This is a genomic window from Acinetobacter sp. YH1901134 (assembly GCF_013416965.1).
In the GTDB taxonomy this organism is placed as follows: domain Bacteria; phylum Pseudomonadota; class Gammaproteobacteria; order Pseudomonadales; family Moraxellaceae; genus Acinetobacter; species Acinetobacter amyesii.
This window is the reverse complement of record NZ_VPEW01000001.1, coordinates 115,343-230,685: the sequence shown is the minus strand read 5'-3', so window position 1 is coordinate 230,685 and position 115,343 is coordinate 115,343. Positions and strand designations below refer to the sequence as shown.

The 115,343-nt window shown below is 40.5% G+C and carries 102 protein-coding genes, 8 tRNA genes and 2 pseudogenes (2 of these 112 running past the window's edge); 41 read left to right on the top strand and 71 right to left on the bottom strand.

Annotated features, from left to right (window positions below; genetic code table 11):
- The 4 genes from FTV50_RS01075 to FTV50_RS01060 all read left to right on the top strand — a co-directional run.
- Positions 1-2,868: the 3' portion of an efflux RND transporter permease subunit gene (locus tag FTV50_RS01075; RefSeq protein ID WP_111885287.1), read on the top strand. It extends 312 nt beyond the left edge of the window; only the last 2,868 of its 3,180 coding nucleotides appear in the window; its start codon lies beyond the left edge, outside the window; it ends in the stop codon at positions 2,866-2,868.
- The gene (gene adeK / locus FTV50_RS01070) at positions 2,868-4,319 is read left to right on the top strand and encodes a multidrug efflux RND transporter AdeIJK outer membrane channel subunit AdeK (RefSeq protein WP_180005082.1); all 1,452 of its coding nucleotides are present in this window, start codon (positions 2,868-2,870) and stop codon (positions 4,317-4,319) included. Before FTV50_RS01075 ends, adeK begins: the two co-directional genes overlap by 1 nt.
- 150 nt (positions 4,320-4,469) lie before the next feature.
- Positions 4,470-4,826 carry a YbjQ family protein gene (locus tag FTV50_RS01065; protein WP_180023208.1) on the top strand — a complete coding sequence of 119 codons (357 nt, stop codon included), beginning with the start codon at positions 4,470-4,472 and terminating at the stop codon, positions 4,824-4,826.
- Positions 4,827-4,829: 3 nt separating this feature from the next.
- The gene (locus FTV50_RS01060; protein WP_111885285.1) at positions 4,830-5,273 is read left to right on the top strand and encodes a YbjQ family protein; all 444 of its coding nucleotides are present in this window, start codon (positions 4,830-4,832) and stop codon (positions 5,271-5,273) included.
- 33 nt (positions 5,274-5,306) lie between these two features.
- On the opposite strand, the gene FTV50_RS01055 is transcribed toward FTV50_RS01060, so the two are convergent.
- The 3 genes from FTV50_RS01055 to FTV50_RS01045 form a co-directional block, all read right to left on the bottom strand.
- The gene (locus FTV50_RS01055) at positions 5,307-6,323 is read right to left on the bottom strand and encodes a hypothetical protein (protein WP_180023207.1); all 1,017 of its coding nucleotides are present in this window, start codon (positions 6,321-6,323) and stop codon (positions 5,307-5,309) included.
- Between the two features lie 74 nt (positions 6,324-6,397).
- Positions 6,398-7,204, bottom strand: a complete 807-nt coding sequence (locus FTV50_RS01050; RefSeq protein ID WP_180023206.1) for an SDR family oxidoreductase — start codon at positions 7,202-7,204, stop codon at positions 6,398-6,400.
- A 44-nt stretch (positions 7,205-7,248) separates the two neighbouring features.
- Positions 7,249-7,920, bottom strand: coding sequence for a hypothetical protein (locus tag FTV50_RS01045; RefSeq protein WP_180023205.1), 672 nt, complete (start codon positions 7,918-7,920; stop codon positions 7,249-7,251).
- 184 nt (positions 7,921-8,104) lie between these two features.
- On the opposite strand from FTV50_RS01045, the gene FTV50_RS01040 reads away from it, so the two are divergent.
- Positions 8,105-10,999, top strand: a complete 2,895-nt coding sequence (locus tag FTV50_RS01040) for a valine--tRNA ligase (RefSeq protein ID WP_180023204.1) — start codon at positions 8,105-8,107, stop codon at positions 10,997-10,999.
- A gap of 66 nt (positions 11,000-11,065) precedes the next feature.
- Entirely contained in the window at positions 11,066-12,283 is a 1,218-nt protein-coding gene (locus FTV50_RS01035) for a DUF3800 domain-containing protein (RefSeq protein ID WP_180023203.1), read from the top strand.
- Between the two features lie 101 nt (positions 12,284-12,384).
- Here the strand turns inward: FTV50_RS01035 and FTV50_RS01030 are convergent, their stop codons facing one another.
- The 6 genes from FTV50_RS01030 to def form a co-directional block, all read right to left on the bottom strand.
- A complete protein-coding gene (locus tag FTV50_RS01030) occupies positions 12,385-12,753 on the bottom strand; it encodes an endonuclease domain-containing protein (RefSeq protein ID WP_180023202.1) in 369 nt (122 codons plus the stop codon).
- 183 nt (positions 12,754-12,936) lie between these two features.
- Positions 12,937-13,977: a molecular chaperone DnaJ gene (locus FTV50_RS01025; RefSeq protein ID WP_180023201.1), complete on the bottom strand. Its 1,041-nt coding sequence runs from the start codon at positions 13,975-13,977 to the stop codon at positions 12,937-12,939.
- Positions 13,978-14,067: 90 nt separating this feature from the next.
- Positions 14,068-15,345, bottom strand: a complete 1,278-nt coding sequence (locus FTV50_RS01020) for a glutaminase (protein WP_180023200.1) — start codon at positions 15,343-15,345, stop codon at positions 14,068-14,070.
- Positions 15,346-15,409: 64 nt separating this feature from the next.
- Entirely contained in the window at positions 15,410-15,862 is a 453-nt protein-coding gene (locus FTV50_RS01015) for a hypothetical protein (RefSeq protein WP_180023199.1), read from the bottom strand.
- A gap of 18 nt (positions 15,863-15,880) precedes the next feature.
- Complete coding sequence (locus FTV50_RS01010; protein ID WP_180023198.1) at positions 15,881-17,092, bottom strand: GGDEF domain-containing protein; 1,212 nt, start codon at positions 17,090-17,092, stop codon at positions 15,881-15,883.
- A gap of 188 nt (positions 17,093-17,280) precedes the next feature.
- Positions 17,281-17,763 (bottom strand): peptide deformylase, encoded by a 483-nt coding sequence (def, locus tag FTV50_RS01005; RefSeq protein ID WP_180023197.1) that lies wholly within the window; start codon positions 17,761-17,763, stop codon positions 17,281-17,283.
- Positions 17,764-18,142: 379 nt separating this feature from the next.
- Here def and FTV50_RS01000 point away from each other — a divergent pair, with 379 nt between their 5' ends.
- A complete protein-coding gene (locus FTV50_RS01000; protein ID WP_180023196.1) occupies positions 18,143-19,423 on the top strand; it encodes an MFS transporter in 1,281 nt (426 codons plus the stop codon).
- A 51-nt stretch (positions 19,424-19,474) separates the two neighbouring features.
- Here the strand turns inward: FTV50_RS01000 and FTV50_RS00995 are convergent, their stop codons facing one another.
- From FTV50_RS00995 to pnuC, 4 genes are all read right to left on the bottom strand, one after another.
- A complete protein-coding gene (locus tag FTV50_RS00995) occupies positions 19,475-19,972 on the bottom strand; it encodes a DUF2505 family protein (RefSeq protein ID WP_180023195.1) in 498 nt (165 codons plus the stop codon).
- Between the two features lie 166 nt (positions 19,973-20,138).
- Entirely contained in the window at positions 20,139-20,432 is a 294-nt protein-coding gene (locus FTV50_RS00990; protein ID WP_180023194.1) for a hypothetical protein, read from the bottom strand.
- Positions 20,433-20,541: 109 nt separating this feature from the next.
- A complete protein-coding gene (locus FTV50_RS00985; RefSeq protein WP_180023193.1) occupies positions 20,542-20,841 on the bottom strand; it encodes a hypothetical protein in 300 nt (99 codons plus the stop codon).
- A gap of 263 nt (positions 20,842-21,104) precedes the next feature.
- Positions 21,105-21,695, bottom strand: coding sequence for a nicotinamide riboside transporter PnuC (gene pnuC / locus FTV50_RS00980; protein ID WP_078192228.1), 591 nt, complete (start codon positions 21,693-21,695; stop codon positions 21,105-21,107).
- A 222-nt stretch (positions 21,696-21,917) separates the two neighbouring features.
- Here pnuC and FTV50_RS00975 point away from each other — a divergent pair, with 222 nt between their 5' ends.
- From FTV50_RS00975 to FTV50_RS00965, 3 genes are read left to right on the top strand one after another with little or no spacing between them, the layout of a single operon-like run.
- Positions 21,918-22,703, top strand: a complete 786-nt coding sequence (locus FTV50_RS00975; RefSeq protein ID WP_180023192.1) for a crotonase/enoyl-CoA hydratase family protein — start codon at positions 21,918-21,920, stop codon at positions 22,701-22,703.
- Between the two features lie 54 nt (positions 22,704-22,757).
- Positions 22,758-23,648 (top strand): alpha/beta fold hydrolase, encoded by an 891-nt coding sequence (locus tag FTV50_RS00970; protein ID WP_180023191.1) that lies wholly within the window; start codon positions 22,758-22,760, stop codon positions 23,646-23,648.
- Positions 23,649-23,698: 50 nt separating this feature from the next.
- Positions 23,699-24,262, top strand: coding sequence for a TetR/AcrR family transcriptional regulator (locus FTV50_RS00965; RefSeq protein ID WP_180023190.1), 564 nt, complete (start codon positions 23,699-23,701; stop codon positions 24,260-24,262).
- Here the strand turns inward: FTV50_RS00965 and FTV50_RS00960 are convergent.
- Complete coding sequence (locus tag FTV50_RS00960) at positions 24,244-24,732, bottom strand: hypothetical protein (protein WP_180023189.1); 489 nt, start codon at positions 24,730-24,732, stop codon at positions 24,244-24,246. The two genes, FTV50_RS00965 and FTV50_RS00960, sit on opposite strands and share 19 nt — an antisense overlap.
- A 435-nt stretch (positions 24,733-25,167) precedes the next feature.
- Between FTV50_RS00960 and FTV50_RS00955 the strand changes: the two genes are divergently transcribed.
- Positions 25,168-25,614 (top strand): GNAT family N-acetyltransferase, encoded by a 447-nt coding sequence (locus FTV50_RS00955; RefSeq protein ID WP_078191420.1) that lies wholly within the window; start codon positions 25,168-25,170, stop codon positions 25,612-25,614.
- 143 nt (positions 25,615-25,757) lie between these two features.
- Here the strand turns inward: FTV50_RS00955 and FTV50_RS00950 are convergent, their stop codons facing one another.
- The 4 genes from FTV50_RS00950 to FTV50_RS00935 form a co-directional block, all read right to left on the bottom strand.
- Positions 25,758-27,554, bottom strand: a complete 1,797-nt coding sequence (locus tag FTV50_RS00950; RefSeq protein ID WP_180023258.1) for a diguanylate cyclase domain-containing protein — start codon at positions 27,552-27,554, stop codon at positions 25,758-25,760.
- A 187-nt stretch (positions 27,555-27,741) separates the two neighbouring features.
- On the bottom strand, positions 27,742-28,080 hold the full coding sequence (locus FTV50_RS00945; protein ID WP_078191421.1) for an FKBP-type peptidyl-prolyl cis-trans isomerase: 339 nt from the start codon (positions 28,078-28,080) through the stop codon (positions 27,742-27,744).
- 506 nt (positions 28,081-28,586) lie between these two features.
- Entirely contained in the window at positions 28,587-29,117 is a 531-nt protein-coding gene (locus FTV50_RS00940; RefSeq protein WP_180023188.1) for a YaeQ family protein, read from the bottom strand.
- A 65-nt stretch (positions 29,118-29,182) separates the two neighbouring features.
- The gene (locus FTV50_RS00935; RefSeq protein WP_180023187.1) at positions 29,183-30,196 is read right to left on the bottom strand and encodes a GTP-binding protein; all 1,014 of its coding nucleotides are present in this window, start codon (positions 30,194-30,196) and stop codon (positions 29,183-29,185) included.
- Positions 30,197-30,764: 568 nt separating this feature from the next.
- Between FTV50_RS00935 and FTV50_RS00930 the strand changes: the two genes are divergently transcribed.
- The 3 genes from FTV50_RS00930 to FTV50_RS00920 all read left to right on the top strand — a co-directional run bounded on the left by FTV50_RS00930 (position 30,765) and on the right by FTV50_RS00920 (position 33,751).
- A complete protein-coding gene (locus FTV50_RS00930; RefSeq protein WP_180023186.1) occupies positions 30,765-31,001 on the top strand; it encodes a hypothetical protein in 237 nt (78 codons plus the stop codon).
- Between the two features lie 343 nt (positions 31,002-31,344).
- On the top strand, positions 31,345-32,949 hold the full coding sequence (locus tag FTV50_RS00925; RefSeq protein ID WP_180023185.1) for a bifunctional 3-(3-hydroxy-phenyl)propionate/3-hydroxycinnamic acid hydroxylase: 1,605 nt from the start codon (positions 31,345-31,347) through the stop codon (positions 32,947-32,949).
- 121 nt (positions 32,950-33,070) lie between these two features.
- Positions 33,071-33,751: a hypothetical protein gene (locus FTV50_RS00920; protein WP_180023184.1), complete on the top strand. Its 681-nt coding sequence runs from the start codon at positions 33,071-33,073 to the stop codon at positions 33,749-33,751.
- A 175-nt stretch (positions 33,752-33,926) separates the two neighbouring features.
- Here the strand turns inward: FTV50_RS00920 and FTV50_RS00915 are convergent, their stop codons facing one another.
- Positions 33,927-34,535: a glutathione S-transferase family protein gene (locus tag FTV50_RS00915; RefSeq protein ID WP_180023257.1), complete on the bottom strand. Its 609-nt coding sequence runs from the start codon at positions 34,533-34,535 to the stop codon at positions 33,927-33,929.
- Positions 34,536-34,750: 215 nt separating this feature from the next.
- Here FTV50_RS00915 and FTV50_RS00910 point away from each other — a divergent pair, with 215 nt between their 5' ends.
- Positions 34,751-35,659 carry a DUF4349 domain-containing protein gene (locus FTV50_RS00910; protein ID WP_180023183.1) on the top strand — a complete coding sequence of 303 codons (909 nt, stop codon included), beginning with the start codon at positions 34,751-34,753 and terminating at the stop codon, positions 35,657-35,659.
- A gap of 120 nt (positions 35,660-35,779) precedes the next feature.
- Here the strand turns inward: FTV50_RS00910 and FTV50_RS00905 are convergent, their stop codons facing one another.
- The 10 genes from FTV50_RS00905 to FTV50_RS00860 all read right to left on the bottom strand — a co-directional run bounded on the left by FTV50_RS00905 (position 35,780) and on the right by FTV50_RS00860 (position 47,794).
- The gene (locus FTV50_RS00905; RefSeq protein ID WP_180023182.1) at positions 35,780-36,673 is read right to left on the bottom strand and encodes a LysR substrate-binding domain-containing protein; all 894 of its coding nucleotides are present in this window, start codon (positions 36,671-36,673) and stop codon (positions 35,780-35,782) included.
- The gene (locus FTV50_RS00900; protein WP_078192239.1) at positions 36,673-37,878 is read right to left on the bottom strand and encodes an MFS transporter; all 1,206 of its coding nucleotides are present in this window, start codon (positions 37,876-37,878) and stop codon (positions 36,673-36,675) included. Before FTV50_RS00900 ends, FTV50_RS00905 begins: the two co-directional genes overlap by 1 nt.
- A complete protein-coding gene (locus FTV50_RS00895; RefSeq protein WP_180023181.1) occupies positions 37,875-38,471 on the bottom strand; it encodes a TetR/AcrR family transcriptional regulator in 597 nt (198 codons plus the stop codon). The genes FTV50_RS00900 and FTV50_RS00895 overlap by 4 nt, the downstream gene beginning before the upstream one ends.
- Positions 38,472-38,668: 197 nt before the next feature.
- Positions 38,669-39,190 carry an acyl-CoA thioesterase gene (locus FTV50_RS00890; RefSeq protein ID WP_078192241.1) on the bottom strand — a complete coding sequence of 174 codons (522 nt, stop codon included), beginning with the start codon at positions 39,188-39,190 and terminating at the stop codon, positions 38,669-38,671.
- Positions 39,191-39,472: 282 nt separating this feature from the next.
- Entirely contained in the window at positions 39,473-39,649 is a 177-nt protein-coding gene (locus FTV50_RS00885) for a hypothetical protein (RefSeq protein ID WP_171263721.1), read from the bottom strand.
- A gap of 385 nt (positions 39,650-40,034) precedes the next feature.
- Entirely contained in the window at positions 40,035-41,027 is a 993-nt protein-coding gene (locus FTV50_RS00880; RefSeq protein ID WP_078192242.1) for a patatin-like phospholipase family protein, read from the bottom strand.
- 242 nt (positions 41,028-41,269) lie between these two features.
- Complete coding sequence (locus FTV50_RS00875) at positions 41,270-42,745, bottom strand: sodium:alanine symporter family protein (RefSeq protein ID WP_180023180.1); 1,476 nt, start codon at positions 42,743-42,745, stop codon at positions 41,270-41,272.
- Between the two features lie 63 nt (positions 42,746-42,808).
- The gene (gene gltS, locus FTV50_RS00870; RefSeq protein WP_078192244.1) at positions 42,809-44,050 is read right to left on the bottom strand and encodes a sodium/glutamate symporter; all 1,242 of its coding nucleotides are present in this window, start codon (positions 44,048-44,050) and stop codon (positions 42,809-42,811) included.
- A 626-nt stretch (positions 44,051-44,676) separates the two neighbouring features.
- Entirely contained in the window at positions 44,677-45,948 is a 1,272-nt protein-coding gene (locus tag FTV50_RS00865) for a DcaP family trimeric outer membrane transporter (RefSeq protein ID WP_180023179.1), read from the bottom strand.
- A 643-nt stretch (positions 45,949-46,591) separates the two neighbouring features.
- The gene (locus tag FTV50_RS00860; protein WP_180023178.1) at positions 46,592-47,794 is read right to left on the bottom strand and encodes a multidrug effflux MFS transporter; all 1,203 of its coding nucleotides are present in this window, start codon (positions 47,792-47,794) and stop codon (positions 46,592-46,594) included.
- Positions 47,795-47,929: 135 nt separating this feature from the next.
- Here FTV50_RS00860 and yccS point away from each other — a divergent pair, with 135 nt between their 5' ends.
- From yccS to FTV50_RS00840, 4 genes are all read left to right on the top strand, one after another.
- Positions 47,930-50,098, top strand: a complete 2,169-nt coding sequence (gene yccS / locus FTV50_RS00855) for a YccS family putative transporter (protein ID WP_180023177.1) — start codon at positions 47,930-47,932, stop codon at positions 50,096-50,098.
- Positions 50,099-50,183: 85 nt separating this feature from the next.
- Positions 50,184-50,744 (top strand): YcxB family protein, encoded by a 561-nt coding sequence (locus FTV50_RS00850; protein ID WP_180023176.1) that lies wholly within the window; start codon positions 50,184-50,186, stop codon positions 50,742-50,744.
- Between the two features lie 188 nt (positions 50,745-50,932).
- A complete protein-coding gene (locus tag FTV50_RS00845) occupies positions 50,933-53,635 on the top strand; it encodes a sulfite reductase flavoprotein subunit alpha (RefSeq protein WP_180023175.1) in 2,703 nt (900 codons plus the stop codon).
- A gap of 104 nt (positions 53,636-53,739) precedes the next feature.
- Positions 53,740-54,510, top strand: coding sequence for a YdcF family protein (locus FTV50_RS00840; protein WP_180023174.1), 771 nt, complete (start codon positions 53,740-53,742; stop codon positions 54,508-54,510).
- 56 nt (positions 54,511-54,566) lie between these two features.
- On the opposite strand, the gene FTV50_RS00835 is transcribed toward FTV50_RS00840, so the two are convergent.
- The 11 genes from FTV50_RS00835 to FTV50_RS00785 all read right to left on the bottom strand — a co-directional run bounded on the left by FTV50_RS00835 (position 54,567) and on the right by FTV50_RS00785 (position 57,389).
- The gene (locus FTV50_RS00835; RefSeq protein WP_180023173.1) at positions 54,567-55,028 is read right to left on the bottom strand and encodes a DUF2750 domain-containing protein; all 462 of its coding nucleotides are present in this window, start codon (positions 55,026-55,028) and stop codon (positions 54,567-54,569) included.
- Between the two features lie 97 nt (positions 55,029-55,125).
- Positions 55,126-55,201, bottom strand: a tRNA-Val gene (locus tag FTV50_RS00830).
- 98 nt (positions 55,202-55,299) lie between these two features.
- A tRNA-Asp gene (locus FTV50_RS00825) sits at positions 55,300-55,376 on the bottom strand.
- 44 nt (positions 55,377-55,420) lie between these two features.
- Positions 55,421-55,496, bottom strand: a tRNA-Val gene (locus FTV50_RS00820).
- 31 nt (positions 55,497-55,527) lie between these two features.
- Positions 55,528-55,604 (bottom strand) — tRNA-Asp (locus FTV50_RS00815).
- A gap of 13 nt (positions 55,605-55,617) precedes the next feature.
- Positions 55,618-55,693: transfer RNA gene (locus tag FTV50_RS00810), tRNA-Val, on the bottom strand.
- 21 nt (positions 55,694-55,714) lie between these two features.
- Positions 55,715-55,791, bottom strand: a tRNA-Asp gene (locus FTV50_RS00805).
- Positions 55,792-55,838: 47 nt separating this feature from the next.
- Positions 55,839-55,915: transfer RNA gene (locus tag FTV50_RS00800), tRNA-Asp, on the bottom strand.
- Between the two features lie 29 nt (positions 55,916-55,944).
- Positions 55,945-56,020 (bottom strand) — tRNA-Val (locus FTV50_RS00795).
- A gap of 447 nt (positions 56,021-56,467) precedes the next feature.
- On the bottom strand, positions 56,468-56,962 hold the full coding sequence (gene elsL / locus FTV50_RS00790) for a cell wall-recycling L,D-carboxypeptidase ElsL (RefSeq protein ID WP_078192250.1): 495 nt from the start codon (positions 56,960-56,962) through the stop codon (positions 56,468-56,470).
- Positions 56,955-57,389: a YbaN family protein gene (locus FTV50_RS00785; protein WP_180023172.1), complete on the bottom strand. Its 435-nt coding sequence runs from the start codon at positions 57,387-57,389 to the stop codon at positions 56,955-56,957. Before FTV50_RS00785 ends, elsL begins: the two co-directional genes overlap by 8 nt.
- A gap of 88 nt (positions 57,390-57,477) precedes the next feature.
- Between FTV50_RS00785 and FTV50_RS00780 the strand changes: the two genes are divergently transcribed.
- The 3 genes from FTV50_RS00780 to dapE all read left to right on the top strand — a co-directional run bounded on the left by FTV50_RS00780 (position 57,478) and on the right by dapE (position 59,911).
- Positions 57,478-58,341 carry a DUF1853 family protein gene (locus FTV50_RS00780; RefSeq protein ID WP_180023171.1) on the top strand — a complete coding sequence of 288 codons (864 nt, stop codon included), beginning with the start codon at positions 57,478-57,480 and terminating at the stop codon, positions 58,339-58,341.
- Positions 58,342-58,505: 164 nt separating this feature from the next.
- Positions 58,506-58,655: an entericidin A/B family lipoprotein gene (locus FTV50_RS00775; RefSeq protein ID WP_078191053.1), complete on the top strand. Its 150-nt coding sequence runs from the start codon at positions 58,506-58,508 to the stop codon at positions 58,653-58,655.
- Positions 58,656-58,777: 122 nt separating this feature from the next.
- The gene (gene dapE, locus FTV50_RS00770) at positions 58,778-59,911 is read left to right on the top strand and encodes a succinyl-diaminopimelate desuccinylase (protein WP_180023170.1); all 1,134 of its coding nucleotides are present in this window, start codon (positions 58,778-58,780) and stop codon (positions 59,909-59,911) included.
- A gap of 69 nt (positions 59,912-59,980) precedes the next feature.
- Here the strand turns inward: dapE and FTV50_RS00765 are convergent, their stop codons facing one another.
- The 7 genes and pseudogenes from FTV50_RS00765 to pilG all read right to left on the bottom strand — a co-directional run bounded on the left by FTV50_RS00765 (position 59,981) and on the right by pilG (position 68,573).
- Positions 59,981-60,448, bottom strand: coding sequence for a hypothetical protein (locus tag FTV50_RS00765; protein WP_180023169.1), 468 nt, complete (start codon positions 60,446-60,448; stop codon positions 59,981-59,983).
- 3 nt (positions 60,449-60,451) lie between these two features.
- Positions 60,452-62,791 (bottom strand): annotated as a pseudogene (locus FTV50_RS16840) (response regulator); the annotation flags it as partial.
- A gap of 218 nt (positions 62,792-63,009) precedes the next feature.
- Positions 63,010-64,966, bottom strand: a pseudogene (locus FTV50_RS16835) (Hpt domain-containing protein); the annotation flags it as partial.
- A 162-nt stretch (positions 64,967-65,128) separates the two neighbouring features.
- A complete protein-coding gene (locus FTV50_RS00755; RefSeq protein ID WP_180023167.1) occupies positions 65,129-67,204 on the bottom strand; it encodes a methyl-accepting chemotaxis protein in 2,076 nt (691 codons plus the stop codon).
- 44 nt (positions 67,205-67,248) lie between these two features.
- Positions 67,249-67,785 carry a chemotaxis protein CheW gene (locus FTV50_RS00750; RefSeq protein WP_078191058.1) on the bottom strand — a complete coding sequence of 179 codons (537 nt, stop codon included), beginning with the start codon at positions 67,783-67,785 and terminating at the stop codon, positions 67,249-67,251.
- 6 nt (positions 67,786-67,791) lie between these two features.
- Positions 67,792-68,160, bottom strand: a complete 369-nt coding sequence (locus FTV50_RS00745; RefSeq protein WP_078191059.1) for a response regulator — start codon at positions 68,158-68,160, stop codon at positions 67,792-67,794.
- Between the two features lie 29 nt (positions 68,161-68,189).
- A complete protein-coding gene (gene pilG / locus FTV50_RS00740; RefSeq protein WP_078191060.1) occupies positions 68,190-68,573 on the bottom strand; it encodes a twitching motility response regulator PilG in 384 nt (127 codons plus the stop codon).
- A gap of 346 nt (positions 68,574-68,919) precedes the next feature.
- Between pilG and FTV50_RS00735 the strand changes: the two genes are divergently transcribed.
- The 4 genes from FTV50_RS00735 (at position 68,920) to FTV50_RS00720 (ending at position 75,600) form a co-directional block, all read left to right on the top strand.
- Entirely contained in the window at positions 68,920-69,510 is a 591-nt protein-coding gene (locus tag FTV50_RS00735; protein ID WP_257223838.1) for a hypothetical protein, read from the top strand.
- A gap of 46 nt (positions 69,511-69,556) precedes the next feature.
- Complete coding sequence (locus FTV50_RS00730) at positions 69,557-70,660, top strand: efflux RND transporter periplasmic adaptor subunit (RefSeq protein WP_180023165.1); 1,104 nt, start codon at positions 69,557-69,559, stop codon at positions 70,658-70,660.
- A 23-nt stretch (positions 70,661-70,683) separates the two neighbouring features.
- Positions 70,684-73,788 (top strand): efflux RND transporter permease subunit, encoded by a 3,105-nt coding sequence (locus FTV50_RS00725; protein WP_180023164.1) that lies wholly within the window; start codon positions 70,684-70,686, stop codon positions 73,786-73,788.
- 96 nt (positions 73,789-73,884) lie between these two features.
- Positions 73,885-75,600 carry a proline--tRNA ligase gene (locus FTV50_RS00720; RefSeq protein ID WP_180023163.1) on the top strand — a complete coding sequence of 572 codons (1,716 nt, stop codon included), beginning with the start codon at positions 73,885-73,887 and terminating at the stop codon, positions 75,598-75,600.
- Between the two features lie 62 nt (positions 75,601-75,662).
- Here the strand turns inward: FTV50_RS00720 and FTV50_RS00715 are convergent, their stop codons facing one another.
- From FTV50_RS00715 to apbC, 7 genes are all read right to left on the bottom strand, one after another.
- Positions 75,663-76,964, bottom strand: coding sequence for a hypothetical protein (locus FTV50_RS00715; RefSeq protein WP_111884918.1), 1,302 nt, complete (start codon positions 76,962-76,964; stop codon positions 75,663-75,665).
- 50 nt (positions 76,965-77,014) lie between these two features.
- Positions 77,015-79,195, bottom strand: a complete 2,181-nt coding sequence (locus tag FTV50_RS00710; RefSeq protein WP_180023162.1) for a DUF6160 family protein — start codon at positions 79,193-79,195, stop codon at positions 77,015-77,017.
- 30 nt (positions 79,196-79,225) lie between these two features.
- Positions 79,226-79,915: a hypothetical protein gene (locus FTV50_RS00705; protein WP_111884916.1), complete on the bottom strand. Its 690-nt coding sequence runs from the start codon at positions 79,913-79,915 to the stop codon at positions 79,226-79,228.
- Positions 79,916-79,925: 10 nt separating this feature from the next.
- Positions 79,926-81,986: a hypothetical protein gene (locus FTV50_RS00700; protein ID WP_180023161.1), complete on the bottom strand. Its 2,061-nt coding sequence runs from the start codon at positions 81,984-81,986 to the stop codon at positions 79,926-79,928.
- 244 nt (positions 81,987-82,230) lie between these two features.
- Positions 82,231-82,800, bottom strand: coding sequence for a dCTP deaminase (dcd, locus tag FTV50_RS00695; protein ID WP_005008040.1), 570 nt, complete (start codon positions 82,798-82,800; stop codon positions 82,231-82,233).
- Positions 82,801-82,912: 112 nt separating this feature from the next.
- Complete coding sequence (locus FTV50_RS00690; protein WP_180023160.1) at positions 82,913-83,506, bottom strand: LysE family translocator; 594 nt, start codon at positions 83,504-83,506, stop codon at positions 82,913-82,915.
- An 854-nt stretch (positions 83,507-84,360) separates the two neighbouring features.
- On the bottom strand, positions 84,361-85,632 hold the full coding sequence (gene apbC / locus FTV50_RS00685) for an iron-sulfur cluster carrier protein ApbC (protein ID WP_180023159.1): 1,272 nt from the start codon (positions 85,630-85,632) through the stop codon (positions 84,361-84,363).
- A gap of 347 nt (positions 85,633-85,979) precedes the next feature.
- On the opposite strand from apbC, the gene FTV50_RS00680 reads away from it, so the two are divergent.
- Positions 85,980-86,318 carry a hypothetical protein gene (locus FTV50_RS00680; protein ID WP_180023158.1) on the top strand — a complete coding sequence of 113 codons (339 nt, stop codon included), beginning with the start codon at positions 85,980-85,982 and terminating at the stop codon, positions 86,316-86,318.
- 49 nt (positions 86,319-86,367) lie between these two features.
- Here FTV50_RS00680 and FTV50_RS00675 read toward each other — a convergent pair whose 3' ends face one another.
- Both FTV50_RS00675 and FTV50_RS00670 read right to left on the bottom strand, forming a co-directional pair.
- Positions 86,368-86,766, bottom strand: a complete 399-nt coding sequence (locus FTV50_RS00675; protein WP_180007518.1) for a hypothetical protein — start codon at positions 86,764-86,766, stop codon at positions 86,368-86,370.
- Positions 86,767-87,044: 278 nt separating this feature from the next.
- Entirely contained in the window at positions 87,045-87,839 is a 795-nt protein-coding gene (locus tag FTV50_RS00670; RefSeq protein WP_111884911.1) for a hypothetical protein, read from the bottom strand.
- 171 nt (positions 87,840-88,010) lie between these two features.
- Between FTV50_RS00670 and metG the strand changes: the two genes are divergently transcribed.
- On the top strand, positions 88,011-90,068 hold the full coding sequence (metG, locus tag FTV50_RS00665) for a methionine--tRNA ligase (protein ID WP_180023157.1): 2,058 nt from the start codon (positions 88,011-88,013) through the stop codon (positions 90,066-90,068).
- 120 nt (positions 90,069-90,188) lie between these two features.
- Here metG and FTV50_RS00660 read toward each other — a convergent pair whose 3' ends face one another.
- Positions 90,189-90,971: a restriction endonuclease gene (locus FTV50_RS00660; RefSeq protein ID WP_180023156.1), complete on the bottom strand. Its 783-nt coding sequence runs from the start codon at positions 90,969-90,971 to the stop codon at positions 90,189-90,191.
- Positions 90,972-91,304: 333 nt separating this feature from the next.
- Here FTV50_RS00660 and FTV50_RS00655 point away from each other — a divergent pair, with 333 nt between their 5' ends.
- Positions 91,305-91,661, top strand: a complete 357-nt coding sequence (locus FTV50_RS00655; protein WP_067764607.1) for a hypothetical protein — start codon at positions 91,305-91,307, stop codon at positions 91,659-91,661.
- Between the two features lie 47 nt (positions 91,662-91,708).
- Here the strand turns inward: FTV50_RS00655 and FTV50_RS00650 are convergent, their stop codons facing one another.
- Positions 91,709-92,332 carry a LysE family translocator gene (locus FTV50_RS00650; RefSeq protein ID WP_078192408.1) on the bottom strand — a complete coding sequence of 208 codons (624 nt, stop codon included), beginning with the start codon at positions 92,330-92,332 and terminating at the stop codon, positions 91,709-91,711.
- 171 nt (positions 92,333-92,503) lie between these two features.
- Between FTV50_RS00650 and FTV50_RS00645 the strand changes: the two genes are divergently transcribed.
- Positions 92,504-92,959 carry a DIP1984 family protein gene (locus FTV50_RS00645; protein ID WP_180023155.1) on the top strand — a complete coding sequence of 152 codons (456 nt, stop codon included), beginning with the start codon at positions 92,504-92,506 and terminating at the stop codon, positions 92,957-92,959.
- Between the two features lie 226 nt (positions 92,960-93,185).
- Here the strand turns inward: FTV50_RS00645 and FTV50_RS00640 are convergent, their stop codons facing one another.
- Positions 93,186-93,389, bottom strand: a complete 204-nt coding sequence (locus FTV50_RS00640; RefSeq protein WP_180023154.1) for an NF038215 family lipoprotein — start codon at positions 93,387-93,389, stop codon at positions 93,186-93,188.
- Positions 93,390-93,695: 306 nt separating this feature from the next.
- On the opposite strand from FTV50_RS00640, the gene FTV50_RS00635 reads away from it, so the two are divergent.
- The 5 genes from FTV50_RS00635 to FTV50_RS00615 all read left to right on the top strand — a co-directional run bounded on the left by FTV50_RS00635 (position 93,696) and on the right by FTV50_RS00615 (position 99,351).
- On the top strand, positions 93,696-94,244 hold the full coding sequence (locus tag FTV50_RS00635) for a TetR/AcrR family transcriptional regulator (protein ID WP_111884906.1): 549 nt from the start codon (positions 93,696-93,698) through the stop codon (positions 94,242-94,244).
- A gap of 6 nt (positions 94,245-94,250) precedes the next feature.
- Positions 94,251-95,900: an MFS transporter gene (locus tag FTV50_RS00630; protein ID WP_180023153.1), complete on the top strand. Its 1,650-nt coding sequence runs from the start codon at positions 94,251-94,253 to the stop codon at positions 95,898-95,900.
- 61 nt (positions 95,901-95,961) lie between these two features.
- On the top strand, positions 95,962-97,080 hold the full coding sequence (locus FTV50_RS00625) for an HlyD family secretion protein (protein ID WP_180023152.1): 1,119 nt from the start codon (positions 95,962-95,964) through the stop codon (positions 97,078-97,080).
- Between the two features lie 147 nt (positions 97,081-97,227).
- A complete protein-coding gene (locus tag FTV50_RS00620) occupies positions 97,228-98,118 on the top strand; it encodes a 1-aminocyclopropane-1-carboxylate deaminase/D-cysteine desulfhydrase (RefSeq protein WP_180023151.1) in 891 nt (296 codons plus the stop codon).
- A 33-nt stretch (positions 98,119-98,151) separates the two neighbouring features.
- Positions 98,152-99,351, top strand: a complete 1,200-nt coding sequence (locus FTV50_RS00615; RefSeq protein WP_180023150.1) for an NAD(P)/FAD-dependent oxidoreductase — start codon at positions 98,152-98,154, stop codon at positions 99,349-99,351.
- A gap of 91 nt (positions 99,352-99,442) precedes the next feature.
- On the opposite strand, the gene FTV50_RS00610 is transcribed toward FTV50_RS00615, so the two are convergent.
- The 4 genes from FTV50_RS00610 to FTV50_RS00595 all read right to left on the bottom strand — a co-directional run bounded on the left by FTV50_RS00610 (position 99,443) and on the right by FTV50_RS00595 (position 102,319).
- The gene (locus FTV50_RS00610) at positions 99,443-99,604 is read right to left on the bottom strand and encodes a hypothetical protein (RefSeq protein ID WP_162689753.1); all 162 of its coding nucleotides are present in this window, start codon (positions 99,602-99,604) and stop codon (positions 99,443-99,445) included.
- A 124-nt stretch (positions 99,605-99,728) separates the two neighbouring features.
- On the bottom strand, positions 99,729-99,911 hold the full coding sequence (locus tag FTV50_RS00605) for a hypothetical protein (RefSeq protein WP_180023149.1): 183 nt from the start codon (positions 99,909-99,911) through the stop codon (positions 99,729-99,731).
- 69 nt (positions 99,912-99,980) lie between these two features.
- Entirely contained in the window at positions 99,981-101,759 is a 1,779-nt protein-coding gene (locus FTV50_RS00600) for a mechanosensitive ion channel (RefSeq protein ID WP_180023148.1), read from the bottom strand.
- A gap of 281 nt (positions 101,760-102,040) precedes the next feature.
- Complete coding sequence (locus tag FTV50_RS00595; RefSeq protein WP_111884899.1) at positions 102,041-102,319, bottom strand: hypothetical protein; 279 nt, start codon at positions 102,317-102,319, stop codon at positions 102,041-102,043.
- 360 nt (positions 102,320-102,679) lie between these two features.
- Between FTV50_RS00595 and FTV50_RS00590 the strand changes: the two genes are divergently transcribed.
- The 5 genes from FTV50_RS00590 (at position 102,680) to FTV50_RS00570 (ending at position 106,624) form a co-directional block, all read left to right on the top strand.
- A complete protein-coding gene (locus FTV50_RS00590) occupies positions 102,680-103,102 on the top strand; it encodes a hypothetical protein (RefSeq protein ID WP_078192409.1) in 423 nt (140 codons plus the stop codon).
- Positions 103,103-103,439: 337 nt separating this feature from the next.
- Positions 103,440-104,387 (top strand): transporter substrate-binding domain-containing protein, encoded by a 948-nt coding sequence (locus FTV50_RS00585; RefSeq protein ID WP_180023147.1) that lies wholly within the window; start codon positions 103,440-103,442, stop codon positions 104,385-104,387.
- Between the two features lie 70 nt (positions 104,388-104,457).
- On the top strand, positions 104,458-105,201 hold the full coding sequence (locus FTV50_RS00580) for an amino acid ABC transporter permease (RefSeq protein WP_078191087.1): 744 nt from the start codon (positions 104,458-104,460) through the stop codon (positions 105,199-105,201).
- Positions 105,201-105,884: an ABC transporter permease subunit gene (locus tag FTV50_RS00575; RefSeq protein WP_180023146.1), complete on the top strand. Its 684-nt coding sequence runs from the start codon at positions 105,201-105,203 to the stop codon at positions 105,882-105,884. The genes FTV50_RS00580 and FTV50_RS00575 overlap by 1 nt, the downstream gene beginning before the upstream one ends.
- Complete coding sequence (locus FTV50_RS00570; protein ID WP_373683439.1) at positions 105,881-106,624, top strand: amino acid ABC transporter ATP-binding protein; 744 nt, start codon at positions 105,881-105,883, stop codon at positions 106,622-106,624. Before FTV50_RS00575 ends, FTV50_RS00570 begins: the two co-directional genes overlap by 4 nt.
- A 68-nt stretch (positions 106,625-106,692) precedes the next feature.
- Here the strand turns inward: FTV50_RS00570 and FTV50_RS00565 are convergent, their stop codons facing one another.
- On the bottom strand, positions 106,693-107,454 hold the full coding sequence (locus FTV50_RS00565) for a ferredoxin--NADP reductase (protein WP_180023145.1): 762 nt from the start codon (positions 107,452-107,454) through the stop codon (positions 106,693-106,695).
- A gap of 85 nt (positions 107,455-107,539) precedes the next feature.
- On the opposite strand from FTV50_RS00565, the gene gigC reads away from it, so the two are divergent.
- Positions 107,540-108,424 carry a LysR family transcriptional regulator GigC gene (gigC, locus tag FTV50_RS00560; protein ID WP_078191091.1) on the top strand — a complete coding sequence of 295 codons (885 nt, stop codon included), beginning with the start codon at positions 107,540-107,542 and terminating at the stop codon, positions 108,422-108,424.
- A 27-nt stretch (positions 108,425-108,451) separates the two neighbouring features.
- On the opposite strand, the gene FTV50_RS00555 is transcribed toward gigC, so the two are convergent.
- From FTV50_RS00555 to nuoL, 7 genes are all read right to left on the bottom strand, one after another.
- On the bottom strand, positions 108,452-109,003 hold the full coding sequence (locus FTV50_RS00555; protein WP_373683663.1) for an excalibur calcium-binding domain-containing protein: 552 nt from the start codon (positions 109,001-109,003) through the stop codon (positions 108,452-108,454).
- A gap of 103 nt (positions 109,004-109,106) precedes the next feature.
- Positions 109,107-109,205 (bottom strand): cold-shock protein, encoded by a 99-nt coding sequence (locus FTV50_RS16830; protein ID WP_306669809.1) that lies wholly within the window; start codon positions 109,203-109,205, stop codon positions 109,107-109,109.
- 108 nt (positions 109,206-109,313) lie between these two features.
- A complete protein-coding gene (locus FTV50_RS00550; protein WP_078192288.1) occupies positions 109,314-109,607 on the bottom strand; it encodes a cold shock domain-containing protein in 294 nt (97 codons plus the stop codon).
- 85 nt (positions 109,608-109,692) lie between these two features.
- Positions 109,693-110,328, bottom strand: a complete 636-nt coding sequence (gene upp, locus FTV50_RS00545; protein ID WP_180023144.1) for a uracil phosphoribosyltransferase — start codon at positions 110,326-110,328, stop codon at positions 109,693-109,695.
- 126 nt (positions 110,329-110,454) lie between these two features.
- On the bottom strand, positions 110,455-111,999 hold the full coding sequence (nuoN, locus tag FTV50_RS00540; protein WP_180023143.1) for an NADH-quinone oxidoreductase subunit NuoN: 1,545 nt from the start codon (positions 111,997-111,999) through the stop codon (positions 110,455-110,457).
- A 3-nt stretch (positions 112,000-112,002) separates the two neighbouring features.
- A complete protein-coding gene (gene nuoM / locus FTV50_RS00535) occupies positions 112,003-113,616 on the bottom strand; it encodes an NADH-quinone oxidoreductase subunit M (protein WP_078192291.1) in 1,614 nt (537 codons plus the stop codon).
- A gap of 1 nt (position 113,617) precedes the next feature.
- A protein-coding gene (nuoL, locus tag FTV50_RS00530) for an NADH-quinone oxidoreductase subunit L (protein ID WP_180023142.1) crosses the window boundary here: on the bottom strand, positions 113,618-115,343 show its 3' portion. The gene runs 164 nt beyond the window's last position; 1,726 of the gene's 1,890 nt are visible here — the last part of the coding sequence; its start codon lies off the right edge, out of view; its stop codon occupies positions 113,618-113,620.

Genomic DNA, 115,343 nt, shown 5'->3' with positions numbered 1-115,343 from the left:
GTTCAAGTCCAAAACAAACTCCAGTCTGCGACAGCGCTATTACCTGAAGACGTACAACGTCAAGGTGTAAAAGTCACCAAATCTGGCGCAAGCTTCCTACAAGTTGTAGCATTCCACTCACCATCGGGTAAGTTGACTGCGGACGACATTAAGGACTATGTAAACTCGAATATTTCTGAACCTCTCAGCCGTGTGGCAGGTGTAGGTGAAGTCCAAGTATTCGGTGGTTCTTATGCGATGCGTATTTGGCTAGATCCAGCCAAAATGGCAAACCTGAAAGTTACACCGAGTGATGTGGCTGCGGCTATCCGTACACAGAATGCTCAGGTTGCTGTTGGTCAGTTAGGCGGTGCGCCTGCAACTGAAGGTCAAGTACTGAACGCGACAGTTACAGCACAAAGTTTGTTGCAAACACCAGAGCAGTTTAAAAACATTTTCCTGCGTAACAGTAGTGATGGTGCTCAGGTACGTTTAGGTGATGTTGCACGTGTTGAATTAGGTGCTGACAACTATCAGTTCGACTCTAAGTTCAACAACAAACCTGCTGGTGGTGTAGCGATCAAACTAGCAACTGGTGCAAACGCATTAGACACAGCCGAAGCTGTTGAAGCACGTTTAAAAGAACTACGTCCAAACTACCCTGAAGGTTTAGAAGACACGCTTGCATTTGATACGACTCCATTCATTAAGTTATCGATTGAAAGTGTTGTACATACCCTTGTAGAAGCCGTGATTCTTGTATTCTTTGTGATGTTCTTATTCTTACAGAACTGGCGCGCAACGATTATTCCGACATTGGCTGTACCTGTAGTGGTATTGGGTACTTTTGCTGTCATTAACATGTTTGGTTTCTCGATCAACACACTCACCATGTTCGCGATGGTACTGGCGATTGGTCTCCTCGTGGATGATGCGATTGTTGTCGTAGAGAACGTTGAACGTGTCATGGTTGAAGATCATCTTGACCCAGTGACTGCAACTGAAATCTCAATGAAACAGATCTCGGGTGCCTTAATCGGTATTACCTCTGTGTTAACCGCTGTATTCGTGCCGATGGCATTTTTCGGTGGTACAACAGGTGTAATTTATCGTCAGTTCTCAATCACGCTGGTAACAGCAATGATTCTGTCATTGATTGTGGCATTGACCTTTACCCCTGCCCTATGTGCGACCATGTTGAAACAACATGATCCAAACAAACCTGAAAGCAACAACATCTTTGCCCGTTTCTTCCGTTGGTTTAACAGCTCTTTTGATAAAGTTGCGCATAAATACCAAGGCGGCGTGAACTTCATGACACACCACAAGATTTTCTCTGGTGTGATTTATGCAGTTGTAATCGGCTTATTAGTGCTTTTATTCCAAAAGTTACCATCATCATTCTTACCTGAAGAAGACCAAGGTGTTGTAATGACACTGGTACAGTTACCACCGAATGCCTCACTTGAGCGTACGGATAAAACTGTCACTGCAATGACCGATTACTTCCTGAAAAACGAAGAAAAATATGTCGATTCTGTATTCAGTGTTGCCGGTTTCTCGTTCACAGGTGTAGGTCAAAACGCAGGTCTTGCATTCATCAAGTTAAAAGATTGGGAAGACCGTACATCACCTGAATCTCAAGTGGGTGCGATTATTCAACGTGGTATGGCATTGAACATGATCGTGAAGGATGCTTCATACATCATGCCAATCCAATTACCAGCAATGCCTGAATTGGGTGTAACTGCCGGCTTCAACTTGCAGTTAAAAGCTTCTGCAGGTCAAACCCATCAACAACTTATCGATGCCCGTAATATGGTGCTCGGTATGGCTGCTCAAGATAAACGCCTCATGGGTGTTCGTCCTAACGGTCAAGAAGATACACCACAGTACAAAATCACGATTGACCAAGCTCAAGCCGGTGCAATGGGTGTGAGTATTTCTGAGATTAACACCACAATGGGTATGGCATGGGGTGGTTCTTACATCAATGACTTCGTTGACCGTGGTCGTGTGAAGAAAGTCTATGTACAAGGTGAAGCTGCGGCACGTATGATGCCTGAAGACCTGAGCCAGTGGTATGTCCGTAACAACCAAGGCACAATGGTTCCATTCTCGACCTTCGCTACTGGTGAATGGACTTATGGTTCACCACGTCTTGAACGTTATAACGGTATCGCATCTGTGAACATTCAAGGTTCACCGGGTGTGGGTGTAAGTTCGGGCGACGCGATGAAAGCGATGGAAGAAATTGTACAAAAACTTCCTTCGATGGGCGTTCAAGGCTTTGACTATGAATGGACTGGTCTATCTCTAGAAGAACGTGAGTCTGGCGCACAAGCACCATTCTTATACGCACTTTCATTGTTAATCGTCTTCCTATGTCTTGCTGCCTTGTATGAAAGCTGGTCTATTCCGTTCTCAGTTTTACTGGTTGTACCATTAGGTGTATTGGGTGCGTTATTACTGACTTTCCTTGGAATGGTGTTCTTCAAAAATCCAAACTTGGCGAATAACATTTACTTCCAGGTGGCTATTATTGCCGTCATTGGTTTGTCCGCGAAGAATGCGATCTTGATCGTAGAATTCGCCAAAGAACTTCAAGAAAAAGGTGAAGATCTGTTTGACGCAACATTGCATGCCGCTAAAATGCGTCTACGTCCAATTATCATGACCACTTTAGCCTTTGGTTTTGGTGTACTTCCGCTTGCGCTTTCTTCGGGTGCAGGTGCAGGTAGCCAGCACTCCGTAGGTTATGGTGTATTGGGTGGCGTAATCAGTTCTACCCTACTTGGTATCTTCTTTATTCCTGTGTTCTACGTATGGATCCGAAGTATCTTTAAGTACAAACCAAAACAACAAAATAATCAGGAGCATTTATCGTGATGCAAAATGTATGGTCTATTGCAGGTCGTAGCATTGCGGTTTCTTCACTTGCGCTTGCTTTGGCTGCCTGCCAAAGCATGCGTGGTCCAGAGCCGGTTGTTCAGACCAATATCCCCGAAAGCTACACAGCAAGTGCTTCTGGTACTTCTGTTGCTGAACAAGGATATAAAGATTTCTTTGCTGACCAACGTCTGGTACAAGTTCTTGACTTAGCTTTAGCCAATAACCGTGACCTACGTACGGCTGCTTTAAATATTGAACGTGCACAGCAACAGTATCAAATCACTGCCAATGGTCAATTACCAACCATTGGTGCAAGTGGTAGCGTACTTCGTCAAGACACGATGAATTCAAAGCCTATCACCTCTTATAATGTCGGTTTAGGTGTCACTGCCTATGAACTTGATTTTTGGGGTCGTGTACGTAGCTTAAAAGACAATGCTTTAGACAGTTACCTTGCAACTGCAAGTGCCCGTGATGCAACACAAATTGCGTTGATCGGTCAAGTGGCTCAAGCATGGTTAAACTATGCATACGCTAACTCAAACTTGAAGCTTGCAGATCAAACCTTAAAGGCTCAGCTTGAATCTTACAACCTGAACAAAAAGCGTTTTGATGTCGGTATTGACAGTGAAGTTCCTGTTCGTCAGGCTCAAATTTCTGTAGAAACTGCACGTAATGATGTTGCGAACTACAAAACTCAAATTGCTCAAGCGCAAAATTTATTGAATCTATTAGTGGGTCAACAAGTACCTGCGAACTTGCTGCCGAACCAACGTGTCAATCGAATTACTTCGACCAATACCATTGGTTCAGGTATTCCAAGTGACTTGTTGAACAACCGTCCAGATGTCCGTGCAGCTGAATATAAACTGTCTGCTGCCGGTGCGAACATTGGTGCAGCTAAAGCACGTCTGTTCCCTACTATTAGTCTGACAGGTTCAGCGGGTTATGCTTCAACGGACTTAGGTGATCTATTTAAATCAGGCAACTTTGTATGGTCTGCTGGCCCTAGCCTAGATATTCCAATTTTCGACTGGGGTACACGTCAGGCAAATATTAAAGTTTCTGAAACTGACCAGAAAATTGCATTGTCTGATTATGAAAAATCAGTTCAGTCAGCTTTCCGTGAAGTGAATGATGCGCTTGCAGTTCGCCAAAACATTGGTGACCGTATTGCAGCACAGCGCCGTTTAGTTGATGCAACCAACACAACGTACAAACTATCAAATGCTCGCTTCCGTGCTGGTATTGATAGCTACTTAACTGTACTGGATGCGCAGCGTGCATCTTATGCAGCTGAGCAAGGTTTGTTGTTGCTTGAACAAGCAAATCTCAACAATCAAGTTGAATTGTATAAAACACTTGGTGGTGGTATCAAAGCCAACACTTCTGATGCTGTACAATACCAGCCTTCTACTGCTGAACGTAAAGCGGCATCAAAACAATAATTTGATTTAGCCTAGCCCGTAATATTTGAAAAGCTCACTTCAGTGGGCTTTTTCATTTTTAGATCGAAGCCTCAAAATAAAAATGAACATATTGCTTTTTGTTGAAGAGTTTCCTATCTTCAATTCACCTTTTTATATTGATAACTAAAAATGCTTTTAAGTAATCTTGAATCTGTTCCAGGTCATACCATTACACAACAACTTGATGTCGTTTATGGCAGTACTGTCCGCAGTAAACATGTTGGTCGTGACTTTATGGCTGGCCTAAAAAATATCGTGGGTGGTGAACTCAAAGGTTATACAGAACTACTCGAAGAATCCCGTCAAGAAGCTATGAGCCGTATGATTGACAAAGCACGTGCCTTAGGCGCGAATGCGGTCGTCGGTATCCGTTTTTCAACCTCAAATATTGCTCAAGGCGCCTCTGAATTATTTGTGTATGGCACGGCAGTTCGCGTAGAAGCCAACTCAGCAAAACTACCAAACCCATTTCCAACTCAGGACTAAGTCATGGATGCCTTTATTTTTAAAGTCCTGATCTTTGTGGTGCTCTTTTGTATTGGTTGGGGCTTCGGTCGCCATATCGAACAAAAACATCTCAAAGAACTCGAAGCTCAAGAAAAGCGATTGGCACATATTCGCATAGACAACAACCGCTTTAAAACTACTGAACATTTCGGACAACTTATTTCGAGTAATGTAGTGATTTCACATGATTATTTTAAATATGTGATTGCCAATATTCAGAACTTCTTTGGCGGACGTTTGACCAGCTATGAAAGCATCGTAGATCGGGCACGTCGTGAAGCCGTGGTGCGTTTAAAGCAAGAAGCTGAAAAAATGGGTGCAACGCAAATTATGGGCCTGCGTTTAAGCACCACTGAGTTGGGTATGCAAGGCGGCATGGTCGAAGTCTTTGCGTATGGAACAGCAATTCAAAAGAGAGACATCTGATCTCTCTACTTCTCCCCAATTCATTTTTACTATTTAATTTACTTTACACAATGTGTTTTCAAACTCTTCATAACTCACATTTTCATTGCGACAAACTTTAAAGCAAACTTCATTAAATTTCTTTTCATCAATATTTGGATCATGATAACTAAATGCAACATCTCCAGCATAAGCACGTGCCAGATCTTGCACCACAATGTCAGCTTTACATCCATATAAAGTTGGACATGCCTCTAATGTTCCTTCGTAATACTCTTTACACTGAGTCGGTTCGACATCCACCTTATTGGGTTTTTGCATCGACACATTTAAACCATTTTCATTCATTAGAAGAAAATATTGAAGTTTTCTAAATGGTTTTAAGTCAATCTCGAGTCCCGAATGATTGATACGAGCCAATTGATCTTTGTAAGAATTATGATCATCTGAGATTAACTCTGCATTACCAGCTTTGTCGATTTTGATAAAGCTATAGTTGACAGGCATATATGCGCCACTCCCCTTATGTGCAATCACTTCGATCAAATGATCTTTCGCAATAAATGCTCCCGTAAATACAGTCGATTCAACACTGGTCAGCAACTTACCTTTCACTAAAACACAATATCCAAAACATTGATCTTTGAATCTAGCCTGATCGCCTTTAAAATCATCAACAGGATGAAATTCAGCTCGCCATTTAAAATCACCAATTTTATTCGAGCTATAAGGTAATTTATCAACATCTGAATCTTGAGGATTTTGACTGTAATACTCCGACTTCAATAATCCTTTTTCATCAAACAGTGCTTCGATCGGTAACCACCCCTCATTTGGTCCTCGCATAACAACTTCTGCACTGGCCGCTTCAACTTTAGGTTCAATCTCAACAGATACAGTAACTGGTTCTGATACAGTTCCTATTTCTTTTTCAGGCTTTTCGAGCGTTGACTTCTGCTCAATTTTTTGAGTTTTCTGTTTAAAATAAAAATATGCCACTGTACCGATTGCACCAATGATTGCGCACAAAATGATGGCTATTCCCCATTTGTTAAAATTATTCTTTTTCATTTCTTATAATCTCGTTACTCATTAAAAAAGTCACTGTTAAGAGTGACTTTTAAACTATTTAAACTTGATAAAATTTACTTCACTTTGGTTTTACGAATCATTTTATATAACGTTGTCGGTGATAATCGAGATACCCAAACACCGAGCTTTTCTTTAGAACCACCCACCACGATGTATTCTTCCCCACGTTGCAAAGATTGCACCACCGTTTCGGCAAACTCATTGGCTTCTAGACCATTTTCAATAGCTTCATCCTGATGCCCTTGTGGCTTGCCGGCACCATTGAGTGCATTAAATGAAACATTGGTTTTGACAAATCCGGGGAATATCACCGATACGCCCACCCCTTGATCCGCAACTTCCGCACGTAGACTGTTCGCCCACATATGAATGGCAGCTTTTGCAGCAGAATAGGTCGCGCGGTATTGTGTCCCTAATAAGCCTGCAACACTTGAAACAAAAGCAATTCGACCAGACTTTTGTGCTAAAAATGTCGGTAAAACGGTTTTGGTTATATAGACTTGCGAAAAATAATCTACTTCCATGATGGCACGTTCAGTTTGCATAGTCGTATCCGTGATCAATGCACGCTGACTCAATCCCGCATTATTGATTAGCCAGTCAATTCGACCTTTATGCGCAAGGACTTGTTCATAAGCATGGCGAACTTGTTCTTCATTGGTAATATCGGCACACACTGAAAGATGCTGATCTGGATGTAATAATGAAACACGGACTTTTTCCAACTCTTCAAATCGACGTGCGGTCAAAATGACCTGCGCCCCTTGCAAAGCACATTCTCTTGCTAAAGCTTCACCCAAACCTGAAGATGCCCCAGTAATCCACACCACTTTTCCATTCAAATCATCTCGTTTTGCCATTTTGACATCCTTTTAAATAACTAATTTATTCATTTATATGTATTTTATGCTTTATGTAGTACAGGCTCACTGCTCAAAAACACCATAAAATGGTCAAAGTACTGACTCATCGATTGTGCATCATAAATTTTGCCGAGTTTATCAAAACGTTTATAACCGAGTTGCGTGGTGAGATTGATGACACCGGTTAAAGTTTTATCCACTACCATGTTAAATTTCAGCATTTTTTTCGGTTCTCGCACCAAATGCGTCACCCCGGCATCGACCACTTGTGTAAATGCCTTCAATGCGAGCGGCACATATTGATTCTGCCCTTCTTTCATTTGATTGACATAGGCAAGCAAGTCGGTGGCTAAAGAGGCATCGATCGGATAATGCATATAATGCTGACCATCTTCGCTGTAAAAACGTCCATATAAATAATTTACCATCGGTACAAGGCGGTCATTGCCAAAAAAAGACACCGACCACGGCATATATTTACGGGTCGTTTCACGTATTTGCTGAATAATTTTTTCGGATTCATTGTCTCCAGACTTATTCATGCGCGCCATTTGGCCAAAAACTTGATCTAAAATTTCACATGCAATATCCGCTAAATTATCCCCTAAGGCTTTGGACTGACTTTCTGTTTCACCTGCATTGAGTTTTTGATGAATTGTCTCAAAACGTTGATATGTCGTAGGTTGAATCTTTAAAGAAATAGAATAAGTCATTTGATATTGCTCCTTTTATCTTAGTTTTGGGATCAATGGGTACTTCTTATCTTATGTCCTATCATACGGACTCTTTTATTTACTGCCAAATCCTAAAAGTTAACATTCGCCCAACATCCCTAATTCACCATTTTTTTTGCTACAATAGATCTAATTTTTTATCCACTTTTGATCTGTTTAGACTATGACTGATTCAGCGCAAAATATTGCTACGACCTACGATCCGACCGAGATCGAAAAAAAATGGTACAAGACTTGGGAAGAGAGAGGCTACTTCAAGCCATCTCAAAAAGGTGATTCATTCTGTATTATGATTCCGCCGCCAAACGTCACTGGTAGCTTGCACATGGGTCATGGTTTCAACAATGCCATTATGGATGCGTTGACTCGTTATAACCGTATGTCTGGCAAAAACACCCTTTGGCAGCCAGGTACCGACCATGCAGGTATCGCAACGCAAATGGTTGTTGAACGTCAATTGGGTGCTGAAGGCATCAGCCGTCACGACCTTGGCCGTGAAAAGTTCATTGAAAAAGTGTGGGAATGGAAAGAACAATCTGGCGGGAACATTACCCGTCAAATTCGTCGTCTAGGCTCATCTGTAGACTGGTCACGTGAGCGCTTCACCATGGACGAAGGTCTTTCTAACGCGGTTAAAGAAGTCTTTGTTAAGCTACATGAAGAAGGCTTAATTTACCGTGGTAAACGCCTTGTAAACTGGGACCCTAAACTACAAACTGCCCTTTCTGACTTAGAAGTTGAGTCTGATAAAGAAGAAGCAGGTTCACTTTGGCACTTCAAATATTTCTTTGAAGACAAATCAATCCGCACCCACGATGGTAAAGACCACATCGTTGTGGCGACAACACGTCCTGAAACATTGCTTGGCGATACCGCTGTTGCAGTTGCACTGGATGATGAACGCTATGCAGCGCTTGTTGGCAAGAACATTATCTTGCCAATTACAGGCCGTGCAGTTCCAATCGTTAAAGACGAATATGTAGACAAAGAATTTGGTACAGGCTGTGTAAAAATCACGCCTGCACACGACTTCAATGACTATGAAGTGGGCAAACGCTGTGAACTTCCAATCATCAACATCTTCAACAAAAATGCTGAAGTTCTTGCTGAGTTTGAATATATCGCGAAAGCGGGCGAGCAAATTTCTAAAACCATTCCTGCACCTGCGGACTACATTGGTTTAGACCGTTTTGAAGCACGTAAAAAATTGGTTGCTCAAGCGGAAGCTGAAGGCTGGTTAGACCAAATTCAACCATATACCTTGAAGCCACCTCGTGGTGACCGTTCAGGCGTGATCGTTGAGCCACTTCTAACAGACCAATGGTACGTAAAAATTGCACCACTTGCTGAGCCTGCAATTAAAGCGGTTAAAGATGGCGACATCAAATTTGTACCTGAGCAATACAGCAACATGTACATGGCTTGGATGAACAACATTCAAGATTGGTGTATTTCGCGTCAATTGTGGTGGGGTCACCGTATCCCTGCTTGGTACGATGCTGAAGGTAACGTATTTGTAGGTCGTGATGAAGCTGAAGTTCGTGCGAAAAACGGCATTGCACCTGAAGTTGAATTGAAACAAGACGAAGACGTGCTTGATACATGGTTCTCTTCTGGTCTTTGGACGTTCTCAACTTTAGGTTGGACTGGCGACGCGGCGAAAGATAAAGAAAACTATTTCTTAAATACTTTCCACCCGACTAATGTATTGGTCACTGGTTTCGACATTATCTTCTTCTGGGTTGCCCGCATGATCATGATGACCATGCACTTCATGAAAAATGAAGATGGCACACCGCAAGTTCCGTTCAAAACTGTATACGTTCACGGTTTGGTACGTGATGGCGAAGGTCAGAAGATGTCTAAATCTAAGGGTAACGTGCTTGACCCATTAGATTTGATTGACGGTGTTGATCTTGAAACTTTAGTACAAAAACGTACTTACGGTTTGATGAATCCGAAACAAGCGGCGAAGATTGAAAAAGCGACCCGTAAAGAATTCCCTGAAGGCATTCAATCTTACGGTACTGACGCAGTTCGTTTCACATTCTGTGCGCTTGCCAACACCGGTCGTGACATTAAGTTCGATATGAAACGTGTTGAAGGTTACCGTAACTTTGCCAACAAAATCTGGAACGCAACCCGTTTCGTGATGATGAACTGCGAAGAGCAAGTGATTGGTCAAGACGTTCGTCAAGACCTTTGGGAATTGCCTGAACAATGGATCGTAAGCCGTTTACAAAAAGCAGAACAAGCGGTGCAAACAGCATTTGCAACCTATCGCTTAGACTTGGCTGCTCAAGCGATTTACGAGTTCATTTGGAATGAATACTGTGACTGGTATGTCGAGCTGACTAAGCCTGTTCTAAATGATGAAAACGTATCGGTTGAGCGTAAAGCTGAAGTACGTCGTGTTCTTCTTTCTGTAATGGAAGCATCTTTACGTTTAGCGCATCCGTTGATGCCTTACTTAACAGAAGAAATCTGGCAAACGCTTGCGCCGAAACTGAACATTGTTGGCGAAACCATTATGTTGGCACAGTACCCTGTTGCTGACCAAGCACTTGTCAATGAACAAGCTGAAGCAGATATGCAATGGCTACAAGGTTTGATTGGTGCGGTACGTAACATCCGTGGTGAGATGGGTCTAGGTAATGCTCGTTTGTTGCCTGTTCTGCTTCAAAACACCACTGATGCTGAAAAAGCACAAATTGCACGTATTGAACCTTTGTTTAAAGCATTGGCAAAAGTTGAAAGCATTACTTTCCTTGCTGATGCTGAACAAGCACCATTGTCTTCTTCATCTGTCGTGGGTCATGTGTCTGTCTTCGTTCCAATGAAGGGCTTAATTGACCCGAAAGCGGAATTGGGTCGTTTACAAAAAGACTTAGACAAGGTTCAAAAACAGCATGACCAAATTGCAACTAAACTTGCAAATGAAGGTTTTGTAGCGAAAGCGCCTGCGGCTGTAGTTGAAGGCGAGAAAGTAAAACTTGCTGAATTTGCTGATCAGTTAGCGAAGATTAAAGCGAATATGGAGCAGATTGCAGCGCTTTAATGTGTTGTTAATTTAACCAATTTCGTAGTATAAAGGGCTGATTATTCAGCCCTTTATTATTTTTATATGACACCTACACCCATTTTTTTAGAAAAACCATTCAATAGTAAAAATTTCCATTACTTTTTTGACGAGACTAATAACATTAGATCACTCAATATCTCAGAAGCAAAACAAAAGTTGAATGATAATGAGTTTCCTTTTGTCTTAGGTGGAATTTATCTAAGTAAAAATCCTGATGAAAAAAAATTAAAAAAGAAACTATTTGATAGATTTAAAAATAATAATCTAACTATAGATGGCTCAGAACTAAAATTTTCAGAATTTCAAAATAAAGGCAATGGACAAAGTATTGATAAATTTAAAAAGCTTTTATCAAGTAAAAAGCTAAATCAATTTTTCCACTGGCTTAAAAAAGAAAATATTAATATTCATTACAACACAGTAGATGTTAGCTATTTTTATTTTATTGACTTTATAGATGACCAAATTCTAGTATCATTAGCAAACAAGAAATTTTCCCCTCATCTACTTAATAGAGACTATCAAACTTATATTTATTTTTCAGAAATAAAATCAGAACTTTATAATTTTTTCATTGAAAATAAAGAAGAAATTACCAAAGAATTGCATCATCTAAAATTTCCAAAAATTGATAACTCAAATATTCATGATATAAAATCAATTTTTTTAGATAGGATTAAGCATAACTCTAAATTAACTCATAAAGATGATATATCTTACATAATTGAAAAAAATGATTTATTTTTCTTAAAAGAAGATGAAAAAAATCTTCTAGTTAAAGATTTTTCAGTTTTTTATCTTACTAAGATCCATAAGTTTAAATCTTCAAAAATCACGCTCGATAATGAGTTTAATATTGATGAAGTAATTAAAAAATATATTAATGATGAAAAATATCGAAGTGATGCAATCGATATATATCGGGCAAATGTAAATTTTACTGACTCAGAAGAATCATTCTTCGTTCAATGTGCAGATATTATTATTGGCTTCATTAGAGAAATATACAAAATATCCTATATACAAGCATCAATATTATCAGATAAAAAAAGTTCCTTTTCTGTTAAGGAAAATGAAATTGCATCTGAATTCACTGAATTTGTTAAAAACCTTAATCTAAGTGATTTTCAAAAAGACACTTTAAGAGTTTTTATCTATATACATAATAGATCTTTAAAAGATTTTAATGGAAATCAAGAAACTTTGATGCCTCTCAATGCACGGCTTTTCTTTGACAATTTTTTAAAATTTAATTTTTAGTCCCCTCATCCCCTGCCTTCTCCCAAAGGGAGAAGGCGCGTCATTTGATTTAATGCCTATATGAATTTTGCAATGGAGTTACCTCTCCTTTCAGGAGAGGGTTAGGGAGAGGCCTGCTTTAATGCAGAATATTTCTGCCATAAATCCTCTAACACTGTATCCGTCCGATCCAACACATCATGATTCCAATACCGTATAACAGTTAAACCCAAAGCCTCTAAAAACTTTGTTCGTGCAGCATCATATTCAATGGCATCATCCGTTCCATGCTGACTGCCATCCAACTCAATCACCAAACCAATTTCATGGCAGTAAAAATCCACAATATAAGGTTTGATCACATGCTGACGACGGAATTTAAGATTCATAAATCGCTTTCCGCGAAGTATTTGCCACATGAGTTGTTCTGCATCGGTGGCAGTGTGGCGCATAGATTTGGCGAACTCTAATAGTTGTGGGTCTATTTTCATTTTTATTTCCCTCTCCCTAGCCCTCTCCCATAGGGAGAGGGAACTTTCATTGTGATTCTAATTTTTATGAACAATATTTAATAATAATTATGTATTTGATGTTTTGCCCTAAACTAATAAATAATGGATTTCCCCTCTCCTTCTAGGAGATGAGCAGCACTGCTGCGTAAAGGAGAGGTGCTTTTATAAAACCCCATTCCCCAACAATACTTCCAACCCTTTTACCCTCTCCATATATTTCAGTCGTTCTTTTTCCCACTTCACTTGTTCTTTCAGCACTGAAACATCGCCATCAATCACCTTATACACATCTTTTACCTGCATATTTTTCGGTTTCGCCTTTTCACTCCAATGAAAGCTATCCGTGATGTCATCTATTTGATTGGCGAGGCGTTGGCTTTGTGCCTCTAAAGCCATTTTATAAAACTTTAAATGTTCATCTGTTAAAGCTTTAGGGCTTTTGCCTTTATTGGTTTCAAGCTGTAATTGCAGCTTTAATAAATAAAATAAATCCTGTGCTTCATGGGCTTGGTTCACCACTTGCAGCAACTCGGTTTTTTCCGCTTTTTTAGCTTCATCAGGTTCACGGTCTGGGTGAATCATGGCAGTGATTTTTAAATACACGGTTTTCAGTGATTGGTTCACTAACTTTTCAGCTTGCTCGCGCTTTTGCGCTAAGCGTCTGCGCTGATGCTCTTCTTTCTCACGTTGATATTGTTCGCTGTCCCACGCTTCATAAGACTCATGTTGTTCTGCAGCGTCCAGTTCTATATCAACATGACTATTTGTGTTTAGCTGTTCTGCTTGTGCTGACTTGCCCTTTTTATTTGGCTTTTGATTATGTGCATGGTGCTGCTGATAAAAGGCATCTACCTCTGCGACTTTTTCAAGTTCTGCTGTATTTAAATAGTTGGATTTTTTCAGCTGCTTTGCCAATTTGGTTAGTTTGGCATCGAGCTGTGCTAAATCTGCTTTGGCGAAGTCTTCTTGCTGTAGATGTTGCCAAAGCTGAGTTAGTTGACGGTAGTACACCGCATGCAAATCACGATAGATCGGTACAAGTTTTAACTGAATATAACTCTGAATCTCACTTTTGGCATTTTGCCAAAGCGCTAAGTCTTGTTTTTTCTGTTCAATTTGCTCAATCAGTTTATTCAGCTTTTTATGCTGCGAGGATAAAGCTTCAACATTCGGGAGTAAACTGACTTTTAACTCAAAAGACATAAGCAAATTTAACGCAAAAAGAAAATTATAGCCGATCTAAGTACTAAACTTATGAGCACCTTATATGACTCAACAATGGATTTTGGTCCATTAACGCTCAAACCGTTGTAAATATTGACTCAACTCTTCCCGAACAACCACCTCATGCCCTGCATGACTTCGACTTTGTTCCAAGAGATGCTCTGAGTCGATCACTGCCACGCGATGACCATCTGCAATTAAACGATCTACGCCTTCAAAGAGCATTCGAACACCAACATTGTGTATCAAAGAAATATTGGTCAGGTCTAAAACGATATGGTTATTCGCAACAGGTTCATTCTCTAAGATCCGCAGCAACATTTCCGACTCAGTAAATTGCAGCACACCACGCAGCTCATACACCACCACCGAATGATCAAGGCCGCAGGTATAGCGACTTTGGACGATCGTTTGCGCTGAAGGTGTTCCCTCCATCACATGTAGCCCCATGTCCTTAGACAGTCGTTCAAATATTTCGACGCCTCGAACACTATTCCCATGTGTATCCAGTTTCGGACTAAAGACCGCCAGCCCAACCTGCCCCGGTAAAGCTCCCATGATGCCACCGGCCACACCGCTTTTGGCAGGAATACCGACCGTTGTCAGCCAATCACCCGCAGCATCATACATGCCGCAAGTCATCATCACACTCAACACTTGGCGCACCACCGAACGTGACAGCAACCGTTTACCTGTGGCTGCTTGCACACCACCATTGGCAAGTACACTGGCCATTTTTGCCAAATCTTTAACCGTCACTAATATTGCACACTGACGAATATATCCATTCACCACATCTTCAGGGTCTTCTTCAAGCACACCGACTGTGCGCAGCATGTAACCGATCGACAAATTTCGAAAAGCCGTCTTCACTTCAGACTGGTAAACCGCTTCATCAAAACTCAGCTCACGCCCCGCCAGTTCACTTAAAAATTCACGGAGTTTTTCAGCTCGAGTGCTGTGCTCGTCATGCGGTAATAGTGAATGTGTGGTGATTGCCCCCGAATTGATCATCGGGTTTTTCGGGGTATTGCTTTGTGGATCGAGCGCGATTTGATTAAACGCCTCTCCCGATGGCTCGACACCCACCTTTTGTAAAACGCTATCCAAGCCAAGATGACGAATCGCTAAGGCATAAGCAAAGGGTTTAGACATCGACTGAATGGTGAACTCGACTTCGTCATCACCCGTGGAATAAATCGTGCCATCTACGGTAGACAATGCTAAAGCCAGTCTATTTGGATTGGCGTTAGCTAACTCAGGAATATAATCTGCCAAAGCTCCGTGCTGATTGGCATCGCAGGCATTGAGGACATGCTGTAAATAATCTGGAACAGGCGTTTTCATAAGGTCTATTTTTTGTTGTGCGCTTTTTTATTTATAACAAATTGAGCTGCCTCTGTATAAGTCCTTATGGTGAAGTCGTGTTCTGAGCTAAAACCTGTATGTGCTGTATATTCAAATGGTGCATCATTTCTCGAATAAAAACGAAATAACTGAGTTGAATGATTGCCTGTTCACCAAATAGATTTTGATAATATTCGGTATGTTCAATCATTTCATTAAAGCCATGTTCAAAGCTTTGTCGGTCAATGCGGGGCGCATGTTCAAAAAAGGTCTGCACCAATATATGCAGCATCGCATCATTCGACTGAGCATAGCGCTGTGTCTGATAATCGAGCTGTAATCGTTCTAAAATTTCTTCAATTTCATAGATCAAATATTCAATTGCCAAAGCATCGAAGCGCTGATGTCGAACACATTTTTGCACCAAAGCGACTAAGCCATGATCAAAATGAATATTCTGTTGCTCGGTCTGAAAGTGGAGCTGCGCTAATCCGAGCTGAAATTGTAATTGCTGCATAACTATCATTTAAATTATTTAATCTTCTGCCAAGTTTAACTCACGAAAGCTGCGTACTTGGTTACGACCTTGTTGCTTTGCCATGTACAGCGCTTGATCGGCCATACGCGTGACCACAGCAGACGGTGTCCCCTCAATCGCAGTTGCTACACCGAAACTTGCACTAATCTTCAACATTTGATGGTTGGCTATCATAGTTTCAGCTTCAGAAATGGCCAATCGACAGCGTTCAGCGACCTCTATCGCCTGCTCTAAACTCTGATTTTTTAAAATTAAAATAAATTCTTCACCGCCATAACGTCCAACCACATCTTGTACACGAGTATTGTCATTTAAAATTTGAGCAACACGTTGTAAAACGGCATCTCCTGCATCATGTCCATATTGGTCATTGATCAGTTTAAAATGGTCGAGATCAAGCAAAACCACTGCAAATTCAGGCCGTGTCTGTTTGCTGAGTGTATCAAGTTCATGACTAACATAACGTCGGTTAAACACATTGGTCAGCCCATCGACACGGCTGAGGACTTCCATTTTTTGTTCACGGTGTCGCCACTGTAAAAGCAAAATCTGAAAAAATACTGCACTGACGATCAATATAGGTAAATACAACTCCGCCATACTCATCAGCCAAAAGGCATTGTCGTAAAACTCACTCTGTTTTAAAGCTGGGCTGAAAATCGGTGCATATTCTAGATGGTCAATCGAAGTTTGATAGCAAATGTAGCCAATAAACAGTGTGATCGGAAATGTAATACTGAGCATAATTGCAGGACGATAAAAAACCAAACCGACCATCAGCAGATTGACCGTCCCCGCCATGGTGGCAGGACTATAGATCCCGATCATATAGCCACCATAGATCATGCCGAACCCAAACAGGACGGGCGCAAAATAGCTAAAAAACAGTCTAAAATTTAAATATTTTTTGAAATAAAGACTGAGTACTGCCAATACGCCATAACTGAGTAGGACTATACAAGCGACGATGATCCTGAACTTGAGTTCACTCGGATTAAACCAAATCCGATTGGTCGAATAATAAAAATTCATGATGCACCACTTCAACACGCTAACTTGACTCAGCATGCCAAAGATGAGAAGTAAACGCCCTTTATCATAGTCAGACCAATTGATGATGAGATAGTCGGATTCAAATAAAAGATGCTTCAACTTACGCCATTGTACGCCCCAGTTCGTACAGACAGCATTGCCCCAGTTTTTCCCCATTAATCTACTTTTTTATTTTATTATTTCGCTAGTTATACAAGGTTTTAACTTCAAAAAGAATGCCTATTTTCACAGTTATAACTGCAACATTTGAAGCCTTTAAATTTCACTTGCACCACTATTCAAATTACTTTTCCGCTATTTTTTAGCTCAATTGGTCATTTTTATATTTTAAATAGCATGGTTTATTATTCTAAACGCTCGGTGAATAAGATCCCGTTCAGATGATCGACCTCATGTTGCACGATCCGTGCGGGAAAGCCATTCAGAGTTTTCTCTTTGACTTCACCTTGAAGGGTCAAATATCGCACGTGAATTTGCTCGGCTCTCGGGACTTGTCCTCGTGCATTCGGCACACTTAAGCAGCCTTCTTCACCCAAAACCGTGGTCGTAGATCGAGATGTAATCACTGGATTGACCATCACGATCGCCTCCATTTCAGGCGCATCGGGATAGCGTAAATTTGCACGTGAAGCCACGATAATCACCCGCTTTAAAACATAAATTTGCGGCGCGGCAATGCCTACGCCTTGACGCTCAAGCATAGTGGCATGCAGTGTTTCACTTAGTGCAGTTAACCATGCAGAACCTATTTCAGATGCTTGTACCTCTGCGGCAGTGAGCGTCAAAATCGCTTCACCACGCTGTGCAACAGCAGCAACATTACTCATGTTTTTATCCTTTTTAAGTCTAGCGGGCTGAAATCACTTTAAAAAAAACAACCATGCAATATGCATTATTATCGGTTCTGAGTATAAAACAACAGCGTGCTATGGCTTTGAATCTTTTGTGGTTTATATAGAGCACAAAGTAAAATAGTAGATCATACTACCCTATACCATTGATATTTATCATTTATACATCAAGGTACGCCATTATCTATTACCAATCATTCTTTAAGTTAATGCGACTTTATCTATATTATTTTGTTCTTAATTAATAATATTTTCATAACTATAAGTTTTTAATAAGGCAAAAAAGTTTGATTATTCAATAAAAAATTGAATCACTAAAATCGTCAAATGCTATTTGCTGCTGGAAAATATTTGCATGGAAGCTCAGCCACGCCTGACTCGTCAAGATAAACGCACCCTCGGACTGTCATCCCTCGGTGGCGCACTTGAGTTTTATGACTTTGTCATTTATGTGTTTTACGCCAAAATTATTTCGGAACTGTTTTTCCCCACTGGCCTCAGTCCATTTTGGGCGATGTTGAATACCTACGGTATTTTTGCAGCAGGATATTTTTTCCGCCCATTGGGTGGTGTCGTAATGGCGCATTTTGGCGATTTGATTGGTCGTAAGCGTTTATTTAGTTTGTCTATTTTACTCATGGCTCTGCCTACACTGATGATTGGTGTGATGCCGACTTTTGAAAGTATTGGTTATGCAGCACCACTTTTGCTCCTACTGATGCGTGTGATTCAAGGCATCGCGATTGGTGGTGAAATCCCTGCTGCATGGACTTTTGTTTCAGAGCATGTGCCTGAGCAAAAAATTGGTATCGCCAACGGCCTACTCACTGCTGGCTTATCTTTGGGTATCTTATTGGGCGCACTGATGTCTTTGTTTATTTCATTACAATTTACAGAGTCAGAAATCCATGATTGGGCATGGCGGATTCCATTTATTTTAGGCGGGATCTTTGGTTTTATTGCGCTCTATCTCCGCAGTTATTTAAAAGAAACGCCAGTATTTAAAGCCATGCAAGAAAAGAAACAATTGGCTAAAGAACTTCCAGTGAAACAAGTACTGCAACAGCACAAAACAGGCGTTGTGATTGGTATGCTGTTTACATGGTTCTTAACCGGCTGTGTTGTTGTGCTGATTTTAGCGATGCCAAATCTACTCACGGGCGCCTTTGGTTTTGAACGGGCCGATGCCTTTAAAATGCAAAGTGCCGCTATTGTGATGCAAATGGTCGGTTGTATCTTGGCAGGTCTTTTGGCAGATCGCTTCGGTGCGGGTAAAGTGATACTATTCGGTTCCCTCCTTGTTGCGATAATTGCGGGCGTGTTCTATAACAGCTTGGGCCATGTGGCAGCATCGACCGTGTTTGCGCTCTATATGCTGCTCGGTTTGGCATCAGGCACTGTTGGTATGGTGTCTTATAGTATGGTGAAAATGTTCCCTGCACAGATTCGTTTCTCGGGCATTTCATTTTCATACAATTTGGCCTATGCCATCGCGGGTGGTATCACCTTGCCATTTGTTCAATGGTTGAGTTTATACAGCAACATTGGCGCCATGTATTATATATGGAGCGTCTGTTTGGTGACCTTCTTTACTGCGATGCTCTATCGTCAACGTTTTGAAAAAACTTCGCACTAAAAATAAAAAAGCGGTCAATGACCGCTTTTTTTAACTTGCTTTCAAATCAATTCAGGCTTTTAAATTTTTACGCAATTCATCTTCTACAATTTCAATCTCAAGCTGACTAAAACGACGAATTTCACCTTCTGCATGTTTTTCAAGTAATCCACCAATCAGTGGAACTTTGACTTTCACCGTCCAGTCCAAATTGAAACTCACTTGTGTTGCATCACCACTGACACTTCGTTTACAACTGGCTTCGAGCGGTAGGTTCGGATCTAGTTTGACGTCAGAGGTTAATGCCGCCAAATTACTAATATCCGTACGTTTCAGACGAAACGCATCTTTTAAAAACTTCTTGGCAATATCTGGAATATTTACATCCAATTTATAGGCACGTTTTAAGGTATACATATCACCTGTTTTTTTTGATTCTAAAATTTCTAGATTTTCACCCGGTATGCGTTTGCACACCGCTTCATGCAAGCTGATATCTGCGGCTAGTCGTTTAAAATCTTCAAGTGAAACGCCATGAATTGTGGCATTGACGGTAAATTGATGTGCCATTCTCGTAATCCTTCAGGTCAATATTGGTTTTATTGTTTTATTTCGCCCAGTCTACAGTTGCTAAAACTGTGCTTTGGATTAAATCGGAAAGCGCTGTGGCTGTCATTGACCTGAAACCAAGCTAGAAAAACAGAATTGCCATACTGCAACTCAGAGGGACTCTGCCTTAAAGGCTTTTTTGAAATATTTGCCCATGCTGATTTTTCAACTCGAACTGAAATTCCCAGCCCGCATCAATTTTTAAATACACCCCTGCATAGGACAACTTTGCGTACCAATGACCAAAGTCGAGGCTAAAAATATCAAAACTGGCTTGTTCAGGAAGCTGTTGCATTGGTTTTGCATGTATTAAAGCGCTAGGTTCAAAAGACTTGCAGTGCGAGCCATAATGATGAAACAGTTCAAAACATAGCTGATTAAAAATTTCAAATGTTGAATCTTTGGGATCAAGTTGTGTCATTGCTTTAATAGCTTCCCATATCTTTTCATTTCTTCTTGCGCTTATTTTTATATTTCTATAACAAATCTTTGTGGTACTGCTTTTATAAATCTCAGTTTAATTTAAGTTGTTAATTTAACAGCATGCTATGCACTACACCATCCCGATCACGGTGTACCAATTTGATCGGTTGTGAATAATCGATCAAGATGCTTTGGTGTTTATAACTGATTTGGATGCCGTATTCATCTGCGCCATCATCCAAACCGCTGATGCTACATTGCGTCCCTTGTGGAAATGCCTTGAGCCATTCAGCGTTATACACATCTGCTATTTGCTCAAACTGAAAAAAGCTCGCCTTTTGCTGCAGTAGAACCGTAGCTTGTCGGTCAAAACGCAGTTGCTGCTCAAGTTGAAAGTCGATAATCATGACTCTGCACGCTCTTTACTTATTCATCGGGATCGGATCATCGGCTATTAAAATCAAGCTTCGCAGACACCCAATTTTGCTTATAAATTCACAGAGGATTTTATGACATGTCTTAGACTCAAATGAACACAGCCACATTTCTTAAGGCATAAAAAAGGCACTTCTCATCGGGGTGAAGCCCGATTATGAAATGCCCTTTATGGTTACAAAGTAAATATATTTTTATAAATTGTCAAATTGGGAATGAAAAAAACATCTGTGAGCTAAATGGATAAAGCTTTCATCGCCTGTTGCTGCTGTTTATTTTTGACTTGTGTCCATTGCCACCAACCAAATGCCGCCAAGCCCACAAAACCAGCATACAACGCCGCAGTGAGATACAGGTCTTTGTATATAAACATACCCACATAGATAATATCGACAAATACCCAAAGCACCCAAGTAGCAATATGTTTCCGGCTGGTCCAATACGTTGCGAGTAAGCTAAACGCGGCCAATTGTGCATCCAAAATCGGTACGGCTGCATCGGTAAAATAGTGCAAACTTAAACCAAAAATCAAACCGCCCACCGCTGCTAAGAGCATTTGAAAGATCACGAGTTTGGTCGCAATCGGTTCAATACGGATGTCATGATCTTGTTGTTTGCCCTTCAACCAGTGATAAAAACCGTAGAAGTTCACCACCACAAAGAAAAACTGCAAAATGGTTTCGCCATAAAGTTTGTAGGTATAAAACAAGTAGGCATACAGCAAAAAAGCTGCAAAGTTAAACCACCAACACCACATATTTCGCTTAATGGTTAAACTCACCCCGATTAAGCTAATAATAACTGCAAATATTTCTAAGTTCGACATGGTTGATTGGGCCTTAAAAAAGCTGCAGCTATTATGGAAAAAATCAGCCCAAAGGCAAGCTATATCCCACACTATTTCATATCAACTCTGTAAATTTTAAATCAAACCACTCATCCACCAGACGATGATTTTGATGTTTTGAAAGCATCAGTTTTGACAGTTTTCTAACAATCGTTTAAAAACTTAGCTATGCATAAAGAATAATCAGAAGGAATCATCCAAATGTCAAAACAACAAGGTCGTGTAAGTCGAGAAATTCGTGGTCATCTTTATTTGATCGGTTTGGACCGTGCAGATAAACGAAATGCGTTTGACAGTCATTTAATTCATGACCTTTCACTGGCGCTCACTGAATATGAAGATGATCCAAATTTACGCTGTGCGGTGATTTTTGCTCATGGCGAGCATTTTACTGCGGGTCTAGATCTGGTCGAACTACAACCCAAACTTGGCAGTGGACTATTTAATTTTCCTGATCAGCAAATTAATCCGTGGGGAACCAACTCACGACAACGAAAAAAACCAGTTGTGGTCGCGGTACAAGGGTTCTGTTTTACAGCGGGTATTGAACTCATGCTGAATGCCGATGTCGTGATCGCACAGCGTCAGACAGAGTTCGCTCAAATGGAAGTGCAACGTGGCATTCTTCCTTTTGGTGGTGCAACAGTTCGCTTTGTGCAAGCAGCGGGTTGGAATAAAGCCATGCGCTATTTACTCACAGGTGAACGTTTCAATGCGCAAACGGCATATGACATGAACTTGGTGACTGAAATCACCGACCAAGCGCCCTTATCTCGTGCAATAGAACTTGCAGAACAAATTGCACAGGCTGCACCACTGGCGGTTCAGGCAACACTCGCAGCTGCACAGCAAGGGGTGCATTTGGGAGCCGATGCTGCCTTTGCTCAATTAGATCAGCACTTACAGCCATTACTAAAAACACAAGATGTACAAGAAGGTGTGATGGCCATGCTACAACGTCGCCCAGCCAATTTTCAGGGCAAGTAAGCCTTTATTTAAACTGAGTAAACCCTTTCCGTCCTGCCCATCCAGAGAAAAATTATGCCAACGGATTTAGAACCAGCAGCGCAAGAAATACATAGTACACCCGTGAGTTTCCCTGCAACCGATGGTTATACGCTTTCTGGCGTTGAATATCGGCCTAATACTGCCGCTAAGGCCAATATTATTATTTCAAGTGCGACAGGTGTACCTCAACAATTTTACCGTCGTTTTGCCGAGTATGCCGCAGGACTCGGTTATCAAGTACTGACTTTTGATTATCGTGGTATAGGACGTTCTGCACCGTCAAAACTTAAAGGCTTTAAGATGTCCTACCTCGACTGGGGACGTTATGACCTTTCTGGTGCCATAGCTTATATGCAACAACACGGTCAGGAAACTTTTCTAGTGGGACACTCCTATGGCGGTCAAGCATTAGGCCTCACCTCAAATCACGATCAGATACGTGCCATGTATTGTTTTGGCACTGGCGCAGGTTGGCATGGCTATATGCCCTTTAAAGAAAAAATGAAGGTTCATGTTATGTGGAATATCGTTTTTCCGCCGATGGTTGCCATCAAAGGGTATTTGCCTTGGAGCAAACTCAATATGGGCGCTGACCTTCCTGTCGATGTCTATAAACAATGGCGCCGTTGGTGTAAAAACCCAACCTATTTCTTTGCCGACCCTGAGCTGAGTGAGCTATCTCAACAATATGCTGCAGTTCAAACGCCGATCTATGCGGTCGCTGCACTCGATGATGATTGGGCATTACCCAATTCACGACATGCTTTTATGCAACATTATGCGCAAGCGCCAATGCACTATATCAATATTGAAGCGCAAGATTATGGCCTAAAACAGATTGGTCATATGGGATATTTCCGCAAAGGTGCTGAACTCTTATGGCAGGAAGTGATTGGAAGGTTTGATGAACTATTAGTCGCCTAGACCAATTTACTTCATACATAGCACATTGAATTATTCGGATAGAGAGATACATGCGTCCACGGAAAAACACCTCAGAATATCTATTGCTACAGTCAGCACACGCCTTTAAACGCTATGGCTATATGGGCTGCAGCATGGGGAAATTGGCTGAAGCCTGTGGACTTTCAAAAGCTGCGTTTTATTATGACTATCCAAATAAAGACGCTTTGCTGATGGAAATTTTAAACCTGACACACGTGAAGTTAAAGCACAGTATTTTTCAGCAATTACAGCGATCCACTGCATCACCTCAACAGACTTACCCGCACATCCATCAACTGGCCATCCAGTTTTTTAGCCAAGGTGGATTAGGTTGTTTAGTCGGGATATTAAGTATGGAACGTCAACATTTGCCTACCGAGATTTTTGCAAAATTACAGTCCATCTTTCAGGAGTGGCAACTCGCCTTTGAAGTGTTTTTTCAGCGATGCATGAGCATCGAACATGCCGCTGAACTTGCCAAAGTCAGCTTGGCGGATTATGAAGGCGCTATTTTAATGGCTCGAATGAGCGATGATTTGAGTTATCTCGATTTAGTCCGAGAACGCATTTTGCTTCAACTTGCGGAGTCTTGATAGCGATATTCAATTTTATGTTCTTCGCCAAAACGGTCGACATGTGTATAAAACTCACCGTATCGGCCTAAATAATACTCGAGCGATTGATTGTAAAAACTCCAATAAATCGACCATTCATTCAGATCTAATTGGCGAATTTGAGTTTTACAATTCACTGGCATGCGACGTAAAAAGACTTCTTGTAACTGCTCGGCTGCCTGTAGCGAATCTAATTTGTATTGTTGTTGAAAGAAAATTTCCGCAATATCATCAAAAAGTTGCTGTTCATATTCATCAACTTCAATGACCTGATCGACTTGGCGTATAGCATCATCATTCGATGCTAAAGAGATACTGTTCGATTTTTTTGGTGCTTGGTAGCGCGTATATTTTTGACGATATTTTTCTGTTTTTAGGATTTTTTTGACCACAATGCCCGCTGCAGACAACGCGATCAGAATACATATCACAATGAGAAAATTAACCATAATAACAACCTACTGCCGATGACGCGCATGCACATCTTGAATCATCGAATATTTTTATGGACTAATATAACGCACAATAACGTTTAAAATTCATACAAAATTATTTTAAAGCTGAAATCTGGCCTATTTTCTTTGCTAATTTATTTCAAACTATTACACCTGTTGAAATCATTGAGTATGTATACATTTCTAAAAAATCTATTATTACTTTAAAAACAGTATAGTTAGATGCATTTATGTGGTTATTTATCCGTATTTAACGATTAATTTATAAATATACATTTGTAAATTTTGCAACAATTTTGAAATAAAAACCCAACCCAACGGCGCAATGGCTGCAAAAAAACATAAAACGCAACAAGAAGCCTCTTTAAGCACAAGGCGATATCTTCTGAAATGACAGGCTGTTGGAGTTTTCTATAAAAAGAAAAAATTATGATACGCGAAGCACAAATTCAGGATATACCCGAAATTATTCACGTGATTCACAACAGCATTCGTTCATGTATCCAGGACCATCAACGTAATGAAAGTGTGATTCAAACTTGGCTTGAGGAGGCAAATCAATCAAATATCTTAATGTGGATGCTTTACAACGACAGTTGGGTCTACGTCAGTGACAATCGAGTGGTCGGCTTTATTTTAGTCAGTGATCAAGGACAAATTTTACTGAACTATATCTGCCCTGAACGTCAGTACCAAGGCATTGGTAAGGCATTATTGTTAAACATGATGCACTGCGTCCGAAAAAAGAATATTACCGAGATCAGTCTAGAAAGTACTCATACAGCACTCGCCTTTTACCAAAAATATGGCTTTGTCGCACATCAGGATTTTGAGCCTGCCGATGTTCCGCTCAAATTGGTCAAACAGCTCTGTTAGTAGAGAGGCAAACCTCATAAAAAGATAGATTTTCAAATAGGATGATTATGATAGGTGAGTTTAAAAAGAGATCAATCTAAATAAGTATTGGCAAAGGATACTAGCGATAGCACCGCAAAGTTTTCGCCGTTTACAACGGAGTATCAAGGCTTAAGTTGATCGCGTCCTGCCTGTTTAGCCATATATAAATAATGGTCTGCATGCTTCATTAAGGCTTCGATACTGTCGAAGTCATTTTGCTTATCCATCCATGCCATGCCCAAACTCAGTGTGACGTAATTTTTGTCATCCCCCCGATTAACATGTTCAAGTTGTTCATTACGCATGGCTTCGAGTACCAATTGCAATTGTTCTTGGGCAATCGCATACGGAACATCATGCATCAATATGGCAAACTCTTCTCCCCCATAGCGAGCCACATAGGCTGAACTTGGCAGGGTATTTTGCATGGTTTTCACGATCTGCTGTAACACCTCATCGCCTTTGAGATGTCCATAGTGGTCATTATAATTTTTAAAATAATCGACATCTAACATGGCAAAGACCAATGTTCGATGACTATGAAAACGGACTTCTGAATATAAACGTTGAATTTCGGCATTCAAAGCACGACGGTTGAATGCCCCCGTTAAGGCATCAATACGAATTTGTAGCTCTAATTTTTTATTCAGCTCATGGAGCTGTAAGGTGCGCTCTTTGACTTTCTGATCGAGTGAACTGTTTAGCTCAAGCAGACTATTATTTAACTGCTCGGTATGCATCGACTGCTGTGCATAGTGATGCGATTGCTGAAACATGATCAACAAGGCATACAAACTGGTTGAAATGAACGATAAATTGACTGAATCAATCAAATTCATCATCAGCAAAAAGTCGTTTAAAAAAGTAATGCACAGGAAAATAACCGCGATTAAATTTAATTTTGAATACGGCTCTTTCTTTTTCAGTGTTAGGTAAAAACCATAAGCAAAATTACTTAGAACAACGATCACATAGGCAAAACTGTAAGTTGCCAAAGGTTGAAAAATTTCAGGCGTCGAAACAAAAGTCACTGAAATATTCAACGACAACAGCAACATCGCGATCTGATAATTTAAGGTAAATAAATAGCGACGACTGAGCAAGTGGATATAACTTAAAAAGAAAATCGATGCCAAATAGGTAAATAAGTATTCTAATCGCGTGCCCCACAACCAATTAATATCGGTAAAAGTTGTATAGGCATAAGGTGCTGAAAATAAATTATGGAGTGCTAAAAAGACAATAAATAAGCCAAACACCAAATTACTTCGGCTATTGCGACCGCGTAAACCTCGAAAGACTGAAAATAGGATCGTAAATAATCCCACACCCAAGACGGCGCCAGACACCATCCCAATACTCATCATTTGTTGTTGGAATTGGCGGTTTACTGTCTTGGCGATACCAATACGCATGGGGTTTTCAAACCCGCCATGCATACTGTTAAAACTTGAAGCCTGAATGGTTAAAGTGAAATATTCATCTTGTGCCACAAAATAGGCAATTCGCGGCGCATTCTCCGTTTTTTGTTCTGCTTCAGTACGCCCAACTTCTCCCAAACGAACGATCACATCACCATTTAAAAATACCCGATATGCACCGTACTGATTTGGAATCAATACCGCGATACGTCGGCCAATAAATTGTTTGGGAATTTGGAAATGCCCAGTGTATGTCCCAAAACCTTTACTGTCCCCTGTAATATCTTTAAATGAAGCAGGCAGATAGACCGTTTGACCGACTAGAACTGAACTCGGAGACGTTAAAAATTGATTTGGATAAAACAACCATTTGCCTTGTAAGAGGCTACTGGTGTCTTCCGTGAAGTAGATTTGGTTAACTTCGTTTTGATGTTTTAAATAAAACGATTTAGGAGCAGTTTCATACTGTGCTTGAGCAGTCGATACAGTGAATGCCAATGTAAAAATAATAAAGGTAAGAACCCAGAACAATCTGGTGCAAGGCAACTGTAAAGACAACGGCTTTGATTCCTGCGTTTATACTCGAGCAATTATTCTAATCTAAGGTAAAAGACAAAAATAACAACTACTATTTTATCAAATTGATCAATAACTTCCATGTCACTGATCTAAAACAGTCGCTGTATTAATCGCGAGTTTTTACATCATACAATTCAATCTCAAAAATAAGATTTGAATTGGCAGGAATTACATTACCCATTTTACGTTCACCATAAGCCAAATGTGATGGCACGATTAACTTACGTTTACCACCGACTTTCATCCCCATGATGCCCTGATCCCATCCTTTAATTACACGACCTGTACCAATCACTGTTTCAAAATAATTACCACGATCCAGTGATGAATCAAATTTAGTACCGTCTTCTAACCAGCCTGTATAGTGTGTTGTAATCAAAGCGCCTTTAACCGCTTCTTTACCTTCACCTACCACTAAGTCAATAATTTCTAATTCCGTGCTCATGCTCTCAACCTCAAATGCCGCAATCTAAATAAAGCACTATTATAAACAGAATCAGTCTGAACATGATGCCCTTGAATGCGTTAGAACTTACCGACTCAAAGTTGAGAACACAATGATTTAGATCAGTATGCAAATAAACATTTACTAGTAAAGCTCACATGTCTTGAAACATTTAGGAGTATTCCGTTATCACTAAGATGCAATGGGAAGAAACGAATAAAAAATTTAAAGCGCTCTAAAAGTTTGAACGTTCATTGAATGAAGAAGTTTAAGCGCTATAAACAACGCTATTTACATAGCTAATAAAGAGGATTCTTCCATTGGCGTTACATAAATTGAGGGCTAGAAATTTTCCCGAATTAAATTTTTATTTTGGTTTTAGATTGACTGAGTTTCAAATCAACTTTTAAATTAACAGAATCGTATTAGCTGAAAAAATAGTTATAGCGACAAGGATGCAAGCCTAAACTCGCATCCATCATCATGAGTTAAATCAAATCATGCGCTTATTGCAATTGTGTCCATTCAATCACCGCTTGAGCTTTATCACCAATCAAAGTCCATTCGCCGTCCATTACGTTTAATTGTAAAGACATGGTTCGTTCGCATAACTCTTGAATGGCAGCTGTACTCGCTTCAGATAATTGCCAAATCTCAACATTCTTCAGTGTTTTCAATTTGCTGTTGCGTTTATACCATTCATCTACTGATGAACCATAAGTAATCACAGCAACTTTTGGGCAACGTGCACTGGCTTTTTTGACTTTGTCTTCGTCAGGACAGCCGACTTCAATCCATTTCACCAACTGACCTGTTAAATCTTTTTCCCACAGCGCTGGTTCGTCTGTTTCGAAAAGATCTTTGGTAAATTCTAAGGCTTCATCTGCATAGCGTGCATATGCCAAGACACGCACCATCAAACGTTCAATCGTTTCAGAAGGATGCAAAGCCATCGTCAATTGATAATCACCATATTGGTGTACATCCATATTGGCAATGTTCAAATCTGCTTTATAAATTGTAGCTTTTAGCGCCATGGTAAAGTCCTCAAATTTGGCGCCTAGCATATAAGATTTAGCAAGCTTTTGCTGCGTTGATTTACTTATTTCTCAGCTTTATCGGCATCGATACGACACTGCATTAAGCGATCTTCAAATTCGAGCCATTCACGTTCAGTTTGGTAAATAATTTCGACACGATTATCGATACTTTCCTCGCTCGACTGATAATTAAACTGATCGGGATTAAAGTTAAAGGTTTTCCACCCTTGGTCTGTCTGAAAAATAGCTTTGATCCGTAGCCAATCTTGCTGCTCACAGAGTAAATCTAACAGCTCAAAAAAGTCGAAGGTCCATCGTTTTGGGAGTTTCCAACCTGCGACACTATAGCCCTGAGCGGATTCAACATAATGATAAGGCAACTGTTTAATTTCTGTGGGTACATCGACCAACGTTTGCTTTTGTATCGCCAATAAGGGCTGAATTTTACGAGGACTTCCCACATAGGCGAGATCAATATTTGCCAATTTTAAATCACCTTTGACGACATTGATCCATTGCTGCTGATACGGTAAATACGTTTGTTTGAGTCGTTCCAAACCAGCTTGATCGGCATCACTCATACAATCGACATGAGACACCACCACGATTTGTGCCACTTTGAGTTGATCGGCATACAGATTTTGCGAAGTCCACTCTTGATCATGTAAGCGTGAGCCATCGACCACGGTCACCAATGCTCGCATCGCTAAATGCGGATGCCAATGTGGCTCGGTCAATTGCTCCAATAGTTGTCCCGGATGCCCTAAACCCGTCGGCTCAATAAACAGTCGGTCGGGTTTCACCTCTGACAATAATCGTGACAACGCAATTTGCATCGGCAGTTGGCTACTACAACATAGACATCCACCCAATAATTCCTTCACCGCAAAGCCCTGATCTTGCGGCAACATCTGTTGATCGACCCCGATTTGCCCAAACTCATTCATCAGTACGGCCCAAGTTTCGCCCGCTGGCTTTTGCTTTAATAACTGCTGTAAAACTGTGGTTTTACCCGCACCTAAAAAGCCAGAAATAATATGAACCGGAATCGCACCGTGGGTAGAAACTAATTTCAAAAGTGAGTCACTCAAATAAATAGCCAATGATTGATGGCCTTTACCATAATGATTTCAAAAAAATGCTGCAAGTCTAGTCCTCATTTCTCTGTCTTCATTTTTCTAAAGCATAGTTCAGCCTAGTATCCGAGGCATTGAATGATGATCTGGCTGTTAAACAGCCTGTTTATTCCATTTGCATGAATGCATGACATATCTGGTCATACTTTATTGGAAAAGTTAACTCTTATATTTAAAAAAATAGCCATATCGAAAAGAATCCTTACATTTGGATTTTAGCGAAATTTCTAGATTCTGCTTATTTACGACATCGATGTAATCATCATGTAAACAATGAATGAATCATGAAGCCGATTTGGTCATTTTTTCTTGCAAAGTTAAATGAAGATTCCGATATTTTTTTACATTTAAAACACAGGATGGACGGTTATGTATTCATCCAGTTAACCAGTCTGTTTCACTTTGTTGCTCGCATTGATCACTCGGTTTTCTCGATTTAGCATGAGCTCTCTCCTGATGGACGTGATGATCTTTTCAGGACTTACTAAAATATATAAGGATGCTCAAAATGAAATTAACTCAAATTTTACTTGCTTCTACTCTAGCTGCTGCAGCTGCAACAAGTTTTGCTGCGAGCAAAGATAAACAAGAAGCGCCTGAACAAGAAAAAGTAGTGGTTAGCACTCAAGAACAGCCAGCGACTGAAACAACTGCTGCTGAAGGTACTGCTGCTGAAGGTACTGCTGCTCAACCTGCTTCAGAAGCAAATGCTGAAGGTTCTGCACCAGCTCAACCTGCTCAGTAATAGACGAATAGCGTACTCCACACGCTAAATTCATTTAGTCTGCTGCTCAACATTTATCCCTCACTAATAAAATGTTGTGCTAAATGAATTAAAGTCGCCGGATCATTGAAAAATGGTTCGGCTTTTTTATGCTCAAAGCCACTGATTGATAGATTTTAATGATCGATAAATCATTCAAAATGATTGATGATTTTCATATAAATAAATATATATCATCCACTTAAAATAAAACCCTGCAAAAAACACGACAATTCGATTCATCGTTTCGACTTATGCCTAGCTTGTTGAAAGTCTCTGTTTAGAACTTAATAGTGGCATATGTGAAGTGATTGGATGTTTACGCATGAGCAATAAAGCAAATTACACAACGGAAGTTGCCATTCTGGGCGCAGGTCCTGTCGGCTTAACCATTGCAAACTACTTAAGTAAGCAAGGCGTCAATGTCACTGTGATTGAACAACTGGACAGCCTGATTGACTACCCACGTGCGATTGGTATTGATGATGAATCATTACGTACCATCCAATCATTAGGTTTAGTGGACCAAGTGTTACCGCATACGACACCGAACCACGCGATGCGTTTCTTAACCCCTAAAGGCCGTTGTTTCGCAGACATTCAACCGCTCACTCGTGAATTTGGTTTCTCACGTCGTAATGCCTTTATTCAACCGCAAGTCGATAATGTACTGCTACAAGGTTTAAAACAGTACGAAACCACAAATGTTTTATTCTCTCGTCAATTGTCTGATTTTAGCCAAGATGCCAATGGTGTAACGCTCAATATTCAAAATAAAGACGGTGAAGCTGAAAAAATTCAAGCGCAGTATTTGATTGCTTGTGATGGTGGTAACTCAGTGGTACGTCGTACCCTCAACATCGGCTTCGATGGTAAAACTGCACCGAACCAATGGATCGTGATCGACATCAATAATGACCCACTTGCAACGCCACACATTTACCTATGCTGTGACCCTGTGCGTCCTTATGTATCTGCTGCTCTTCCACACGGTATTCGTCGTTTCGAATTTATGGTGATGCCTGGGGAGACTCAAGAAGAATTAAGCAAACCTGAAAACATTGCCAAATTATTGTCGAAAGTGCTTCCAACGACCGATGGTATTGAAGTGATTCGTCAGCGTGTTTATACCCACAATGCCCGTATTGCAGATAAATTCCGTGTAGACCGTATTTTACTTGCAGGCGATGCTGCGCACATCATGCCAGTTTGGCAAGGTCAAGGGTATAACAGTGGTATGCGTGATGCGTTCAACCTTGCGTGGAAAGTTGCAATGGTTATACAAGGCAAAGCTGGCCCTGCACTTTTAGATACGTACCAAGTTGAACGTAAAGATCATGCAAAAGCAATGATTGATCTTTCTGTAATGGCGGGTCATGTCCTTGCGCCACCAAAAAAATGGCAAGGTTTCGTGCGTGATGGTATCGCCTATGCACTCAATTACATCAAACCGATCAAACAATATCTATTGGAAATGCGCTTCAAGCCAATGCCGAAGTACAACGATGGTGCATTGATCAATAACGGTGTTAAAGATTCACCTGTGGGTAAAATGTTCATTCAACCACATGTTCAACTTGAATCTGGTGAAAAAGTCCTACTTGATGAAGTCATCGGTAACGACTTTGCAATCATTGCTTGGGGCGTCGATCCAAAATGGGGTCTGTCAGATGCGACCATGAAAAAGTGGCAAAAATTGGGCGTTAAATTTATCCAAGTATTGCCTGCTGTTCAACTTAGCAATGAAAATCGCACCAAGTACGACAATGTGATCACGATTGGTGATATTGGTACCGATATTCGTGGTTGGTTTGGTAAAACCACTGAATCTATTACGATTCTTCGCCCAGACCGTTTTGTTGCAGCGATTGCAATTCCACAAACTTTAGACAGCGTGAGCCAACAATTGTTTGCAAAATTGCATGCTTAATAATCCAAATAGATCTGCAAGAATTAAAAATCACCATGCATAAAGCATGGTGATTTTTTCTATAATCACTATAAACATCGCATGCTATAATCGTTCAATACATAATTATAAGCTTCGCAAAATGCAAAAAAGATTTCAGAAATTATTCATTTATATTTTGTTGGGCTTTATTTTTATCTGTTCACTTATTTTCGTAGAGATACATCATTTTCATGCCAATAGTTGGTTATCTATTTTCGTTTTTTGCCTCTGTTTTCTTATTTCTTTGAATTGCTATTTATTACGCTTAGAAAAAGATGTAAACAAAAACGAAGAATCTAATTTTTTGTCCTTCCATTTATACATTTCATTTTTTTATTCAGTCATTGCCAGCTTTTTTCTCACCACAGTGATTCTTGCTTTATTTGCATTACAAACTCAATATTTTGGTCAAGATAAAAATATCATTCTAAAAGGCCAAGTCTATTCACCTACATTTACACTAGAAAAGAAGCCCTGCCGAGCTCGCCTTAAATTTCCCGAAAGTGGTTGGTCTACCTTCGCGTATCTCTGTCTAGATACCAAGAAACATAAATTTTCTGGTTATTACAAACTCCATTTGAAAACCAGTTTCGCAGGGGCTGCGGTTCAGCATTATTATTGGATTAATGATCAATTAACATATCAGCAGCATCGTGCCTTAGATATGGATCCACAACAAAAAAGACTGCTTGAAATATATGCCAAACTTGAAAGAGATTTAGGCCCACCTCTATCTGATGATGAAGCCCATGATTTTTTAAATAGAACCAACAACGATTGAGTCTATTTAATTTAGCGCAATATATGCCATACATTATCTAGGCAATAATTAAAATCGCTTTAGCATCTTCGTGATTGATATTTAAAACTCTTTCTTTTTAGTTCTCAAAGAAAGAGTTATATGAATAGACATATAGCAACACTACGTTCAGTCATTAATCAAATAAGTATCCAAGTTAAACCGACTGAAACCAATGCACATCTTTTACCGATTCACGTTGCTGAATCTGCTGAATAAAAGGTTTAAATTCCTCTAAATATGGCAATATTTTGAATGAAATGGCATACACCATCCAATAAGCTAAATACAAATCTGCTGCGCTAATTTTATCCCCCAACAGATATGGTTGAGCCTGTGCAAGCCCTGTTTTAATAAAATCTAAAAGTATTTTTTCATTACCAAAACTCAAACTGCCACGTTTCTCATCCATCAACTCTGTGCTAATGCCGACATTTTTCATGTCCATATATTCAGTCAGCGGACCATGACAGAAAAACATCCATTTCAAATATTCACCACGTTTGGGATCATCCAAGGCGGGTGCCAAACCTTTGTCACTGAATGTATCAGCTAAATAACTAAAGATGGCGGCGGTCTCACTAATCACGGCAATACCATCGACCAAGCAGGGAACTTTGCCCATGGGATTAATCTTGAGATATGCCGCTTGGTGCATCTCTTCATATGGCACTTCAATAATCTCAACTTCTGACTCGATGTCTAATTCTTTCAATAAAGGCAGAATAGTATTACTGCGTGAGCGTGGATTGCTGTAGAGTTTCATTGCTGGGTTCATTGTAGATATCCTTATTTTCATCCTTGTTGTTCTGTCTATTACTATACGCGGCTTTATGTAGAATTATGTTGCGTTCATCCGTGCTTTAAACACTTTCCGATACAATACGCCCGACTAATAATTACGCTAAATTTGAATTTATATTTAAAGCAAAAAGTATTTACTCCGACATTCTGATAATCAAACAATTGAGCTCTACATCGATGAAAAATAAATATTTAATTGCCATGTTTACGGTGATTTTAATTTCAGGCTGTTCCAAGAAAACCGAAGAAATGGCAACTGAAGCCAGCGCAGATGCACAACCTGCTCAAGTCAGTACACAGCAAGATCAAGCAGCGGAAAGCACATCCAATGAGCCGTCTACCACGCCTGCAACAACACAAAAACCTGAAACTATTTTAAATGAGCAGGTCAACCCAGCCGAAGCCTCTCGTAAAATGGTTCGAGAAGCCAATGTCAGTTTTGAGTCGAAAGATGTGGTTAAAACGGCCTTAGAAATTGAAAAACTCACGCTAAGTTTAGGTGGCTTTATTGAACAGAAAAATATCGACTTTGTGGTGCAAGAGAGTCAATCCTACCCGATTGCTGACGGCAAAATTAAAATCTTTGAAAAAGTAAATCCGCAAGCGGAAATGATCATTCGTGTGCCAAGTGAAAAAGCTGCACATTTCGTTAATCAACTGTTGCCCCTTATGCATTTTTTGAACCGTCAGCAATATTCGGCAAAACGCTATGAGCTAAAACTACTCGAAGAAAAAATGTCGCAAACACAGGTCGTGCCCGACCATGTTGCAGCAGCACAAATCAATGAAATCTCACGCCTGACTCGCTTAGAAGTTCAAGATCGTGTCCGCTATAGCACGATTTTGATTGGCTTTACTCAACCTGCCACTGTCCGTGAACATATCGATATTAACCTTGATGCTATTGCGCAGTTAAATGGCGATAGTTTCTGGCAAAGAGCGTGGTACGGTATTCAAAAAGGTTGGCAATTTGTGTTGAGCCTGCTGGTTATTCTCATTACGATTTGGCCACTCTATCTGATTATTATTATCGGTTTGATTGCCTACCGTGTGATGAAACCCTATTTACAAAAATGGTTTAAATGAATGAGCTGAACAAGCTCCATTCTTCATTTAATCTATGATTAAAAATACGATAAATAAAAAAATCCCGAAGCGCTTAATTCGGGATTTTTTCATTTAAATCTTAGGGCAATATTTAAAGGCTTAGAAAAAGCCCATATAGAACTGCTCTTTTAATACTTTTAAAATCAACTCGATCGCATCATTTTTACGATCTTTTCGATAGCTCGCATACAGACCAATGGTCGGCAAGGGTTCAACTGTACTTTTAACCAATATTTTATCACCGAGCAATGGAATGACATAAGACGGCACCAAACTCCATCCCACGCCCATACCGACCAAATTGACATTTAACAAAATATTGGTCGAGTGCTGTACCAAGTTCACATTCAGTTTATTTTGCTTAAAGAAATCTTGAATAATTCGGTATAGCTCAGGTGATGAGTGTTCATCGCTAATAATAAAATCCTGATTATTCATGTTTTTAATGCTGATATACCGCTGTTCTGCAACAGGCGAATTTTTCGGTACAATCAGCGCCAAAGGCTCAGTAAAAATCTGAACAGATTCTATATCAGGGCTTTCTTCGACATAACGGGTAAAGGCAATATCAATCTCTCCTTTACGCACTGCACTGATTTGATCGACATCCATTAAACTATGAAAATGAATTTTTAACTCAGGAAACTGAGCTCGAATATTTGGCATGATATAAGGAAAGACCTTCATTTCAGCCACAGGAACAAAGCCGATATTCAGTTGTTCTTTACTGAGCTTCGCAATTTGACGCGCATCTATCATGGCTTTTTCAGCATGCTCTAAACTCAAACGCGCTTCTTTTAAAAAGGCCTGACCTTCTGCAGTCAGTTCAACTTTTCGGTTGGTTCGCATCAATAATTGCACCCCAACTTCCTGTTCTAGGTCTTTAATTTGCTGACTTAAAGAAGGTTGCACAGTACACATTCGCTGCGCAGCCTTGGTAAAATTTAGCTCTTCGGCAACCGCAACAAAATATCGTAGATGTCGTAATTCCATTATTCAGCTCCTAAAGCACTGCGTTTGAATTGGTTTGCCACGAATAGACGATACATCCACGTAGTGAACAGTACCATCACCGCACAAAATAAATAGGTTGCCTGAAATCCAAAGTATGCAATCAGCACACCCATAATGACCGAACCGACAGCAAGGCCAATATCAAACAAGGCAAAAAAGGTGGATATCGCATGTCCCATTCGGGCTTTTTCTACCGTTTGAATCGCGACCGTTTGCAGGCATGGGAACACTGAACCGTAGCCGATGCCCATAAAAACTGCCGATATCCAAAGCACCCATTGATTCGTGAGAAAACTCACAACCACCAAACCAATGGCAAAGCAAATAAATGATGGATAGATGACTGCACTCGGGCCTTTACGATCATAGACTTTGCCAACCCAAGGACGGACGAGCAACATCGACACAGCAAAGACAATAAAAAAGATACTGGTATAAGCGAGTAAATGCTTCAACTCTGCATAAGCGGTGATAAAACTCATCACACTCGAATATGCAAATGCGGTCAGCAATGCCACAAAACTGATGGCAAGTACCCGTGTTTCTATCACATCACGCCATTGGATGGCTGCGGATTGGCTCGCTTGATCACTTGATTTATGCTGTACGTGTTCTTGTATTTGAACTAACCACGTAAAAATATAGCCCACTGCAACCAATAAGGCTAATACTGCAAATAAGGTACTAAAACTGCTGAATTGAATCATACTCAGCGCTAAAAATGGCCCGATCACCACGCCTAAGTTGGTCGACATGACAAAGTAGCCCATGCCTTCGCCCTTTCGATGATCTGGGATGTAATCATTTACGATGGGAACATTGACCGTGGTTAATATACTGAACCAAAAACCATGTAAAAAACGAATGACTAGCAACGACCACATGCTGTCAATCCACAAATAACTCAGCGCAAAAACGACAAAAATAAAGCCTGAAATACGTACAGAATTGGCTTTACCAAAACGCTCAATGATCATGCCGGAAAAGGGACGAATCGCAATGGATGAAACCAAAAATAGCGTCAAAGCCATACCCGCTTGCTGAATCGAACCACCCAATTCTTTCATAATATAAATGGGCAATATGGTCAGCAGCGCAAAGTAATAGCTAAATAAAAACAAGTTATTACACAGACAAAAAACAAAAGACTTGTTCCATAACGATGCCTGATGTTGAGTAGTCATGAGGTCATTTCCTCGCTGCTAGGCGTGGCTTGGGACTGCGTAAAAATCGGGTTTAGCGCCAACTGCACCAGTCGCTTGATATAGTCTTCATCTGGCTGAGTGTTAAAGAAAATGATCTGATAATGAATCGGGCCGTACAACATATCCAACATGAGTTCGAAAGGATAATTCGCGCGAATTTCTCCTCGTTGAATGGCCAATTGGATCAGCTCACGTGTGGCTTCTCGTCGAGGTAATAAATACTGTTTAAAAAACTCACCCGCTGCTTCACGATGCTCCGCCAATACAACCAGCAATGCTCGACCCACGTGCTGATTTAAAGCCCGTGATAGTTTGAGCAATTGTTGATTTAGATTGAACTCTAAACTTTGTGATAAATCGAGTTCAAACACCGACGCGGTGTGCGCTTTAAAAGCATCGAAAACCAGATCGGACTTATGCTTCCACCAACGGTAAATCGTCGATTTTCCCACGCCTGCACGAGCCGCAATATCTTCAATGGTCATGCTTCGATAATCACTTTCCGCTAAAGCATCTGTGACTGCCTGTAAGATACATTGCTTACGCCGAGAAGTTTTTTCAGTTTCACTCATAATTTAAAAACGAAACGCTACGTATCGTTTTATATTAAACAGTATTGGACTGAATGACTATCTTTAACTGAGCTTCGAAGAATAAACTTTAGTCGCACACTCGGAACTCAAATCTCAACTGCACTCTCCAGACGAATTTCAGAATACAAAAAAAGATCGCCTAAGCGATCTTTTCAAATATTCAGCCACCAAAGTGATTAGCTTTGTGTCGACTTTTTATAAATACTGCAAGAAGGATGATGATTTTCCTGTAAACGTGCCACTTTACGTTGTTCCGCAGCTTCGAAACGACAACGTTTCCAGTCATTATCTAGATTCAATGCTGGAATTTGTTTCGGCTTACCTTGATCATCAACAGCGACCATTGTGAAATAGCAACTATTGGTATGACGTACTGTACGTTTTTGAATGTTCTGCGCTTCAACACGAATACCAATTTCCATTGAAGTACGACCAACATGGTTCACACTTGCAAGGAAAGTCACTAACTCACCCACGTGAATTGGTTCTTTAAAATTCACTTTATCGACTGATAGTGTCACCACGTAGCTACCAGAATAGCGACTTGCACAAGCATACGCGACTTGGTCTAACAATTTTAGAATCGTTCCACCATGCACATTACCCGAAAAATTCGCCATGTCAGGAGTCATTAAAACTGACATCGATAATTCTGACTGGTCGTCTAGTGCATTCGCAATTTGATCTAATGGGGACATCTTGTTTCTCTAGACTCGTGATATAACAATGATTAATGTGATTATTATATAGATTTTAATCCAAATTAAATGTTCAAATCGGCAAAAAAACCATCATTATTATTTATAGTGATCATACCATCATTCAGTAAAATATATATCGATAACGATATACACCCGATAAACAAGTATTTATCGCGCTATCTATCAGCTTTTTTTAATCCAAGCTATGCTGTGTTTTATATTTAAAACATATTCATTAAAACGCGTTGTTCATCGATTCAACATAGCGCGGCATTAAACTTAATCTTCTAAGACTTTTAACATCTCGAAAGATACGTTGTCATAGCTGGTTTTTTGTCCACCATCATTGGTACTTTCTAGCGTGTAAGAATTATCTACATGTACATGAGTGACAATAAATACGTTATCTTCCATCATCGCAAGCTTTACTTTTTGTCCTACATCAAGCGTTTTCATCTACAGCCACCTTTAAAATATTTATTGGTTTTAAGTATTAATAACCTGATGATATTCTAAACACTTCAACAGTATTGGTAAACGTAAGCACATGAATAAAAAGCTAATATAGGTATATACTCTTAAAACCTACGTAAAACCAATTAATATGATTTTTTTAATTAATTTCAAATAATTAACTGTATATTTTCGTATTATTACGATTTTTATATTTGGCAAATCTTTTGATTAAGACCTAAAACCAATCAACATCCAAGATATTAATGATTACTAGATACTATTGAGCATGGGAAAAGCTGAGAGCAAAAATTAAAATGCTTTGCTGAAATAAAAATGCACCCTGCTAGGTGAACAGGATGCATTTAAATTTGCGAATCGTATCAGCCTAGTCTTTGGCTGCTAAATAAGGAATATGATGTCCCTTGCTATATTGATGTTCAGCATAAACACGAGAAATCTCTCCAAGTTTTTCTAAAGTTGCCTCTTCACCTGCAAGCATCGTCGCTTCACGACCTTTTACATCAAATATATGTGCTTTTTCACGTAAATCAGGTTGAATCACAATGTCTGCTCGCTTCAGCTCTTCTTGAGCTAAACGATTTTGCATAATATTGATATTTTGGTTAAACAAGCCCCAAACATTCGACGTTTCGGTATGAATCGGTCGTGCCAAAATATCCACCGCAATAATAATATCTGCCCCTAAATCGCGTGCAACGTCCACAGGAACTGGACTGACCAAGCCACCATCGACATATTCAGTGTCTTCAATAATCGTTGGAATAAACATGCTCGGAATCGACACCGAAGCACGAACGGCCTGTCCCGTATTACCATAGTTGAACACGACTTTTTTGCCATCCTTTAACTCGGTTGCCACCACATACATTGGGGTTTTTAGCAACTCTAAAGGCACATCATCAACTTGCTCATTGATATAATCTTCAACTTTTTTACCGTCAAAAAACCCTTTTTTGTCCAAACGTATTTCTCGAACATCATTGGCTTTCATATTTAAGGCGATATCTCTTAACTCATTGGCACTTTTACCTGAAGCATAGATTGAACCCACAATGCTACCCGCACTGGTTCCAACAATAAAATCTGGGTGTATTCCCTGCTGTTCAAGTATCTGAATGGCGCCTATGTGAGCATAACCACGTGCCCCACCACTCCCTAAAACCAAAGCAACAATCGGACGCTTTTCCTGCTTTTTCACTTTTTTAAAGTCAATGCGGTTATTCGCCACTTGAGCAGGTGCTGCTGTATAAGTTCGAATTTGTGTGGATATTTCAGCGCTGACCTTTTTTGAGCCCACACTTTGACAACCTACAAGGCTGATTGCGAATGCAGTCATCAAAACAGTTATGCTTTTCATTGAGAGATATTCCAAATGCAACTCGAGATTTGAAGAGAAAAAGTAGTCTAATCAGTCCACATTCACGTCACTGTTATTATTCGTTAATGCCTCTGACCGATGCACATTATATTGACATACAACCTAGAAAGTCATTGGCTGTCAAAATTTCAGTGTCTAGCAGAATTTCCACATCAAGATCCAAAACATTGTCTAGCAAAAAAAGCCCCGATAACGGAGCTTTTTAAAGTTAATTTTTGACTTTACCAAATATCGGAATTAACGCGATCCTTATATTTTGGATGTTCATCCATCTTAAATACTGGCTCTTTTACACCCCGTTTTAACTGTGAGGTGTAGTCTTTCATCAGCATCAATAAGAATGGAGTCAGCAATAAAATCGCAAAGAGGTTAATACTCGCCATCACGCCCATGAAGAGATCCGCTAAGTTCCAAATCAGTGGCACACTCATGATTGAGCCAAAGTACACCATCATGAGGACGACTACGCGGAATATAAACATGACCTTAGGATTGTTATTGATAAACTGCACATTACCTTCAGCATAAGCATAGTTACCGATTACTGAAGAATAAGCGAATAAGAACAAGATTATGGCAAGGAAGTCATCTCCCCATGCGCCAATCTGGCTTTCAAGCGCCATTTGCGTCAAAGCAACACCCTCAAAGCCTGCATTTTCATACAAGCCAGATGCCAAAATAATGATCGCCGTACAGGTACACACCACAAATGTATCGACAAAGACACCGAGCATCTGAACCAGGCCTTGATTGACCGGGTGTTTAACATCTGATGCTGCCGCAGCATTCGGAGCAGAACCCATACCCGCTTCGTTTGAGAATAATCCACGCTTAATGCCTTGCATCATCGCCATAGAAACCATAGCACCGAAGAAACCACCAGCCGCAGCATCAAACTCAAATGCTTTGCTGAATATTAACTGGAAAATATCTGGGAGAATCGCAAAGTTAGCAAAAGCGATATAGAGCGCGACTGCCAAATAAAGTAATGCCATAAATGGAACAAAACGTTCTGCCACTTTTGCAATACGCTTAATACCACCAAAAATAATCAGCGCTGTTATAAAGACAAGGAATAACCCTACCCATGAAATTTCAAAACTAAAACTGCCCAAACTCAATACTAGATTGGCTTTATCCCAACCCCAAGCATGTGAAGTTGCACCCGTAATCGCATTGGCTTGTACTGCATTAAACACAAAGCCATAGGTTGAAATCAGCGCAATGGCAAAAACCACACCCAACCACTTTTGCTTTAAGCCTTGCGTGATGTAATACGCTGGACCACCACGGAATTGCTGATTTTGCGTATCACGCACTTTAAAGAGCTGTGCAAGTGAAGACTCCACAAATGCAGAACTCATCCCTAAAAATGCGGTAAACCACATCCAAAACACTGCACCCGGCCCACCAATTGCAATCGCAATTGCAACACCTGCGACATTACCCACACCGACACGACTTGCCAGTCCAGTCACAAAGGCTTGGAATGGTGTAATACCATGATCATCATCGCCTTCTTTACGGCTAGATTTCATCACTTTAATACTATGAAAAAATAGACGAATCTGAACTGCACCAGTGATTAAGGTATAAAAAATACCAACAGCAACCAAGAAGACAACAAGGAAATCCCAAAGCGGATCATTAAAAACTTTGACCCAGCTCATCAGGGTTTCGTTTAATTGTTCATTCATATTCAACCCTAGTTTTAAATGGTCAAAAGTATAAAAGGCTCTTTTTTGAAGAGCCTTTCTAAATTAAGCAAAGAATTTAAGAATTAATTGAATAACTGTTGCGTTAATCAAATCAACAAAAAATGCGCCACATAAAGGAACGATTAGGAAAGCCTTATGAGATGGACCATACATATTGGTAATGGCTTGCATATTTGCAACTGCGGTAGGTGTTGCCCCCATACCAAAACCACAATGACCCGCCGCTAAAACCGCAGCATCATAATTTTTGCCCATTACACGGAAAGTGATAAACGCAGCATATAGTGCCATTGTTAATGTTTGGGCTCCCAAAATCACAACTAATGGTCCTGCAAGATCTGATAGCTGCCATAGTTTCAACGATAATAGTGCCATTGCTAAGTACAGTGATAATGAAGCATTACCAAATACATCAATTGCACGATCAAATATTTGTACGCGGAAAATACCTTCTAATACATTACGTAAAATGACACCACCAGCTAAAGCCCATACAAATGTCGGTAATTCAAACATCGTACCTTTACTGAAAGCCGTCATAAAATCAGCAAATGCTAAACAGCCAGCAAATAAGCCCAAAGTCGTAATTGCATTATCTGCGGTAATTAAACGAACACGATGTGGATATTCAAAAGGTACATATTCTGTTGAATTAATATCAGCTAGTGGTGTGTTATCACTACGCTCAATTTGCTCATTCGTGCGCGGAGTTGCTAGGTGATAACGATTAATTAGCAACTTAGCTAATGGGCCACCAATAATACCACCAATGATTAAACCAAAAGTTGCACTTGCCATACCTAAAGCTAATGCACCTTGTATACCGTGTTCAACTTCAAGAATTTCACCCCATGCACCAGCTGTACCATGACCACCTGTCAACGTAATTGAACCTGCAATCAAACCAATCAGTGGATCAATACCCAATAAAGTGGCAAGACTGATACCAACGACATCCTGCACAACAATGAAAGAAGCAACGGCTACCAGAAAAATAACAAGACCAATTCCGCCTTCTTTCAATTTGGCAAAGTTTGCGCTTAAACCAATGGATGCGAAGAAAATCAGCATAAAACTGGTTTGTAATTCACTACTCGTAGTAATGCTATAACCCCAAATGCTATGTACAACCAATGAAATTATTGCAGCAACCAAACCGCCAGCTACGGGCTCAGGAATATTGTAACGCCTCAAAAAACTGATTTTATTTACCAGAAAACGTCCTAATAAAAGAACGATCACCGCCGCAATTAAGGTATAAAATGCGTTAAAGCTAAATTCCATAATAATTTGTCCAAAATGGTTAGAATATTTATTAGTCCAATTAATAGAAATTAGTAGCGTTTATTAATTAAAATACAATTCCAATTTGTAAATTTAACCAATAAATCAGGCTACCAGCTATTCATTGCCAATCATAAATATTCATCATCTGATTCAAATATGTATGCCTGAGTTAAAAGAAGTGAAAACTCAATTCGACAAAACAAATCCATAAAAGCAGTTCATGCTTACTAAACCAACACTTACTACAATATTCACATCATAGATGAAATACATAAAATCAAATGCTGATTAGAAAAGTCGCACATTATGCGTGGAGAACAGAGAAATTTCATTAATTTTAATTACAAAAAGTTTTATTTGCTATAATTTAAAGTTATATCTGTTTGTTTTTACTAAAATGTATTCGCATTTTTTATCTATATAAAATATTAAAGATTTGAACATGATGCCATGTAGGACGTAGTTAAATGAATGCTTTAACCAGTACGACATCATGACTCAGGTGATTTAGTGATTCCATCTGCTTAGTGCTATGGGTTAATTTGCGTTGAAAAATCTCCTGTTTCAAAAAAAAGCCTGAACTGAGTCAGGCTTTTTTGATCGATTCTTTTCGATGATTTAGCTTAGAAGCTATATTTAGCCATTAAGCCCACGCGGTCATCGTTATAAGATTCACCCGCAAAGTTTTTGCGTTTACCGTTCACATATTCCAAGCCAAGTTCAACTGGTTTTACAGGTGCGTAAATAAAGTTAATCCAAGCTTGCTGTGCTTCTTCGTTTGCATTTGAGTTAGATGCATCTTTCGCATACGCGCTGCCATCATCCGCAAATAGCGCACCGTAAGCTAAAGTCGAACGTAGTTTTTCATTAAACTTATAAGTTGCACCCACTTGTACAGCAGTGAATTTGTTTTGCTCGATGTTGCCATCTACCACAGAGTAAGCCGAGTTAGAACCATATAAATAGTTGCTGTTGCCTTCTGTATACGAAACATCACCATTCAATTTCAATTGATCAGTCACTGCATAAGATGCACCCGCTGCTACACCCCAAGCTGTTTCTGTATCATCCGCAGTTTTAGATTTGTAGTTTTCAACCAATGCACGAGCTGAAGCGGTACCTTTCCCTGCAGCAAAACCTTGAGTCACTTTGGCAGTTAAGTTTGGAAGGCGATACGTCGGATCTGCAGCAACAGTCCCTTTACTATCCCCTTCTTCCGCAGAAACAAATAATTGAGTATCTGGAGCTAACTTGTAGTTATAACGAACTTGAGGAATACGTGTAGTACCACCACCCAAGTTTGTATTGAAATCAATCATTTCTGGTGCATGGCTAGATAAGAAGTTTGATGTGGTCTGACCAAATAACCAGTTGTTAAAGGTTAAATAACCATGACGTAGACGAATAGTTTCGCCACTTCCATTGAAATCGACCTCGATTTTACCGCCCACTTTATTATCACCACCGACAGGTGCTGTAAAATCTAAACCAAAACGTGTGGTTTTTGCAGTTGCGCGAAGTTTATCTCGTGCTTCTTCTTTAGACGTATGTACGTTGTTGAAGTCGTTATCCGCACCTTCAATAATATAGTTCGCATCACCACGAACAAAACCGTAAAGACTTACATCTGCACCTGTTTTAGATTTTAAGCTTGCTGCTGGAGTAGCTGGTTGCGGTGGTGGTGCAACAGGACGCGCTTTAACTTGCTGAATCTCTGTTTGTTGCTGTTGTTGAACTTGCTGCTGCGCTTTAATCAAACTTTTCAGTTCTGCAACTTCTGCACGTAATTGTTCAATTTCAGAAGTATTGCTGCCTGCATGAGCCATTGACACCGTTGCCAAACTCATGGCAACAACAAGGGTTTTCATTGGGTGGAATACAGTTTGAGTTTTCATCCTAAGCTCTCTATTGTCCTGTCATTGTTGTATACCCTAAATCCGGGTGCTTTGTTATTCAGCTATTTGAGCGGACAAATTTCATGCTGCATATCCGTGCTTTAGTCGCATTAAAGCCTTAACTTGTAGCCCCCAATAACGAAATACTTGAAAGCAAAAAGCAAGAAACCTGAATCCATTACTGAAAATAGACTGAAATATTTAGTTAAAATTCGGACTTAGCTGATTCAGATGGCAAAAAATCTCAATATTCATACCTTAAAGGTAAAAACCCATACCCTGTAGGTATGCAATAAAAACTATAAAATCCGACATATTGCCAATAGAGGCATTTGATATATAGTGATTCAACATAAAGTACTGTGTTTAATGCAAATAATACTTATTTATCAGTTGCTCTATTTCATTAGAGTGAGACAACAGCGATCCACCGTATCACAAATTATTTCCAAGTGGATGATTGTTTTGATATAAGTTTCGAGTAAACAGATACTGCCCTCACAATGGGAAAATAGCGCCCTCTTCTAAAGTTATGGATGATGAACATTTATAATGAGTGACGTGGATATTTGATCAATAATACTAGTACGTTGATGACTGACGTTTAAGTAAGACCTGCTAAACGTCATCACCTGCATTCAGTTCAACCCATGGCTGAAGCTTTTAAACTACGTATGGTGAACATTGCAATAACCACAAACAGCAACATAATCAGGGCCATATTGATGAGCGCTGACCATACTAAAAAGTTCAAAAACATTCCGGCCATTAGACCACAGGCAAATTGCATACTTCCCATGATTGCACTGGCTGTGCCAGCTCGTGAGCCTTGTTCAGACATCGCCAATGCCGTGGCATTTGGCCCAGTGAAGCCGATAGAAGCAACACATAAGAACATGCCAAACATTACAACAACGATAGATGAAAGATAAAATAGGCCCGCCACCAATAAGATCAGCACACCACATAATTGAAGTGCATTACCCAAGTGCAATCGATGGCGAACATCCAGTCGATTTGCAAGTTTCTTATTGAGGGTCGAAAACACCATAATCCCTAAAGCATTCGCACCAAATACGTAAGCAAATTGCTGTTGGCTCAGACCATAACCATCCATCAAAATGGCAGATGAACCACTGATATAACAAAATAAAATTGCACCAGAAAAACAGCCTGTGAGCATCGGTTTACGAAAGCTTTCGTCCTGTAAAATCGCACTATATAAGCCTAAGACTTGTTTCAAACTTAATTTTAAGCGCCGCTCAACAGGTAGGGTTTCTTGAAAGAAAAAATGTACGCAGAAAAGACAAAAAATACCGACAAGCACTAATACCGCAAATATGTATTGCCATTCAAACACCTGCAAAACCCATGCGCCTAAAGTAGGTGCAATGATTGGTGCAATTGTTGTCACGATCATCATGCTGGCAAAAGCTTGAGCAGAAGCTTGCATACTTAAGCGATCACGAATTGCAGCACGGGCAATCACCACACCGACACAGCCACCCAACGCTTGCAAAACACGAGCAGCGATCAAGCTCCATTCACTATTGGCAAAGACACACAGAAAACTGGCACAAATATATAAAACCAAACCGAAATATAGCGGTGTTTTACGCCCAATACGGTCGCTGACTGGCCCATAAATTAACTGCCCAATCGCCAAACCCAAGAAATACGCAGGAAGACTATTGGCCACTTGTTGCGTTGTGACACCAAAATCATCGGCCATTTGAGGTAAAGCAGGCAAATACATATCGATTGAAAGTGGCCCCAAAGCAGTCAGCAACGCCAATAAGACGATCCAGCGTTGAGAAAATTCCTTTTGTGATTCGACGCTTTTCATAAGAATAATTCATTTATTGCAAGCAAGTTTTGCAGACAAGTTTACACTGCACATAGTATTATTTCTTGGCTTCAATGTGAAAATTCACACGATACACATTGCTTACTGCCCCATCGCTTTAGCAAAGGAAAAATTTTGAACGCCTGGCTCGCACGACTGAAACAAGCAACCTATAACACGACCTTTATGTATAACTTGCGCATGGTCATTGCCTTCGCAGGAACAGCCTTTGTCCCATATTTTTTAGATCAGCAATTGATGACCATTCCCCTCACCTTGGGTGTGGTTGCCGCTGGTCTAAGTGATATCGATGACCGCTTTTCAGTCCGCGTGCTCAATCAAATTTATACTTATATTGGGTTCTTTGTTACTGCGGTATCCATTTATCTGTTGTTCCCGCATCCGATTTTATTTGCTTTGGGGCTGATTGTGTCTTGTATCGGTTGGATTCTTTTGGGTTCATTGGGTCGTCGCTATGCCACCATTTCTTATGGCTGTCTGGTGATCTCCGTGTATTCCATGCTTGGGGTCGAACTTTTTGAAAATTGGTACACACAAGCGGGTTTATTGGTCATCGGTGCGATGTGGTATGGACTGCTTTCGACTTTGAGCTTTCTATTATTTCCTGTACGTCAAGTTCAGGACAAATTGGCCCAAAGTTATTCGTCCCTAGGTGACTTCTTATTTGCAAAATCTAACTTGTTTGATGTCGATATGACACCGGAAAGTTATCAGCAAAGTTTGATTGAGCTATCGCTAGAAAATGGCAAATTAATTGGCATTTTCAACGATATGAAAACAGCCTTATTAACGCGTTTAAAAGGCGACCGTGGACAAAAAGATACACGTCGTAGCCTGCAATATTATTTTGTCGCACAAGACATTCATGAACGTGCCGATTCCGCGCATATTGATTATCAAAAATTGACCCGTATTTTTGAACATAGTGATATTTTATTTCGCTTTCAACGTGTGCTTTCGATTCAAGGTAAAGCCTGTAAAGATTTAAGTATCAGCATCTTACAGCGAAAACCCTATCATCATAATCAACGTTTTAAACATGCGTTCCACAATCTAAAATTGTCACTCGAAAAGCTGCGTGAAGAGCAAAAATACGATGAGGTCTGGATCAACTCTTTATTTGCTTTATACCAAAACCTAAAAGGCATCGATGCGCAATTACGTAATGTCGAAACCGAGCGTTATATTGACCGACAAGCCCTGATTGAAAATCGTTTAAAAGATGATGATTTAAAAGGTTGGGACGACATCGTCATTCGATTCAAACAACATTTGAGCCCTGAATCGGTGCTGTTCCGTCATGCTGTGCGTTTATCGACCGTGTTATTTATTGGTTATATTTTTGTCCAAGTGACCAATATCAGTTATGGCTATTGGATTTTATTGACTGCCCTGTTTGTCAGCCAGCCAAACTTTAACGCCACCAAGCGCCGCCTCTATTTACGTATCATTGGCACCTTGGTCGGAATTATTTTAGGTTATGCGATTTTATATTTTGTTCCTTCTGTCGAAGGTCAGTTACTGCTACTCATTTTAAGTGGCGTGCTGTTTTTTGAATTACGCAGTAAGCAATATGCACAAGCCACTGCATTTATTACCATTTTGGCGCTGATCAACTTTAACTTAGATGGCATGGGTTTTGCCGCAGCTATGCCGCGTATGATTGATACACTGATTGGTTGTGCCTTGGCATGGTTTGGTGTGAGTTTCATTTTCCCAGACTGGAAGTTCCGTCGCCTACCTCGGACCATCAGTCGCTCTATTCAAGCGCAGTGTGATTATTTGGCCGAAGTGGTTGAACAATACAAATCTGGTCGTAATAACGGCTTGAATTATCGTGTGGTCCGTCGTGCAGCACATAATACCGATGCAGAAGTAGCATCACTGATTTCCACATTAGCCACCGAACCCGATACCGATCCGACTCAAAAAGCTTTAGCCTTTGAGTTTTTGTGTCTCAATCACACCTTTATTAGTTATATCGCGGCCTTAGGTGCGCATCGTGAAAAAATTCAAGACCAACAGGTCTTAACCTTATTGGATAAAGCCACAGATGACATTCAAGGTGCATTGCTGCGTGACGAAGTTCCAGACTTATCTGCGCAAAATATGTTGCAAGAAATCCGTCAGCGATTGTCACAAAATAGTGAGGAAGATCAAAAATCCTTGATTGTGCTACAACAGCTTTCGTTGATGTTTAACGTGTTGAACCAATTTAGCCAATTGAAACAAAATCTCAGTCATGAACATGATCAGGCATCGACTGAACTGGCTTCGCTATAATTTGGATGATTTTGGAACAATATACTCACTGAATTGGTATAAATAATGCTAAACTTTTTACAGTTTTAAATCTGTTACTTTCACTATGACCGCAAAAAATTTATATGCCTACACGCTAGAGCCAGTGGCTTATGAAATTTCTGAAGCAGAACAACGTTATGCTCAACTTGTTCTGTCTCGCAGTAACTTCAAAATTGGCAAAAAAGCATGGCTAATTATGGGTGCAATTCTTGCTCTGGCACTCTTGGGCCTCATCTTTATTAAGAACTATTCAACAGTATTTTGCTGGGTAGCTATTGTCTGTGTTGTGATTTACTTCCTTGTGCGTAAATTCGGTATCGAGTGGTATGCGAAACGCAAACTAAACGAGGTTCCTGTACAAGAAATTAAAGGCATTCGCATGGGTGTTCAGCCGCATGGGATCTCTATGCAGCAACGTATGGGCGCAAACATGGGTACGATGACTGTCGGTTGGAAAGACATTCATGAATGGTATGACACTAAAGACTTCATCCTTTTGAACTTTAAAGTGAAGGGTCAAGACGGCGCATACATCTTGCCTAAACGTATGGATAGCAAGAAGTTTCCATTTTCGACCATTCGTAAACACTTAAATGAAACTGTAGGCCCAGCTAAAGCAATTTAAGCCAAACAGACATTTATGTATAAAAAAACCTCCGCTTTTGGAGGTTTTTTTATCTGTTTAATTTTCGAATGATCATTGATAATTACAATAATGAGAATGAATATTACTTACTTTTTCCACATTCTCTACTACATCATCGTTTATAATTCGTCGCAATTCAGCAACCTTTTATCAATATTAAATCCATCATGTTTAAGAAAACCCTTTTCCAGATTCACTGGTTCTTGGGGATTAGTGCCGGCTTAATACTCTCGCTCATGGGGGTTACAGGTGCCATTTATTCCTATGAACAGCAAATACTTAAAACAATCAATCAGGACAGTTATGTGGTTCAGGCTCAACAGCAGCCTAAACTAACCCCTGCTGAGCTTTATCAGCACTTTAGTCAGTCTGATCCTGACATGAAAATCAACAGCATCTCTATTGCCTCAGATGCTACCGCCTCAAGTACCGTGAATATTGTCAAAGAAGGTGCTCGTCGTGGCTATAACATCATGGTTAACCCCTATACAGCCGAAGTTTTACCTGAAATCAAAGGTCAAAAGTTCTTCCAGTTTGTACAGCAGCTACACCGTAATTTAACTGTTGGCCCTGTTGGTAAACAAATTACCGGCGCATGTACACTCATGCTGATTTATTTTGTATTGAGTGGTTTATATCTGCGTTGGCCAAAGAGACATTCTGTTAAACAATGGCTTGCAGTTAAACCAAAGCTCAAAGGACGTAATTTCCTGTGGGATCTACATGCTGTCGTCGGCACATGGGTGATTATTTTCTATCTCATTTTGGCATGTACAGGCCTGTACTGGTCTTATGACTGGTGGCGTAATGGCATGTTTAAAGTCATGGGCGTTGAACGTCCACAGCCCCAGTTACAAGAACGTCCAAAACCGAATGGGCAATCTGCTGAACAGGCGGGTGCAAAGCAAGGTGGTGAAAAACAAGCCACTGAGGCAAAACAAACTCATGGCGAACACCAAGCACGTTCTGAAAGAAACCCTGCAACGTCGAGTCCCTCTGAACACGGCTCTCAAGAAAACAAACATGGTGCTGAAGGTCGCGGAGAAAAACGTGGTCTAAAACCAGAACAAGTGAATATTGCCCTTACCCAAAGTTGGAATGGCTTTAATCAAAATATTGGTCGTGAATACTCAAGTGTCACTTTTAATATTCCGAAAAAAGCCAATGGTGAATTAGAAATTAACTTTGTGGATGCCGTCCCTCAACATGAACGTGCTCGCAACAAAGCGACTTATAACTACAAAACGTCTGCTCTCACCGATATCGAGTTATACGAAGATAAAAAATTAAATGAAAAAATCATGACCAGCATGTTACCTGTGCATCGTGGTAGTTTCTTCGGACCGATTTATCAGTTCTTTGTGGTTATTGCATCCCTCATGATGCCGTTGTTCTTTGTCACTGGATGGATGCTCTATCTCAAACGTCGTAAACAGAAAAAACTGACACAGCAAGCTCGTCAAAGCTTAGCACCTGTTGCCATCGACCCAAACGCACAGCCTTGGTTAATTTGCTATGCATCACAAACAGGTCAGTCTGAACAATTGGCATGGCGTACAGCAACAAGCTTACAAGAGGCTCGTCAGCCCGTCACAGTGAAAGCTGTTCAGCAACTTTCTGCTGATGACTTAACGCAAGCCGCTCAGGTTTTATTTGTTGCAAGTACTTATGGCACTGGCGAAGCACCTGACCTCGCTTCAAGCTTTGAACGTAAACTGATGACACAAAGCCTCGATTTGAGTCATGTTCAGTTTGCCGTATTAGCTTTAGGTTCAGAAGAATATCCTGATACTTTCTGTAGCTTTGGTCATGCGATTCATCGTTGGATGCAGAGTAATGCTGCGAAGCCCCTGTTTAACACGATTGAAGTCAATAATGGCGATACCCAAGCCATTCAAGCATGGAATAGCGCTTTAGCCAAAGCGACTAAACTTGAACTTCAGCACATGCAAATTGAAAAAACTTTTGATGCATGGACATTGACCAAACGTGATTTACTCAACCCGAACAGTTTAGGTGCACCTGCATTTAATATTGAGTTAAAACCGCAACATGAAGCCAATTGGCAAGCGGGTGATATTGCAGAGATTCAACCTGGTAATAGTGCTGAACGTATTGCAAACTTCATGCAAAAGTACCAAATTCAAAGTCAGCAAGTGGTTGATTCTACTCAGCAACGTATTGAAGATGCATTATGGGATCGCAACCTAAATACGGATGTTGAACCATTTGCCAACCTTGATCATTTGCTTGAACAGCTTCCACCGCTTCCAACTCGTGAATACTCGATTGCCAGTATTCCAAGTCAGCAAGTATTACGCTTAGTGGTGCGTCAGCAATCCAATGCGGATGGTGAGCTTGGTTTAGGCTCTGGTTGGTTAACACAACATGCTGCGATCAATAGCACACTACAACTGCGTATTCGTACCAATGAATCATTCCATCTGATTGCAGATAATCGTCCTGTGATTTGTATTGGTAACGGTACAGGTATTGCTGGTTTACTCAGCCTGTTACATACACGAGTTCGTCAAGACTATACGCAAAACTGGCTGATTTTTGGTGAGCGCCAACGCGCACATGATTTCTTTTATCAAGACGTCATTGAAGCATGGCAAAACACCGGTTTAGTTCAACGCATAGACCTCACCTTCTCTCGTGATCAAACGGAGAAACGCTATGTGCATCATGAGCTACGTGACCATGCGACCTTATTAAAATCATGGGTAGAACAAGGTGCCGTGATCTACGTTTGCGGTAGTATCAACGGTATGGCAACGGATGTTGACCACGCACTGATTGATATATTAGGTGAAGACGTTGTTGCTGAACTGCGTCAAGCTGGGCGCTACCGCCGTGATGTTTATTAATAAGATGTTTACTCATAAATAGTCCCAACTAAAAACCAGACCTCGTGTCTGGTTTTTTTCACGCTATACTTAGGCCAAATACGAATACTGCTTTAATTTTTTGCATGAAAAGAATACTACTGCTTTGTGTAGGCTTGCTGCTCTGCGTAGATGCCATTTGGTTACTTACATTAGATAAAATTCATTTAGGCATCCTTTTACCCTTAGTCATTGGGTGTATTTTTATTTTATCCGGACTATTTTCGACGCAAATCCACAATATTTTAGATCAATACCCTAAACTCAAAAGGCTCTGGCGTGCTACATGGTGGTTGTTTTGGCTTTGGCTATTGAGCCTTTTACTGTTTTTTGCGTATTTACACTTCAATAGCCAGCAATCCAAGCCATTTACTTCCGTCCAAGCCATCATCGTTTTGGGTAGTGGTATTGAAAATGGTCAACCCTCTCCGACCTTAAAGGCGCGTCTCGATGCCGCAGCACCGTATGCCTTGCAACAACCCAATACTATTATGATCATGACGGGTGGTTTAGGCTTTAATGAAAAAATGACCGAATCTTCCGTCATGAAACGCTATTTACTTCAACACTATGACATTTCAGCGGCAGGCATATATGAAGAAAGTAAAAGTACCAGTACAGAACTCAACCTGATCAATAGTAAAAAGATTTTAAAACAACATCAGATTTCTCTTGATGCCCCCATTGCGATTGCCAGTAGTGACTTTCACCTTCCACGTGCAAAAGCAATTGCACGAAAGTTAGGCTATACACAGGTGTATACCATTGCAGCGCCTACACCGCTGTACATCCGCTACAACTCTTGGCTACGAGAATATTTTGCCTTTTTGAGCGGTTTTGTACTTAACGAATATTAAAAAAAAGCCCTTGTTCGACCAATGAACAAGGGCTTTTTTATGCTGTAAATAAACCATTAATTTAAACGAATGTTACGTGGCAAAGGAATTTTAAGGTTTTCAAAGATTTCTGGGCGCTGTTGATAAACTTGATATAAATAATTTTTAATATCTAACAGCATCTTTTCAGGTGCAACTAAAATATTTTGTCCTTCTGGGGTTAAATCTAAAGATACTGTAGTGCTCTCGCTGCGTAAAAACGGAATGACTTTTTCGATAAAGTCTTTTAATGAAATTTCCTGAATTTCATAATTGGACCAATTGTCTTTAATTAATAAACGTGCCAAACCACGGTTTTGCCAAATGGCGAAGGAACGTTGACCTGTAGGTGTCGCACAAAGGGCCCAACCATCTTGATATAACGCAATCACGCCACCTTGAGCGACCATATTTTCAATAAATTGTTTATAGGTTTCTTGAGGATTGTAATTTGTAGTTTGAGTTTTAGACGCTGCCTTGCGCTGATATGGATTTCTCATAGATCACATACAATATTAAAATTATTATAGAGCGGATTCTATGTAAATCAGAAAATTTAGGCAAGCTTTTGGGGAAAGAAGTTTCTATAGAAGAATATGGTGGGCGCTGACGGGATCGAACCGCCGACATTCTGCTTGTAAGGCAGACGCTCTACCAACTGAGCTAAGCGCCCTGAGCGAAGAGTAACAAAGCGAAGCTTTGTCTGAGCGCAAGAGAAAAATCGAAGATTTTTCTAAAGGCATTCTCTTGAACAGAGATTTTTAAGATAAATGGCGCAGCGGACGGGACTCGAACCCGCGACCCCCGGCGTGACAGGCCGGTATTCTAACCAACTGAACTACCGCTGCATCACGTAGTTTCTTTCGAAACACAACCTATATCTTAAAAGATATGGTGGGCGCTGACGGGATCGAACCGCCGACATTCTGCTTGTAAGGCAGACGCTCTACCAACTGAGCTAAGCGCCCTCAAAGGGTACAACAATTATATTCTTTGTAATGGCGCAGCGGACGGGACTCGAACCCGCGACCCCCGGCGTGACAGGCCGGTATTCTAACCAACTGAACTACCGCTGCATCGCAAAAAATATGGTGGGCGCTGACGGGATCGAACCGCCGACATTCTGCTTGTAAGGCAGACGCTCTACCAACTGAGCTAAGCGCCCTCAAAAGGTCTATCATGTAAATGGCGCAGCGGACGGGACTCGAACCCGCGACCCCCGGCGTGACAGGCCGGTATTCTAACCAACTGAACTACCGCTGCACTTACACAATGTCGCTATTGTGGTTCAAACGAATTAAGATTCAAAGTGGCGCAGCGGACGGGACTCGAACCCGCGACCCCCGGCGTGACAGGCCGGTATTCTAACCAACTGAACTACCGCTGCACTCTAAATATCTTAACGCTGAAAAGGTTTGGTGGGCGCTGACGGGATCGAACCGCCGACATTCTGCTTGTAAGGCAGACGCTCTACCAACTGAGCTAAGCGCCCTTTTCAAAACATGTTCATCGTTTGATGAGGTGCATTATAGAGAATCCTCACGGTCTGTCAAACGCTTTTCTAACTCTTTTCCACTTTTTCTGTTTGAGTGATTAAAAAATAAGTTATATTGCGGAAAAATCAGTATTTTTGAACATTTTTTAGCTATAAACCTGTAAATTTATTACTAAAAATATGACTTATATTCTGCATCATTCACATAAAAACAGTTTTTCGCGTGGACTCATAACTAATCATTCAGCGAACCGACGATTAATTCATCACATACACTACATTCTAAAACACCACAGTGTACAAAATACATTCAAACACGATTTTCTGTTAGTTTGCGTGTATTACTTCTGACAAAAAACGCCTTTCAAACTCACTTTAATTCTTCAAACCATGGTTTGATGTCATGAACTTCGGCTTTCATGGCTTATGCTTTTAACGACGTGTTCAATGTTCAGTGATGTAAACCAGCGCATTTAATGGAATCAATTGATAAAGTTCTACAACATCGCTGTTTCGCATGCGAATACAACCATGTGACATCGGTATACCCATAGGCTCTCTATCTGGTGTGCCATGGATATAAATATAACGTTGATAAGTATCACAGCCCTCACCTGCATTAAAGCCGGGTTCTAAACCACTGAGCCATAATATTCGAGATAAAATCCAATCCCGATCAGGGTGTGATGCAGCAAGTTGCTCGTCGTAAACCTCTCCGGTCCACTGACGTGCTTTAAAAACTGCATTTTGAGGTTGTTGTCCACCAAACTTTTCAGCCACTTGATGCCAGCCTCGTGGCGTCTTGCCACTATTTTCCTGCTCACCAATGCCATTTTTACCCGATGAAATGAGGTAAAACTTATTTAGCTTCGGCAAAGTTAAAGTTTGATCTTTCAAGTTAATCAGGATATCTGCTTGATCTTGGGTATATTCAGACATGCTCTTGCTCTTTCTGCTTATCTTTATCTTGTGGTTTAGTCTGCGGCGAATGTTCAATAGTCCTAATCTTATTTGGCTCTGGTCGTGTCCATAACCAAATGCCAACAATCAACATGGTTAAGTCAGTGAAAATCTTGACGGCAATCGGTGCTGATGTAAAAAGCATAATCAGACCACTCACAAACATCATGATCGATGCAAACCATTTTGCTTTGCGTGGGACTGTGCCATTTTCGCGCCAAGCGCTTAAGGTTGGCCCATATTTAGGATGATTCAACAACCAAGCATCCATTTGAGGCCAACCTTTTGAAGCCGCCCATGCAGCTAATATTAAGAAGACTGTCGTGGGCATTCCCGGCAATAAAGCCCCTATAAAGCCTAAAATGACAAAGACAACCACTAAGCTTCGCCAAAACAACGTCTTCATACCGCTACCCTGAACTTTCAATTCAGGTAGTATAAGATGTTTTTAACAATTATCCGTTGTTATTCTGCATTATTCGAAAGGTTTCAATATGGCTGTAGCCCCGACAACGTCGTCTTATTTTGAGCCATGGTTGCAATTTAAACAGCCCTTAGTTCGCCAATTGGCTTTCTGTATTGCTAGCCCAAATATTCTGCAGCAAATTCCCAATGAACTCGAAATCCGCTATCCCTTTCATTTTCATCCAAACGAGCTTTGGCATAAATATTTTGAAGCCTACCTTCCCCGTTTAAAACAACTCGAACAACACCCAAGTGAATTAGTAGAATTTTTACAAAAATTAAAAAGTACTCGCCTTGGTTTACGTTTCGAAATGTTTATATGGTTTTGGCTTCTCGATCACCCATACCATCCCTACCAGTTACTCGGACATAGCATTCAAAAAATTGACGGCCCTCGTACAGTAGGTGAACTCGACTTTGTTTTAAAAAATACTGAAAGTGGTGAAGTTGAACATTGGGAAGTGGCTTTAAAATACTATCTAGCAGAGCGCGATTTTCAATTACCCTATTGGTATGGCTTAAATCGTAGTGATACTTTGGCTCGAAAGCTTAATCATTTTACCCAAAAACAATTCCAATTTGATGAAGCACTTGGGCAGCAGATTCAACAACGCTATTGCGTTTTAAAGGGTCAATTATATTTACCTATTCAGCGTACCAGCACATTACCAAACTGGGTCAATCCTGCGCGTAGAATAGGTCAATGGGGACATGTCATTCCGTCCATAAGTCAAGGTTTCTATCGCCTACAACGACATGAATGGATCTGCGTACAGCAGCAACCCACAAGTAAAACTGCACATTGGTGGACAGATGGTTTATATAAAAAGGACAGCGATGAAAGCTATTATATGTATAGATTACCACGCTTAGTTTTGCCTCAAACCACTTGAAATGGCAGAATACTAAATATAAAGCCTGATAGATAATTACATTTATTTACTCAACCACCATAAAAACTACCTACTGTTCAATAAGCCTATTTTTTAATCTAAATCTCACAACAGAATAATTTAGTCTTCTAAAAATTATTCTTTCATAATGGAGATTACATTCAATGAAAAAAATTTTAGCTGCATCACTTATGGTTGCTTTCGTACTGACAGGTTGTAATACAGTAAAAGGTGTTGGTAAAGACGTATCTAAAGCTGGAGATGCTGTAACCAATACTGCTGAGAAAACTTCGGAAGAAATTCGCCGCAATTAATTTCTTTCCCAAGAATTTATAAAAGAGCCCTATTTTTTAAATAGGGTTTTTTCACGTCTAAATTTCCCTTCGCTTGTCGATTCGCCTATTATATTGCGACATTTTTGACTTCTGTATTTAGCATGACCTCAACAGCAACTCTTGATCTCAGCCTAGAATTACTGCGCCAACCGTCGGTGACACCGATTGACCATACCTGCCAGAACATTATGGCGGAACGTTTAGCCAAGATTGGCTTTAACATTGAAAATATGCGTTTTGATGATGTAGATAATCTTTGGGCACGTAAAGGGACTGAAGCACCAGTATTTTGTTTTGCAGGTCATACTGATGTTGTACCTACGGGTAACTTAGATGCATGGGGTTCTGACCCATTTCTTCCTGAAATTCGCGACGGTAAACTGTATGGTCGTGGCAGCGCAGATATGAAAACAGCGTTGGCAGCTATGGTTGTAGCTTCAGAACGTTTTGTTGCAAAGCATCCAAATCATAAAGGCTCTATTGCATTTCTCATTACCTCTGACGAAGAAGGTCCTTCGATCAACGGGACCGTCAAAGTTGTTGAAACTTTAGAAGCGCGTAATGAAAAAATGACTTGGTGTTTGGTGGGTGAACCATCTAGCACCAACACACTTGGCGATATTGTTAAAAATGGTCGTCGTGGTTCACTAAATGCCAATTTAACCGTTAAAGGTAAACAAGGTCACGTTGCTTACCCACATCTTGCGATCAATCCAATCCATACTGCGTCAAAAGCACTGGCTGAACTTTGCGATACCGTGTGGGACAATGGTAACGAATACTTCCCTGCAACGTCGTTCCAGATTTCCAATATCAATGCGGGTACAGGTGCAACCAACGTTGTTCCGGGCACGATGAATTTACTCTTTAACTTCCGTTATTCAACAGAAGTAACGGCAGATGAACTCAAAGCACGTACTTTGGAAATTTTAGATCGTCATGGCGTTGAATATGACATCTCTTGGACGTTATCTGGTCTGCCTTTCCTAACCCCTGTCGGTGAGTTAGTGAATGCTGCACGTGATGCCATTCGAGATGTTACTGGGACAGAAACAGAACTTTCGACCAGTGGTGGAACTTCTGATGGTCGATTCATTGCGCCTACAGGAGCACAGGTGCTTGAACTGGGTGTTTTAAATGCTACGATTCACCAAATAAATGAACACGTCAATGTGGCAGAGTTGGAGCCACTTTCTGAAATTTACGAAAAGATTTTAGAAAACCTGTTGGCTTAAATATTCCCCACATAGTCAAAAAAAAGGAACTCCATGGAGTTCCTTTTTTATATCTCGCTTTTACAAATACTAAGCCACTTGAAGCCCAATGCTGTTTTGAATATTGGCTAAATTTGGAATATGAAATACCTGATCGGCCAGGCGTACATATTGGAAAATATTGGCGTCTTTCACGGTTTTTTCTTCATCAACCACTTCAGAAATACGCAGACGAATGGTTTTCGGCATTTCATTACACATCAGTGCAAAACGCTGTCCAACATCATCGCCTTCAATCACCAAAGCCACGCCCTGATTTTTTGCAGGATCATTGACCGAGAAAACAGGCAATTTCAATTCATGCCATTCAACAAAAGGAACCTTGGTTGCACTATCGAGCGCCGAAAGCACAATATTTTGTGGCAACAACATTGGCTCTTTACCATGACAATCAATGATATATGCATCGATAAACCCGGTAGATACCGTAATGAGATGTTGCAGTTCCTGTTGATCAATTTTATCGCTGACAATCTGAGAAACAGTATTTTGGCTCATAGATTACCCCTGCTTTTCTGCAATTAAAGCTTCAATATTGGCAAGCAATTCAGCTTCTTGGAATGGTTTACCCATATAGTGAGTCACACCTAAGCTAAATGCACGCTCACGATGTTTTTCACCTGTACGTGATGTAATCATAATGATTGGCAGGTCACGGTGAATGTCATGGTGACGAACTAAGTTTGTCACTTCGAAACCATCCATACGTGGCATCTCAATATCAAGTAGCATCAAGTCTGGACGGACATTTTCAAGCTGCTCAATTGCATCTACACCATCTTTCGCTGTCACAATGTCATAACCTTGACGTTCAAGTAAGCGTGAAGTCACTTTACGTACAGTTACCGAGTCATCGACAATCATCACTAAACGACGCGCATTGGCTTGACGGCCCAAATCACGCTGTTCAGCTGAATGTTTAACACGCTGCGTAGTTTGAATTTGACGTGCAATATTTTGCCCATCCAAAATCAAACATACATGACCATCACCTAGAATCGTGGCACCTGCAATCGCGGCCACACTGGTAAATTGTTGACCAATTGGTTTCACCACGATTTGAGAACGGGAACCCACCAGCTGATCGACCAATAAAGCAATGGTTTGACCACTGTTGCCTTTAATTAACAGTACAGGCAATGAATGGCCGACATTATTTAAACGTGGAATTGGCTGATTACCCACAAACTCTGATAGATAACGTAGTTTGTAATTGGTGTTGTCAATTTTAAACACGTCATCCTTACTATTGAAGTAAGTTTCGAGTGCCGTAGGTGCAATACGGACAATACGTTCAATTTGCGCTAATGAAATCGCATATTGCTGATCGCCCGCTTTCACCATCAAGGCATCGCTGACCGCTACTGTGGTTGGTACACGAATGGTAAAGGTCGTCCCTTTACCTAACTCAGACTCAACGGAAACATGACCACCCAAGGCTTTAATTTCACTTTGCACCACATCCAGACCAACACCACGACCCGAAATTTGCGTTACCGCTTGTGCCGTTGAGAAACCTGGATGGAAGATCAATTGCAAGATTTCTTGTTTATCGAGGAACTGATCCGCTTTGATTAAACCAAGTTTTAAGGCTTTGTCTTTAATTTTGGTTTCATCAATCCCTTTACCATCATCACTGAAAGACACCAGTACATCAGTACCCTGACGACTAATGTTCAAGACGATGCTACCTACTTCTGGCTTTTTTAAAGCCAAACGGTCAGCAGTATCTTCTAAACCATGGTCGACCGCATTACGCAGCATATGTTCAAATGGTGTCACCAAACGCTCTAAGATCGTACGGTCCAATTCACCTTCTGTATTTTGAACAATCAATTCTGCAGGACGGTTCAAGGTCGAAGAGGTTTGACGCACAATACGTTGTAAACGTGGTAACAAACGATCAAATGGCACCAAACGGGTACGCATCAGACTTTCTTGAATTTCTGACTGAATACGTGATTGTTGTAATAACAAACCTTCCGCATCACGGATTTTTTCTGCCAAAGTACTCTTGAAGTCAACCAAATCCGACGCAGATTCGGCTAGAGATTTTGACAATTGGTTAATCGATGAATATTGGTCCATCTCCAATGGGTCGAAATCCGCATAGCGTGAATTTTCAGAACCATGTTTGGCAATAATTTGTGACTCAAGCTCACCATCCATTCGACGTAACTGGTCAGCAAGTCGCTTAATTGCTAACTCCATTTCATTCAAGGTATTGCCTAGCTGACCTAAGTCCATCTCAATACGTGAACGGTTAATCGAGTTTTCGCCTGATAAGTCAATCATCTTCTCGACGAGATCAGCCGAGATACGAATCATCTCATTACTGTTATCAGAAGAATTGGCTTCAGACCATTCACCCAACATAGATGGAGGTTCAACACCATCACCTTGAATAAATTCAAAGCCTTTACTGACAATACCTTGTTCTAATTCTGCAACACGGTTTGGCAATTGAACCGTAACATCCACATACTGAATGGATTCTAAGCTCAATTTGATGCTGTCAAAATTACTATAGTCATGGTTGAAGATTGCTTCTTTTAACCATGCCAACGTCGTTTTGAGTAAGCCGTCATATGCATTTGAGTTGAAATGATGAACCGCAAAATGCTCAAACGTCGTCTCAAGTTGATACGCAATTGCGGCAACAGGTTCATTTTCAACCATACGCGCACCACCCTTAATACTATGGGCAGCACGTTGTAATTGAAGCAATACGTTACGGTCACTACGTTGCTCAGTCCATTGATTTAATAATTGAACGGCTTGTTCAAGAATTTCTTCAGACTCTTCAAGGAAAGTTTCTTCCATGACCGAACGTAGATCATCATCTGGATGCTCAACATGTTCAGCAACCGCATGTTCAAGATGTTCAACAGCGGACTCAGTGTGAGCAGTCGTTTGAGCTTCAACCACTGCTTCTGCAGTGTCTTCAGCAGCGTCCATCGGCTCTGACACCGACACATCTGGCTCTACTGTAGCTTGTAGAGTTTCAGCTGAAATAGGAGCCGAAGCCAATGCAACAGGTTCTGAACGCTCTCCTGCCACAATTGACTGAATATTCTTAAGAATATCGATCACATTATTCGCTGGGTAGTCGATCCCTTGGTCACGAATGGTTTGAATACGATCTAAAATATCATCCTGCACCAAACGAATAATTTGAATTAACGCAGGCGTAATCGAAATTTGCTGACGAATAATGCGCTCATAAATCGACTCCAATTCATGCGAAATTAAACCCACATGAGACGCGGCAATCATATTTGCACCACCTTTTAGGGTATGCAAATAGCGCATTAAATTATTCAAAGCTGAAGTATTGGTCTGATCACGTGTCCAAGTACTGAGGTCTTGATCAATCCCCACCAATAATTCTTCTGCCTCTTCAATAAAGATCCCTAAAAGATCTTCATCAAAGTCATTATTCGCATCCGCCGCTTGCATCTGTTGATGATCAAGTTGAATACGCTGACTTAATTGTGCAAAGTCTACTGCTGTTGTATTTGCAACAGCGGCTTTATCTTCTACTGTGGCAACAGGTTCAGCAACTACATGGGCTTCTGGTGTTGTCGTCGCTGCAACTGCTTCAATGTCTTGTTGAACAAATGCAGTCAGCTCATTTAAGAAACGCTGAACCTCTTCACTTAACACTACACGCTGACCCGCAGCTAAAGTGTCAAATAAGTGAATGAACTCTTGATGTGCTTGCGCAAATAACTCATAACCATAATCAGCATGGAGTAATTCAGGCTTTTCAATTAAAGACTGATACGCTGCACGCAGTTGAGTTGTGAAATCATGTATTCCAACAGACGCACGATTATCCGTATGTTCAATCAACTCTAAAGCTTGCTGACTGAGCTGTTGAATATAGTCAGGGAATTCAGCAAGGGCACGTTTATCAAACTCAAATTCAGCATCTAATAACTGATCAATATTTAATTCGATTAGTTTAGAAACCAAACCTTGCGGATTATCTTCAGGCGCCAATTGATCTTGGCTAGCAAAACCATAATCATCCCAAGCAGCTTTGAAGGTTTCATAAATAGATGCAAGATTTGCCTTACCCCCTGAACGCAGCACGTGTAAATAATCACGAACAAATTCAGCATATTGAATCAATAACGCAGTTTCTTTCGAGCTCGATACGATTTCGTCTTGCAATAAGGTTTTGAATAAGTTTTCAACTTTTGAACTGGCTTCAAAAATCTCTTCGATTTGCGCCATCGACGAACTACCACGCAAGGTGTGTAGCGCGCGAATCAAGCCATTATAATCTTGTGATTTACTGTCATCAGATTGGAGGAACTGATCAATCGTTTGTAGATGTTCTTCAGCTTCTTCAATAAAAATGCTCACTGTCTCTTCGACCAGTGATGCATCTGCATCCACTTGTTCAGGAGCAGGTTCTGATTCAACAACCGCATCAATTGTGCTTTCAAGCACTTCTACAGACGCTGTAGCTTCAACATCAGTCAGTTCTAAACCAGTGAGACCATCTTCAGATTTTAATTGATCTGCCAGTTTTAATAATTCTTCGAGTGCAGGCTCAAGGCTAATATTTTGTTGTAATTGTTGCCCCATTAAAACCAATGGACGTAAGTCAACATCCAATTCGGCAACATTTTTAAACCGTGGATAGAGCTTATATTGATAAACATTTAAAACTGTTTGTGCAAACTTTTGAACTGTCGGCGTTAACTGTACTGAACCCGCAATGACACGATTCAGTGTATCTTCAACTGCCCATGCAGTTTCACCCGCCGATTTTGCCCCGACCATACGACCTGAACCTTTCAGGGTATGGAAATGACGACGAATCGTCGTTAAAGTGTCTTTATCTTGTGGATTTTCCAACCAAGTTGTAAATAAACCCGCCAGTTCTTCAAAGATTTCTTCTATTTCTTCAACAAAAATCTCTAAAATTTCTGCATCTTGATCAAGATAACTATCTTCAGGAAGCGTAGTTGTTTCAACTAAATTTTTTAATATTTCTTTCATAGCTAAGGCTTCTTATGTTTTGCCACCAAGAAGGTTGCTCAAACTTAATTGTAACCATCACCTAAGACTTAACTGTGACGTTAAGTTCACCTTATCGATGTGTTATCTGTAATCGGTGCAGTACCCTAGCCGCAGCTAAGGTACTCCAGGTTTGCGCCTGACTTACTCTGGGAGTTTAAAGTCAGATACAGATTCACGTAATGATTCAGCCATGTTCGCCAATTCAGATACCGAACGTGCAGTATCAAATGTTGCACTGGTGGTTTGCGAGGTAATTTCTTGTACAACGTTCATCGTTGTCGCAATATGACCTGCTGAAGCAGACTGAAGTTTTGCAGCATCCGAAATGTTTGCAATCAGTTTCGCCAAGTTACCCGATACAGACTGAATTTCATCCAGTGCTACGCCGGCATCCTTAGACAAGTTCGCACCACGTACAACTTCCGAAGTCGTTTGTTCCATTGAAATTACGGCTTCGTTGGTATCCGTTTGAATGGTTTTTACCAAGCCTTCAATCTGTTTGGTTGCAGACGCTGAACGTTCCGCAAGACGCTGTACCTCATCCGCTACCACGGCGAAACCACGACCTGCTTCACCCGCCATCGACGCCTGAATTGCTGCGTTTAATGCCAAGATGTTTGTTTGGTCGGCAATATCGTTAATCAGTGCGACAATGTTACCAATCTCTTGAGAAGACTCACCCAAACGTTTAATACGTTTTGAAGTTTCCTGAATCTGTTCACGAATCGTGTCCATACCTTCAATTGAACGGTTTACGACATCTGCACCCTTTGCAGCAATTTGTACAGAACGTTCTGCTACAACAGCTGATTCTTCAGCGTTCGAAGATACTTGGTCAATCGACATTGCCATTTCGTTAATCGCTGCAGATGCACCAGCAATCTCTTGCGCCTGATGTTCAGATGCTTCTGCAAGCTGGTTGGTAATACCCTGCGTATTGGCGGTATATTGCGCAACTTCTTGAGAAGTTTCTGTAATACGCGATACAAGGTCACGTAATTGGTCGATTGCGAAGTTAATCGAGTCGGCAATCGCACCCGTAAAGTCTTCAGATACCGTCGCATACGAACGTAAGTCACCGTCTGCAAGATCGGCAATTTCATCGAGTAAACGTAAAATCGCGTTCTGGTTACGGTCATATTCTTCTTGAAGACGGGTTACACGGAATTTATCCGATTGACCACGTAAAGAAAGAAGTTTGAACACACAGATCAAGAAGGCTGTTAAAGAAAGAATCAACAGTACCGCAGGTAAAATGGTTTTCAAGCCTGTGCTAGAAGACAATTGATTTAAGTTGTCCAACAATTTGTCTGACTCAGCAAAAATTTGTGAAGATGCTTTACGTACGTTCACAATTTGCGTTGAGTTTTTCAAAATTGTCGCAGCCGCTGATTTTAATACATCGTCATATTCAGCTTTAATGCCTTCAAGTGACTCACGTAATTCAGGGCTTTCAATACGTTGTACACCAAGCTCTGTACTACCATCCAATTGGGCATTTAAGTACAAACCAAAGGTTTCAGTATCGGCACTGAAGTCATCTGCAGACTCACGTGAGCTATCAGAACCTGAAAGCACCGAACTGATCGAACGTAAAATACGTTCCGCAATAAATACTTGGTTTTTCGCAATCACCACCTGGTTCGAAGGCATGTCTTGACGTGCCATTTGGTCGACCATCAAGTTATATTCCGCCTGAATCCCCGGAATGGTTTCACCAATCGCGATGTTCGTGTCATATAATTTATTAATGATTTTTTGTTGCGAAGTAATCAAGTCAATACTTTTTGAAACCTCAGCCCACTGCGTATCTACAGATTTCAGCGCATCTGTATTTGCATGAATGTCTTTTACAGTTTCTAAGTTTTCTTTGAACGAATCTTGAGAGGCAATTAATTTTTTCATTGCATCTTCAGTACCTGATGCAGTTGCCTCAGTTGCTTGACGCGAAATTGTTTGCGAAAGAAGACGGAGTTCACCCAAACTTTGCGTTAATTGGTTACCGCGAGGTACGCTATAGAATAGGTATAATAAAATAATCGTTGCCAGTACTAATGAACCAATCGCACCATAAATAAATGGTTTGGATTTTTCACTATCACCAAAAACTCGAGATAATTGATCTGTCTGTGATTGCAGTTTTGCCAGAAAAGCATTACCGCCTTTACGACCACTGGTGCTTTCACCCGTATTTTTCTTTTTAAGTTTAAAGCCCATTCAGCTTCTCCCCGATTACGCCTTCTTTCGTTCGTGCGCGACAATTAATTTATAAATTTTATAGATGCGTTCATGTATTTTGGATTTTGCAGTAAACGACTGAAGAGAAATACATTCCACTGCTGGTTATGCTGGTGGAAATACCCCTGACAATATTCCTGCAAATTTCGATCCAACTCATTATGTTTAGAAAAATAACTTTTCTTATTAAAGTGTTGAATACCCAAAACTTGATCGACTACCAAACCGACATAATGGTCATTATGACTAATACATAAAACTTTTTGAGTGGGTGAAAAACTACTTCGATGACCGGTTATATATTGTGCTAGGTCAGACAAAGAAAGTAAGCGTCCCCGAATATTGGCTAATCCCATCACCCAAGGTTGGGTGTTGGGAACTGGCGTATATTTTGGTGGGTAGATCACTTCAGCTACTTCACCTAAAGGAGCAACGTAATATTGCCCCATCATCTCAAAAGCAATGCCTGACCATCGGTTTACTTCATTTTCAGTGGAAACGTAGTTTTTGTTTCCTCGTTTTGCGATTCGAAGTAATTCGATAAATCCATTTGCTGCCATAGAGCTTTATCCTGCATTGAGGTGTTGCTTAATCACATCAATTAATTGTTTTTCGTCTACAGGTTTAGTCAGATAATCAGAAGCACCTTGGCGTTTACCCCAAACACGGTCAGTTGCCTGATCTTTGGTACTTACAATGACAATTGGGATATGTTTGGTGGTCGCACCACGTGCAATTTGACGTGTTGCTTGGAATCCATTCACACCCGGCATTACCACATCCATTAAGACCAAATCAGGTAACTCAGCTTGAGCCATTGTCACCCCATCTGCCCCATTTGAAGCTTCAATCACTTCAAAACCGTGTTTACCTAAAATTTCTTTAAAACGGAATGTTTCTGTTGGTGAATCATCAACGATTAGGATACGTGCCATGCTTTTTCCCCAAAAAATAAAAAATCTAATTAAGCTGTAACGTGATTACGGATTGCATTCAGCAATTCATCTTTACTGAATGGCTTAGTCAAGTATTCATCAGAACCTACAACACGACCCTTCGCCTGATCAAATAAACCATCTTTACTTGAAAGCATAATCACAGGAATATTTTGATAATTTTGAGAGTTTTTAATCAGGGCACAAGTTTGATAGCCATCTAGACGTGGCATCATTATATCGACAAATACGATATCTGGATTCGCATCTGCAATTTTTGAAAGTGCTTCAAAACCATCTACAGCAGTGACTACTTCACATCCTTCACGCTGAAGCAGCGTTTCGGCCGTACGACGAATGGTTTTTGAATCATCAATTACCATGACTTTTAGATTTTGGAATTTATCGTCCATTTATTGACCCTACCCATTGAGGATGTACAAACAATTAAGTTAGCAGCATTATTATTTACAAGTTGTGAACATTTTTAACATATCTTTACTTGCGTTTTCAATGAACATTTTCTGCGCAAACACACAAGATTTCTTGTTTTTATTAACTGTTTCACACTTTCCGATGACCAACGATTTTTTTTTAACTTGGAATAGTATTTAATTGTCTTAATTAAGCATATTATAGCAAGATTATTACTTTAAAATAAGTAATTTAGTCAACTTTAAACTGGGGAGTACAAGGTTGAGTCCGCTTACAAAAAAAATTCACTTGATTGGCCTTAAACATTTCTCAAAAAAAGTCATCCTGACGACTTGTTTACTAGCTTATACCCCGCTTTTATTTGCTGCACCAACCAATTCGCAGCAACCACAAAAGGCGACTTGGTATCGTTACTATGACAGTAAAGGCATAGCAAACATCAGTACCAATGTGACACCAAATCACATCCGCTATGGTTATGAAGCACTTGATCAAAATATGCAAGTGATTAAACGTAACCGCCCCTACAATGCTGAAGCTGACGTTAGACAAGCTCCTCAGCGTGCTGCCCAAGCACGTCAGCAAGCGTCAGATATCAAACTTAAAAAAGCCTATACTAATAGCCGAACTGCAGCCATTAAAAAGCGTGATGCACTGACTGGTATACGTAAACAGATCGTGTTTGAACAAGAACAATTAAAACAATTACAAAATGATCGTGTATTATTTGTTCGCCAAGAACGTGAACATTTTCGAAAAGGTGAAACCGTTCCGGCAAAATTAAAAACAATGTTGGATAATAATCAAAAAAATATGGTAGCGAAAAAAGAATACATTCAATCGTTACAAACTCGCTATCGAAATACAGAAGCTGAATACGACAAAATTATTACGCGTTTAAAAGCGATGGAATAAACTTGTTATTCAATTGCTTTTGTAGACCGCTGATATAAGGACCATTATGCACTCTGCACAGCAATCATCCCCATTTTTAAAGCTTAGCCTGCTTTGCATAAGCCTGACTTTGGCTGCATGTCAAAAAGAAGATCCGCAGCAAAGTGTTAAACCAGAAAATAAGATTGAATTGATTCAACAAGATCTGGTCACGATCGAACAAGGCAACGCCATTTCAAAAACAGCCTTTACAGGTACCATTCGGGCGGTCAATCAGAGCAGTATTCAAGCCCAAGTCACTGCGACTGCAACCAATGTTAATGCAGAAGTCGGACAACGTGTCAGCAAAGGCCAAGTGTTGGTGCGTTTAAATAATCAAGACAATGCCGCACGTCTTGCTCAATCTCAAGCAAACCTTGCCTCCACGCAAGCTCAAGCCAATCAAGCCAAACTGATGATGGACCGTAAACAGCGTTTGCTGAATCAAGGCTTTATTTCCAAAGTAGAGTTTGAACAAAGTCGTGTCGATTACCAAGCTCAAATGGAAAATGTTCGTGCTCAACAAGCCAATGTCGATATTGCACGTAAAGCCAACCAAGACGGCACCATTTATAGCCCTATCCAAGGCGTGATTACCAAACGTGATGTTGAACCGGGACAAACAGTTGCTGCCGGACAAACCCTTTTTGAAATCGTCAATCCAGACCAATTAGAAATTCAAGCCAAATTACCAAGTGATCAGCAAGCTGCACTGAAAATTGGACAAAAGATTGAATATAGGATCCAAGGTAATAGCAATTTACTCACAGCACAAATCAGCCGGATTTCACCGATTGCCGATCAAGCCAGTCGTCAAATTGAATTTTTTGCAGCCCCAAATGAAACTATTACTTCATTAAGTATTGGTGCTTTTGTCGAAGGTCACATCTTAGGCACGGATAATATTTCAGGCCAAAAAATTCCACTCGATACCATTCAAAATCTAAAAGACCAACCTTACGTCTGGGTCATTCGTCAAAATAAAATTGCCAAAGTACCTGTACAAATTTTGAATCAGAGTTATAGCAATAACACCGCGATTGTTCAGGGCTTACAAAATAGTGATCTGATCAGCCGAATTAAATTTAATGATTCAGATATCAAACAAGATGTAAGTATCAGCCAAAATTAAAAGAATAAGGCAGGACAGTTGTTATGTGGTTAACCCGAATTAGTGTGAAATATCCTGTTTTCACCATCATGATGATGTTCTGTCTGATGGTGCTAGGACTCGCTTCTTGGCAACGTATGGGTGTTGAAGAGTTTCCTGATGTCGACTTCCCTTTTGTTGTTGTCTACACCAACTATCCAGGTGCTTCTCCTGAGTCTGTCGAATCTGAAATCACCAAGAAACTTGAAGATCAGATCAATACCATTTCAGGCCTCAAGCAAGTCATTTCTCAATCCAGTGAAGGTTTATCCACGGTTATTGTCGAATTTAATCTAGATGTCTCGTCCTCTGTAGCTGCACAGGATATTCGAGATAAAATTGCACCAGTAACCGCACAATTTCGTGATGAAATTGATGACCCGATTGTAGAGCGCTACGACCCTACTGCCAGTGCGATTATGTCGATTGTTTTTGAATCGAAGGACATGTCTTTACGTGATTTGAGCTCCTATCTCAATCAACGGATTGTGCCACAACTCAGAACAGTTCCCGGTGTCGGTACGGTCAATTTATTGGGTGATGCACAGCGTCAAATTCGTATTCAAGTAAATCCGCAAAAATTACAAAGTTTCGGGATTGGGATAGACCAAGTTATAAACACCCTAAAATCTGAAAATATTGAAGTTCCGGGGGGGACTTTAAAACAAAAGAACTCAGAATTGGTGGTCGAAATTAAATCTCGGGTTATTCACCCAAACTCATTCGGTGATTTAGTGGTTGCCAATAAAAATGGCGCGCCGATTTATCTCAAACAAATTGCCGAAATAGAAGATAGCCAAGCTGAAATGGAGTCGAGTGCTTATCTGAATGGTAAAACAGCCGTCGCTGTCGACATTCTGAGAAGTTCGGACTCTAATGTGATTGAGGTAGTTGATAATACCCGTAAAACCTTAAGTAAAATCCAACAGCAATTGCCGAAAGGCACGACCGCAGAAATTGTGGTTGATTCTTCAAAAGGTATTCGTGGCAGCATTAAAGACGTGGCACGTACGATTATTGAAGGTGCAGTACTTGCGGTACTCATTGTATTGTTATTTCTCGGCTCATTTCGTTCGACAGCCATTACAGGTTTAACCCTACCGATTTCGCTACTAGGTACCCTCACCTTTGTTTGGATTTTTGGTTTTACTATCAATATGATGACCCTACTAGCTCTCTCACTGAGTATCGGTCTCCTGATTGATGATGCTATTGTAGTACGCGAAAATATTGTCCGCCATGCCGATATGGGCAAGGACCACGTCACCGCTGCACTCGACGGCACAAAAGAAATTGGTTTAGCCGTATTGGCCACAACATTGACCATTGTCGCGGTATTTTTACCTGTGGCATTTATGGGCGGCATTATTGGGCGTTTCTTCTATCAATTTGGTGTAACCGTCAGTACCGCTGTACTGATTTCAATGTTTGTGAGTTTCACCCTTGACCCGATGTTGTCTGCTCACTGGGCAGAGCGCCACGATCCAAATAAAAAGCCGGGTAAAATCAAACGTTTTTTTAACTGGATTTCGGGCAAGCTCGACAACCTAAGCCATCATTATGAAAAATTACTCAAGCTTGCTTTAAAATTTAGGCTCATTACCCTTTTAATCGCCGTCGCGTCTTTATTTGGTGCATTAGGTTTATCCAAAATGATCGGAACTGAATTTGTACCCGTACCAGACAAAGGTGAAATTCGGATCAAATTTGAAACACCAGTTGATGCAACCCTTGAATATTCGCAGGCTAAGCTTAAGCAAGTAGATCGTATAATTCGCCAACATCCAGAAGTCAAAGCCACTTATGGTGCAATTAATAGTGCCACTGATCGGGGTAAAAACCATGCTAGCATTCGTGTCACTGTTTCACCACGTACGGAGCGTAGTCAAACATTAACGGATCTCAACAATGAATTCCGTACCCGCTTAAAACATGTAGCAGGTATTACCATTACCTCGATTGCCTCAGCTGATGAAACAGTATCTGGCGGCCAAAAGCCGGTTATGATCTCGATTAAAGGACCAGACTTAGATGAGTTACAACGCATTTCTGACCGCTTCATGAAAGAAATTTCGAAAGTCGACGGTATTGTCGACTTAGAAAGCTCACTCAAAGAACCTAAACCGACCTTAGGTGTACATATCAATCGCGTTTTAGCCAGTGATTTAGGTTTATCCGTCAATCAAATCGCCAATGTATTACGCCCTCTTCTTGCGGGTGATAATGTAACAACGTGGAAGGATGATAAAGGCGAAACCTATGATGTAAATTTAAGACTCACTGAAGATCAGCGTCGACTGCCAACTGACATTCAAAGCATGTACATCACATCACAAAAAACCGATGCTGCAGGCTTACCTATTTTAGTTCCATTGGCAAGTGTGGCAAGCTTTGAAGAAACACTTGGTGCTTCACAAATTAACCGTCGTAATCTGGCACGTGAAGTAATGGTTGAAGCCAACACAGCAGGACGTCCTGCGGGTGATATTGGTGCCGAAATCAATGAGATAGAGAAAAACTTCGACTTGCCACCAGGTTATAGTTTTGTCACGCAAGGTGCCAATAAAGATATGGCTGAGTCTGCGGGTTATGCAATGACTGCAATTACCCTCTCTATTGTATTTATTTATATTGTTTTGGGTTCACAATTTAATAGCTTCATTCACCCTGCAGCCATTATGGCTTCATTGCCCTTATCATTGATTGGGGTGTTCTTAGCCTTATTCTTATTTAATTCAACCATGAACCTCTTTTCCATTATCGGGATTATTATGCTCATGGGCTTGGTGACAAAGAACGCAATTCTACTCATCGACTTTATTAAAAAAGCCATGGATCATGGTGTAGATCGTTATGAAGCGATTATTGAAGCAGGTAAAACCCGTTTACGCCCCATTTTAATGACCACCAGTGCAATGGTGATGGGTATGGTTCCGCTTGCACTTGGTCTGGGTGAAGGCGGTGAACAAAGTGCGCCTATGGCACATGCCGTGATTGGCGGGGTGATTACCTCTACCCTACTAACACTTGTGGTTGTGCCGGTGATTTTTACCTATTTGGATGATTTCCGAAACTTCCTTGCACGTCAGGCCAAAAAAATCATGTCATAATGACAAAATCTAAAATGAGGTGACTTTGGAAAATGTTCACCTCATTTTTTATTGTATACTCTCCACTTTAACGCTTAATTTTTTAGGACAGTTTCCATGCGCGCGAGTCGCTTTTTATTTGCAACGTTAAGAGAAACCCCAAACGATGCTGAAGTTATTTCACATCAGCTTATGCTTCGTGCCGGGATGATTCGTAAATTGGCTTCAGGTTTATACACTTGGCTGCCGATGGGCGTTCGCGTATTAAATAAAGTTGAAGCGATTATCCGCGAAGAGATGGATCGTGCTGGTTCACTTCAAGTCCTGATGCCTGTCACTCAACCCGCATCTTTATGGGAAGAATCAGGTCGTTTCGTACAATATGGTCCAGAACTTTTACGTTTTAAAGACCGTCATAACAATGACTTTGTACTTGGCCCTACACATGAAGAAGTGATTACAGATCTTGCTCGCAATGAATTGAAAAGCTATAAGCAATTGCCTGCAAACTTCTACCAAGTACAAACTAAATTCCGTGACGAAATCCGCCCTCGTTTCGGTGTGATGCGTTCACGTGAATTCATCATGAAAGATGCCTATTCTTTCCATGTTGACCAAGCTTCTTTACAAGAAACCTATGACAAGATGTATGCAGCTTATTGCAAAATTTTCACTCGTTTAGGTTTAAATTTCCGCCCAGTTCAAGCGGATACAGGTTCAATTGGTGGTTCTGGTTCACACGAATTCCACGTCCTTGCGTCTAGCGGCGAAGATGACATCGCATTCTCTACAGAGTCAGATTATGCTGCTAACGTAGAAATGGCGGAAGCAGTATTAGTAGGTGAACGTGCTGCTCCGACTAAAGCACTTGAGATTGTTGATACACCAAATCAGAAAACCATTGCTGAGGTTTCTGAATTCCTTAAATCAGACCCTACTCAATCTGTCAAAGCATTATTGGTTCAAGGTGTTGCTGAAGAAGGTAAAGCTGCACCAGTGGTTGCCTTATTCCTACGTGGCGACCATGAACTGAATGAAATTAAAGCAGAAAAACACCCATTAATTGCTGCTCCATTAACTTTTGCAACTGAAGCACAATTAGCTGACTTAGGCTTAACTGCTGGTTTCTGTGGCCCTCAAGGCTTAACCGAAAAAGGCATTACCGTTATTGTTGACCGTGCAGCGTCTGTACTTTCAGACTTTGTTGCTGGTGCAAACCAAGTTGATAAACATGCTGTAGGTGTAAACTGGGAACGTGATGCACAATACACCGAAGTTTATGACCTGCGTAATGTTGTTGAAGGTGACCCTTCTCCAGATGGTCGAGGTACAATCTTGATTAAACGTGGTATCGAAGTTGGTCATATCTTCCAGTTGGGTCAAAAATACTCTGAAGCGCTTGGCTGCAAAGTTTTAGGTGAAGATGGCAAACCTCTCGTTGTGACTATGGGTTGCTACGGTATTGGTGTAACTCGTGTTGTTGCTTCTGCGATTGAACAAAACTTCGATGACAAAGGTATTATTTGGCCGTCTGCAATTGCTCCTTTCGAAGTTGCTATCGTGCCAATGAATGCACATAAGTCACCACGTACAATGGAAGCAGCTGAAGCACTGTATGCAGAATTAACTGCTGCTGGTTATGATGTGCTTCTTGATGATCGTAATGAGCGTCCTGGTGTTAAATTCTCTGATATCGAGTTAACAGGTATTCCACACCGTATTGTCATTGGCGAGAAAGGTTTGGATGCTGGTACATTTGAATACAAAGGTCGCCGTGATGAAGAATCAAGCAACCTCAGTAAAGAAGACCTTTTAGCGAAACTTGCAAAATAATTTGCGCTAAACATAAAAAATCCCGCTAGGTGCGGGATTTTTTATATCAAATATTTTAAGCCTTAACAGAATTTCAGCCCGCCGAAGCAGTTAGAACGAAACTCCTGTCCAGACAGTTTTAAATTGGTTAATGGGAAATCAATTAATGACGGGTTTTTAATCTCTTTAACATCCAAAGAAGAACCTGCAACACAACCAAAGAGTAAATCTCCACAGTTACGAACATTGGTACTTAGGTCATGGTTAATTCCGGCGATCGTTTGTTTCAATACTTCATCCGTAATCGCCACTTTATCTGATGGTGTAATACTGCCCAAATCGACTTCATCTTCCATCGCCAGCCACCACCCTCTTTCTGCTGCGACTGCAGCACCAGGCCAGAGTATTTTTTGAGCTTGTAAAGATAGCGAAGCAGGGTTATTTAGATAAAGTGCGTGAATCAAACCTAAACTTTGATTTACCGTAATATCGGTTTTTAGCCCAGTAAGATACCCCGTCACATCTTTATTCAAATTAATGTTTAAACCGAGTAAAGAGATTTGAGCTTCTAATGGACCACTAAAATCTAGACGATCAACAGTTCCTGTACCCTTTAACTGTACATCTGTCATTCGATTCCCACTTACAACAGTGGCTGGAATCGTAAAAGGAGCCGTGGTTGATTTTAAATTAAAAGAATAATTATCTGATTTGTAGTGAAGCGGTAGATCAACTTCAGCACCAAATAATGTCCCCTTAACAGCCCCTTCAATGTATTGCTGCGTAGAAGCATAGTCCATCACACGCTCGGCAGTTGTTGCAACACCCGCAGACGCTTTTGTTTTCATATAACCACTAAAGGTATTGATACCATTGGGTGTATTGCTATTTTCTGTACCTAATGTCATTAATCCAGAAATTTTTTCAGCGCTCAAACGAAAGCCCATCACTTCACGTGTTGCCGCTGATTTCGGATCTTTAATTGCAATTTCGATAAAAGGATTGGTCAGCAAAGCTGAAGTTGCCGCACGTTCATCCGACGTATAATTGCTATTTGCAGGCAAGCCACTCAGTGAAATATGATCAATATCAATATCACAAGCACCTGAGCCATTTGCACCACCACAACCCAATTGGAGCTTTTTAATATTGGCATTGAGCTCCATTTCAGCTTCCAAACCAAGTTTATAAAAGCCAACTTTGGATTGGTCAACGGCTTGTCCACTCTCATCCACAGAATTATACCCCTGCGTATATTCCATGGAGAGTAAAGCTTGACCATCAACTTTTGATAAGCTTTCATCATCTAAAGCCATCATTGCATGAGATAAGCTACTCATCGCAAATGTCGAGAATATCAAACCTCTGATTAACTTCTTTTTCATAACAAATTCCCTGTTCGTTATTTTATTTATTTGTTATTGATTTAATTTTACTAGCGTGGAGTAATCCCCATCGTACTTCGCATTGTTCCACCGGTTAGGGCAATATCCGCCATCTTTTGCATATTGCCATTTGTTAACATCGAAACTTCTGCACGAAACGCTTTAGACATATTATTGGTTGGATTGAATTTTACCTGATTATCAAACTCTACCGAATCTTGTTTCATTTTAATTCGAGCATCAAAGCCTAGATCGCCCTGCATTTTATTAATATTGATACTTGAAGCTGAAACGACACCGCTGGCATTTACATCTTCATTCATCAAACTTAAATAGCTTCCCATAACTTTTTGATCTTTCTTTTCAGCATCAGTTAATGCTTTAAATTCAAAGCTTCCACGGAAAGACAAATAGTTATTTTCTGCACTGTCATTTAGACCCGGCACTATAAATAGCTCACCCTTACCATCGAGTTTAAACGCAATATTCGTCAACACATCATCACGTTTAGAGAAATTATCTAAAGGTACTGTGGTCCCACATTTGGCAGAAGCTGTAGTCGCACAGTTATAGGTTGAACCCGGAAGTTGACCAATCGCTAACTCGGCATTAGCTGCAATCAATAAATTATCTGCGCGTACATAGATGCCATCATTTTCATAACCAATCACACCATCAGATTGAATAAGTGCATTGATGTTTCTTAAGCCGGCATAATAATTGACTTCTTGACCATTAATACCTTTTTTACCATCAATCAAAATAATAGAAGTTGTACTTGGTGTTCCTGTTTTTTTATCAACACCATAACCATCTGTGCTCATTACAAGGTTATAGCCAATACCTGATTTTTCAGCCGCATTTTTATAACTGTATTTTTTCTCTGATAATGCAACGTTAGCATTCATATTATAAATCGGGATACCAATCCCCCAACTATTGTCATTACTTGCAATTGCGGCAATTGAGTTATCAGAAATAAATCGTGCTGTACGCGCGATGGACTGAAAATCCATACCACGAATCGCCACTAGTGCAAAATTTCCGCCCGCCGTTTGATTTGACAGATTCTGGGTTAAAACATTATTGGTTAAACCTAATGTTGCTTTTAATTTATCATTTACCAGAAAATCAAGGCTTTTTGCTTGAATGGTATTGATATAAATATCGCCAAAATCAATATAGGCATTTTTATCAGCAACTAAAGACGTTAAATTAGAAAATTCAATGGCATAACTACCAATACCCGTATGGCCAATTTCTAAGGTTGTCGGTGCTTGACCTGCAACAAGGCTAGGATCATCCTTTGAAGTGAAATCCGCGCGCACACCTAAATGTAAACCACCTGAACCAACGGACTCATATCCTGAAGCTTTCGTTGCTAGACCAAAATCTTTAATTCCTTCTTGATTGGCATTTAAGGCAACTCGTGCATTAGTGACAGCACCCGATGCTCCCATACGAATTAAATTGCGCTGTGCACCACCATCGGTACCGTATCGTAAATCGATATTAACGCCGGGGTTTGTGGCATCGCTACGTGAGCTATGTACATCTGAAGTATCCTTAACCCGCCCCAAATTGACCGTATGGTCTTTGCTCCCTGTGGATTTTGTGGTGAGAACAATGCCTTCATCAGCTGCGACATACATATAACCTGAACCAGCAAAGTTAAAGTTAAAGTCCTTTAAGGTTACGCTATGTCCATTCATACCATGACTAATACTGGCATTTTGCAATTGAAATTCCATATACGCCGTATCATTACGGTTAAATAGACCATTGCTGGTTTCAAGTAATACTTTTAAAGGTGAAGATGTTGCAATCGTAAGTGAACCTAAATTTTGCGTAGGCGTTTGGCACGTTGCACCTTGACACAGCAACATAATATTTTGTGCAACAGCCGTAAATGGGCTGACACTCGCAGCTATACGCATGCCTACACCAGCACCCGTAGTCCCGACATCAAAATCTAATTTTGATGTAATGGTGCTTTGCCCAACGCCATCTATTTGCACATTGTGCAAACCCATTTTCATCTTATTTTGGTCAGTTGGGTCAACCCAATTTAACTGATCAACTTTGACTCTAGAAACTTCATGGGTAATCGAAATGCCATCTTGGCCAGTAACTGCACCCAAGCTTTCATCGGTCATCGCTTCAAAAGCATAGGCGTGTTGAGCAAGTAAAATACTGGTTGCGAGTGCCGTTAAAGTTGTTATTTTTTTCATCACTATATCCTTATATTCAGTCACAGCTGATTAACAGCGACCTGCACCATTTCCAGTGCAGTTAAAACTGAAGATGTTTAACTTTCCACTCATGTGCATGTTGCCATGCACATTAACACCCATAAATCCTTGTTCTGAACCACGATCAAAATCAGGCACTGCTAAAGTTGAAGTTGTTCCATCAGCTTTCTTTTCGGTATAGGTCGTATAAGTACTGGTATTTTCATAACCTTCCTTACCTGTCGTCCCTGTTTCCACCGCCAACGTAGCAAAACCTAAATTTCTAATTTTTAATGGCTTGTCATCATAAAATGTCAACTGCATAGCCGTTTGTGGATTGCCTTCACGATTGATAATCGTCACACCATCTAGTGAAAATTGATCGATCTGTAACGTTCCTTGAAACTGTTTAAACACCAACCATTTCTTATTACCATTTGCATCCACATGATTATTGGGCGCAAGTGCTAAGCGACAAAACTCATTGGATGAACATTGATATCCATAAAAAGCTTGAGTCGTTTTTCCATTCGCATCCATGATTGATATGTTGTTTTTTGACATATCATTGGCATATTGATGGTTTAAGGAAAGTGTCCAACTGAGATCTGCACCGCCTTGACCTGTTGCAGCGGTGAGTTCACTATTATCCATAGACACTAAACCTGCATGAGTTTGTGTCAGTGCAGCACAAACAACAGCGCATAAAATTTTATACATATAATTTCTCCTACAGCCCTGTTGTTCTTATTTTTAAGTGCTGAATCAAGACGCCATCTATGGCAACAGATCCTAAATTCGTGCTTTGTCCATTGACACCTTTAAAGACCACACCTGTCGCCGTATCCGTACTTTTTGCATTCAGCAGATTACCAGGCAAGCGCTCTACTGTACCGATTGCAATACTACTATGTGTTGCATTACGCCCTTGATATAGTGCTGTCGCATCTGAAGAATTTGCTTTTAACTCCGTACCACAACTATAGACGTTACAGGTTGAACCTTTAAAGTCAGCAGCAGTTAAGCCTGATGTACCTGTGGTATTTCCAGCGATATCTGTATAGTAAGTATAAATTTTACTGTATATAGAAGGCACGTTAGGAATACGTGTTACTTCCAAAATAATATTTCGACCTTCCGATCCCACAATAAAGGGTTGATACATATTGCCTAAAACTAAATTGATGTTTGGGCTATATAAATATAGACCTTCCGTTTCATGGAAAATCGGAGCGACAGAACGATCCATAGCGGGTGTCGCTGCAGTACCATCATCCAGTTCAGAACGTGCAGCTGTACTAATACGTATACCACGAGCATCTAAATCACCATCATTAATACTGAGTGATTCAGCACGATCGTTGGTATTAATACGAATTAAACTGGCTAAACCTAAGGTTTGGTTATAGTTGGTATTTGTTGATTTTAGGGTTTGAAAAATTCGAACTTGTGAACCATTAAAACTCAAACCATTCGCAACAATTTGAGTACGTAAACGATAGTCTTTATCTAAGCCACTGGTGGGCGCCCCTGTAATCGGATCGACGACATTACTTGAATTTAAAGACCGTGAAAATACATCCATCCACAAACCAAGCTTGATGTTGTTAGATGCATCATCTGCCGCAATTTTCTTTAATGGTGCCTCAATCGCTAAGTAACCAACATTCCCCTTATTATCTTTCGCAAATTGTTCAACATCTTGATTCCCCGCATGGAAAAGCCATGGGTTTTCTGCTGTACCCCAATTAAATCCTTGGTCTGTATAGCGCGTTGCTAATGAACTTTTGCCATTTTTATCTTTGCTATTGGACAGGGCTAAACCATATATAAATACATCTGCTTTCGATCTGAGACTCGATACGGTCGCAGTCGAAGCAATTTGTTTTGCTGTAATCTCAGCATTTTTCTTCACGGTTGCTAATGCTGCATCGCTTGCCTTTTGAGCTTCAAGCTTGGCATAGTCCGTTGCCAACTGATTGAGGGTTTCTGCAGCTTTGGCATTTAACTGAGCATCTTTTGTTGTATCAATAATATTTGAACGTGTAATTTTTCCCGAGACATAATTTTTATAAAATGTCGAAGTGGTCGGTAAATTACCCGTACTATTGTTACCGTATAGTAACTCAATCATTTCATAGGTATTTTTTAAAGCGGCAGCTTGAGACTTTTCTTTTAAGAACGGTGTAATTGATTCTTTCGTTGTGCCATCGTTTTCAAAAGATAAGCCAGCCGATGAACCATCATAATAATCTGCATAACGCTGATCGTAATATGCCTTCATCGTTGGTGATTCAAGATAAGACTGTACTAATCGGCCACGATATTCTGTTGAATATGTTGCTATGGTTTCATTGGTAATACGTGTAGCATTATTGGTCTCATAGGTGCTTTTAGAACTTAAGAAAGTGGAGTCATAAACACCGTTATAGCCCGTAACTCGGCCTTGCTGATAGGCATCAACATATGCAGCTTTATAGATTTTATCGTAAGCACGCTGGCCTAATTGTTCATAGTTTTCACCTGTAGGAATAATCCGAATAAAACCTGTATCGCTTTTCCCTGGATCAACCATACCTGACGCATAACTAGAAGCTGTAGAACGGTCATTTGGGCCTTGAAAGACCATTTTGAAATTTTCTAAAGTGAGTGCAACACCTTCACCAGTTGTGGCTGAAAGTGCTTCATCTGATAAATCTTGAAGCGCATATACAGATGGTGCAGCAAAAATGCTGACTGCGGCTGCTAAGCAACTCTGGCGGAATAACTTAGCCTGGGTGAATTGAGTCATCTCGACCTTCCTTTTATCAGATGCTCTGCATCTCTCTTATATTTATTCCTGAGAACTGGCTTTGATGTTATTGTCCATTTATTCCTTAAATGGAGACTTGTGATAGACCAGTCACTTAACTTTTTATTATGCTGAATAATTACTCAATTGCAAAAACTTCCCCACCGAATGGTCTATTTTCCGATGAATGACCCAACAAAAAAGCGGGCAAATTCGCCCGCTTTCTTAAACTCAATCCGAAGGATTAAGCTTTCGGTAATGTCACACCGGTTTGACCTTGGTATTTACCACCACGGTCTTTATAAGAGGTTTCACACACTTCATCTGATTCGAAGAACAACATTTGTGCGACACCTTCACCCGCGTATATACGTGCAGGTAAGTTGGTTGTATTCGAAAATTCTAAAGTCACGTGACCTTCCCACTCTGGTTCAAGAGGCGTCACATTGACAATAATACCGCAGCGAGCATAGGTCGATTTACCCAAACAAACGGTTAACACATTACGTGGAATACGGAAATATTCGACTGTCCGTGCTAGTGCAAACGAGTTCGGCGGAATGATACAAACGTCCGATTCGATATCAATAAAGCTTTTATCGTCAAAGTTTTTAGGGTCAACAATTGCTGAATGAACATTGGTAAAGACTTTAAATTCACGAGCACAGCGCACGTCATAACCATAGCTAGACACGCCATACGAAATAAGCTTTTCGCCATTTTCATCATAACGGACTTGGTTTTCTGCATACGGTTCAATCATGCCGTGTTTTTCGCTCATTTCGCGAATCCAACGATCAGACTTAATAGCCATTTATCTCTATCCAAAAACTTAAATCAATTATTGCGTGGTACTTTAACTGAAATCCGACTTAATGAAAATAAGCTTTACCGAACTAAGCGGATTTAGTCATTTTCAAATCAATTTAGAGTTTTAAAATCGCAGAATAACTCAGTGGAATCGAAAAACTGACCAAGACTAGCGATGCTGTTCGTTGTAGATTGGCTTGATTGAGCCAACTAATTTTATTCGATGCCAAAACGGAACCAAGAAAGGTCCAAAAGAATGCAATAGGAACAATCAACAACAAAAAGATCAGCATGTGAGCTACATAATACTGCGCATTTTGCCAAGCCAATGCAGGAAAAATCGCTGAAGCGAATAATAATGCTTTAGGGTTTAATAAAGTCGCAACAAAAAGTTCGCGTGCACGAATGCCCTTTTGATTAAAATTTTCAGCAACAGTTGCTGTACGCCATAATCGCATAGCCAAAAATAGAATATAGCCAGCACTAAACAATTTCAAAATGGTCGGCAATAAAGGTAGATATACGGAAATTTTACCGATGAGAAAACCCCATAGGCTAATCGAAATAAGATAACCAAAGGCTTCCGCTGGAATGAGTCGGAATGATTTACGTAGCCCAACTTGAATACCCGAAGATGCGAGTAACGTATTGGTTGGTCCCGGCGTTAACAAAATACTGATAACTAGACCAATAAAAAACCATGAAATCATACTTTGACCTCAAACTTAATCCGCGAAGATTAATTCAGTTTGCTGGACTTAGCAAAAACTTATTTTACGATGATTAATGAATTTTAGTGATAACTAATTTTTATGTTTAAATATCAAAATATTAAGCAAATATTTCAGCATATAATTAAAAAAACTACACAGTCAAAATCCTCTAAAAATCTTATATTTAACGCTGCTGTTTTTCAGAAGGACAAAAAAAGCCTGACCGAAGGCAGGCGCACTGAAAAATCAATGGTCAGTGATTAACCCACAATCGCTTTTTTAAAGTCTTTTGCAGCTTGTGCTTTTTGCGTAGCTTTTTCTTTTGCAATTTTTGCTTTCTTTTCAGCAACTTTTTGATCTGCTTTGGCTTTGGCTTTTGCAGCTTTCTCTGCTTAAGATTCAGCTGCTTTTTTCGCTTTAAGTTCTTTTTGTAGTCAATTTTGATTTTTGATCGCTGACTTTTTTGCCGCTTTCGCTTCAGATTCAGACTTTGCTTTTACCGCCTTTTGTACATCTGAATTTGCTGCGATTTTTTGTTATGCAATTTGACCCGCAACCTGTTTCGCCGTAGGAGCCGTTGTATTTGCCATTGCAGAAGCAGCGAACACAGTTGTACTCACAGCAAGAACGATATCTTCAACTAAAGTTTTCATTTGGTTAACTCATTATTTATCAAGATAATTTAATGAGTGTGATTAAGCGCTAAAATATAGGGTTACATATGTATACAATGCAACATTGTGTAAACACAACAACCAACTGACTATAAAAAAATCAAAATGGGTCTTTTTAAGAAAAAAATCTGGCACGAGGCCAGATTTAATGCGAGCAACTTAAATTTCAGTTAACCCTTAGAAAATACGGTTTTTATCTTTTTCAGCCTGAGGCAATGCATCTGCAATTTTTTGCGCAATCGCCATATAGCTTTCAGCAGCATCATCACCAGCAATCACGGACGGTTTCCCTGCATCGGCATTTTCACGAATTTGTACGTTCAGCGGTAAACGGCCTAAGAGTGGAATGTCGTATTGGGCTGAAAGTTGGTCGCCACCACCTGTGCCAAAGATTTGCTCTTCATGTCCACAGTTCGAACAGATATGCGTCGACATATTTTCAACCACGCCCATCACAGGGATGTGTACACGGTTAAACAACTCAATACCTTTGGTCGCATCCATTAATGCAACGTTTTGTGGTGTCGTCACAATCACAGCACCTGTCACTGGTATACGCTGCGCAAGCGTTAACTGAATATCACCTGTGCCTGGTGGCATATCAATGACCAATACATCCAGATCAGGCCATAAAGTTTGGTTAAAGAGCTGCATTAACGCCCCCGTCGCTTTCGGCCCACGCCAAGCCACTGGCGTATTGTTATCCCCAGTTAAGTGACCAATTGAAAGTACAGCCATACCATATGCTTCGATAGGAACAAATTGCTCAGCTTCAATCATCGGCGTGCGGCCTGCGTTACCAAGCATCGTTGGGATACTTGGACCATAGATATCGGCATCCAATACCCCAACTTTTAAACCCAGTTGTTGTAATGCAAGCGCCAAATTCACTGTGGTGGTCGATTTACCCACACCACCTTTACCAGATGACACCAAAATGACATTTTTAATGCGTGGATGTTTCGGTACATCACGCTGTTGTGGAGCCGCTTTTTGAATCGGCGGATTATTCGGATCAACTTCAGCAGGTGCTTCAGGTGTTTTCGCAGACGCATCCACAACTAGAGGTAACTGACTTTTTGCTGCTGAACTTTCAGCTTTTTCATGGCTAGAACAGCTTTCGCCTTCTGCATGATGGTGACCACAACCACCTTCAGATTTATGCCCTGTTTTTTGTTGAATCACATGCATATTCAGCTCATTAATACCGCATTTTTCCAACGCATCAGCCAAATCATCATGAATTTTTTGTAAGTCATTAGCTTCTGAAGGAAAGGTGTTAATCGTAATCTGTAAGATCTGACCTTGCACATTGACCTGTGAAATACGGTCTTTTAAGGCATTATTTGAATTGGGAAGTACATAGTTTTGTAAAACCTGTTGGATTTCCTCTTCTTTCACCTCTTGGGAGGGTGAAAACACAGATTTTAGAGAAGAAAGCCACGACATTATGTTGTCTCCAAACAGGAAAATCAAAAGATAATAGCGATAGTTTACCTGTTCATTTGCCACAGAGTAAGAGGGAGATGAATGACTTATCCCTATAAGCTTATAAAGTTGAGTAATTTAGTCAGCTTTCAAACAATTTTTCTAACGTGTGACACTTAAAAATGCACCTGCAACTGATTTTTGCCGCTAAACCAAAGCCTTTAAATTTGAATTGATTACATATCAACCATACATTTTCAGCGTAATTTCAGTTTATATTTCAGTCGGTTCAACAGAATAATCATAGCGATGGATGTGCAATCTAAAGGCACATTTTGTGCTTTTTAGTTTTTAAAATGGGGATGACGATGTATCCGAAGACTATCTATAAGAAGAATATTTATAAAACGACTTTATGTGCCTTGATGCTCCTGACTTCAGCAACCTATGCAGAAATTGCGACTGAAGCCATTCAAACACCTGACCGACAAACTGTAGCGATTGGTGATAGCATCGATCTCATGCGCTCGCGTATGCAAGCATCTCCGATGAAAATGGTGTCTTATCCGCTGCAAGAGAAAAATCTGCCTGCGAAACTAGCGGTAGATTACACCTATGAAATTGCCAATATGCGCTATGTGATTACCGTAGTCGATGATCAAGTCAAAAATATTAAGACTGAAAATTTAGATGGATTAAAACAATGAATCCTAAAAAAGCCGCTCTTGATAGAACGGCTTTTTTCATTAGACCCAATTAAGCTTGATCATCTTTTTTAAACTTATTCAGTGTGTCAGTGGCTTTCTTTTTTAACTCGTCAAATTTCTCTGTCGCCTGCACTTTTAGTTCATCAAATTTTTCGACAGCCTCATGTTTAAGTTCGGAAGCTTTGACTTTGGCTTCATCAAATTTATGACTCGCTTCTGCTTTTAACTGCTCTAGACGGTCTTTGGTTTCAGCATGCTGTTCTGCATGTTCATGTTTGGCGTCATTTAAGGTTTTTTCACCCTCAAGCTTGAGTTCTTCAACTTTATGCTTTGTACCATCGAGTGCTTTTTCACCTTCAAGCTGAGCTTCTTTGGCTTTGAGCTTTAGATCATCACCCAATTCTGACGCTTTATCTTTCAATTGATCAATTTTATTTTCAGTTGTCATCGTTCTCGCCTCTTCTCTGTTATTGTCTAACAATAGTTATAACGTGCTTTGACGGGATGACCTTAAAAATATGCATTTAGAAACAATTGAGCTACATGACGTTGCATTTATGCTTTTTGGCATAAGTTTAGGATTTAAAATTGATCCGAGTTTAAATGTATTAAATCATTGAAAAATATAAAGGCTATTTTTATTGTATTGATATTCATCAATCTAAATTAAGCAAAAGGAATAACGGTAAAGCCCCTAATCACGCACTTTACCGCTACATAAAAAGATTATTTGCTGACTGTGCTCATAAAACTAACTGCTGCAAATAACCAAATAAAGAGTACAAAGCTACGACCTTGATTGAAATGGGTAAGCTCTGTTCCATGTAAAATATTATGGCGCGTCATCGCAACTGTTGAACTGCTATCCATTTGATAAGCAGCTAATTCAGCAAAATAATGATTCAGTTCATTGGCAATTTTTGCTTTATGCCAAAGACTCTTAATTTCACTGCCTTTTAGACCGGGTACAATTTTATATACATCGACAAACTTGGTACCGCTCTGCTTTAAAAAGCCCGTTTGAATCAGTACATCCGTTAAAATGCCTTCTAACTGTGCATACAAGACAGGGATACAACCGGCATGGAAATTCAGCTTATACAGTTTAAAAGCTTCAAGTAGAACCAAACGACGTTGCGCTTTATTTTCACCAATCTCTAAGGCATCAAAGGCTTTCAACATTTCTGTCTGAAAAAACTCGGTGTTAATCGCATCGAGTAAATGAAACTGTTTTTGATCTTCATGTTGATGAAGCAGTTGCCAAAAATACAATAAATTTAAAGCATCATTCGCTACTTTCATTTCTATAGGCTGATCTAGTTCATCGGCCAAAATATCGAAATAAGGCTCATCTTGTGCCAAATGACGCAGGGTTTGAATCAGTAAGGCATGCTCATCTGCAGAAATCTGTTCTAAATATTGCTGCGCATCTTTAATAATGTGATGCCCCAATTTATGACGCTGTTCATTTTGAGGAATACGAGTGATTGGCTGATCGTCTTCATAGTCATCTTCATACATGGGCTTCTTACTCTTAAGCATCACAGTTATGCCCTATTATCACTGTAATTGTGTCAGCAATATAGATTTTTTTACTTTTGCAAAGATTTCACCTATTCCCTTGTGCAAGTACTGGCTATCTCATGTAAAATTACAGCCCATTGCATAAATACGAATGAGAGAGTCATATCCGTGCGTAATATTTTAGTTACTAACGCCCTTCCATACGCGAATGGCCCAATTCATATGGGTCATTTACTCGGTTATATCCAAGCTGATATTTGGGTTCGTGCCATGCGTGCAATGGGTCATAACGTGACTTATGTATGTGCGGATGATGCTCACGGTACAGCGATTATGCTACGTGCGGAAGCCAATGGTATTTCGCCTGAACAGCAAATTGCCAATGTGCAAAAAGAACATGAACGTGACTTTGCTGGCTTTAGAGTTGACTTTGACCATTACGACTCAACTAATAGCCCTGAAAACCAAGCACGTGCTTCTGAGATTTATATCAAAAACCGTGAAGCGGGCAACATTGCTGTACGCCCTGTGACGCAATTGTTTGACCCTGAAAAAGCAATGTTCTTGTCGGATCGTTTCATTAAAGGTACATGCCCGAAATGTAAAGCGGAAGACCAATACGGCGACTCATGTGAAGTGTGTGGTACAACATACAACGCAACTGAATTACTCAATCCAAAATCGACTTTGAGCGGTGCGACACCTGTAGAAAAATCTTCAGATCACTACTTCTTTAAACTGCCGAACTTTGGTGAATACCTGCAAAAATGGACAAGAGACGAAGGCCGTCTGCCTGTGTCAATTGCCAATAAACTTGATGAATGGTTTGAAGCAGGTTTATCGGATTGGGATATTTCTCGTGATGCACCTTACTTTGGTTTTGAAATTCCAGATGCGCCAAACAAATATTTCTACGTTTGGGTAGATGCGCCAATCGGCTATATGTCGAGCTTTGAAAACTACATCAAGACTAAACGTCCAGATTTAAGCTTTGACGATTACTGGAAAAAAGATTCGAAAAATGAAGTCTATCACTTCATTGGTAAAGACATCGTTTACTTCCACGCGTTGTTCTGGCCTGCAATGCTTGAAGGTGCAAACTACCGCACCCCAACAAGCTTATTCGTCAACGGTTTCTTGACTGTAAACGGTCAGAAGATGTCTAAATCTCGCGGTACCTTCATTAAAGCGGAAACGTATCTTGAGCATTTGAACCCTGAATACTTACGTTACTACTTCGCGTCGAAGCTTTCTGACAAAGTTGAAGATTCTGACTTAAATCTTGATGATTTCGTTCAGAAAGTAAACTCCGACCTTGTTGGTAAAGTGGTCAATATCGCAAGCCGTTGTGCCAAGTTCATAAACACCAAGTTTGATAACAACCTTTCTGCAACGTGTGCTGAACCTGAATTGGTACAAAGCTTTATTGATGCAGGCGCTTCAATCGCTGCTCAATATGAAGCACGTGAATTCTCTGCTGCAATCCGTGAAATCATGGCGCTTGCTGACAAAGCCAACCAATATATCGACGAGAAAAAGCCTTGGGCTTTAGCGAAAATTGAAGGCGAAGAACAACAAGTACATGACGTGTGTTCAGTAGGTATTAACCTATTCCGTCAATTGGCTGTGTATCTTGCGCCAGTACTTCCTACATTGGCAGCTGAAGTTCAAAGCTTCTTAAAATTAGAATCTTTCGACTTTGCTTCAGGCAAAACGATTTTAGTGGATCATGAAATTGCTCAATTCCAACCATTGATGCAACGTGTAGACCCGAAAGCGGTTGCTGCTATGGTTGATGCATCTAAAGACTCTTTAGCTGCACCCGCGGAAGCACCAAAAGCTGAGAAGAAAAAAGAGAAGAAAGCTGAAAAGAAACCTGAGCCTAAAGTCGGCGAAGCTGAAATTATCGGTATCGAAGACTTTATGAAAGTTGACTTGCGTGTGGCTGAAGTTCTTGAAGCTGCTCACGTCGAAGGTTCGGATAAACTGCTTCAATTGACTTTAAATGTTGGTGAAGCTGAACCGCGTAACGTATTTAGCGGTATCCGTGAGTTCTACCAACCTGAAGACCTTAAAGGCAAATTGGTGGTAATGGTTGCGAACCTTGCACCGCGTAAGATGCGTTTTGGTATTTCTAACGGTATGGTTTTAGCTGCGGGTAATGGCGATGGTGTTTGGGTGATTTCACCTGAATCTGGTGCTAAAGCTGGTGATAAAGTTTCTTAAGATTTAAAGTCTTAGATAAAAAAAAGCCTCTACGTTGTAGGGGCTTTTTTTATGCCTAAAAGTTCCCTCTCCTTTTAGGAGAGGGTTAGGGAGAGGTCTTCTTATAAATTTGAGATGATTTTATTCATTAGTTCTAATATTTTGAATTAATTCATATATAGCTTCTTGATCTGCTTTAGGTTCAACTAAAGATGGCTTAAAAACACCATCCATTATCATTTGATATTCAGCATTTAATAGCTTTTGATCCAACCAATTAAGATTCAAGTTTAACCATTGAACTAATTCAATAAAATCTTCTGCTAAATCATGTCCAACCTTTTCAATTAAATGTGTTCTTAAGTCAATTGAATACAAATTATTTTTAGCTTTTGTTAATACGTCAAATATTGTTAACAATAACCAAGCAACTGAGAACTTTGGAGTGTCATAAATTTCTTCTCTTAATCCATATTCTTTTCGTATAGATTTTTCATGTGAAAAATACCTTATTTCAAGTAGCCTTGCTCTTTGAATATATGTTTCTAAAATTTCATTTTGAATATAACTTTTAGTTTTAAAAATTAATTCATCTAAAGTGTAGAGTTCAATATTTGTATTTTTAGTAGCCTCTATTGCACCAGATTGGAAACCAATTTGTGAAATAATAAAACCCTTATCTGCTCCAATATCATCGACTATAGTGCGTAGGGCTAAAACTTTTTCTTTTGGAACTTTTGTTTTCCAATATTTTGCTTCTATCACCCATTTGATATTTGTACCTAAATATTTAGAAGTAACATAAATATCAATATCATGTTCGGTTCGAACACCAGTAATAGTCTCATTGGTAACAGCCTTTACTCCTAGACTACGAAAATGCTGTGCTATTTTTTCCTGAAAATCAAACCAATCTTTCGCCATTTTTTCAATTTATTAAATATGTACTTCTATAGATTATATTTTTTAATCAAACCCGCATACAAATTTTAACTCTTTCAAATATATACCTCTCCCTAACCCTCTCCTAAAAGGAGAGGGAAAATTCATTGTGACCCCAATGAAACCATTCATTCCAAACAACTAAAAGCTTTAAGCATTCACTATGCTAAAAAGAGCTAAAACTAAAATATTGACAAATCGCTCTATGAAAAAAACTACTTATTAAAATTAAAGTAAATTTAATTTATTGATATTTCACTATCTTTATATAAAATGTGCTCGCTTTTTATAATTTATTAATCTTAGGGGTACAACATGAAAAAATTATTGGTTGCAGCACTAGCAGTTTCGACAGTGGCTTTCACTGGCTGTTCAATCCGTATGGCGGATATGACTGTAGCTTCTACAAAAAACTATAATTTAAACTCAAATCAATTCGTAAAAGGTCAGCGCGTTACTGGTGAAGATAAAGTACCAGTTGTGTTATTCCCACTAGGTATTCCAAATTTCAAAACAGCAATTGACCGTGCTATCGAAAAAGACCGCTGTGCAGTTGCACTTTCAGACGTTGTTATCACTCAACTAAACCAAGCATTCCTTGTTGGTCAAATTGGCTATCGCGTTGAAGGTACACAAGTTATTGACCGTTCACAACCAGAATGCAACAAATAAAATTGCATAAAAAAGCTTCTATTCGTAGAGGCTTTTTTTTCGTTCAATCACTTCATTCCAAAAATCAGCTTTAACCCAAGCACTGTCATCACTGCCCCTGCTGCCCGATCAAAACCCGCTTTAAACTTCAAATAGACTTTACGTGGTTTTTCTGCCGATAAAGCCACAGCGACCAATGAGCACCACCCTGCATCGATAAAGAAACACAAAACAGGCAATACAAAGTAGAAATACGTCGGAATATCTTTGGGTAAAAGTGCCGTAAAAATACTGGCTAACACAATTGCAATTTTCGGATTCGACAACTGGGTAATTAAACCAGTGGTAAATGCACGACGAAGTGACATTTGCGAGCTGCTGGCATCACCTGCTTCAATCGGTTCTTTGGCATGTTTTATAATTTTAAATGCCATCCAAAGCAGATATAAACCACCACAAATTTTTAAAGCCAAATATGCAGAAGGTACAGCCAATAAAAATGCCTGCAAACCCAATACCGCTAATAGCCCAAATATTGCAGCGCCCAAACCTGTACCAAGTGCGGTAAATAAACCGTGTTTACGTGAAATTGCAATGGAATTCTTCGCCACATAAATTGACGTTGGCCCTGGGCTCATTGCACCAAGTAATAGTGCTGCCGCAATCGAGCCTAATATCCAAAATGATTCCACTATCACACCGTTTTCACTTAAATTCGTGGCAATTTTACAGATAGAATCTCTGAATTTCTCCCTATAATTTGCAGTGTTTATTTTAATTGACCAAATTTTTCACTATAAATAACTTGAATACTGCATTAATCCATCGCATGATCGCTAAAAGTACAAATTAATATCAAAACAATGAAATTAGCCGAAGCCCTACTTTTACGCAGTGACTTACAAACAAAATTGGCTTCACTGCAACAACGAATCAATAACAACGTGCTCATTCAAGAAGGTGATGCACCTAGCGAAGAACCGAATGCTTTAATTCAAGAAGCATTTGCCGTAAATACAGAACTTTATGGCTTAATTGAAAAGATTCACGCCACCAATGCACAGGCTAAAACCCGTTCTGGACGCTCCATGCTTTCAGTGCTCAATGAACGTGATTTATTGACCCAGCAGCATCGAATCTTGCAACAAGCAATTGACAGCTCACGCCGTGAAAATGGTCGTTATAGCTCAAGTGAAATCCGTTGGATTAAAACCATTGCAGTGGCAGATTTACAAAAACAGGCCGACAATATTAGTCAGCAACTTAGACAAAATAACTTAGAAATTCAGGCATCAAATTGGCAAATTGACCTGATTTAATCAATTGAACCGCGGTTCATTCCAGTTCGGGCATACTGGGCGAGTACAGAGCCTTTTTAAATGTTTGTAAGGCTTTAATCCAACAAACTAAACTGCAGAAGTAAGACGTCTACTTCAAAATGTTCACACATCTGACGTAGCACACTGCATCTGTGACTCTTTACATGTCACGTCTCACTACCGTGTACTGACAGTATGTCCACCCTATTTTTTATGCACCTATGTGCTAATCGTCATCTGCAGCGGCTTCATTGAGTGCAACATCTTCACGGGGCAATTTATAGTCATGGTCATTCACAGGGACACCGCCAATGATCATGGTGCGATGTTCATTTTGAGGACGATGCAATTCGTCAGTCGTATCACAACCCACCATCCAAAAACTGCACAGGCACAGCATAGGCAGCACAGCCCGACTTAATTTGCGCATTGGATGCCCTCCATTTTTATAATTATCTTGCTTATAAAATCAGCATAGCATTTTTGTGCAGATATTCACCTTATTTATCTGCCGATTTAGGGTCAATTGTCAGGAATTATGTCTCAACGGTCTTACGAATGCGGATGAAAATAGATGCCAATAGAAAAATATTTCCTTTTAAAATATATAATTTATTCATTTTATTAAAACTACATAAATAACAAGTTACAAAACTGCTATCGAATACGATTTTACTTCGGACACTTTTGTCCGTTTAATATCTAGATAAATTTAAAATGATGCTGTCAAAGAATAATGTCCACACGTCAACAACTCGCTGCACAAAATCGTGAAATCCTTTTAGAAGCTGCGATTGAGGTATTCCGTATTCACGGAATCAATGCGCCTTTACAACTCATCATGGATCAGGCTCAAGTTGGACGTGCGACGTTTTATCGTAATTTTAATGACCGTCGTGAGTTGGTACTCGCCTTAATGCAAGCTGCCTTGAACCGACTTGAACAGCGTGCGCTTAATTATGCACAGTTCGATGATGGATTTATTCGCCTCATTCAAGACCATATTTATAATATTCCCTATCTCACAGCCCTAATGGAATATTGGCGTGTGATCGATCGGGATGATCCTGCCATGGTTGAAATATACCAACGACGTGATGCCATTTTGCAACCGATGATTAATCAGGCCATTCAAAATGGTCGCTGTCGAGCAGACTTTAAACCGGCAGACTATGCCATGGTCACTTCCATTTTACGTGCAGCTTTACAAGGCCATACCGAAGCAGATCAGGAAAAACTCGCCAAACGTGCCGTTGAGTTTTTACTACATGGTATTTGCGGGTAATACGTCATGTCCAAACCTCCACGTTTATTGGAACCTGCTCCGGATTGGACACCCGAAGAAAAACCGACTTTGCCCGGCTCTCCTGCTGCGATTGCACATCCGACCTATAAGCGTTTTTTATACTTCTTTATCGGTTTATTTGTTGCGATCTCGGGGAGTTTAAGTAATGGATTTATCACGGCAAATCTTCCCCTTCTACAAGGTGAATATGGTTTAACGCCTTCAGAAGCGGCTTGGATTCCTGCGGCATTTGTTATGGCCAATGTCAGCTCTAATCTGATCTTATTTAAAGCCCGTCAACAATATGGACTTAGGCTATTTTCAGAAATTGGTTTGGTTTTATTTATCGCGGTGATGGTGCTGCATTTATTCGTCCATACCTATGAAATGGCAATTTTTGCACGGGTGATTAGCGGCTTACTTGCAGCTCCACTCAGTTCGCTTGGGATGTATTACATCATGCAAGCCTTTAAACGTGCTCATTTTGGTCGTGGGCTTTATCTAGCTTTGGGCTTTCAGCAGTTGGGGATTCCGCTAGCATGGATCATGTCGCCCTATCTGGTCGATGTCAACGATTGGTCTATTTTTTACACCTTTGAATTAGGTTTAGCCTTATGTTGTTTGGCGATGGTGGTCTCTCTAAAACTGCCACGAAGCCTACGTATAGAAGTGTTTGAAAAGCAAGATTTATTCACCTTTGCATTATTAGCACCCGGCTTTGCGTTGCTATGTATCGTGTTGACTCAAGGCCCGATTCTTTGGTGGTTTGAAGCTGAATGGTTGGCCTATTTACTCATCGCCGCTTTGATTCTTTTAGTTGTTGGTCTGACCTATGAACATTTTCGGGTCAATCCCCTTATTGTCACACGCTGGCTAGGAACATCGTCGACCGTGAATTTTATTATCGGTGCCTTTGCCATTCGCTTTCTCATGTCAGAACAAAGCTATGCAGCCGTGAATTTTTTGAAAACCATGGGCATGGGACCCGACCAATTCGTTTCTTTTTATACCGTTGTGCTGATCGGAATTGTCTTAGGCACAGTGTTTAGTGCCCTGACCTTTTCCAAAGAAAAAATCGTACTTCATCTACTTGGTGCAGCAGGTCTCGTGCTCTTCGCCTGTGCACTGGATTACCACCTGACCAGTGATGTACGACCGCATGATTTTTATTGGAGTCAGTTTTTGGTGGGCTTTGCCAGTGGCATGTTTATTGGCCCACTTTTACTTACAGGCATTGTCAGTGCTTTGCAAAAAGGCCCATCTCACATGGTGACGTTTATCGTGCTGTTTTCTGCAACGCAAACCTTTGGGGGATTGGTCGGATCCTCGTTCTTTTCGACCTACCAGCAAATGCGTACCCAAACCTATCAGGCACAGATTTATAATGATTTATCGCAAACCTCACCTGTAGTGGAACAGCGCCTACAACAATTGGCTCAAATTGCGCATCAATATTCTTTAGACCCCAATTTAGACCTACAACAAGCCATACGTAGCCTTAATCAAACCATCACTCGAGAAGCCCAAGTTCGAGCCTATAACGATGTGATTTTTTTAAATGGCATATTCGCCGTTTTATTGTTGCTTTGGGGTTTATTGCTGATGGGCAAAAATAAATATCAATTACGCCAACAGCAACGCACGGATAGTAGTTAGATTTCTTCGATTTACACAACATAAGCCACAGCCAAATGACCTAATCGATATTGAGAACAACATGACAGAAGACCATAAACCCACTGAGCAAGCAGCACCGCAGCAACCACAAACAGAAGCTACTATGCCTGCGCCATCGAGCAAGCTTATTTCTACGCCGCAGCGTACCTTGATTTTTATGTTGATCATCCTCTTGTTGGGGATTGCGCTGATCTTATGGGCGTGGCGGATTGGTCCATTTCATAACAGTATCGAGTCGACTGAAAATAGCTATGTCAAAGGCAAAACCACGGTGCTTTCATCACAAATTAATGGTTATGTGAAAGATGTTTTGGTGACGGATTTTGATCATGTGAAAAAAGGTCAAGTGCTTATGCATATCGATGCAACGACCTATGATCAAAAAGTCACACAGGCTGAATCTGGGGTGGAACAAGCACAGAACTCGCTTGCCAATCAAAGCCAGGCCATTGAACAACGCAGAGCAGATATTACGGCAGCCGAAGCGAAAGTGGACCAATCACGTGCGGCTTATGAATTAGCTCTTGCACAAATGACGCGCTACCAACAACTCGGCAATACTGGCGCTGCATCGAAATCAGAACAAGATAAAGCCACTGCAGACGCTAAAAATAGTTTGGCCCAACTTCATCAAGCAGAAGCCAATTTACTAGTTGCCAAAGAATCATTCAAAACTGCACAAGTTGCAGCGACAGGGCTTAAAGCGCAAGTGAATAGTGCCAAAGCACAATTTGATCAGGCAGTGACCACTAAAGACTACAGCACGATTGTGGCACCTATGGATGGTCAGCTTGGCGAAGTCAGCCCGCGTATTGGACAATATGTTGCGGCAGGCTCTCAACTGATGTATTTAATTCCACAGCAGCGCTGGGTGACTGCCAACTTTAAAGAAACGCAAATTGCAGATATGCATATTGGTCAAAAAGCGTGGTTCAGCGTCGATGGCATGAAACATCAAAAATTTTACGGCAAAGTTGAGCAAATCTCCCCTGCGGCTGGTTCTGAATTTAGTGTATTGAAACCTGACAATGCCACAGGAAATTTCACCAAAGTCGTGCAACGCATTGCCGTGAAAATTGCGATTGATCCCAATCAACAAGGTTTTGAAAACTTAAGACCCGGTATGTCTGTCGTCACCTCCGTAGATGTTGCTAGTTAGTTGATGTTGATAGTTAGCGGACGCTGGCAGTGAAGTACTATAAGCAAAGTTGAACAATACAAGATGTAAAGGATTTCATCTTCTGCACCTCCCGTTTTACAATGCCTACCTATTTGACCTCCAACCACCAAGATAACGATTACCAGCATGTTTGAATCTATCGCCCACGCCATTCCTGAGCAGACTATTCAATATCAAGGGGTTGATTTGTGTATTAAGCGTTTGGACTTGGTACACCCACAAATATCAGGCAATAAATTTTATAAACTCAAATATAATTTTATTGAGGCGCAGAAATTAGGGTTTAAACAGGTGCTTAGCTTTGGCGGTGCTTATTCAAATCACATTGCAGCCACTGCATATGCTGCACATTTATTTGGATTCGGCAGTTTAGGCATCATCCGTGGGGAGGAATTACAACATCAAGCCCGAAATCCTACTTTAGCCACCGCCGAACAGTTTGGTATGCAGCTCAGTTTTGTTACACGCCAAAAGTATCGAGAACAGAAACAAGTAGACGCTTTAGCGCAATTACAACAGCAATATCCCGAACATTATGTCATTCCTGAAGGTGGAACTAATGGATTGGCTATCCGTGGCTGTACGGAAATCTTAAGCCATGAAAATCAAAAAAATTTTGATCTCATCTGCTGTGCCGTCGGTACAGGTGGAACCATAACGGGCTTGATCGAAGCCAGTGCGAAACATCAACATGTTCTTGGTTTTTCTGCCCTCAAAGGCAATTTTCTTTGCGACGATGTTGCTCAGTTGACGCAGAAAACCAATTGGAACATCAGTGATGAATTTTGCTGTGGCGGCTATGCCAAAATAACGCCGGAACTATTACAGTTTATGCATGACTTTGAACAACGCTATGCGATCCCATTAGAACAGGTTTATACGGCTAAAATGCTGCGAGGTATTTTCAGCATGATTGAGCGGGGTCAAATTACAAGCCATCAGCGTGTTTTAGTGATCCATACTGGTGGCCTACAAGGTCGCCTGAAAGGTTCAACCGAAGCGCTAAAAAGCGTATAATCCTGCGTCCTTTCTTCCACGCGGAAACTTACCATGTCGCAAAATCAATATGATGTCCTTGTTTTAGGTGCTGGTGCATCAGGCTTAATGACGGCATATAAAGCGGCGCAGCGTGGACGCAAAGTTTTGGTGGTTGAAAAAGCCAATAAAGTTGGCAAAAAGATCCTGATGTCTGGTGGTGGTAAATGTAATTTCACCAATTTGTATGTCGAACCAGAAAATTATATTTCACATAATCCGCACTTTGTTATTTCGGCATTAACTCGCTATACCAACTGGGACTTCATTGGTATGGTCTGCGAATATGGCATTGAGTACGAAGAGCGCAAACATGGGCAGTTATTTACCCAAAATGGTGCAAAAGAAATTCTCGCCATGCTATTGGCAGAATGTGACAAAACAGGCTTGGTAGATATTAAAACCAACTGTGAAGTAAAAGCAGTCAATGCCTTACCTGAACAAGGCTTTCAAGTGGCAACCAATCTAGGCTTTTTTGAAGCAGAATCGGTGGTTATTGCCACTGGTGGTCTGTCCATTCCAACGTTAGGTGGTTCAGGAATTGGCTATGAGATTGCCAAACAATTTGGTCATTTTGTCTACCCCACTCGTGCAGGCTTAGTACCCTTCACTTTCTCCGATAGTTTTAAAGAAGTCACCACACGCTTGAGCGGCAATGCTGTTGAAGCGACGTTATCGAATGAGTTAAATAGTTTTACTGAGGCTTTACTCTTTACTCACCGTGGTTTAAGTGGCCCAAGCTCATTGCAGCTTTCAAACTACTGGGATGTCGGTCAACGCTTTAACATCAATTTCCTTCCAGCTTTAGATGTTTTAGATTTCCTCAAATCTAAGAAATCTAGTCAACCAAAAGTGTTACTGCGCACACTGTTCAATGAACACTTACCGAAAAGTGTAGTTATAGAATTACAAAATCTGATTTGGCCTGAACAAGCTGAATTAGCCATTGGCAATATCAGTGATGAAAAACTAGAACTCATTGCAAGCCGTCTGGAAAGCTTTGAAGTGAAGCCATCAGGCACTGAAGGTTACCGTACTGCTGAAGTTACACTCGGTGGTGTCGATACCACTGAAATCTCATCAAAAACCATGGAAAGTAAAAAGCAGAAAGGTTTGTACTTTATTGGTGAAGTGCTCGATGTAACAGGTCATTTAGGTGGATACAACTTCCAATGGGCATGGGCTTCTGCGCATGCAGCTTCTGAATACGTCTGATCTCGACAAGAATTAATTAAACATAACCTGCAGATGATCTCTGCATAAAAAAGGGCTGATTCATTCAGCCCTTTTTCTTATCCGATCTGATTTATTCAAGATAGTCAGTTTTAAATAATGATACCGACGACGTCGAAGTTCGTTGAATCGTCAAATCCATTTTTTCAACGGCAACTGAAATATGTTGTGGTTGCACGCTTGCGGTTTGTTTGAGTGTCGATACTAAAGTATTGAGCATTGAAATTACCCCCATTTTGCCATTCCTTTGCACGGATCATAAGTGTCATTCATGACAGCAATATGAATCCTAAGTTTTTATATTTTAAGTAATATTCCATATATCACTATTACTTAAAATACCAATTTTCGAGTAAATTTCAATCATTTTTTTTAGACTGATTGGTATAATTTTTTTCACTGTTTGGCGGTGATTGTTCTGTCTGCTCCAAATCAGTGCGTTTTGATTTTGCAAAAATAAAGTGTCGTGCACTCGCCAAAAAACCAACTGTGATCCCTGCAATAATCACTGGGGCTAAAAATTTATTCGGTGTTTTTGCCATACAAATATTCCTTATAAAGCATTAAAATCGACCACATAAACGTGGCCGATTTTTTAAAGACAGAATAGTTTAATTTGGATCATCTGGTTTTGGCGGGGTTACAGGTGCCGAAGGTGCATCGACCTGTTTTTCAGCCTCGCCTGTCGATCCAAATGGATTATTTTGTGGTTGATCACTTGGATTTACATCCAACCGATCTGGTGTAGCAGTTTCTTTTTCACTGACGCCCGGAGCAGCTTGCTGAATGTTTGGATAGCCATCATCGGTTTTCACTTCAGAAGTCATCACAGATGTTGATGGCGTTGGACTCGCTACAGACGATGTAGGTGTATTAAAGGTGGTTTTCGCCTTTGCCTGCTCCTGTACTGGATTCGGTTCATTGGCTTCGCGTTTCGCTTTATCGATAAGATCTGATAACAATCGTTCCGCCGGATTGCGACCACCTAAACCAAAGGCCAAAGCGAAAGCAACTGCAACCGCACCGAGGGTTAAACCAAAGGCCAAATTCACGATCGAGTCAGCAATACCCATGGCACGCAAGCCCATGGCTACAACCAAGCCCATAATCAGCACACGGACCAAATTACCTAACCAACGTGAACTGTTATATTCCCCTCGTTGCACCACATTTGCCACAATATTGGCAAGCCAGAAACCCACCACCAAGATTACAGCACCAAGTAAAATACTTGCACCGAACTGGATAAACATAGCAATAAGGGCACTGATTTGCTCAAAGCCTAAACGGTTAGCAGCTTCAGATACCGCAAATAACATGGTGAAAAATACAATGAGGCAACCGACAACATCCGACACTTTGGTTTTGCCCAAAAAGCGTTGAATGTCTAATTTTTCTGGCACAGTATCAACACCTGTACCCGAGATCACATCCACAACTACACGCGCTACAAAGCGTGACACCACATAGGCCAAGATTAAGATTAAACCTGCGGCAATAATATTCGGTATCGCATACATGATCTCATGTAACATGGCTGTTGCAGGCTGAGAAATCGCCTCGATACCAAGTGCTTCGAAAGCCACAATTAATGCAGTGATAATGACTATAGCAAAGACAAAATTACCCAAAACTTGAGCAAGTTTTGCGTTTTTAAACATGCCCACTTTTTCGACTTGCTGCTGCAAACTCAAACTGTTCACCAAACCTTCCACGATGCCTCGTACAATCTTCGCCAAGATATAACCAACAAAGACGATGACACCGGCAATAAAGATATTGGGAAGATAAGAAACAACTTCAGTGACCATATTTTGGATTGGGAACAAGAGACCGTTTAAACCCAAGATCGATAAAACAATCGGTAGGAAAAGTAACAAGATTAGCCAATACACTATTTCACTGATATTTTGACTGATTGGGCTGACGCCAACCTCAGAACTGAGTTTTTCATCGAGTTGGGTTTTATCCAGCAGTTTCTTTGAACCGACTTTGACCAAACTTGCCACGATCCAACCAATAAAACCTACAGCTACCGCAGCCAAAAGCTGTGGAATAAATAACAAGAACTGCTGAATCATATTACTGAATGGGCCGCTGACACTGGTCAAATTCAGCACATTGAGTGCACCAATGACGGCAATGATCAAAATAATCCAGAACACAACTCTGGAGACTATATTTTCAACATTGGAACGGTGCCCAGTTGCATTTGAAAGTTTTTGATTTGTACCTAATTTTTGCAGAACTTTTTTGACGCCAGCAGCAACCAATAAAGCAATGACCCAACCTATCAGGAGAATTGCTACTGCACTTAAAATGGGGTGAAACTGTTCCCAATAATACATGGCATCAAAACGGCCACGTGGACCACCCAGATAATCATTCATACGTTCGCCCTCATTGTTATACATGATCTGTTGTTATGTGCATTTTTACGTATGCCGCGTATCACACAGCATTAGTGCTTTGAACTTAAGCTTTCTTTTCCACCTTAGTTTTTGTGTATTTTTTAATCAACCAAAGTATGCATAACTCCAACAAAAGCTCACAATTGAATGTAAAAAAGCCTTGGGACAACCAAGGCTTTATTTATGTCACTCTGAAGAGATACTTAAGGTTCAGATCTTGCACTCATGTAACTCTGACTCATGTTTATCATCAATTATTATCAACGATCTGTCGCAGTTGCAGTATTTGAATCATTAGCAACAGCTTCATCCCCAGCTGTACCGCTAGTCGTATCATTGGCTGTCGCAGTTTGTGCATTGGGTGCAGGATGATCAGGCGGTGCATCCGAAGCAGAAGGTTTCATATCTGCAAACATATAAAATAATAATGCGATTAAAAAGATACCCACTAAGATCAGTATGTACACAGGGATACGTTTTTTTTGTGTTGTTTCTTCCGTACTGGTGGTATGGGGTGGTTTATTAAAATCGTGTGTCATATTCCCCTCGCTATTTTGTTGTTCATAGTTGAATTTTTATACTAGCAATACAATATCCTGTATTGTGTGAAGAACAATTACAATCAGTGAAAACGTGTAACTTGAATGATAAATCTCGAATGATAAGTTTAATAAATATACTTTCCTTTGGAGCTAGATGAGTTATTTTCAAATATAAATCAATATATAAGGGCGCAAATATCGGGCAAAGATTTAAGTGCAATATTTAAATCTAAAGCATTTTTTATTGTATGACCTCTTACAAAATAAATGCTTTTTTGAGCCCGGTGGAATTATCTGCTTTTGATGAATGAAATGAGCTATAATCATGCACCTTATTTTTCACCTGTTATCAAATCTATGGCGTACCATCAACAAGGTGTAACGCTTGATCTTGACACTGACGTCACTCATCAATGTTCCCTTCATTACACTCGCGATCAACATCTTATTGGCATTATTGAATTTAGTAAGCCAAGTTATGTGTTGAAATGGGGTGATTTGGAATATTTTCGCCGACGTACTGAAGAGTTTTCAGTGATGCCATTCCCTGAATGCATCAATGCGATGGTGATTGATATTCGAAATATTGCGGCTTTTTTAGATAATGAAGTGCCTATTATTCCTTGGCGCTTGCTCGAAGAAGAATGTCCGATTCGCTTAGTTGTTCCCCAAGATCGACTGGAGCATTATGCTGGCTTTTTTGAACCGACTTGGTTGACTGCTGACGTAGACACAGCGATTCAAGAAATTCGTGAATTTATGGATATGTTTGTACATTAATACAGAGATTAAACTAAAGTTTAATCCCGAAAACCTCCATTTGGAGGTTTTTTTATGCCCTTTTATTTTAATTATTTATTTCACAATAAAATTAAATTATCTTATATTCAATAACTTATAGCAAACCTTCTTATAAAAAATGTTCATAACTTATCCCATCTCTTAGTAACAATTCGGCAATAAATTTTGCTTGAGCCTTGCTCGATTTATCACCTAAGATGTAGAAAATGATCTCTTTTTTATTGTTGAAACATTCTTAAAAACAAAGCAATAAAATCTAACGAGAAACAAGATCATAAAAAGTAGATATTAAATCAGGGTAAAAGGAGTTTTAACGATGACGTCAAAAAAACATTTAGCAACTTTGTTCTGTGCAAGTGCGCTCACTTTAGGGCTTAGCGCATGTAGTGACAATAAAGCACCTACAACGGATAAAGCTGCAGGAAGTGAAGCTGCTGTTTCTGACTCAGGGACTTTAGATAAGATCAAAAAATCCGGCACGATTGTATTAGGCTATCGCGATTCATCGATTCCATTTTCATATATCGCAGATAATCCAAACCAACCTGTAGGTTATGCACACGATCTTCAATTAAAAGTCGTTGAGGCGGTTAAAAAGCAATTAAATCTTCCCGAATTAAAAGTCCGTTATAACTTAGTGACTAGCCAAAACCGTATTCCATTGGTTTCTAATGGCACCGTCGACTTAGAGTGTGGTTCTACCACCAACAATAAAGAACGCCAACAACAAGTAGATTTCTCAACAGGTTTCTTTGAAGTGGGTTCACGCTTACTTACTGCAAAAGACTCTGGGGTTAAAGACTTTGCTGACCTAAAAGGCAAAAAATTAGTCACCACAGCAGGGACTACATCTGAGCGTTACATTCGTCAACATGAAAAAGAGTTAGGTATTGGTGAAGTCATTTCTGCCAAAGACCATGCTGAGTCTTTCCTCATGCTACAAAATGGTCGTGCAGCAGCATTTATGATGGATGATATTTTGCTGGCAGGTGAAAAATCGAAAGCCAAAGATCCTAATAAATGGGAAATCGTGGGTACAGCACCGATTCATGAAATCTATGGTTGTATGATGCGTAAAGGCGATACTGGCTTTAAACAAGTGGTTGATGATGCAATCAAAGCAACTTATAGCTCTGGTGAAATCAATGACATGTATAAAAAATGGTTCCAAACGCCAATTCCACCAAAAAATATCAATCTAAATTTCCCGATGTCTGATCAATTAAAAGCATTGATTAGTAATCCACATGACCGTGACGAATAACTTTCCCTAAACATTCTAAAGATGCTTAAGCCAAACGGATTTTGGCTTAAGCTCATTATAGGGAGTTCCTATGAATTATAGCTGGAATTGGGGTGTGCTGTTCCAATCTACAGGTGTAGGTGATTCAACCTACCTGAATTGGATTTTAATTGGGATCGGCTGGCTGTTTGTCATCGCTTTGGTGGCATGGAGCATTGCGATGGTGCTCGGCAGCATCTTGGGTATTATGCGTACCCTACCGAGTCCTGTAGCACGAGGTATTGGTACGGCCTACGTGACTATTTTCCGGAATGTACCCTTATTGATTCAACTGTTTATATGGTTCTATGTTGTACCCAACTTCCTCCCTGCTGCGATTAAAAGCTGGTGGATGAATGACCTTGGGGCAAATACGACCGCCTTAATTTCCGCAAGTGTCGGCTTGGGTCTTTTTACAGCTGCACGGGTCTGTGAGCAAGTCAGGACAGGTATTGAAGCGCTTCCTTTGGGGCAAACCAATGCAGGTTATGCCATGGGATTTAGCACGGCTCAACTATACCGCTATGTGATCTTACCGCAGTCGTTCCGCACGATTTTGCCACCTCTCAGCTCTGAGTTGACCAACTGTGTCAAAAACACCTCAGTTGCGTCTTTGGTCGGTGTTGCAGAAATCATTTCACAGATGAAAACCATCAGTGAATACACGCAAAACACCATCGAAATTTATACCTACGTCACCATTATTTTCATCGTGATCAACATCTGTTTAATTGGTTTCATGAATTTTCTGGAAAAACGCCTACGCGTTCCTGGCTTAATTGCAGGAGATAAATAATGGAATGGCTCACTTCTTTTATTCAAGACCTCCAAGCGTCTGGCCCTGCGCTATGGCATGGTTTCAGTATCACACTCAAAGTGGTGATCACGGCAACCATTGGTGGTGTCTTTATTGGGACTTTATTGGCGTTGATGCGCCTGTCCTCGATTAAGGCATTTAATATTTTTGCTAAAGGCTATGTGAACCTCTTTCGTTCTATTCCTTTGCTCTTGGTGCTGATGTGGTTCTACTTTGCAGTACCCTTTATCTACACAGGAATCACCGGTAACTATCTAACGATTGATACTGCCCTTGTGTCGAGTATCGTGGCCTTCATGCTATTTGAAGCAGCTTACTTTTCAGAGATTGTCCGTGCAGGGATTCAATCAATTCCTAAAGGTCAAACTTCTGCAGCTTATGCTCTCGGTATGAGCTATAGCCAAGCGATGCGCTTAATTATTTTGCCGCAATCTTTTCGCAAAATGACGCCACTGCTTTTACAGCAAACCATCATTCTGTTCCAAGATTCAACCATGGTTTATGCCATCGGACTGTTAGACTTTTTCCGCACCAACTATGTTCGAGGCGACCTCATGTCATTGTTAACTCAATACATTCTGTTTGCCGGTCTGGTGTATTTCACTATTAGTATGATCGCTACCTATGCAGTTAAAAAATTACAACGGAGGTTAAGTGTATGACCGATCAAAAAACGATGATTGACCTCCAAAATGTCAGTAAATGGTATAAAGATTTTCAAGTGCTTACCGATTGCACGACTCAAATTAAACAAGGTGAAGTGGTTGTAGTGTGTGGACCTTCAGGTTCAGGTAAATCAACGCTCATTAAAACCGTTAATGGACTTGAGCCTTTTCAGGCCGGTACGATTTTAGTCGACGGTATTTCCATTAATGACCCAAAAACCGATTTAAATAAATTGCGTAGTCGTGTCGGCATGGTGTTCCAGCACTTTGAATTGTTTCCACATTTATCCATTACCGAAAACCTGACCATTGCGCAGGTTAAAGTCTTGGGTCGATCAGAAGCCGAAGCCAAGAAAAAAGGTTTGGCTTATTTAGACCGTGTGGGTTTAAGTGCGCATGCCGCTAAATTCCCTGCACAGTTATCAGGTGGACAACAACAACGTGTTGCGATTGCACGTGCGCTCAGTATGGACCCGATTGCCATGCTGTTTGATGAACCGACTTCGGCACTTGATCCAGAGATGATTAACGAAGTGCTTGATGTGATGGTGGGTCTTGCCAAAGAAGGTATGACCATGATGTGTGTAACCCATGAGATGGGCTTCGCGCGTCAGGTTGCGGACCGTGTGATCTTTATGGATCAAGGAAAAATTATGGAAGACTGCAGTAAAGATGATTTCTTTAATGCCCCTCGTGGTGAACGAGCGCAGCAGTTCTTAAATAAAATTCTGCATTAACAACAAAACGTATTTAATTTCCGAAAATAAAAAAGCTCATCCATCGATGAGCTTTTTTTCATGGCAGATTACCAATAATTTTCTACAGCAATATTTCCTTCACCACGACGGTTCATAGTCAAACCACGCGCCTTTAATGCTGCTTTGGTATCATCAACCATTTGTGGATTACCACACAACATGACATGCGTCGTTTCCACATTAAACGCTAAGCCCGCCGCCTGTTCTAACTCGCCATTTTCAATTAAAACTGGTAGACGGTCATGCAATGGTGCATTTGGATCACGTGTCACAATAGGAATAAATTTGAAGCCCGTATGCCCTTCACCAAAGGTCTCGGCGATTTCTTGAATCCGCTCTACATAAGCCAGTTCTGATACGGTGCGCACACTGTAGACTAGATTAATTTTTTCGTATTTAGACCACGTTTCAAAGTCTTGTAGCATTGATAAAAATGGTGCAAGACCCGTTCCTGTCCCCAACAGCCATAAGTCCTTCGGCAATGGCAACTGATAACGCGCCAAGGTAAGGAAGCCATATGGTATTTTTTCTAAATACAGCTCATCGCCCACTTGTAGATGCTGCAAATTTGAAGTAAACGCACCATCTGGAACGACGATAGAGAAAAATTCTAAAGTTTCATCAAAAGGTGACGACACCACAGAATAGGCACGAACCACCAATTCATCGCCCACTTTCAAACCAATTCGTGCGAACTGACCAGCGGTGAATTTAAAATGTGCAGGGCGTGTCATGGTAAAACTGAACAAAGTATTGGTCCAACGGTGTACAGATAAAACCTTTTCTAAGCTAAATTTTTCAATTGACATGATTTGAACGTGGCGTGACAGACTGTGCTCATGTTAGCATGACAGCATAATTTATTAATATTTTTTAAATGTTAAGGCCTGATTCATGCGCATGACTTTACGCCAGTTGGCTGTTTTTGTAGCAGTCGCTCAAGAAGGTACCGTTACCAAAGCCAGTGATGCTGTCAAACTTACTCAAAGTGCAGCAAGTATGGCATTGGCAGACCTCGAAGATGGTCTCGGTGCTCCACTGTTTGACCGACTTGGTAAACGCTTGCAATTGAATGACTTGGGTCGTTTTTTATTGCCACAAGCTTTGGAAATTTTAGGGCGCTGTGAAGCTTTTGAACAAGCAGCGAAAGGCGAACTACAAAGTATTGATCTGCGTTTAGGTGCGACCCTAACTATCAGTGACTACTTGATGCCAGACCTCATGGCAGATTTCCTACAGATTCAACCTCAAGCACATTTACAACTTCAAGTCGGCAATACCCGCCAAATGATTGAAGCGGTAAACCAATTTCAGTTGGATTTGGCCTTAATTGAAGGTTCATGCCACCTGCCACAGTTGCAATGTATTCACTGGCGTGACGATGAACTTGCGGTGTGCTGTTCACCAGAGCATCCCTTAGCGAAGCTGGATCGTGCGCTAACTGCGGCTGACTTTGATAACGTGGAATGGATCTTACGTGAAGAAGGGTCAGGCACACGTGAAGTATTTGACAACGCAATTTTAAAAGACCTGCCAGATGCCAATATACGTTTAACCTTGGGTCATAACGAAGCCATTCTAAAAATCGTGGCAGGTGGTCTTGGTATGTCATGTATTTCTAAACTTGCGATTGAGCCTTTACGTGAAAAAGGTCAATTGGTGGTTTTAGATACGCCGTTTTGGCAACTTGCCCGTCCATTATTTATGTTGGTACATCGTCAGAAATACCAAGGACCGGGTCTCAAAGCCTTTATGCAATTTTGTGAAAAATCTGTTTAAACTAAAAAGCGCCTAATGGCGCTTTTTTTATTTATTAAATTGGCGTTCGCAAGGTATTCCGTCGTTGTTTCCGTCCATTTTCGTACCTGGACAATGTTGTAGAAAATACACCGCTTCTTCATAAGATTTCATCTGACTACAATGTGTACGCCCATCACAACTAAACTGTGCTTTCTCTGCCGCCCATGGCGTATCACTTGAAGCATGAGCTGGCACAGTGTCTCGAACAACAGACTGAGCCTGCGTTGAAGCTGTGCCGTATAGATTTTTTTCACCTTGCTCAGACAGCACCCGATCGGGTAAATCCCCCTGTGCTTTTCGTTGTTCTTTTACAATATTTTCATTTTCTTGCATGAGCTGTTGTAAATGCAGCTGCTTCTGTTCTTGGTACTGCTGATATTTCCCATATACAGCCACAGCTAATACTACAATTACAATGAGTCCAATCATGCTGAAGATTTTACTGCCCCAGACTGTGCCTTTGGCTATATCGTGACGAGTAACTTGATCATTCACTCGATCTGTCATTGATTCAAATGACGGATTTATCTGTTCATGAGTGGACTGCTCTTTTTTCAAATCTAAACGGATGATATTTACCGCTTTAAATTTACCTTGATCTGCTTCAATCCTGTATTTGAGATTTTCTCCAACACGTGGTTCGATGTGTCGGCTAGGAAAATCACGAATATGAAAAAAATAAATCCTGTGCTTGATCTTGTTGTATAAATCCAAAGCCGCGCTCAACGTTATAGCTTTTGATTTTCCCCTCTTTAAACATAAAAATTGTCTCTCATCTTTTCTTTTAATACTCTTATGATAATAAAAAAAGAGGCCCTATAGACCTCTTTTTCAATTTCAAAGATTTCCATGAAATCTTACAATCACATTATTTACGCAAATTCGAAAGCAAAGCTGAAGTAATTGACTGGTTATTTGCTACGACTTTAGATTTTTTAGCTTTTGCAGATTTGTCTTCTTCACGCTCAATGTTTATGGCTTTATAACGATCACCATTTTTCACCACATTAAATTTCACACGATCATTACGTTTTGGCTCGACACCATCTGCGGGAAAGTCAGAGATATGGAAAAATACATCACCTTCTTCACATGAAAGAAAGCCAAAGCCCTTTTCAGGATTGTACTGCTTCACTTTACCTTTATATTGTTCGGACTTCATAAAGTACCCTATTCCATTTATGCCAATGTCTTTAGTATATAAAAAAGAGGCTATAAAAGCCCCTTTTCTGTTCATGATGCAAAAATTAGTCTTTTTGAACTGAACCGAAAATTTTATCGCCTGCATCACCAAGACCAGGAACGATATAACCGTTTTCATTTAAACCTTGGTCTACAGATGCTGTGTAAATGATCACATCTGGGTGAGTTTCATTCACACGTTTAATGCCTTCTGGAGCGGCAACAAGCACCATGACACGAATATCTTTACAACCACTGGCTTTTAGAACGTCAATAGCAGCAACGAGCGATGAACCTGTTGCAAGCATTGGGTCAATAATCATCGCTAAACGGTTTTGTACGTCTGGTACTAATTTTTTGTAGTAAGTACGCGCTTCTAAAGTTTCTTCATCACGCTCTAAACCCAATACAGATACTTTCGCACTTGGAATCAGGTTTAAGAAACCATCCAACATACCAATACCTGCACGTAAAATCGGTACAACTGTTATTTTTTTACCGGCAATACGATCTACAGTTACTTTACCATTCCAACCATCAATTTCATGATCGACCATTGGTAAATCTTTCGTTGCTTCATAAGTCAGAAGCATAGTCACTTCTTGAGCAAGCTCACGGAAGTTTTTAGTACTAATGTCTGCACGACGAAGTAAGCCGAGTTTATGTCGAATAAGCGGATGACGGATTTCATGGATAGCCACGGGAGAACACCTAAAAGGTTAAGATAAAATTTCAACCATTATAAAGCTATTTAACAAATGATAAAAATAAAAAAGCCCCCTTTACAGGAGGCTTTTTTGTAATAAGCAAATTAATTGCTTAATTCATTAGTTAAAACCACTTTGAATTAAGCTAAAAATGAACTGTTGTAATTCAGGTGAGATTGCAAAGTATGCCACTTGAGAAACTGCAATGATTGGATCTGGATATACACCGATCAACAACACAAGAGCAGCTGCGCCAAGCACCATAATACCACCCACTTTTTGACCCCAATGATCGACAGCGTCGATACGTGGGTTATCTGGTGGAGTCATGTACATCACAACCATCACACGTAGGTAGTAGTACAAACCGATACCTGAACCAAGGATCACCATCGCAGCTAAGAACCATGAACCACCAGCAACTGCTGTTTTAATCACAAGGAACTTACCAATAAAGCCCGCTGTTAATGGGATACCTGCAAGAGATAACATCATGACAGTGAGTGTTGCAGTCAACACTGGACGACGCCAGAACAAACCACGGTACTCAGCAAGGCTACCTGCTTCGTCTTTGTTGTTGTAAGGGCTAGACATCAGTGTCACAACACCGAACGCACCAATCGTTGTTAATACATAAGTAATCACATAAACGTTGACGCTGCTAAATGTTGCAAAGCCTTGTACTTGAACAAAGTCAGTATTACGTGCACTGACAATCGCAACAAGTAAGTAACCAAAGTGAGCGATTGAAGAGTATGCAAGGATACGTTTCAAGTTCACTTGACGTACTGCTAGTAAGTTACCCGCAAGGATAGACAATACTGCAATGATGGTCACGATCGTGATGAAGCTGTCAGAAAGGATTAAGCCAGAAGCTAAGAAGTAACGAACGAATAGACCGATCATTGCCACTTTAGCCACAGTCGCTAAGAATGTCGCGATTGGCGCTGGCGCACCTGCATACACGTCTGGTGTCCATTTGTGGAATGGCGCAAGAGACAATTTAAATGCAACAGCAAATACAATCAGTGCAAGACCAAGGACTACACCCGGTTGGCTGAATGTTGTGAACATTTTGCCTGGTTCAGCAACGAATGCCATTGTACCTGTATACGCATATACATAAGCCATACCCATCAACAACATCGCAGAAGCGGTTGCTGAAAGCACCAAGTATTTCACACCCGCTTCAAGCGACTGTGAACGTTGGTGTGTATAAGCCAATAGGCCGTATACAGGAATCGACATTAACTCAAGGCTGATAAAGAATGACGCATAGTGAGAACTTGCAACCATTAACAATGCACCTGTTACAGAGCACAGCATCAAGATATAAAGTTCTTCACGGTTATCTTTATAGGTTTCGATATACGCATGTGACAATGTGCAGCAAGCAAGTGCTGCAATCAAAATCACGAATTGGTACAACATCGTAAATGGATCTACGATGAACAAATTCATTACATTTGCAGGTGCATACTGCCCTGCAACGAAAACAAAAATAATATAAAAGGCTGCAAGGTTCAGACCGATAACGGAAGTCGTTGCAACTAAATTGTGGTTACGCTTGATTGCAATTAGCAACATCACGACGATCGCAGTTAAAGCCACGATCATCACAGGAGCTAATGGCATAAGCTCAGAAAATGACATTGTGAAGTCCATGGCTTATTGCATCTCCACATTTTCAGGTTGTACAGCAATCTGCTGCACAACATCAACGACTTCTTGAACTGGGATATAGCTATTTGCAATCCACGCCATGCTTGAATTTGAAATATCAAGGAAGCTTTGTGGGAATAGACCAAGCCATACTAGACCAAGAGCACAGATTAAAAGAATCACAACTTCACGCGCATTTAAGTCTTTCAACGGATTTGCGTAATGCTGTTTTTGTTCTTCGTTTGGTGTACCAAACAACGCTTTGTGGATCAGGATTAAACCGTAAAGACCGGCAAATACTAAGCTTACTGCAGCAAGGATTGTATACACAGGGAACTTGTCATAAGAACCCATCAAGATCAGGAATTCACCGATGAAGTTACCTAGACCCGGAATACCTACAAGTGCCGCAACAAAGAACATTAAGAAGAATGAAAGGTATTGGAACTGACCACGAATACCGCCCATCAAACGCATGTCACGTGTATGCAGACGTTCGTAAACCTGACCACACATAATGAACAATGCAGCAGAAGATAGACCGTGAGCCAGCATCATAATCATCAAGCCTTGGAATGTCAGGATGTTACCTGCATACAAGGCAAGAAGTACGAAGCCCATGTGCGAAATAGATGTGTACGCAAGCAGACGTTTCATGTCTGTTTGTTGGAATGCACACCATGCACCGTAGAAAATACCGATTAGACCAAGAATGATCGCGATGTCAGCAAACTGAGCAGATGCTACCGGGAAGAATGGAATAACGAAACGTAAAAGACCATAAGCCGCAGTTTTAATCAAGATACCTGCAAGGTCGACAGAACCCGCTGTAGGTGCTTGTGCATGTGCATCTGGTAACCAGCCGTGTAATGGGAAAACTGGAAGTTTTACCGCAAAACCAATGAACATACAGATCATGAATGCATACGCAAGTGCTGGAGCTTTCGCCTCAACAGTGTGTGCAACACTCATCAAGAAGTCATAGTTAAAGCTGATTTGACCGTGAAGTTGGAAGCCAACAACCACTAGACCCAAGATACCGATCAACATGATCAGACCCGCAACCTGAGTATAGATAAAGAATTTAGTTGCAGCGTAAACGCGTGACTTACCTTCTGCCCCTTTATGACCCCAAAGTGCGATCAAGAAATAGATTGGTACCAGCATCATCTCCCAGAAGAAGAAGAATAGGAACATGTCAATCGCTAAGAATACACCGATCACACCACCTAAAGACCACAGTAGGTTTAAGTGGAAGAAACCAACATTCTTTTGAATCTCACCCCATGAACAGCCAACTGCAAGTACACCCAGTAATGCAGTTAAACCTACCATAAGCAGTGAAAGACCATCGACCGCAAGGTGAATGTTAATGCCTAAAGTGGTAATCCACGGTAGGTTAAATTGAGCAGCCCACTGTGGAGCTTGTGTACCCAACTCGTAGTTATAAGTACCGCTTTGCCATAAAACGACGGTTAACACCAACGTTAATAGCATACCAATTAAGGCAATATAGCGTGGTAAGTGCTTGTCGAGTTTATCGACAAGCCAGCATACAAAACCTGCAATGAACGGAATAAGGATCAGAGCGGGTAGAATTAAATTGTTTGGAGTTTCCATTTTATTTCCCCACGACCTGAATCACGACCAGGATCAATAGTAATGCAAACGTACCGAATGCCATACTAGATGCGTATTCACGCAATGAACCTGTTTGACGTGAACTTGTAAAGCTATTACCGCCTTTAACAAGTGCAGGCAATACAAGCCATAAGCCGTCAATTGGATCACGACCAAAGATTTTAGCCAGTAGCAAATAAGGCTTAACGAAAACAATGTTGTACAAAGCATCGAAACCAAGTGCATTACGACAGATATTTGCCAGACCCGCGCCCAGTGAAGTTTTCGCGAACGATTTCACTGCACCATAAGCAAAGGCAAATAACACCACACCAACTGCAAGACCTGCAAGTGCAATACCAACAGCTGTGTATTCAGCGCTATGCATACCATGTTCTAGCGCTTCTGGAATATTAAACGCTGGGATTTGTGCAGCATTTAAAATATTCGTTACTGGTGCTTTTAATACATAAGCTAAACCAGTTGAAAGCACTGCAAGAATCGCCAATGGACCCCAGTAAGTAACACCTTTGATTTCGTGGTAAGGCGTGTTTTCTTTACCAAAGAATACAACCCAAATAAGACGGAATGTATAAATTGAAGTTAAGAACGCACCTGCTACACCAGTCCAGTACAAGCAGTCATAAACTGCAATCGCTTGACCTTTCACCCATACCGCACCAAGAATCGCATCTTTCGAGAAGAAGCCGATCGTGATGAATGGAATCGCAGCCAATGCACCGCCACCAATCGCGAAACAAGCAAACAAGAATTTGTTTTTGTGGAATAGACCACCCATCTTGAAGATGTTTTGTTCATGATGGTAAGCCAAAATCACAGCACCAGAAGACAAGAATAATAATGCCTTGAAGAATGCGTGAGTCAGCATGTGGAATAGACCAGCTTGGTAAGCTTCAGCACCTACAGCCATAAACATATAACCCAACTGACTCATAGTAGAGTAAGCAAGAATACGTTTGATGTCTGTTTGTACCAATGCAGCAAAGCCTGCTACTAACAATGTCACTGCACCCGTGATTGAGATGAACATCATCACTTCTGGCGCTTGTTCAAACACGCTGAACATACGGCTACATAGGTAAACACCCGCTGTTACCATTGTTGCTGCGTGGATCAATGCAGATACTGGTGTAGGACCAGCCATCGCATCTGCCAACCATGTTTGTAATGGGATCTGAGCAGATTTACCTGCAGCACCCAAGAACAACATCAATGCAGTCCAAATCGCAATCGAAGAACTCTGAGCCAAAACTGTTGGCGCAGCAGCTACAACTTCTGCAATGTTTAAAGTGCCGAATTGTTGGTAGATCAAGAACAATGCGATCAGTAGGAATACGTCACCCACACGTGTCACAGTGAATGCTTTAATTGCAGCAAAACCGTTTGCAGGTGTTTGGTAGTAGTAACCAATCAATAGGTATGAACATAGACCTACACCTTCCCAACCCAAGAATAACAACGCTAAGTTGTCACCCAACACTAAAAGCAGCATGCTTGCCACGAATAGGTTGAAATATGAGAAGAAACGTGCAAAGTCTTCTTCGCCACGCATGTACCATGTTGCAAAGATGTGAATTAAGAAACCCACACCTGTAATCATGCCCATCATCAATAATGATAAGCCATCTAAATGAAGCGTGAAGCCCGGTGCTAAGTTACCTGCACTGAACCAAGTCCAAAGATGCTGAGTTGTTGCAACTGAACCA

What these genes read in the sequence shown, in the direction of transcription:
- FTV50_RS00715 (WP_111884918.1), bottom strand. Translation starts at nt 76,964, where the DNA reads ATGAAAAAGAAGTTAATCAGAGGTTTGATATTCTCGACATTTGCGATG.
- pnuC (WP_078192228.1), bottom strand. Translation starts at nt 21,695, where the DNA reads ATGTCGAACTTAGAAATATTTGCAGTTATTATTAGCTTAATCGGGGTG.
- FTV50_RS00895 (WP_180023181.1), bottom strand. Translation starts at nt 38,471, where the DNA reads ATGAGTGAAACTGAAAAAACTTCTCGGCGTAAGCAATGTATCTTACAG.
- FTV50_RS00675 (WP_180007518.1), bottom strand. Translation starts at nt 86,766, where the DNA reads ATGACAACTGAAAATAAAATTGATCAATTGAAAGATAAAGCGTCAGAA.
- pilG (WP_078191060.1), bottom strand. Translation starts at nt 68,573, where the DNA reads ATGGACGATAAATTCCAAAATCTAAAAGTCATGGTAATTGATGATTCA.
- FTV50_RS00750 (WP_078191058.1), bottom strand. Translation starts at nt 67,785, where the DNA reads ATGGCAGCAAATGGATTTATCGAATTACTTCGAATCGCAAAACGAGGA.
- FTV50_RS00705 (WP_111884916.1), bottom strand. Translation starts at nt 79,915, where the DNA reads ATGTATAAAATTTTATGCGCTGTTGTTTGTGCTGCACTGACACAAACT.
- FTV50_RS00925 (WP_180023185.1), top strand. Translation starts at nt 31,345, where the DNA reads ATGAGCAATAAAGCAAATTACACAACGGAAGTTGCCATTCTGGGCGCA.
- FTV50_RS00970 (WP_180023191.1), top strand. Translation starts at nt 22,758, where the DNA reads ATGCCAACGGATTTAGAACCAGCAGCGCAAGAAATACATAGTACACCC.
- FTV50_RS00745 (WP_078191059.1), bottom strand. Translation starts at nt 68,160, where the DNA reads ATGGCACGTATCCTAATCGTTGATGATTCACCAACAGAAACATTCCGT.
- FTV50_RS00755 (WP_180023167.1), bottom strand. Translation starts at nt 67,204, where the DNA reads ATGGGCTTTAAACTTAAAAAGAAAAATACGGGTGAAAGCACCAGTGGT.
- FTV50_RS00550 (WP_078192288.1), bottom strand. Translation starts at nt 109,607, where the DNA reads ATGAAGTCCGAACAATATAAAGGTAAAGTGAAGCAGTACAATCCTGAA.
- FTV50_RS00585 (WP_180023147.1), top strand. Translation starts at nt 103,440, where the DNA reads ATGACGTCAAAAAAACATTTAGCAACTTTGTTCTGTGCAAGTGCGCTC.
- adeK (WP_180005082.1), top strand. Translation starts at nt 2,868, where the DNA reads ATGCAAAATGTATGGTCTATTGCAGGTCGTAGCATTGCGGTTTCTTCA.
- FTV50_RS00625 (WP_180023152.1), top strand. Translation starts at nt 95,962, where the DNA reads ATGACAGAAGACCATAAACCCACTGAGCAAGCAGCACCGCAGCAACCA.
- FTV50_RS00635 (WP_111884906.1), top strand. Translation starts at nt 93,696, where the DNA reads ATGTCCACACGTCAACAACTCGCTGCACAAAATCGTGAAATCCTTTTA.
- nuoN (WP_180023143.1), bottom strand. Translation starts at nt 111,999, where the DNA reads ATGGACTTCACAATGTCATTTTCTGAGCTTATGCCATTAGCTCCTGTG.
- FTV50_RS00690 (WP_180023160.1), bottom strand. Translation starts at nt 83,506, where the DNA reads ATGATTTCATGGTTTTTTATTGGTCTAGTTATCAGTATTTTGTTAACG.
- FTV50_RS00865 (WP_180023179.1), bottom strand. Translation starts at nt 45,948, where the DNA reads ATGAAAACTCAAACTGTATTCCACCCAATGAAAACCCTTGTTGTTGCC.
- dapE (WP_180023170.1), top strand. Translation starts at nt 58,778, where the DNA reads ATGACCTCAACAGCAACTCTTGATCTCAGCCTAGAATTACTGCGCCAA.
- FTV50_RS00940 (WP_180023188.1), bottom strand. Translation starts at nt 29,117, where the DNA reads ATGGCGCTAAAAGCTACAATTTATAAAGCAGATTTGAACATTGCCAAT.
- FTV50_RS00945 (WP_078191421.1), bottom strand. Translation starts at nt 28,080, where the DNA reads ATGAGCACGGAATTAGAAATTATTGACTTAGTGGTAGGTGAAGGTAAA.
- FTV50_RS00630 (WP_180023153.1), top strand. Translation starts at nt 94,251, where the DNA reads ATGTCCAAACCTCCACGTTTATTGGAACCTGCTCCGGATTGGACACCC.
- FTV50_RS00725 (WP_180023164.1), top strand. Translation starts at nt 70,684, where the DNA reads ATGTGGTTAACCCGAATTAGTGTGAAATATCCTGTTTTCACCATCATG.
- FTV50_RS00720 (WP_180023163.1), top strand. Translation starts at nt 73,885, where the DNA reads ATGCGCGCGAGTCGCTTTTTATTTGCAACGTTAAGAGAAACCCCAAAC.
- FTV50_RS00845 (WP_180023175.1), top strand. Translation starts at nt 50,933, where the DNA reads ATGTTTAAGAAAACCCTTTTCCAGATTCACTGGTTCTTGGGGATTAGT.
- gigC (WP_078191091.1), top strand. Translation starts at nt 107,540, where the DNA reads ATGCGCATGACTTTACGCCAGTTGGCTGTTTTTGTAGCAGTCGCTCAA.
- def (WP_180023197.1), bottom strand. Translation starts at nt 17,763, where the DNA reads ATGAGTAATGTTGCTGCTGTTGCACAGCGTGGTGAAGCGATTTTGACG.
- FTV50_RS00915 (WP_180023257.1), bottom strand. Translation starts at nt 34,535, where the DNA reads ATGAAACTCTACAGCAATCCACGCTCACGCAGTAATACTATTCTGCCT.
- FTV50_RS01045 (WP_180023205.1), bottom strand. Translation starts at nt 7,920, where the DNA reads ATGACTTATTCTATTTCTTTAAAGATTCAACCTACGACATATCAACGT.
- FTV50_RS00780 (WP_180023171.1), top strand. Translation starts at nt 57,478, where the DNA reads ATGGCTGTAGCCCCGACAACGTCGTCTTATTTTGAGCCATGGTTGCAA.
- FTV50_RS00605 (WP_180023149.1), bottom strand. Translation starts at nt 99,911, where the DNA reads ATGGCAAAAACACCGAATAAATTTTTAGCCCCAGTGATTATTGCAGGG.
- FTV50_RS00995 (WP_180023195.1), bottom strand. Translation starts at nt 19,972, where the DNA reads ATGGCACATCAATTTACCGTCAATGCCACAATTCATGGCGTTTCACTT.
- FTV50_RS00900 (WP_078192239.1), bottom strand. Translation starts at nt 37,878, where the DNA reads ATGACTACTCAACATCAGGCATCGTTATGGAACAAGTCTTTTGTTTTT.
- FTV50_RS01055 (WP_180023207.1), bottom strand. Translation starts at nt 6,323, where the DNA reads ATGAAAAAGAATAATTTTAACAAATGGGGAATAGCCATCATTTTGTGC.
- FTV50_RS00620 (WP_180023151.1), top strand. Translation starts at nt 97,228, where the DNA reads ATGTTTGAATCTATCGCCCACGCCATTCCTGAGCAGACTATTCAATAT.
- FTV50_RS00645 (WP_180023155.1), top strand. Translation starts at nt 92,504, where the DNA reads ATGAAATTAGCCGAAGCCCTACTTTTACGCAGTGACTTACAAACAAAA.
- FTV50_RS00590 (WP_078192409.1), top strand. Translation starts at nt 102,680, where the DNA reads ATGGCGTACCATCAACAAGGTGTAACGCTTGATCTTGACACTGACGTC.
- FTV50_RS00670 (WP_111884911.1), bottom strand. Translation starts at nt 87,839, where the DNA reads ATGTATGAAGATGACTATGAAGACGATCAGCCAATCACTCGTATTCCT.
- gltS (WP_078192244.1), bottom strand. Translation starts at nt 44,050, where the DNA reads ATGGAATTTAGCTTTAACGCATTTTATACCTTAATTGCGGCGGTGATC.
- FTV50_RS00660 (WP_180023156.1), bottom strand. Translation starts at nt 90,971, where the DNA reads ATGGCGAAAGATTGGTTTGATTTTCAGGAAAAAATAGCACAGCATTTT.
- FTV50_RS00985 (WP_180023193.1), bottom strand. Translation starts at nt 20,841, where the DNA reads ATGATTATCGACTTTCAACTTGAGCAGCAACTGCGTTTTGACCGACAA.
- FTV50_RS00955 (WP_078191420.1), top strand. Translation starts at nt 25,168, where the DNA reads ATGATACGCGAAGCACAAATTCAGGATATACCCGAAATTATTCACGTG.
- FTV50_RS01040 (WP_180023204.1), top strand. Translation starts at nt 8,105, where the DNA reads ATGACTGATTCAGCGCAAAATATTGCTACGACCTACGATCCGACCGAG.
- FTV50_RS00655 (WP_067764607.1), top strand. Translation starts at nt 91,305, where the DNA reads ATGAAAAAATTATTGGTTGCAGCACTAGCAGTTTCGACAGTGGCTTTC.
- FTV50_RS00975 (WP_180023192.1), top strand. Translation starts at nt 21,918, where the DNA reads ATGTCAAAACAACAAGGTCGTGTAAGTCGAGAAATTCGTGGTCATCTT.
- FTV50_RS01020 (WP_180023200.1), bottom strand. Translation starts at nt 15,345, where the DNA reads ATGAAAACGCCTGTTCCAGATTATTTACAGCATGTCCTCAATGCCTGC.
- nuoM (WP_078192291.1), bottom strand. Translation starts at nt 113,616, where the DNA reads ATGGAAACTCCAAACAATTTAATTCTACCCGCTCTGATCCTTATTCCG.
- FTV50_RS00905 (WP_180023182.1), bottom strand. Translation starts at nt 36,673, where the DNA reads ATGGAATTACGACATCTACGATATTTTGTTGCGGTTGCCGAAGAGCTA.
- FTV50_RS00775 (WP_078191053.1), top strand. Translation starts at nt 58,506, where the DNA reads ATGAAAAAAATTTTAGCTGCATCACTTATGGTTGCTTTCGTACTGACA.
- FTV50_RS01000 (WP_180023196.1), top strand. Translation starts at nt 18,143, where the DNA reads ATGGAAGCTCAGCCACGCCTGACTCGTCAAGATAAACGCACCCTCGGA.
- FTV50_RS00680 (WP_180023158.1), top strand. Translation starts at nt 85,980, where the DNA reads ATGTATCCGAAGACTATCTATAAGAAGAATATTTATAAAACGACTTTA.
- FTV50_RS00595 (WP_111884899.1), bottom strand. Translation starts at nt 102,319, where the DNA reads ATGACACACGATTTTAATAAACCACCCCATACCACCAGTACGGAAGAA.
- FTV50_RS01015 (WP_180023199.1), bottom strand. Translation starts at nt 15,862, where the DNA reads ATGCAGCAATTACAATTTCAGCTCGGATTAGCGCAGCTCCACTTTCAG.
- FTV50_RS00700 (WP_180023161.1), bottom strand. Translation starts at nt 81,986, where the DNA reads ATGACTCAATTCACCCAGGCTAAGTTATTCCGCCAGAGTTGCTTAGCA.
- FTV50_RS01035 (WP_180023203.1), top strand. Translation starts at nt 11,066, where the DNA reads ATGACACCTACACCCATTTTTTTAGAAAAACCATTCAATAGTAAAAAT.
- FTV50_RS00730 (WP_180023165.1), top strand. Translation starts at nt 69,557, where the DNA reads ATGCACTCTGCACAGCAATCATCCCCATTTTTAAAGCTTAGCCTGCTT.
- FTV50_RS00965 (WP_180023190.1), top strand. Translation starts at nt 23,699, where the DNA reads ATGCGTCCACGGAAAAACACCTCAGAATATCTATTGCTACAGTCAGCA.
- FTV50_RS00640 (WP_180023154.1), bottom strand. Translation starts at nt 93,389, where the DNA reads ATGCGCAAATTAAGTCGGGCTGTGCTGCCTATGCTGTGCCTGTGCAGT.
- FTV50_RS00885 (WP_171263721.1), bottom strand. Translation starts at nt 39,649, where the DNA reads ATGAAAACGCTTGATGTAGGACAAAAAGTAAAGCTTGCGATGATGGAA.
- FTV50_RS01030 (WP_180023202.1), bottom strand. Translation starts at nt 12,753, where the DNA reads ATGAAAATAGACCCACAACTATTAGAGTTCGCCAAATCTATGCGCCAC.
- FTV50_RS00860 (WP_180023178.1), bottom strand. Translation starts at nt 47,794, where the DNA reads ATGAAAAGCGTCGAATCACAAAAGGAATTTTCTCAACGCTGGATCGTC.
- FTV50_RS00600 (WP_180023148.1), bottom strand. Translation starts at nt 101,759, where the DNA reads ATGAATGATTATCTGGGTGGTCCACGTGGCCGTTTTGATGCCATGTAT.
- FTV50_RS00910 (WP_180023183.1), top strand. Translation starts at nt 34,751, where the DNA reads ATGAAAAATAAATATTTAATTGCCATGTTTACGGTGATTTTAATTTCA.
- FTV50_RS00580 (WP_078191087.1), top strand. Translation starts at nt 104,458, where the DNA reads ATGAATTATAGCTGGAATTGGGGTGTGCTGTTCCAATCTACAGGTGTA.
- FTV50_RS00610 (WP_162689753.1), bottom strand. Translation starts at nt 99,604, where the DNA reads ATGGGGGTAATTTCAATGCTCAATACTTTAGTATCGACACTCAAACAA.
- FTV50_RS00835 (WP_180023173.1), bottom strand. Translation starts at nt 55,028, where the DNA reads ATGAGAAATCCATATCAGCGCAAGGCAGCGTCTAAAACTCAAACTACA.
- FTV50_RS00615 (WP_180023150.1), top strand. Translation starts at nt 98,152, where the DNA reads ATGTCGCAAAATCAATATGATGTCCTTGTTTTAGGTGCTGGTGCATCA.
- FTV50_RS00890 (WP_078192241.1), bottom strand. Translation starts at nt 39,190, where the DNA reads ATGTCCCCATTAGATCAAATTGCGAATGCACTAGACGACCAGTCAGAA.
- FTV50_RS00575 (WP_180023146.1), top strand. Translation starts at nt 105,201, where the DNA reads ATGGAATGGCTCACTTCTTTTATTCAAGACCTCCAAGCGTCTGGCCCT.
- FTV50_RS00920 (WP_180023184.1), top strand. Translation starts at nt 33,071, where the DNA reads ATGCAAAAAAGATTTCAGAAATTATTCATTTATATTTTGTTGGGCTTT.
- dcd (WP_005008040.1), bottom strand. Translation starts at nt 82,800, where the DNA reads ATGGCTATTAAGTCTGATCGTTGGATTCGCGAAATGAGCGAAAAACAC.
- elsL (WP_078192250.1), bottom strand. Translation starts at nt 56,962, where the DNA reads ATGTCTGAATATACCCAAGATCAAGCAGATATCCTGATTAACTTGAAA.
- FTV50_RS00880 (WP_078192242.1), bottom strand. Translation starts at nt 41,027, where the DNA reads ATGAAAAGCATAACTGTTTTGATGACTGCATTCGCAATCAGCCTTGTA.
- FTV50_RS00765 (WP_180023169.1), bottom strand. Translation starts at nt 60,448, where the DNA reads ATGAGCCAAAATACTGTTTCTCAGATTGTCAGCGATAAAATTGATCAA.
- FTV50_RS01065 (WP_180023208.1), top strand. Translation starts at nt 4,470, where the DNA reads ATGCTTTTAAGTAATCTTGAATCTGTTCCAGGTCATACCATTACACAA.
- FTV50_RS00710 (WP_180023162.1), bottom strand. Translation starts at nt 79,195, where the DNA reads ATGAAAAAAATAACAACTTTAACGGCACTCGCAACCAGTATTTTACTT.
- FTV50_RS00875 (WP_180023180.1), bottom strand. Translation starts at nt 42,745, where the DNA reads ATGAATGAACAATTAAACGAAACCCTGATGAGCTGGGTCAAAGTTTTT.
- FTV50_RS00960 (WP_180023189.1), bottom strand. Translation starts at nt 24,732, where the DNA reads ATGGTTAATTTTCTCATTGTGATATGTATTCTGATCGCGTTGTCTGCA.
- FTV50_RS00850 (WP_180023176.1), top strand. Translation starts at nt 50,184, where the DNA reads ATGACCGCAAAAAATTTATATGCCTACACGCTAGAGCCAGTGGCTTAT.
- FTV50_RS00565 (WP_180023145.1), bottom strand. Translation starts at nt 107,454, where the DNA reads ATGTCAATTGAAAAATTTAGCTTAGAAAAGGTTTTATCTGTACACCGT.
- apbC (WP_180023159.1), bottom strand. Translation starts at nt 85,632, where the DNA reads ATGTCGTGGCTTTCTTCTCTAAAATCTGTGTTTTCACCCTCCCAAGAG.
- FTV50_RS01050 (WP_180023206.1), bottom strand. Translation starts at nt 7,204, where the DNA reads ATGGCAAAACGAGATGATTTGAATGGAAAAGTGGTGTGGATTACTGGG.
- FTV50_RS00930 (WP_180023186.1), top strand. Translation starts at nt 30,765, where the DNA reads ATGAAATTAACTCAAATTTTACTTGCTTCTACTCTAGCTGCTGCAGCT.
- FTV50_RS01025 (WP_180023201.1), bottom strand. Translation starts at nt 13,977, where the DNA reads ATGTCTTTTGAGTTAAAAGTCAGTTTACTCCCGAATGTTGAAGCTTTA.
- FTV50_RS00990 (WP_180023194.1), bottom strand. Translation starts at nt 20,432, where the DNA reads ATGACACAACTTGATCCCAAAGATTCAACATTTGAAATTTTTAATCAG.
- FTV50_RS00570 (WP_373683439.1), top strand. Translation starts at nt 105,881, where the DNA reads ATGACCGATCAAAAAACGATGATTGACCTCCAAAATGTCAGTAAATGG.
- FTV50_RS00785 (WP_180023172.1), bottom strand. Translation starts at nt 57,389, where the DNA reads ATGAAGACGTTGTTTTGGCGAAGCTTAGTGGTTGTCTTTGTCATTTTA.
- FTV50_RS01010 (WP_180023198.1), bottom strand. Translation starts at nt 17,092, where the DNA reads ATGGGGAAAAACTGGGGCAATGCTGTCTGTACGAACTGGGGCGTACAA.
- FTV50_RS01060 (WP_111885285.1), top strand. Translation starts at nt 4,830, where the DNA reads ATGGATGCCTTTATTTTTAAAGTCCTGATCTTTGTGGTGCTCTTTTGT.
- FTV50_RS16830 (WP_306669809.1), bottom strand. Translation starts at nt 109,205, where the DNA reads ATGTTTAAAGAGGGGAAAATCAAAAGCTATAACGTTGAGCGCGGCTTT.
- FTV50_RS00840 (WP_180023174.1), top strand. Translation starts at nt 53,740, where the DNA reads ATGAAAAGAATACTACTGCTTTGTGTAGGCTTGCTGCTCTGCGTAGAT.